We start from the raw sequence: 90875 nt of genomic DNA on the forward strand, positions 1-90875 counted from the left end.
ACCTCTCCATTACCCGTAGGGCGAATAGCGCCCCAGCGCTATCCGCCAGCGCACTGGAACCCCGCCCGGCGGATAGCCGCGAGCGGCTATTCGCCCTACCCGAACCTCTCCATTACCCGTAGGGCGAATAGCGCCCCGGCGCTATCCGCCAGCGCACCGGTACCTCGTCCTACCCGAGCGCTCCGTGCGCCCAGCGCCGGTAGAGTCCGCGCGCCGCGGCGTCGAGCAGGTAGCCGAGCAGGCCGATCAGCAGCACCATCGCCATCAGCTCGGAGTACGCCAGGCGATCGCGGGTGTCGAGGATGTAGTAGCCGAGCCCGGCGCTGACGCCGAGCATCTCGCAGGGCACCAGGACGATCCAGAGGATGCCGATGGCCAGGCGCACGCCGGTCAGCACATGGCCGAGGATGCCCGGCAGGATCACCCGGCGCAGGGTTTCCCAGGGCGTGGCGGCGAGGCTGCGGCTCAGTTGCAGCCAGCGCGAGTCGAGCTGGCGCACGCCGGCGGCGGTATTCAGCAGGATCGGCCAGAGCGCGGCGAAGGCCAGCAGGAAATAGATCGGCTGGTCGCCCACGCCCATCAGCATCACCGCGATGGGCATCCACGACAGCGGCGAGATCATCCGCAGGAACTGGAACGCCGGAGTGGTCGCCGCTTCCAGGTTGCGCGAGGCGCCCACCAGCAGCCCCAGCGGCACTCCCACCAGCAGCGCCAGGAACAAGCCCAGCAGGACCCGTTTCAGGCTCACCAGCACGTGCTCGTAGAGTTCGCGGCGTTCCAGCAGTTCACCCAGGCTGAGCAACGTCGCCTGCGGCGAGAAGCGTGCCGAAAGGCCGTCGGCGGCGCCGAACAGGGCCACGCCGAGCCACCACAGGGCGAACAGCGCCAGCAGCCCGGCAACGCCCAGCGCGCCCTGGCGCAGGGTCTGCCTCACGGGCTGATCTCCTCGCTGCGCTGGAAGCCCTCGGCGAGGCCGAACGCCTGCAACCCGCCGACCTCTGCCAGGGCCTGGCGGACGAAGCGGTCGTCCACCAGGTCACTGGCCACCTGGCGCGGATCGAGGCTGGCGAGGAAGGCATTATTGCCTTCGATCAGGGTGTCCTTCAGCCGCCGCACCAGTTCCTCGGTGTAGCTCGGATAGGGATAGGGCTGGAAGTCGATGCGCCGCTCCTGCCAGTCGGCGTGGCGGATCGCGCCGCTGGCGAGATAGGCCTGCTGCTCCTCGGCGCCCGGCGCCAGCACCCGGCCAAGGACCTCCGGCGCGTGCGGCGTGTAGCGGTTGGCTCCGGCCTTGGACAGCAACTGTGCGGCCTCGGCGCGGTGCTCGCGAGTCCATAGCTGGGCCTTGACGATGGCGTTGACCACCTTTTGCGACCACTGCGGCCGCCGCTCCAGGTCGTGTTCGTGCATGAACACCACGCAGCAGGCGTGGTTGCGCCAGACATCGCCGGTGAAGCGCTGTACCCGGCCGACCTTGAGGTTCTCCGCCAGGGCATTGAACGGCTCGGCGACGATGTAGCCGTGGATGCGCTTGCTGGCCAGCGCCGGCGGCATGTCCGAAGGCGGCAGCACCACCAGGTTGACCTCGTCGGCGGCCAGCGCCGCGCCCACCGCACGGCTCACCGCGCGCAGGCCGTTGTCGCGCAGCAGTTGCTGCAACACCACGTTGTGGATCGAGTACCAGAACGGGATCGCCACGCTCTTGCCGCCGAGCTGGCGCACGTCGGCGATCTCCGGAGCCACCGTGAGCCCCGAGCCGCCGACGTGGTTCCAGGCCACCACCTTGGCCGGCACCTTGCTGCCGTAGCGGGCCCAGACGGTCATCGGCGACAGCAGGTGGATGACGTTGACCTGGCCGGAGATGAACGCCTCGATCACCTGCGCCCAGCTACGCAACAGCACCGGCCGTTCGGCCTGGATGCCCTCGGCCTCGAACAGGCCGTTGGCATGGGCCACCAGCAAGGGCGTGGCGTCGGTGATCGGCAGGTAGCCGATGCGCACCGGCGCGTCGGGTTCGGCGGCGGCGCGCGCCTGCAGGCTGCTCAGCAGCGGCAACGCGCCGGCGGCGCTGAGCAGCGCGGCGAGCTTGAGGATGTCACGTCGGGAATGGGTCGGGTCGTCCAGGCACATGGGAGGCCTCCGGCTGAGCGATGGGATGGGCATGGGTGCGGCTCGCCCGCCGTAGGGTTTTCAGGATCTCGATGCGCAACGCGCCCAGTTCCTCGACCAGCTCCGCGCGTGGCTGCGGCAGGTCGATGCGCCACTCGCCGAGGGTCCGCGCCGGGCTGTCACCCAGTAGCAGGATGCGTTCGGAGAGCAGCAGGGCCTCGTCGATATCGTGGGTGATCAGGACCACGGCGGTGCCGCGCTCGTGGATCGCCCGCAGCAGCAGCTGCTGCATGTCGGCGCGGGTCACTTCGTCCAGCGCACCGAAAGGTTCGTCGAGCAGCAGCACCTTCGGCTGCCGCGCCAGGCAGCGGGCCAGCGCGGTGCGCTGGGCCATGCCGCCGGAGAGTTGCGCCGGGTAGCGGGCACGGGCGTGCTCCAGGCCGACCGCGGCGATCGCCTGGTCGACGCGGGCCTGGCGGGTGGCCGCGTCGAGGTGCGGCTGGCGGGCGAAATCGAGGCCGAAGGCGACGTTCTTCCCCAGGTTCAGCCAAGGCAACAGGCTGGGGTCCTGGAACGCCACCGCGACGCCCGGATGCGGGCCGCGCAGGGGCTCGCCGAGTACCCGCACGCTGCCGGCGGCCGGCTCCTGCAGGCCAGCCAGCACGCGCAGCAGGCTGGACTTGCCGACCCCGCTGGGACCGAGGATCGAGACCACCTCGCCGGCGCCCAGGCGCAGGTCGAAATCGCCGAGCACCGCCTGCCAGCCGGCACCGCGCGGATAGCCGAGGGCGATCCCGCGAGCGTCGAGGAGCGCCTCGCTCATGCCTTGGCCTCGGCCTGGCGTTGCAGTTCGGCGCGCAGTTGCACCAGGCTCGGCGTAACGATCGGGACGAACGCCGACTCGCGCCAGCGGCGGGCAAAACCGGCGCCGTGCTCGCTCAGGTAGGCCTTGCCGCCGCTGGCCTGCAACTCCAGTTGCACGGCATTGGCGGCGGCTTCGGCGAGCCCGATGCGGATGCGGAACAGGCGTGCCGGCTGACTGGCGAACTCGCCGCTGGCCAGTCCGGCGTGCAGCGCCGCCACGTGTCCGTCGAGGGTTTCGCGCTGTGCCGCCAGCTCGCCATCCAGCAGCGAACGACTGCCGCCCAGGTGCCGCTGCACTTCGTCCAGTGCGCGGCGCGCCAGGCCGATGGCCATGCCGCATTGCAGGCCGAGGAAGGCCGGGCGCACCCGTGGCAGGAACTGCCGGGCGTCGTCGTGCAACAGCCAGTCGCGCCCGACCGCCACCGCGCGCAGATCGAGGGCGGCGGTGTTGCTGCATTGCAGGCCGAGCAGGCGCAGGTCCGCCGAGCGCTGCAAGCCGGCGAGTCCTTCGGGAATCGCCAGGACGAAGGGCTTGCCGCCCTCCCCGTGTTCGATCGCCGCCGCCACCACGAAATCGCCGCTGCGCAGATTGGTCACCCACGGCAGGCGACCGTCCAGGCGCCAGCCGGCCTCCTCCGCGTGCGCCACCACCTGCAGCGCCTCGATCCCGGAAAGGAACTTCATCGCGTTGGACAGCCCGGTGGCGCCGGCCAGGCGGCCGGCCAGCAGGTCGCCGAGCAGGCGTTGGCGCAGTTCCTGGTTGGGACTCTGCAACAGGTACTCGATGAAGGCGCGCTGGCCCCAGAAGACGAACGCCGCGGTCAGCGAGCGCGCCGCCACTGCGGCCACCCGCTCCACCGCGTCGGCGAGCGTGCCGCCGGCGCCGCCGAGGCGTTCCTCCACCGCCACGCCGAGCACGCCGGCTGCGGCCAGGCGCGGCAGCAGCGCGGCGGGATCGGCGTCGCCGCGGTCGAGGGCGTCGGCCTGGCGGTCGAGCCAGTCGCTCAGGGTCGGGTCAAGCATGGTCGTCACTCCTTGCGCCGGCGCGGCATGCCGCCCGGCAAGCGCAGGCTCAGGCCTGCGGGTTGGTCCAGCGATATTGCTCCAGCTCGGCATTGAGCGGCGTGCGGGCGAACACGTTGGCGAAGTTGCAGAGCGTCGCCAGGCTCACCCCGAGGATCACTTCCAGGGCCTGGGCCTGGTCGAAACCGGCGGCGCGGAAGGCTTCGAACTGCTCGTCGGTGACCGCACCGCGGCTGGCGATCACCGCGCGGGTGAAGTCGGCCAGGGCTTCGTAGCGGGCATCGGGCAGTTCGCCGCGGGCGCGCAGGGCCTCGATCACCGGCTCCGGCAGGCGCGCCTTGTTGCGCGCCACCGCGGTGTGCCCGGCAACGCAGAAGTCGCAGCCATGGGTGGTGGCCGCCACCAGTTGCACCACTTCCCGCTCGGGCAGGCCGAGGCTGGCCTTGGCGTTCAGCCCGGACACGGTGAGGTAGGTTTCCAGGGCGGCCGGCGCATTGGCCAGCACGCCGAGCAGATTCGGGATATAACCCGAGTTGTTCAGCGCGGTCTGGAGGAACGGACGCGCCGCCTCGGGGGCGTTTTCCAGGGTGAGCACGGGAACGCGTGACATGCTTTCGACTCCGGTGGTTGAGGTGTCGAAGAAGTCTCTTGGTAATAAGAAATCCATTCAATATTCTAAAGTCGCTATCACTTGCTCTTGAGTCTTTCCCTTAGATGAATTCGTCCAACCCCCTTGTCGATTGGTTATTAGACAGCCTCGAAGTCGACACCAGCCTGTTCCATGTCGGTCGCTACTGCGGCGGCTGGCATGCCTCCACCCACGGTCTGGCGCGTGCCAGCTTCCACCTGGTGGTGCAGGGACACTGCTGGGCGCACGTCGCCGGAAGCGCCCGGGGCTGGCGACTGGACAGCGGCGACGCGCTGTTCTTCCTGCGCGACGTCGAGTTCCGCCTGTCCAGCGAGGCCACCGCCGAGGCCGCGCGCTGCCAGCCGCGTGGCGAAATGCAGGCGCTGGAGTGGAACGCGGCGGACGGTGCCGGCCTGGTCTGCGGGTTCTTCCACTTCCATTCGGGATTGTCCGGGCTGATCGTCGACGCCCTGCCCGACTGGCTGATCCTGCGCGCCGGCGATCCGGCGCTGGACGCGGCGCGACGCCTGTTCGCCCTGATCGTCGACGAGTGCCGCCGCCAGCCGGCGCCGTCGCCGGTTCTGCTGGAGCGCCTCAGCCACCTGCTGTTCCTCTACGTGTTGCGCCAGCAGGTGCTCGACAACCCGACCCTCGGCGGCCTGGTGGCACTGGCACGCCAGCCGCAGTTCGCCGGCCTGCTGGAAGCGCTGATCGAGGCACCCGAACAGCCCTGGAGCCTGGAACAGATGGCCGAACGCACCGGACTCTCGCGCTCGGCCTTCTTCAAGCGCTTCAACGAACTCAGCGGTCAGTCGCCGGGGCAGGTCCTGCTGGCCCTGCGCATGCACCGCGCCTGCGCCCTGCTGCGCGCCGACGCCAGCGTCGCCGAGGTCGCGGCGGCGGTCGGCTACCAGTCCACCGCCGCCTTCACCCGTGCCTTCCACAAGGCCACCGGACAGCAGCCGGGGGCCTATCGCAAGGCCAGCCGCTGATCACCAGAGACCGATCGGTACCAGGCGCCCGCCTTCCGGCTCGCCGTAGCGGAACGCCTGGCCGCGCAGGTCGATCTCCGCGTTGCTGATGGTAGTCCGCCGCTTCAGCCCGCGCAGCCAGTCGAACAGCATCCCGGCATGGGCCTCGCGCACCGCCGCATGCGCCGGGTCGGCGCCGAGGTCGCGCAATTCGCCGGGGTCGCTGGCAAGGTCGAACAGTTGGGCGCGGAAGCCGTCGTAGGCGATGTACTTCCAGCGCTCGCTGCGCACCATGTACATGCGGCAAGCATCGATGGGTCGGCCCAGGCGCTCCCGCGCCGGCGCCTGGAAGGCGTAGTCGTACTCGGCGATGGCGTAGCGGCGCCAGTCCGCCGGCGGCGCGCCATGGACGAAGGGCAGCAGCGAACGGCCCTCGATGCGATGGCTGGCGGGCTCGACGGCGAAGGCTTCGAGAATGCTCGGCAGTACGTCGATGGACTGCACCAGCGCCTCCTCCACCCGGCCGCGGGTGGCGTCCGCCTCGGGGCGCGGATCGCGGATCAGCAACGGCACGCCCACCGCCGACTCGAGGAGGAACTCCTTCTCGCCCAGGCCGTGGTCGCCGAGGAAATCGCCATGGTCACTGGTGAAGACGATCAGGGTATCGTCCCAGCGCCCGCTGGCGCGCATATGCTGGAAGAGCCGGCCGAGCTGGTCGTCGACCTGGCGGATCAGCCCCATGTAGGTAGGTATCACCTGCCGGCGCACGTCTTCGCGGGAGAAATTGAGGCTCTCGCGATGTTCGCGGAAGGCGCGGTACACCGGGTGGTCGCTTTCTTCGCCGGGCGCCGCGCGTAGCGCCGGGAGCACCTGGTCGGCGCGGTACAGCGCGTGGTACGGCGCCGGCGCGATGTAGGGCCAGTGCGGCTTGATGTAGGACAGGTGCAGGCACCAGGGACGCTCGCCCTGCTCGTCGATGAAATCCATGGCGCGACGGGTGGTATAGGCGGTCTCGCTGTGCGCCTCCGGCAAGCGTGTCGGCAATCCGGCATGGCGCATCCGCCAGCCGCTGAGGATTTCCCCGTCGGCGCCGGCGGCGGCGTTGGCCCAGTCGTGCCAGGGGTTGTCGCCGGTGAAGCCGAGGCGCCGCAGGTAGTGGGTGTAGGGCGCGCTTTCGCGCTTGTCGGCGAAGGCCGGGTCATCCGGGTAGACCCCGTCATTGCGGTCGTAGGGCTCGAAGCCGGCTTCGGCGAGGGCCGCGCCGCGCGCGCTGGCCGGATCGATGCCGAACCGCCGCATGCCTTCCAGGTTGGCCGTGGCGTGGGTCTTGCCGACCAGCGCGGTGCGGACTCCCGCGGCGCGCAGGTAGTCGCCCAGGGTCAGCTCCTCCAGCGGCAGCGGCACCGCGTTCCAGGCCACCTGGTGGCTGCTGACGTAGCGCCCGGTGTACGAGGACATCCGCGACGGCCCGCAGATGGTGCCCTGGGTATAGGCACGGGCGAAGCGCACGCCCTCCGCGGCCAGGCGGTCGATGTTCGGCGTGTGCAGATAGGGATGGCCGTAGCAGGACAGGTAATCGCGACGCAGTTGGTCGCACATGATGTAGAGGACGTTGCGGATCGGCTTGGGCTGGCTCATGACGGCTCGCGAAAAGGAAACGACGCTTCATTTCGCGGTCCGCCGCGTCCGGCGGCAAGCGCATTCGGAACATAGTTGGCATGCGTGCGACGCAATTCAGGTGGCGTCGTCGACCCGCTTCAGTTCGTCGATCATCGCCTCCGCCAGCGGCGACAGGCTGTAGCCGGCGCGGCTGACGATGCCGTAGCGGGTATGCAGTTCGTCGAGGTCGTCGGGCAGCTCGCGCACCCGCAGCGGACGCAGGCCTCCCTGTCCCGGCGGCGCCAGGTCGCCGAGGCCGCTGCTGATGCCGATGGCATCCGAGGCGAGAACCACGCCGAGCAGGCTATGGCCGTTCTCGCACTCGATGGCCGGGCGGAAGTCGGGACGCCCGCTGAGGTCCACCAGCACCTTGCGGATGTTCGGCGGGCTGATGTTGGTCGCCAGCGGGAAGCTCAGCAGCTCCTCGGCGGAAACGCTCTCGCGCGCGGCCAGTGGATGCCCCTCGCGGCAGCAGAAATGCCAGCGCCGGGGACGCAGGCGCGAGGTCCGGTATTGCGGGTCGGCCTCGAAATGCCGGGTGTCGGCGACGAAGAACTCGAACTCCTCGGCCTGCAGGCGGCGGTTCAGCGCCTGCCAGTGTTCGACCTGGAAACTCACCCGCGCCTTCGGATAACGCACGTTGAAGCGCCCCACCGCACGCGGCACCAGCCAGGTGGCGGGAGCCGGCCCGGCGCCGAAGCGCAGTTCGCCGGCCTCCAGGCCGTTGAACAGGGCGATCTCGTTGGCCAGGTTGTGCGCGCCGCTGACCAGCCGGCGCGCATGTTCGAGGACGATCAGGCCCTGCTTGGTCGGACGCAGGTCCTTGGCCGCGCGGTCCACCAGGCGGCAGCCAGCGCTGTGTTCGAGCGCCTGGATGCTGCGGCTGAAGGCCGATTGCGAAAGGTTAACCGCCAGCGCCGCGGCGACGAAGCTGCGGTGCTCGTGAAGGGCGATGAAGTGGCGGAGCTGGCGGAGATCGATATGCATTTTCTACATGGAAAATATCGGGCGAATGCAATTGCCGGGGACGGCGTGGGCTTTTTATAAAGGCAATCTCTTATTCCGTAAAAGCAATATAAAACATAAATAAATAACCATACGGAATTAGCAGTCACCCCTTCATCCAGGACCCACACATGAATCGCCGACCCGCGTACCGCTCCATCCCGTCGTCCCGCAGCGCACCGTTCCGCCGTCGCCTGCTGCCCCTGTCGATCTGCCTGGCCTGCGCCGGAGGGGCGCAACTGGCCGGCGCCGACGACACCCCCGCGGGCACCGAAGAGGCGCGCCAGGCGCAGCCGGCCACCACCCTGCAGACCGTCACGGTGACCTCGCGGCGACGGGTGGAAAACTCCCAGGATGTGCCCACCGCGATGAGCGTGCTCGGCGGCGAAACCCTGGAGAGCCAGCGCATCTACCGGGTGCAGGACCTGCAGCAACTGGTGCCGAGCACCAACGTCGCCTACGTCCACGCGCGCCAGTCCAGCGTGTCGATCCGCGGCCTCGGCAACAACCCGGCCAGCGACGGCCTGGAAGGCAGCGTCGGGCTGTACCTCGACAACGTCTACCTCGGCCGCCCCGGCATGGCCTCGTTCGACCTTCTCGACATCGAGCAGCTGGAGGTCTTGCGCGGCCCGCAGGGCACCCTGTTCGGCAAGAACACCACGGCCGGGGTGATCAACATCGGCACCCGTGCGCCGAGCTTCACTCCGGAGCGCAGCGTTGAGATATCCGGCGGCGAGGACGGCTACTTCCAGGCCAGGGGCACGATTTCCGGACCGCTCGGCGAGACCCTCGCCGGGCGCCTGTCGGCCTACCGCACCCGCGACGACGGCTACGTGAAGAACCTCCACGACGGCAACACCCTCAACGGCGGCGCACGCCAGGGTTTCCGCGGGCAGTTGCTGTTCAAGCCGAACGACGACTTCAGCCTGCGCTGGATCGGCGACTACAACGAGGAAGACTCCGACAATGGTGTCCTTACCCTGTTCAGCAGCGGCCCCACGGTGAACGGCGTGAACCGCTACGAACAGCGCGCCGCCGCGGCCGGCGCGACGCTGGTGGATGGCCATCGGCGCAAGGTCAACTTCGACTCGGACCAGCAGGTCACGGTGTTCCAGGGCGGAACCTCGGTGGAAGCCAACTGGAAGCTGGCCAACGACTTCACCCTCACTTCCATCAGCGCCTACCGCTGGTGGGATTTCACGCCGCGCAACGACGACGGCCTGGACGTACCGGCGGCCTATAACGCCGGAGTCTCGGTGCGCGACAAGCAGTGGTCGCAGGAAATCCGCCTGGCTTCGCCCAGCGGCGGCTTCTTCGACTACGTGCTCGGCGCCTACTACTTCGGCCAGGACCTCGACAACAAGTCCTTCACCGACTACGGGCCCAGGGCAGACATCTGGAACGGAACCCCCGCCGGCGCCCTGAGCGACGTCAGCACCCGCGGTCGCGGGCACATCGACACCGACAGCTACGCGCTGTTCGCCCAGGGCACCTGGCACCTAACCGAGCGCCTGGACCTAACCGCCGGCGTGCGCGGCACCTACGAGGAAAAGTCCGCCTGGGTCGAACGCTACGCTCCGCTCGGCGGCGCCGCGGTGAGCGGCGCGGCGGCGGCCGCGCGCAACGGCAGGGTCGGCGCCTACGACAGCGGCGACATCGGCCTGCACAGCGTCAGTCCGTCCGCTCTGCTCAGCCTCAGCTACCGCTTCAGCGACCAGGTTCTGGGCTACGCCTCGCTGTCCCACGGCGAGAAATCCGGCGGCGTCAACCTGACCGTGGCCAGCGCTCCCAGCGCCGGTGCCGACTCGCTGCTGATTGGCACCGAGCGCGCCAACGATGCCGAGCTGGGGTTGAAGACCACCCTCCTCGACAACCGCCTGATCCTCAACGGCAACCTGTTCTGGACCGTGGTCCACGGCTACCAGGCCAATGCCTACGACGAGGCCAACCGCACCCAGTACCTGACCAATGCCGGCGATGTGCGCTCGCGCGGCCTGGAGTTCGAAGCGACGGCCCTGCCGATCCGCGGCCTGACCCTGAATTTCAATGCGTCCTACAACGACGTTCGCTACCTGTCCTACAAGAACGCCCCGTGCGCCCCCGAGGTGGCCTTCCAGACCGGCGCCCCGGCGTCCTGCGACCTCAGCGGGCACCAGGTGGTCGGTGCCTCGAAGTACATCGCCAACCTCAATGGCGAGTATCGCTGGAAGCTCGACGATGGCCTGGAGCCCTACCTCACCGCCAGCTACGCGTTCCGCTCCAGGGCGGTGGGCACCATCGACGATTCCGCATACGGACAGATCCCCAGCTACGCCCTGGTCAACGCCTCCGCCGGCCTGCGCGGCGACTACGGGGACGGCCAGTGGGACCTGTCCCTGTGGCTGAAGAACGCTTTCGACAAGACCTACTTCACCAGCCTCTGGAATTCCGCCAACGGCGGCTACGCCGGCGTGCTCGGCACGCCGCGCACCCTGGGCGTGACCGCCCGCTACGACTTCTGAACCGATCGCCGAGGAACCCGCCATGCCCAGATTCCCGATGCTCCTGCTCAGCGCCGCGCTGCTCGCCGCCGGCGCCCATGCCGCGCCCAGCGTCTACCCCACCGGAGTGACCCGCTACGACCCGCAGAAGGCCTTCAACCAGTACGTGATCTTCAGCGGCGCAGACCGTAAGACCCACCTGATCGACATGAACGGCAACGAGGTGAAGCGCTGGGACTACCCCGGCTTCCCCGCCGCCGTGATCGACCCGGCCCTGAACGGCGGCAAGCGCGGCCATGTGCTGCTGCAACTGGCCGACCTGGCCGCTCCGGACAAGCTGGCCTCGCCCGGCAACGGCCTGGCCAACCAGGCCCTCGGCGAGCTGGACTGGGATGGCAAGGAGGTCTGGCGCTGGGGTGACCAGGCGCCGGGCGGCGCCGCCCATCAGCACCACGACCAGCGCCGGCTGGCCAACGGCAACACCCTGCTGCTGGCGAACAAGGTCCACGCGGTGAAGGGCTTCGCCGTGCCCCGGGTAATCGATGACGTGATCTACGAGGTCACGCCGCAGGGCAAGCTGGCCTGGAGCTGGACCGCTTCGGAGCATCTCGACGAATTCGGATTCACCGCCGACCAGTTGAAGCGGGTGCGGGCCAGCGAGAACCCCGACTACCTGCACATCAACAACCTCGCCCCGCTCGGCGAGAACCGCTGGCACGCTGCCGGCGACCAGCGCTTCGCCCCGGACAACCTGCTGCTCGACTCACGCAACGCCAACTTCATAGCGATCGTCGACAAGGCCAGCGGCAAGGTGGTCTGGCGCCTCGGCCCGAACCTTCCGCCGATCGACCCGAAGAGCGCCCGTAAGCTGCCGCGCCCGGTGGACCAGATCAGTGGCCAGCACGACGCCCACCTCATTCCCGAGGGCCTGCCGGGCGCCGGCAACCTGCTGGTGTTCGACAACCAGGGTGACGCCGGTTACCCCTCGGTACCGCGCGGGCTGGTCTCCGGTTCGCGGGTACTGGAAATCGACCCGCTGAAGAAGCAGATCGTCTGGCAATACACTGCCGAGGACTCGCAGCAGCCCGGCTGGGCCTTCTACAGCGCCTTCATCAGCAGCGCGCGGCGCCTGCCCAACGGCAATACGCTGATCGACGAAGGGCAGAACGGACGCTTCTTCCAGGTAACGCCCGGCGGCGAGATCGTCTGGGAGTACGTCAGCCCCTACTTCGGCAAGGCGCCGCGCGGCGACGCCCGGAGCAACTGGGTCTACCGCGCGCTGCCGGTGGCCTACGACTGGGTGCCCGAAGGTACGCCGCGCGAGGAGAAGGCGGTGAACCTGGCGGTTCCCGGCGCCACGCCGCAGGTCACGGCGCGGCGTTGAAGCGGATGGCGGCGGATAGAGCCACGGCCCGCTACCCGCCCCTGCGGCCACCCGGCGCCACGCAGGGGAGCGAGGCTCGCGGGTGGTCCCCTGCACAGCCCCGCCGCTTCGGGCTAGGATGTGCCTTCGTTCCCCCGGTCGGCCCGCGCCCATGCCCAGAGCCAGCAAAGTCACCGATCCGTCCTACGAGCTGATGGACGATCACGAAGGCCATTCGCTGATCTACCGCCAGCACGGCTTCCCCAGCCCGCTGGTGCGCTGGCACTTCCACAAGGAATACGAGCTGCACCTGATCGTCGCCAGCTCCGGCAAGGTATTCATCGGCGACTACATCGGCAACTTCGCCCCCGACACCCTGTTCCTCACCGGTCCCAACCTGCCGCACAACTGGATCAGCCAGGTTGAGCCCGACGAGGTGGTGGCCCGGCGCGACATGCTGGTGAACTTCACCGACGAGGTGCTGGAGGACGGCAGCGGCGTATTCTCCGAGCTGAACCGCCTGGCCCCGCTGCTGGCGCGGGCGCGCTACGGCATCGAGTTCCGCGACCCGGCGCTGATCAGCGAAAGCCGGCGACTGTTGCAACGCATCGCCGACAGCGGCGGCATGACCCGCCTGGGATACTTTTTTATCCTCATGGAACAGCTCGCCGAATGCGAGGACTACCAGTTGCTCTCTACCGTCACTTCCTCGCAACTGGCCGACGAGCACAACGTCGAACGGATCAACCGGGCGGTGGACTACATCTTCCAGCACTACGCCCAGGACCTCACCCAGGAGCAGGTCGCCGCCCACCTGGGCATGACCCCCACCTACTTCTCGCGCTTCTTCAAGCAGGCCGCCGGGCGCGGCTTCGTCGAGTTCGTCAACCGCCTGCGCATCAGCAAGTCCTGCGAGCTGCTGGCCCGCAGCGAGCTGCCGGTGACCGAGGTGTGCTTCGAGTCGGGCTTCAGCAACCTGTCCAATTTCAACCGGCGCTTCCAGCAGCTCAAGGGCATGACGCCCACCGGCTACCGGCGCCTGGTGACCCAGCGGCTGACCGAGCAGAACCTGCTCTGAGCCTCCAGCGCCCCACCCCGGCGGTGCAAAAAAGTATCGGTCGAAGTGCAGTCGAGGCTTTGTCGGTTGCGTGACGCGCCTGTGTAATCGGCAGCGAGCGACACAAAAACAATAATGTCTTCCGCGCCGCCCGCCGGCCCGGAAGAGGAGTTCACCGATGAACGACTCGATCAAGGCCTGCCTGGCCGCCGCCTGCCTTGCCCTGCCCCTGCTGGCCCAGGGCGCCGAGACCCTGACCATCGCCACGGTCAACAACAACGACATGATCCGCATGCAACGCCTGTCCAAGGTGTTCGAGGAAAGCCACCCGGACATCGCGCTGAAATGGGTGGTGCTCGAAGAGAACGTCCTGCGCCAGCGCCTGACCACCGACATCGCCACCCAGGGCGGACAGTTCGACCTGCTCACCATCGGCATGTACGAAGCCGCGCTTTGGGGCGCCAAGGGCTGGCTGGAGCCGATGAGCGGGCTGCCCGCCGACTACGCCCTGGACGACCTGTTGCCCTCGGTGCGCGACGGTCTCTCCGTCAAGGGCACGCTGTACGCCCTGCCGTTCTACGCCGAAGCCTCGATCACCTACTACCGCAAGGACCTGTTCCAGCAGGCCGGGCTGCGGATGCCCGAGCAACCGACCTGGACCCAGCTCGGCGAATTCGCCGCCAGGCTCAACCGCCCGGACCAGGGCCAGTACGGCATCTGCCTGCGCGGCAAGGCCGGCTGGGGCGAGAACATGGCGTTGATCGGCACCCTGGCCAACGCCTTCGGCGCACGCTGGTTCGACGAGCGATGGCAGCCCGAATTCAGCGGCGGCGAATGGAAGAAGGCTCTCGACTTCTATGTCTCCACCCTCAAGCGGTACGGCCCGCCCGGCGCTTCCAGCAACGGATTCAACGAGAACCTGGCGCTGTTCAACAGCGGCAAGTGCGCGATCTGGGTGGACGCCAGCGTCGCCGGTTCGTTCGTCACCGACAAGAGCCAGAGCAAGGTCGCCGACGCCACCGGCTTCGCCTTCGCCCCCCGGGAAGTCACCGACAAGGGCGCCTCCTGGCTGTATTCCTGGGCCCTGGCGATTCCCGCCAGCTCGCGCGCCAAGGACGCGGCGAAGGCCTTCGCCACCTGGGCCACCTCGCAGGCGTACGGCAAGCTGGTGGCGGACAGGGAAGGCGTAGCCAACGTGCCGCCCGGCACCCGCGCCTCGACCTACAGCGAGGCCTACCTGGCCGCCGCGCCGTTCGCGCGGGTCACCCTGGAATCGCTGAAGCGCGTCGATCCCAACCATCCGACGCTGAAGCCGGTGCCCTATGTCGGCATCCAGTTGGTCACCATCCCCGAGTTCCAGGCCATCGGCACCCAGGTCGGCAAGCTGTTCTCCGCCGCCCTCACCGGGCAGATGAGCAGCGACCAGGCGCTCGCCGCCGCGCAGCAGAGCACCGCCCGCGAGATGAAGCGCGCCGGCTATCCGAAGTAGTCCGCCGCCGGGCGCAGCCGCGCCCGGCGCGGCGCTGCTCGAGCGCTTGCCCTTGAAGATCCAGACGGAGTCGCCATGAACACCTCGGCCCTCGATACCCCGCTCCCGGCCCGTCCCGCCCGCCGCCGTCTCCAGCGCCGCCGGCGCGGCCCTGGCTGGCTCCTGGTCAGCCCCTCGGTGGCGCTGCTGCTGTTGTGGATGATCGTGCCCCTGGGCATGACCCTGTATTTCTCGCTGATCCGTTACAACCTGCTGTATCCCGGCGAGAATGCCTTCGTCGGCCTGGAGAACTTCACCTTCTTCGTCACCGACGCCGGCTTCCTGCCCGGCGCGCTGAACACCCTGCTGCTGGTGGGCAGCGTGCTGGCGATCAGCGTGGCGTTCGGCGTGCTCATCGCCGCGCTGCTGGAGGCCGGCGAGTTCTTCGGCCGCGGCGCGGTGCGGGTGTTGCTGATCTCGCCGTTCTTCATCATGCCGACGGTGAGCGCGCTGCTCTGGAAGAATCTGATCTTCCACCCGGTCTCGGGCATCCTCGCCGCCGTCTGGCGCCTGTTCGGCGCCGAGCCGGTGGATTGGCTGGCGCACTATCCGCTGCTGTCGATCATCCTCATCGTCTCCTGGCAATGGCTGCCCTTCGCCATCCTGATCCTGATGACCGCCATGCAGTCCCTCGACCAGGAGCAGAAGGAGGCTGCCCGCCTCGACGGCGCCGGTCCGCTGGCGATCTTCTGGCACCTGACCCTGCCGCACCTGGCGCGGCCCATCGCGGTGGTGCTGATGATCGAGACGATCTTCCTGCTCTCGGTGTTCGCCGAGATCTTCACCACCACCAGCGGCGGCCCCGGCTACGAATCGACCAACCTCGCCTACCTGATCTACAACCAGGCGCTGCTGCAGTTCGATGTCGGCATGGCCTCGGCCGGGGGCCTGATCGCGGTGCTGATCGCCAATATCGCCGCCATCGTGCTGGTGCGGATGATCGGCAAGAACCTTACCGAGCGCAGCTGAGGAACCCGCCATGCTGACACTCAAGCAATCCCGCCGCCTGCGCAATGCCCTGCTCGGCCTGCTCTGCTGGGGCATCGCCCTGCTGCTGTTCTTCCCGATCTTCTGGATGCTGCTGACCAGCTTCAAGAGCGAGATCGACGCCTTCGCCACGCCGCCGCAGTTCATCTTCCAGCCGACCCTGGAGAACTACCTGCACATCAACGAGCGCAGCGACTACTTCGCCTACGCCTGGAACTCGCTGCTGATCTCCTCCTCGGCGACTCTCCTGTGCATGCTCGTCGCGGTGCCGGCGGCCTACTCCATGGCCTTCTTCGAGACCCGCCACACCAAGCGCACGCTGCTCTGGATGCTGTCGACCAAGATGCTTCCGCCGGTCGGCGTACTGATGCCGATCTACCTGCTGGCCAAGCAGTTCGGCCTGCTCGATTCGCGGCTGGCGCTGATCATCGTCTACACCCTGATCAACCTGCCGATCGTGGTCTGGATGGTGTACACCTACTTCAAGGACATCCCCGTGGACATCCTCGAAGCAGCGCGCCTGGACGGCGCCGGCACCTGGCAGGAGATCGTCCGCGTACTGCTGCCGATCGCCCGCGGCGGGCTCGCCTCGACCCTGCTGCTGTCGCTGATCCTGTGTTGGAACGAGGCCTTCTGGTCGCTCAACCTGACCTCCTCGGCCGCCGCCCCGCTGACCGCCCTGGTCGCCTCCTATTCCAGCCCCGAAGGACTGTTCTGGGCCAAGCTCTCGGCCGTCTCCACCCTCGCCTGCGCGCCGATCCTGGTCTTCGGCTGGATCAGCCAGAAGCAGCTGGTACGCGGCCTTTCCTTCGGCGCCGTGAAATGAAGCGCATCCCCATCCTTTCGTCCACGGAGGTATTCCGCCATGGCTGATCTCAAGATCCGCAACCTGCAGAAAGGCTTCGACGGCCAGGCCATCATCAAGGGCATCGACCTCGACGTCCGCGACCGCGAGTTCGTAGTCTTCGTCGGCCCCTCCGGCTGCGGCAAGTCGACCCTGCTGCGCCTGATCGCCGGCCTCGAAGAGGCCAGCGGCGGCAGCATCGCCCTCGACGGCACGGACATCACCGACACCCCGCCGGCGAAACGCGACCTGGCGATGGTCTTCCAGACCTACGCGCTGTACCCGCACATGACGGTGCGCAGGAACCTCTCCTTCGCCCTCGACCTGGCCGGCGTCGACAAGCGCGAGGTCGCCGCCAAGGTCGACGCCGCCGCACGCATCCTCGAACTGCAAGCGCTGCTGGAGCGCAAGCCGCGCCAGCTCTCCGGCGGCCAACGGCAGCGGGTGGCGATCGGCCGGGCGATCGTGCGCAACCCGAAGATATTCCTCTTCGACGAACCGCTGTCCAACCTCGACGCCGCCCTGCGCGTGCAGATGCGCCTGGAACTGGCGCGGCTGCACCAGGAACTGGCGGCGACCATGATCTACGTGACCCACGACCAGGTCGAGGCGATGACCCTGGCGGACAAGGTCGTGGTGCTCAACGGCGGGCGCGTCGAGCAGGTCGGCTCGCCGCTGGAGCTTTACCACCATCCGGCCAACCTGTTCGTCGCCGGCTTCCTCGGCACGCCGAAGATGGGCTTCCTGCGCGGCCATCTCAGCCGCAACCAGGGCGAGCGCTGCGAGGTCGCCCTCGAATGCGGCGCGCGCGTCGGCCTGCCGCTATGCGCCGGCGAGCTGGCCACCGGCAGCCCGGTGACCCTCGGCATCCGCCCGGAACACCTGAACATCGCCCGCCCGGGCCATGCCTTCCAGGGCCTGCTGCGGGTCGCCGCCGACGTCAGCGAGCGCCTGGGCAGCGACAGCTTCTGCCATGTCCGCGCCGACTCGGGGGAAATGCTCACCCTGCGCGTGCGCGGCGATTTCGCACCGGACTACGGCGCCCCCCTGGAGCTGGGCTTCGATCCGGAGCACTGCCACCTGTTCGACAGCAACGGCCAGGCCCTCGACAAACGACTGCAACAGGCGGCCTGAAGCCGCCAGCGGGAACCCACCGATGAAACTCAACCGGCAGCACCTCCCCCTGCTGGCGACCGCTGTCGCCCGCCCGTCCTACGACCCCGCGCAACTGCGCCAGGGCATCGTCCACATCGGCGTCGGCGGCTTCCACCGCGCGCACCAGGCGGCCTACACCGACGCCCTGATGAACCGCGGCGAAGCCCTCGACTGGGCGATCTGCGGCGCCGGCCTGCGCAGCGACGACCGCGCCATGCACGACGCCCTGGCCGCCCAGGACTACCTCTACACCCTCTACGAGCTGGGCGACCAACCGGACACCGAGGTCCGCGTGATCGGCGCCATCAGCGGCATGCTGCTCGCCGAGGACGGCGCCGAGGCGCTGCTGGAAAAACTTGCCGAGCCGGCCATCCGCATCGTCTCGCTGACCATCACCGAAGGCGGCTACTGCATCGACGACGGCAGCGGCGAGTTCCTCGCCGAGTTGCCGCTGGTGCGCCACGACCTGGCCAACCCGCGGACCCCGCGCGGGGTCTTCGGCTTTCTCTGCGAGGCTCTGCGGCGGCGCCGCGACACAGGCGTGCCGGCGTTCACCGTGATGTCCTGCGACAACCTCCCGCACAACGGCGAGGTGGCGCGCAAGGCGCTGCTGGCCTTCGCCGAACGGCTCGACCCGGGGCTGGCGCGCTGGATCGCGACGCACGTCAGCTTTCCCAACGCCATGGTCGACCGCATCACGCCGATGACCAGCCCCGCCCACCGCCGCCAACTGGCCCAACGGCACGGCGTGGAAGACGCCTGGCCGGTGGTCTGCGAACCCTTCGTGCAATGGGTGCTGGAAGATCGTTTCAGCGCTGGGCGCCCGGCCTGGGAAAAGGTCGGCGTGCAGTTCACCGACGACGTCACGCCCTACGAGGAGATGAAGATCGGCCTGCTCAACGGCAGCCACCTGGCGCTCACCTACCTGGGCTTCCTGCGCGGCTACCGCTTCGTCCACGAGACCCTCGGCGACCCGCTGCTGCGCCGCTACGTGCGGGCCTTCATGGACCGCGACGTGGCCCCACTGCTGGCGCCGGTACCGGGGATCGACCTGGAGCGCTACAAGGACAGCCTGGTCGAGCGCTTCGCCAACCGCGCCATCGCCGACCAACTGGAACGGGTCTGCTCGGACGGCTCGTCGAAGTTTCCCAAGTTCATCGTCCCCACCGCCAATCGGCTGATCGCCGCCGGCCGCCCACTGGAACGGGTGGCCCTGGTGGTGGCGGCCTGGGCGCTGTACCTGGGCGGGGTCGACGAGCATGGCGAGCACTACCCGATTCCCGATCCGCGCGCCGCCGAATGCCAGGCGCTGGTTGCCGAACGCCACGGCCTGGGCCGGCGCCTGCTCGGCGTGGAGACCGTGTTCGGCCCGGCGATCCCGGCCTCGGCGGCCTTCGTCGAGGCCTTCGAGCGGCTCTACGACAGCCTGCGCCGGCACGGCGTCAGCGAAACCCTGCGCCAGGTACTCGGCGAATGACTCCGGAGGGCCGCATGCACGGATTGTTCCTCGGCATCGATTGCGGCACCCAAGGCAGCAAGGCGCTGCTGCTCGACGCCGGCAGCGGCTGCACGCTGGGCCTGGGCAGCGCCGCGCAGCGCCCGCCGGAAGGCCGCGACGGACGCCGCGAGCAGGACCCGGCGGACTGGCTGGAAGCCATGGCCAGCGCGGTACGCATGGCCCTGGAAGAAGCCGCGGTGGACGGCCGCGAGGTCCGCGCCCTGGCGGTTTCCGCCCAGCAGCATGGGCTGCTCCTGCTCGACGCCGAGGGCCGGGCGCTGCGCCCGGCCAAGCTCTGGTGCGACACCGAGAGCGCGGCGGAGAACCGCGAGCTGCTGGAAGCCCTCGGCGGCCCGGCCGGCTCGCTGGAACGCCTGGGGCTGGTGCTCGCGCCGGGCTACACGCTGTCCAAGCTGCTCTGGAGCAAGCGACGCTTTCCCGAGCTGTTCGCCCGCGTCGCGCATATCCTCCTGCCCCACGACTACCTCAACCACTGGCTCACCGGCCGCGTCTGCAGCGAAGCGGGCGACGCCTCCGGTAGCGGCTACTTCGACGTGCGCCGGCGCACCTGGGCCAGCGACGTGCTGGAGCTGGTCGAGCCGGGCGGACGCCTGGCGGCAGCGCTGCCGGAGCTGATCGAGCCCGGCGCCTGCATCGGCAACCTGCGCCCCGAAGCGGCCGCCGCCCTTGGCCTGGCTCCCCACACGCGGGTCGCCGGCGGCGGCGGCGACAACATGCTCGCCGCCATCGGCACCGGCAACATCCGCCCCGGCCTGCTCACCGCCAGCCTGGGCACCTCCGGCACCCTGGCCGCCTATGCCGAGCGGCCGCTGGTCAGTCCGCACGGCGAGCTGGCGACCTTCTGCGCCTCGTCCGGCGGCTGGCTGCCGCTGGCCTGCACGATGAACCTCACCGGCGCCTGCGGCCTGGTACAGGACCTGCTGCACCTCGATCTCGACGAATTCTCCCGGCTGGCCGCCCAGGCGCCGGTCGGCGCCGAGGGTCTGCTGATGCTGCCGTTCTTCGACGGCGAGCGGGTTCCGGCGCTACCGCACGCCAGCGCCAGCCTGCATGGCATGACCGCGGCCAACCTGAGCCGCGCCAATCTTTGCCGGGCGGTGCTCGAAGGCACCGCCTTCGGCCTGCGCTACGGCCTCGACCTGCTGCGCGCCAGCGGCCTGCCGGGCGAGGAAATCCGCCTGGTCGGCGGCGCGGCGAAGAGCCCGCTGTGGCGGCGGACGCTCGCCGACCTGCTCGGCCTGCCGCTGGTCTGTCCACGGCAGACCGAGGCCGCCGCCCTTGGCGCGGCGCTCCAGGCGGCCTGGAGCCTGGGCCGCGAAAGCGGCGCCGGTGAAAGCCTGGAAGCCCTGTGCCGGCGCTGCGTGGCGCTCGACGAGGCGACCCGCACCCAGCCCCAGGCGCGACGACAGGCAGCCTACGAACAGGCCTACCGGCGTTACCTGGAGCACCTGCCTCCGCGATAATGGCCGGCTTTCCTTCCTCTTCTGGCGTTTTGGAGATCTGCATGTACCTGGTGTGTGGCGAGGCCCTTTTCGATGTCTTCAGCCTGGAAAGCGCTGCGCGCAGCAACGAGCTGGGCTTCACCGCGATCGCCGGCGGCTCGCCGTTCAACGTCGCCGTCGGCCTGCGCCGGCTGGGCGTGGAGGCGGCGCTGTTCGGCGGGCTGTCCAGCGACTACCTGGGCGCGCGGCTGCGCCGGGTGCTCGAAGAAGAAGGCGTGGACTGCGGCTTCCTGGTGCCCAGCGACGCCCCGACCACCCTGGCGATGGTCGGCCTCGACGCCAGCGGCTCGGCGCAATACCAGTTCCGCGGCGAGGGCTGCGCCGACCGCCAGGTGCGCCTGGAACACCTGCCGACGCTGGATGGGCGGATACGCGGGCTGCACGTCGGCTCCTACACCCTGGTGGTGACGCCGGTGGCCGACACCCTGCTGGCGCTGGTCCGGCGCGAGAGCGGCCGGCGCCTGGTCAGCCTGGATCCCAACGTGCGCCTCGACCCGCAGCCGGACATCGACCTCTGGCGGCGCCGGGTCGAGGCCTTCGCCAGTCATGCGCACCTGATCAAGGCCAGCGAGGAAGACCTGGCCCTGCTCTACCCCGACCGCGATCCCGGCGAGGTGGCCCGCGGCTGGCTGAACCCGCACTGCCGGCTGGTCTTCGTCACCCACGGCGGCGCCGGCGCCAGCGTACACTGCACCCACGGCAGCTGGAGTCGCCCGGCGGATACCGCCCTGGCGCTGCGCGATACGGTCGGCGCCGGCGATACCTTCCAGGCGGCGACCCTCGCCTACCTCCGCCGCCTCGACGCCGACAGCCCGGCCGGGCTAGCCGCGCTGTCGCGGGAAGCGATCGACGCGATGCTCGCCTTCGCCATCCGCGCGGCGGCGGTCACCTGCTCGCGGGTGGGGCCGGACCTGCCGTTCGCCCACGAGCTTTGAGGCCGGTCAGGCCGAGGGCTGCCGCCCGGTCTAGCGCCCCGGCCGCGCCAGCCACTCCCGGCCCTTGAGCATGGCGTTCCAGTACACCCAGGGCAGTACGTGGCGCTTGAGCAGCCAGGCGAAGCGGCTGGCCGCGGTGGGCTCCAGCGGGAAGGTCGGCAGCAGCTTGCCGGCGTAGCCGAACTCCGCCAGCACCACCCGGCCGCGCTCGACGGTCAGCGGGCAACCGCCGTAACCGTCGTAGCGCAGCGGCAGGCCACGGCCGCTGCGCAGGCCGAGAAGGTTCTCGGCCACCACCACGATCTGCTTGCGCGCCGCCGCCGCGGTCTTCGCGTTGGCGGTGCCGCAGACATCGCCGAGGGCGAAGATCTCGCCATGGCGGACATGTTGCAGGGTCGCCGGGTCGACTTCGCACCAGCCGGCCGCGTCGCCCAGGCCGCTGGCGGCGACGAAGGTCGGCGGCAGTTGCGGCGGCACCACGTGCAGCAGGTCGAAGTCCTTTTCCGCCAGATTGGTGTTGCCGTCGGCGTCCTTCACCTCGAACCAGGCCTTGCGCGCCGCGCCGTCGACCTTCACCAGGTTGGAATTGAACGCCAGCTCGGCCGAATACTTGCGCACGTATTCCATCAGCGGCGGAACGAAATCGGCGACGCCGAACAACGCCGCGCCGGCCAGGTCGAACTCGACCTCGATGTCTTGCAGCACGCCCTCCCGCAGCCAGTGGTCGCAGGACAGGTACATGGCTTTCTGCGGCGCCCCGGCGCACTTGATCGGCATCGCCGGCTGGGTGAACAGCGCCTTGCCGCCACGCAGGCCGCGCACCAGCTCCCAGGTATAGGGCGCCAGGTCGTAGCGGTAGTTGGAGGTGACGCCGTTGCGCCCGAGGGTCTCCTCCAGGCCCTCGATGCGCTCCCAGGCCAGGCGCAGGCCGGGGCAGACGATCAGGTTGCGGTATTCCAGGCTGCCGCCGCTCTCCAGCAGTAGCCGGCGCGCCTCGGGGTCGACCCGCTCGACACGGGTGCGCAACCACTCCACGCCGGCCGGGACCAGCCCGGCCATCGGCCGCGCGGTGTCGCCCTGGGCGTAGGCGCCGCCACCGACCAGGGTCCAGCCCGGTTGGTAGTAGTGGGTGTCCGCCGGCTCGATCAGGCTGATACGCAACCCCGGCGAACGTTTCAGCAGGCTGGCGATCACGCCGATGCCGGCCGCGCCGCCGCCGATCACGGCGATGTCGGTGGTGAGTTCTGAAGCGTTAGCGCTCTGCATGGGAGTTCCTTCGACGATCCGAGTGGGTGGGCGCGCGCCAGGCCGCCGCGCGCGAAACCCTATCACCCTAGCAGCACGGCGCCGGCGCGCGGCATCCGGCTGTAATCCGCCGGTAACTGTTGCCCTGGCAACAGCGGAGCAACAGGCAGCGCCCGCGGACCAGCAAAAACTGTTGGAGTAAATCGACAACCCTTTGATTTTCCTATGGATTAGCAAACGGCACGGCTTGTGCAAACAGACCTGGCAGAGGCTTGGCGATCGCGCCAGCCACCTATCCGAACTGCCAGAGGTGCCCAGCGAGCATGTCGTTACCGCCTGTTTCCCCTCCCTTCTCCAGGCGTTCCACCCGCACCACCGAACCCGCGAGCCGCGCCACACCGATGCCGCTGGCGGAACCACCACGCTGCAAGGCTGAACCATGACCGACGAAACCGCACCCAAGGATCTTCGTGACCAGGCGCCCCGGCTACTCCCGGCACGCCTCATCGAGAACGACGCCCAGGCGTTGCAGGCCGCCCACGAGGTAGCCGGGCTGGCCCGTCGCGAAGCGGCGCTACGCGACCGCGAACGACGCCTGCCCTGGCAGGAACTGGAACTCTTCACCCGCCTCGGCCTGGGCGGCATCGGCATTCCCCGCGCCTATGGCGGCGCGCAGGTTTCCCACGTGACCCTGGCCGAGGTGTTCCGCGTCATCTGTGCCGCCGACCCGGCCCTCGGACAGATTCCGCAGAACCAGTTCGGCCTGCTCAGCGTGATCGACAACGTCGCCAGCCCGGCGCAGAAACGCAAGCTGTTCCGTGGCATCCTCGACGGCCGCCGGCTGGCCAACGCCGGCCCGGAACGCAATACCCGCCATACCCTGGAGCTGAAGGCGCGGGTCCGTCGCGACGGCGACGGCTACCGGGTCAGCGGCGAGAAGTTCTACTCCACCGGCGCCTTGTTCGCCCACTGGGTGGCGGTCAAGGCCATCGACGAGGAAGAGCGCGCGGTGATGCTCTTCGTCGAGCGCGGCGCTCCCGGCCTGCGCATCGTCGACGACTGGTCCGGCTTCGGCCAGCGCACCACCGCCAGCGGCACGGTACTGCTGGACGAGGTTCCGGTAGCCGGCGACATGCTGATCCACAACGGCCTGCTGGCCGAGATCCCGAGCCTCCAGGGCGCCGTCTCGCAACTGATCCAGGCCGCCATCGACGCCGGCATCGCCCAGGCGGCGCTGGACGACACCCAGGCGTTCGTCCGCGAACGCAGCCGGCCCTGGATCGACGCCCAGGTCGAACGCGCCAGCGACGAGCTTTACAGCATCGCCGAGGTCGGCCGCCTGCAAATCGAGCTGCACGCCGCCAACGCCCTGCTGGAGAAGGCCGGCCAGGTCCTCGACGAAGTGGCCGCGCGGCCGGTGGACGCCGAGTCGGCGGCACGCGCCTCGATCGCCGTGGCCGAGGCCAAGGTGCTGAGCACCGAGATCAGCCTGGCCGCCAGCGAGAAGCTCTTCGAGCTGGCCGGCAGCCGCGCCACGCTCGCCGAGTTCAACCTCGACCGGCACTGGCGCAACGCCCGCACCCACACCCTGCACGACCCGGTACGCTGGAAGATCCACGCGGTCGGCGACTACTACCTGAACGGCGCCCGTCCGGCGCGTCACTCATGGATCTGAGGAGCGCCCGATGAGCCTCGCACACGCTACGCGCGACAATCCCACGGCCGCTGCCCATCGCATCGGCAGCGACGACGAAGCCCTGGAAACGGCCCGCGAGCTGGCCGCCCTGTTCGCCCGCGAAAGCATCCAGCGCGACCGCGAGCGGCGCCTGCCGCTGGAAGAACTGGAACTGTTCTCCCGCTCCGGCCTGTGGGGCATCGCGGTGCCCCGCGAATACGGCGGGGCCGGCGTCTCGCGGGTGACCCTGGCGAAGGTGGTGGCGATCGTCAGCGCCGCCGACAGTTCCCTGGGGCAGATTCCGCAGAACCATTTCTACGCCCTCGAAGTGCTGCGGGTGAACGGCTCGCCGGCGCAGAAAGGTCGCCTGTTCGGCGCCGCCCTGGCCGGCGAGCGTTTCGGCAACGCCCTGGCCGAGATCGGCACGCGTACCGCCAGCGAGCGCCGTACCCGCCTGCGCGCCGACGGCGACGGCTACCGCCTGGACGGGCGCAAGTTCTACTGCACCGGCGCACTCTACGCGCAGCGGGTGCCGACCCTGGCGGTGGACGACGAGGGCCGCCAGCAACTGGCCTTCGTCCCGCGCGACAGCGCCGGGCTGGAAATCGTCGACGACTGGTCCGGCTTCGGTCAACGCACCACCGGCAGCGGTTCGGCGCTGTTCGACCGGGTAGCGGTGGCCGCCGAGGACGTGGTCTCGTTCCAGGACGCCTTCGAGCGCCCGACCACCGTCGGCCCGCTGGCGCAGATCCTCCACGCGGCGATCGACGCCGGGATCGCCCGCGGCGCCTTCGAGGACACCCTGCGTTTCGTCCGCGAGCGCGCCCGGCCCTGGGTCGACTCCGGCGTCGACAAGGCCAGCGACGACCCACTGACCATCCACGAGATCGGCCGCCTGGCGATCCGCCTGCACGCCGCCGAAGCGCTGCTGGAGCGTGCCGGGCGGGTGCTCGACCGGGCCACCGCCGAGCCGGACGCGGAAAGCGTGGCGGCCGCCTCGATCGCCGTCGCCGAAGCCCGCGCGCTGACCACCGAGGTCGCCCTGCTGGCCGGCAGCAAGCTGATCGAGCTTGGCGGCAGCCGCGCCTGTCTCGCCGAACTCGGTCTCGACCGCCACTGGCGCAACGCCCGCGTACACACCCTGCACGACCCGGTGCGCTGGAAGTACCACGCAGTCGGCGACTACTACCTCAACGGTCGCCTGCCGCCACGCCGCGGCACGCTCTGAACGCCGAAGGAACCGCCATGAGCAAGAAGCAGATTCTCCTAAACGCCTTCAGCATGAATTGCGTCGGCCATATCAACCACGGCCTCTGGACCCACCCGCGCGACCGCTCCAGCGACTACCGCAAACTGCGCCACTGGACCGAGCTGGCCCGGCTGCTGGAGCGCGGCCTGTTCGACGGCCTGTTCATCGCCGATATCCTCGGCGTCTACGACGTCTACCAGGGCGGCATCGAGGTGACCGCCCGCGAAGCCGTCCAGTTGCCGGTGAACGACCCGCTGATGCTGGTCTCGGCCATGGCCGGGGTCACCGAGCACCTGGGTTTCGGCGTCACCGCCAACCTCACCTACGAGGCGCCCTACCCGTTCGCCCGGCGGCTCTCGACCCTCGACCACCTGAGCGACGGGCGGATCGGCTGGAACATCGTCACCGGCTACCTGGAAAGCGCGGCCAAGGCCATGGGCCAGTCCGCGCAGATCGAGCACGACCGCCGCTACGACCGCGCCGACGAGTACCTGGAGGTCCTCTACAAGCTCTGGGAGGGCAGCTGGGAAGACGACGCGGTGCTCGCCGACCGCCAGCGACGGGTCTACGCGCGGCCGGAGAAGATCCACAAGGTCCGTCACCATGGCGAGTTCTACCAGGTCGAGGGCTACCACCTCGCCGAGCCCTCTCCACAGCGCACCCCGGTGCTGTTCCAGGCCGGCTCCTCGGAGCGTGGCCTGGCCTTCGCCGCGCGCCACGCCGAATGCGTGTTCGTCTCCGGACAGACCCGCGAGGCCACCCGCCAACTGGTGCAGCGCATCCGCGCGGCGGTGGTCGGCGCCGGCCGTCGCGCCGAGGACATCAGGATCTTCATGGGCATCAACGTGATCGTCGCCGCCACCGCGGCCGAGGCCCGCGACAAGCATGCCGAGTACCGCCGCTACGCCAGCCCCGAGGCCGGCCTGGCGCACTTCGCCAGCTCCAGCGGCATCGACCTGTCGCGCTACGGGCTCGACGAACCGATCCGCTACGAGAAGAACAACGCCATCGAGTCGGTGGTGAAGAACCTCACCGTGGCGCGCACCGACTCCACCGTGCGCAAGCTCCTCGACCAGTTGGCCCTGGGCGGCCGCTACGTGACCCTGGTAGGCGACCCGCGCCAGGTCGCCGACGACCTCGAAGGCTGGATCGCCGATACCGGCCTGGACGGCTTCAACCTGACCCGCACCGTGGAGCCGGAGAGCTACGCCGACTTCATCGACCTGGTGGTGCCCGAGTTGCAGGCACGCGGCAGCTACAAGACCGCCTACGCCCCCGGCACCCTGCGGGAGAAGCTCTTCGGCGGCGGCCGCGCGCGCCTGCAGGCGGAACACGCCGGCGCCGCCTTCCGCCAGCCCCCGGCCGCGCACCAGCGCCAGGCCTGACCCCACTTTCCCTTTCGTTCAGGAGCCCACCATGCTGAACACCCTGAAAACCCTGAGCCTGGCCGTCCTCCTCGGCAGCGGCCCGGCCCAGGCCGCCGACGCCCCGCTGAAGATCGGCACCACCGCCGCCTTCGCCCCGCCGCTGGAAGTCGCCGTGAGCGAAGCCGGCAAGCAGGGGTTGAAGGTCGAACTGGTCGAGTTCAGCGACTGGAACGCCCCCAACATCACCCTCGCCCAGGGCGACATCGACGCCAACTACTTCCAGCACGTGCCCTTCCTGGAAAACGCCAACCGCGAAGGCGGCTTCCGGCTGAAGCCGTTCGCGCCGGGGATCATCAACAACGTCGGGCTCTATTCGAAGCGCTACGCCAGCCTCGCAGAGTTGCCGGAAGGCGCCAGCGTGGCCATCGCCAACGACCCGATCAATGGCGGCCGCGGCCTGCAACTGCTACAGAAGGCCGGCCTGCTGAAGCTCAGGGACGGCGTCGGCTACAAGGCGACCCTCGACGATATCGTCGACAACCCGAAGGACATCCGCATCACCGAGCTGGAGGCGGTGCAACTGGCGCGCGCCCTCGACGATTTCGACCTGGCCCAGGGCTACCCGCACTACCTGCGCCTGGCCGGGACTATCGACCCGACCCGGGCGCTGCTGTTCGACGGGATCGACAACCGGGAATACGTGATCCAGTTCGTCACCCGCGGCGACTACCAGGACCGCGACGGCCGCCTGGCGCGCTTCGTCGACATCTACCAGCATTCGCCGGTGGTCCGCGCCGCGCTGGACAAGGCCCATGGCACGCTGTACCAGCCGGGCTGGGAGTGACGACCATGACCGTTCCCCCGAGCCTGCTGCCCCTCGAACCGTTCCCGACGGCGCCCGACACGCCCGCCTCCACGCCGCACATCCGTCTCCACGGCCTGGGCAAGCGCTACCCCGGCGGGGTCCAGGCCCTGCGGGAGATCGACCTGGAAATCCGCCGCGGCGAAGTGTTCGGCATCATCGGCCGCAGCGGCGCCGGAAAGTCCTCGCTGATCCGCACCCTCAATCGCCTGGAGCGTCCCAGCGAGGGGCAGGTGCTGATCGACGATGAAGACATCGGCGGCTACGACGGCCAGCGTCTGGTCGCCCTGCGCCGACGCATCGGCATGATCTTCCAGCACTTCAACCTGATGTCGGCCAAGACCGTGTGGCAGAACATCGCCCTGCCGCTGCGGGTGGCCGGGGTGCCCCGGGCACGGATCGAGGAGCGGGTCGCCGGGCTGCTGCAACTGGTCGGCCTGGAGGAAAAACGCGACGCCTACCCGGCGCAGCTCTCCGGCGGGCAGAAACAGCGCGTCGGCATCGCCCGCGCGCTGGTGCACCAGCCGCAGATCCTGCTCTGCGACGAAGCCACCTCGGCGCTGGACCCGGAGAGCACCCAGGCGATCCTCGCGCTGCTGCGCGACATCAACCGCCGGCTGGGCCTGACCATCGTCCTGATCACCCACGAGATGGCGGTCATCCGCGAGATCTGCGACCGCGTGGTGGTCCTCGAATGCGGCCGCATCGTCGAACAGGGCGAAGTCTGGGAAGTCTTCGGCGATCCGCGCCATGCCGTCACCCGAAGCCTGCTCGGCAGCCTGCGCGCCGCCCTCCCGGCCGACCTCCAGGCGCGCCTGCGCCAGGCTCCCGGCGCCGGCGACCCGGTGCTGCTCGATCTCCAGTACACCGGCGCCAGCCGACGGGTGCCGGACCTGCTGGCCATCGCCAGGGCCATCGGCCAGCGCGTCGACCTGCTCCACGGCGGCATAGAGCGGATCCAGGGCCGCGCCCTGGGGCGCCTGCTGCTACAGGTCGGCGCGCCGCCCGGCGAGCTTCCCGGCGTGCTGGCCAAGGCCGCGCTGGTGGCGGACAAGGTGGAGGTGCTCGGCCATGTCGCCCATGCTTGAACGGCTCTGGCAAGGTTTCCTCGATACGCTGCTGATGATCGGCGCGTCCTCCGCCATCGTCCTGCTGGTGGGTATCCCGCTGGCCCTGGTGCTGGTCACCACCGGGCCGGGCGGGATCTTCGAGGCGCGCCTGCTCAATCGCATCCTGGGCGGTCTGGTCAACGTGCTACGCTCGGTACCCTTCCTGATCCTGATGGTGGCGCTGATTCCCTTTACCCGGATGATCGTCGGCACCAGCTATGGAGTCTGGGCCGCGGTGGTGCCGCTGACCATCGCCGCCACGCCGTTCTTCGCGCGGATCGCCGAGGTCAGCCTGCGCGAAGTCGACCACGGCCTGGTGGAGGCGGCCCAGGCGATGGGCTGCGAACGCCGCCACATCATCTGCAACGTACTGTTGCCGGAGGCGCGACCGGGCATCGTCGGCGGCTTCACCATCACCCTGGTGACCATGATCAATTCCTCGGCCATGGCCGGCGCGATCGGTGCCGGCGGCCTGGGCGACCTGGCCTACCGCTACGGCTACCAGCGCTTCGACACCCAGGTGATGCTCACCGTGATCATCGTCCTTGTGCTGCTGGTCACGTTGATCCAGTTCGGCGGCGACCGCCTGGCCCGCCTGCTGAACAAACGCCTGTAGAATCCGCCCTCCCGGCCTGGGAGGGCTGGCGCTTTGCCGAGGGCGACAGGAACCAGCGTCGCCGCGACAGCGCATCTTTCCCCGCGCCGGACAGACCTGTATCTGTCGTCCTGCGGTCATCCGGCGACGCCAGACTGGTCGGCAATCCCGTGAAAAAGAAAGAAGGAAAGGCGCCTCATGCGGCAAAGATTCTGGCAAGGAACATTCAAGACCCTGGGCCTCCTCGGCCTGACGGCGGGGCTCGCCGCCCAGGCCGCGGAGCCGTCCGGCAAGGCCCTCAGCGCCGCCGCCGGCGTGCCCTGGCCGGCGGTCATCGCCCACCGCGGCGCCTCGTACGACGCCCCCGAGGAAACCGCCGCGGCCTACCTGCTGGCCCGCGACCTCGGCGCCGACTACCTGGAAGCCGACGTGCAGCGCAGCCGCGACGGCGTACTGGTCGCCCTCCACGACGACACCCTGGAGCGCACCACCGACGTCGCCGAGGTCTTCCCGGGGCGCGCCAAGGACCCGGTGAGCAGCTTCACTCTCGCCGAACTCAAGCGCCTGGACGCCGGCTCCTGGTTCAATCGCGCCTTCCCCGAGCGCGCCCGGCCCGGCTTCGTCGGCCTGCGCATCCTCACCCTCGACGAGATGCTCGACATCGCCGAGGGCGGCGCCAACAAGCCGGGCCTGTACCTGGAGACCAAGGTACCGGCGCAATTCCCCGGCATCGAAGACGACCTGCGCAAGCTGCTGGAACGCCGCGGCTGGCTGCAACCCCGCGAGCGCGCCGCCGCCGGGCATGTCGACGTGGCCCACGGCAATGGCCGGGTGATCCTGCAGACCTTCGAGAAGAGCAGCCTGGAACTGCTGCAAGAAAGCATGCCGCAAGTGCCGAAGATTCTCCTGCTGTGGCTCGGCGACGGCTACCTGGAAGCCCGCTCGCCAGTGACCTTCAAGGAATCCGGGGAAACCGACAAGGCGGCCTTCTACGCCAGGCAGGAAGTGAAGTCCGAAGCCGAGTTCGGCGCCTGGCTGGACTGGGCCAAGGCCCACGGCGCGCTGGGCACCGGGCCCTCGGCGACCCTCAGCGAACGCGGCGAACAGAGCTACGCCGACCTGGTGAAACCCTGGATGAACCGCATGACCCACGCGCGCGGGTTGTTCATCCATGCCTACTCGGTGGACTCGGCGGAAGACTTCAAGGCCCTAGGCGCGGCCGGCGTCGACGGTTTCTTCACCAACCGCACCTCGGAACTGCTGAAGTTCCAGGGCCGCCCGGCGGCGCAAGACATGGACGCGCTGCTGCGCCGGCACGGCTACTGAGCCTCGGCCTGGCCGGCGGATGAGCGCGGGCGGCCATCCGCAGTTCCCGCTTCGGCGGCGCGGCGCTAGCCGGCGCTGTCGCTGCCGAAGCGTGCCAGCTGCATCTCGCGCAGCCGGCTGAGGGTGCGACGGAAGGCGAAGGCCAGGTAGCCCTCGGTATAAAGTGCCTCCAACGGCACCCTGGCCTCCAGGTAGAGCGGCACCTTGCGGTCGTAGCATTCGTCCACCAGGGCGATGAAGCGCCGCACGCCGTCGTCGTGCACCGACAACTGCGGCAATTCGCGATCCCCCGCCTCCACCAGTTGCGCGCCGTCCTCGGTGCCACGGGCTATGCGGCCTTCGCGCTGGCTGGCGCTCAGGCACGGCAGGTCGTCCATCAGGATCGCCCGGTAGCGGTCGCAAAGGCCGATGAAGTCCAGCGCCGACAGCGGTACCTCGCAGAGCTGCGCATAGCTGCACCAGAGCACCGACTCGCTGTGCCGGCGCACCGCCAGCGGGCGGTGCCCCAGCTCGATGGGCTGCGCGGACACCACTTCGCCGGCGCTCAGGCGCGCGAAGAGTTCGGCGAAACCGCCCGCCTGCCCCGCCTCCACCACCCAGTAGCGTTGCTCGGCCCGGCCGGGATGCAGGCGGTGGTCCTCGCCGCCATCCACCGCGACCACCGCCATGTGCCGCTGGATCGCCTCGATCGCCGGGAGGAAGCGTTCGCGGTTGAAGCCGTCGGCGTACAACTGCTCCGGCGGCTGGTTGGAAGTGGCGACCAGCACCACGCCCTCCTCGAACATGATGCGCAGCAGGCTGCCGAGCAGGATGGCGTCGCCGATATCGCTGACGAACAGCTCGTCGAAGCACAGCACCCGCACGTCCCGCGCCAACTCGCGGGCCAGGGCGCGCAACGGGTCGGCTGTACCGGTCAGTTCGAACTGGCGCTGGTGCACCCATTGCATGAAGTGGTGGAAGTGCTGGCGCCGCGCGGGCACGCGCAGGCACTGGTAGAAGTGATCCATCAGCCAGGTCTTGCCGCGTCCTACCGGTCCCCACAGGTAGACGCCCTGGATCGCGCCGTGGCGGTGCGGCTCGTGCAGGGCCTGGAAACAACGCTCCAGCGCCTCGGCGGCGCGCCGCTGCGCCTCGTCGGGAGCGAAACCGCGCTGTTCCACGGCCTGACGATAGGCGGCGAGCGGCGACGTGGCCGGCAGATCGGGAGAGGTATCGGGCATCGGACGGTTCCACCTGGCGCAGAGCGCGGAGCCAGACGCTCCGCAAAGCGCCGAGTCTACTGCGCCCGGCTGGGTTTGGGCGAATGCCGCAGCGCCGGCACGGCGGATAGTCGCGGGAGGTTGGCCGAATAACCGCTTGCGCTTATCCGCCGCGATCCCGAGCGCCTGAACTCAGATCGACAACCGCACCGCCCGCTCGCCATCGATCCGCTGGCCACCGCGCTTGTTCACCACCAGCTCGCCGATGGCGATCAGCCGCGTGCGCGTGACGTTGCGGCTGAGTCCCAGCAGGTTGGCGGTATGCACCTGGTTGCCATGGCAGAAACGGTACGCCGCGCGCAGCAGGGCATCCTCGACCCGCCCATGGAGGTTCTCGCCCTGCTCTTCGAACAGCCGCTGGAAAGCCTGCTGCAACAAGTGCTCGGCGGCGCCGCTCGCCGGGACCCCGCGCGCCAGCTCCTCGCCACGCTCCAGGCGCAGGTTGGACAGGTGCAGGTCATCGGCGCGGATCAGCCCGTCGCGGCAGATCAGCAAGGTATGGTGGATGACGTTCTCCAGCTCGCGGATGTTCCCCGGCCAGGAATAGGCGCGCAATTTCTGCGCCGCCTCCGGGCTCAACTGGCTCTGGCCGTAGCCCAGGCGACGGCTGTATTCGGCGATGAAGTGGCGGGTCAGCGGCAGGATGTCGCCGGGTCGCTCGCGCAACGGCGACAGCTCCAGGCTGACGACATTGAGCCGGTAGTACAGGTCCTCGCGGAAGTGCCCGGCGTTGATCGCCCGCTCCAGTTGCACGTTGGTCGCCGCCAGCACGCGCACGTCGATGGGGATGCTCTTGCGCGAACCCAGGCGCACCACCTCGCGCTCCTGCAACACGCGCAGCAGCTTGACCTGGATCGGCATCGGCAGGTCGCCGATCTCGTCGAGGAACAGGGTACCGCCGTTGGCTTCCTCGAACCAGCCGGCCTTGGCCGCCAGGGCGCCCGTAAAGGCGCCCTTCTCGTGGCCGAACAGCTCGGCTTCCACCAGCGACTCGGAGAAAGCCCCGCAGTTGACCGCCACGAACGGGCCGTTGCGCCGCGCGCTGAGGTTGTGGATATGCCGCGCCACCAGTTCCTTGCCGGTGCCGGTCTCGCCGATCACCAGCACGCTGGCCTCGCTCGGCGCCACCTGGCGCAGGTGTTCGAGCAGGGCCTGGGACTTCGGGTCCTCGAAGACCTGGGCGGTGGCGCGGATCGAGGTCGCCAGGTTCGGCGAACGTGGCAGCGTCAGCAGCCGGTCGGGAGTATGGGTAGAAGCGTTCATGAGTAGAAGGTCGGTTGCGGCGGTGACTGGTTCAGCGCCCAGTCGCCCAGCTCGCGGATCTTGTAGTCCAGCGGGTCGTGCAGGGTCTGGGTGCGCAGGTTGCGCCAGTAGCGGTCCAGGCGCAGGGCGGCGTGAGTGGAGCGGGCGCCGGTGACTTCGAACATGCGGTTGCACAGGTCGAGGCCGTTGCGCGTCGCGGCGACCTTGGCGGCGGCGATGGCCAGGGCCAACTGGCCGCGCTCGCTGGCGTCCAGCGCCGGGCCCTTGGACCAGGCGGCGTCAAGGCGTTGCGCGGCGCGCTCGACCAGCGCCCGGGTGCTTTCCAGGCCGACCCAGAATTCGCCGTAGCGCGCCAGCACATAGGGGTCGGCATTGGCCTCGGCGACCTCGGAGCGGAACCACGGTCGCGCTTCGCGCAGGGTGTACTGGCGAGCCTCCTCGAAGGCGCCTTCGGCGATGCCGAGGAACACCTCGGTGAAGATCAACTGGGCGATCAGCGGCCGCAGGCAGGCGAACGGCGTGCTCAGCGGCCCGGGATCGAGCAGCAACTCGCTCTCCTCCACCCGCACTCGCTCGAAGATCGCGCTGCCGCTGTCGGTCTGCCGCTGGCCCATGTTGTCCCAATCCTGGCCCAGGCTGATACCGCTGCGCGCGGTGGGGATGGCGGCGATCAGCAGCGGCCCGCCCTCGCCGTCCAGCGCCGAGGCGATGAGCATCTCCGAATCGCGGGCGCCGGAGCAGAAGCTCTTCTTCCCGGAGAACTCGCGCCAGCCGTCGAAGCGCCGGGCCACGGTACGGTTGTCCAGCGGGTTCAGCGCGTTGCCCCAGAACCAGCGGTTGCGCGCGGTCAGCTCGAACCACGGCTGCCATTGCTCGGGCCGCGAGAACAGGCGCACGGTGGCCAGCATCAGGTGCTGGAAGCCGTAGACGTGGGCGATCGAGCTGTCGACCCGGGCCAGTTCGCGCACGGTTTGCAGGGTTTCGCTCCAGCTCGCCCCCAGGCCGCCGTATTCGCGCGGAATGATCAGCGACAACAGGCCGCTGCGGCGCAACGCGTCGCGCTCGGCCTTCGGGGTGCCGCCGGCGACGTCGCGCTCGGCGGCGTTCTCGGCGAAATCGGCGGCCAGGCGCCGGGCAATCTGCAACGGCGTTTGCGCCTCGGGGCGGGTCTTCGCATTCACAGGGCGTTTCTCCTCGGGGGCACGGCCGCTCAAGCGCCGGCGCGAGCCGGCAGCACGTCGTTGGCAATCATTTCGCCGAACGGCCCGGTCAGGTTGGTCAGCCCACGGCCGGCCAGGCTGGCGTAGGGTTCGGGCAGCAGCGGGAAGACCAGTTCGGCGAAGCGGTAGGCCTCTTCCAGGTGCGGATAGCCGGAGAAGATGAAGCTGTCGATGCCAAGCTCGGCGTACTCCCCGATGCGCTCCGCCACCTGCCGCGGATCGCCGACCAGCGCGGTGCCGGCGCCGCCGCGCACCAGGCCGACCCCGGCCCAGAGGTTCGGCTGGATCTCCAGGCGATCGCGGCGGCCGCCGTGCAGCGCGGCCATGCGTCGCTGGCCTTCGGAGTCGAAACGGGCGAAGGACTGCTGCGCGGCGGCGATGGTCTCGTCGGAGATGTGTTCGATCAGCCTGTCCGCGGCGCGCCAGGCTTCTTCGGCGGTTTCGCGGACGATCACATGCAGGCGGATGCCGAACTTCACCGTACGCCCATGGCGAGCCGCTCGCTGGCGCACGTCGGCGATCTTCGCCGCCACCGCCGGCAACGGCTCGCCCCAGGTCAGGTAGACGTCCACCTGTTCGCCGGCCAGTTCGTGGGCGGCCTCCGAGGAACCGCCGAAGTACAGCGGCGGATACGGCCGTTGCAGCGGCGGATAGAGCGCCTTGGCGTTCTCCACGTGGATGTGCTTGCCGTGGAAGTCCACCGCCTCGCCCTGCAGGACGCGCCGCCAGACCCGAAGGAACTCGTCGGTGACCTCGTAGCGCTCGGCGTGGCCGAGGTGGATGCCGTCGCCGCGGTTCTCGTCGGGATCGCCGCCGGTGACCACGTTGATCAGCAGGCGCCCGCCGGACAGGCGGTCGAGGGTCGCCGCCATCCGCGCCGAGACGGTCGGCGAAACGATTCCCGGACGGATCGCCACCAGGAAGCGCAGGCGCTCGGTCAGCGGCGCCAGCGCCGAGGCCACCACCCAGGAGTCCTCGCAGGAGCGTCCGGTGGGGATCAGCACGCCGTGATAGCCAAGGCTGTCGGCCGCCTGTGCCACCTGCTTCAGGTAAGGCAGCGAGACCGGCCGCGCGCCCTGGCTGGTGCCGAGGAAGTGGCCATCGCCGTGGGTCGGGAGGAACCAGAACACGTTCATCGGCGCACCTCAGGCGATCTTCAACAGTTCGGAGCGTCCGCCGAACAGCGGCGCGGCGCGCTCGGCGGCGAGGCGGATGCGCGCCTTCAGCGGCTCGCTGACGATCCGGTAGTTGTCGAAGTCGGCCTCGCTGGCATAGACCCCGATGGGCAGGGTGATCGCCTGGAAGAAGCTGAACAGCGGGCGCAACTGGTGGTCGAGGACCAGCGCGTGGCGCTCGGTGCCGCCAGTGGCGGCGAGCAGCACCGGGGTGTCGATCAAGGCGTTGAGGTCGATCAGGTCGAACAGGTGCTTGAGCAGGCCCGGATAGGAGCCACGGTAGACCGGCGAGGCGACCAGCAGCAGGTCGGCGCTTTCGATCTCGTCGAGCACCGCCTGCAGTTCCGCCGGCGCCTGGTTGCGCGCCAGGGTAGCGCCCAGCGGCGCGGCGATGTCGGTCAGCTCGATGACCCGGCTGTCGATCGGCAGCGACTGGCCAAGCTCGGCGATCAGGGCCTGGGTGAGTACCAGGGTGCGGGACGGGCGATAGGTGCCGCCGGAGACGGCGACGACTTTGAAGGGGCTGGTCATGGGATTTCCCTGTGGACTGTTGCGCTAGGTGCAGTGCCCTGGAGCAAGGGCCGTACCAACGGGGAAATGTGCGTTTTCCGGGCAGTTGCGGCGGGTTTCCGGCCTCGGCCTGTCAGCCACGCAACAGCGCTGCTGTCCGACTGTTGCCCGGGCAACAGTTCAGTTCAGCTTGTAGGCCTGGAGCAGGAATATCTGGAATGCCCGCGCCGAATACTGGTCGCCCGGCGGCAGGACGAACGGCGGCAGGCGCCCCTTGCGGCGCTTGACGTCGGCCCAGCGCTGGCCATTGCGCGAATGGAACTGGCAGAACGGCTGGTCGCCCAGGTAGAACACCCCCGGCCGCGGCTCGCGGATGCGCGGCCAGCGGCGCAGGCAATCCAGCAGCGGGCCGAGGTCGGCGAGTTGTTCCGGCGAACAGTACGGCATGCAGCGATCCTCTTCGCCGGGTCGGGAAACCAAGGTTGCTGTGACTGGAGGACCGGGCGGACTCGGCGCGGCCGGGAAAGCGGCTACCGGGAGCGAGCGACACAGGCGAGCGGAGCGAGGCATGGCGACGTCCCTGGTCCGGCCAACGAGATTCACCGCTCCGTTGTAGAACAGCCGCCGTCCGGGTTCTTGCCGGTTTTGTGGGGGAATTGTGAAAGACTGTAAAGCACCACGCTCACTTGCCCACCAGCGAGACCACGTTGTGTCGTGGCGAGGTTTCCAGCTCGCCGATCTTCTCCAGGCGGGCGCGCACGATGTTGCGGCTGATCCCCAGCAGGCGTCCGGTCTGCAACTGGTTGCCGTGGCAGAAGCGATAGGCGGCGCGGAACACGGTTTCCTCAATGTGCTCGTAGAGATCCTCGCGGTTTTCCTCGAACAGTGCCTGCAGCGCCGCTTCCAGCGCCGAGCCGGCGGCGCTCTCGGGGGCGCGGCGCAAGCCGCTCGGCTCCTGGCGCGCACGCATGTCGATGAGGTGCAGGTCGGCCGGCTGGATCAGGCGGTTGCGGCAGACCAGCAGCGCGTGGTGGATGGCGTTCTCCAGCTCGCGGATATTGCCCGCCCAGGAATGCCCGAGCAGCTTGCGCTCGGCTTCCGGGCTCAGGCTCGCGCTGGTGTAGCCGAGGCGCCGGCAGTGCTCGGCGATGAAGTACTCGGCCAGCGGCAGGATATCGCCACGGCGCTCGCGCAACGGCGGCAGTTGGATGGTCGCCACGTGCAGGCGGTAGAACAGGTCCTCGCGGAAGTGTCCGGCGACCACCGCGTCGGCCAGGTCGACGTTGGTCGCCGCCACCAGCCGCACGTCGATGGGGATCGGCCGGCGCGAACCGAGCCGCACCACCTCGCGCTCCTGCAGCACGCGCAGCAGCTTGACCTGGATGCTCGGCGGCAGGTCGCCGATCTCGTCGAGGAACAAGGTGCCGCCGTTGGCCGCCTCGAACCAGCCGGCCTTGCACTGCAACGCACCGGTAAAGGCGCCCTTCTCGTGGCCGAACAGCTCGCTCTCCACCAGGCTCTCGGCGAAAGCACCGCAGTTGACCGCGACGAACGGGCCGCCGCTGCGTCCGCTGAGGGCATGGATATGGCGCGCCACCAGCTCCTTGCCGGTGCCGGTCTCGCCGATGACCAGCGCGTTGGCCTCGCTGGGCGCCAGGCGCTCGATGCGCTCCAGCAGCTCGCGGGAACGGGGGTCGTTGAACACCAGCACGGTGGCGCGCACCGATTTGGTCAGCTCGCGGGCGTGGGGATGGGTGATGACGGACATGCTGGGTTCCGAGCCGGGGAATGTGCGCCCATCTTGCCCCAGGAACCCATAGATTAAAAAATTCTGAATTCGTATTTATATATTCGAATAGAAGATATAGCCCCGCATCCTAGGGCAGCACGCCAAGCAGCGACCAGACCCGGCGCGCCTCCGAGTCCGCATTGATCAGCTCCGCCAGCAGCTCGCTCAGCGGCTTGTTGCCCCATTCCACCGCGCGCTTGATCAGGTAGGGAACCGGGCTGTGCGGCTCGGTGCGCGCCAGGTAGTCGGCGATCAGCAGCAGTTGCCGATAGGCGTCCTCGCGACTGGTCGGCGCGCCAGCCGGTCCGCTCGGCGCGCTCGCCGGGACGCTTTCCTCGCCGTCCGCGTCGCCTTCGGCGGCGTCCGCCTCCGCGACCGGTGGCTGTTCTTCGGGCAGCGGCGCATGCGGGTGCATGGCGATGAACTCCTTGAGCAAGGCCAGCCATTGCGCGATGACCTCGCGCAGCGGCTGGCAACTGGGGGCGAGTTCGCCCAGGCAGCGGTCGCACCACTGTTCCAGGCGTTGCAGCTGCTGCTGGCAGGCGAGCAGGCTGGCCTGCTTGCGCTGCCATTGCACCAGGGGCTCCGCGCGCAACGCTTCGTCGAGCTTCTTCTGCTGAAGTTGCGCCGCTTCCAGCGCCGCCTTGGCGCTCTTGCTGTCGCCGCTGGCGACCTGCTGGCGCTGCAACCTCTGCCAGGCATAGAGGGTGATCTCGGCGAAGGCGCCCTGCCCCATCAGCGGCAGGCGCGTGTGCAGCAGCTCGGCATAGCGGCGCAACAGCCAGTCGATGGGCGGCACCCGCCACGACTGGTCGCCGTCCTGGGCTTGCGGATGCACCTCCTCGGGGTAGCGCTCGCAGAGTTCCGCCAGCAGCACCAGCGCGCGCTGCAATCCGCCCAGCCCGCCGCGTTGCAGCCAGGCCTCGCCGAGCCAGGCGGCGAGCATCAGGTCCTTGCTGCGCCGCTGCAACAGTTCGCTGGCCAACTGCTCCACCGCGGCCCAGTCGGCGCGCTTGGCTTCCGCCTGCCAGACGCCGGTCGGCAGGCTGCTGTCGTCCTCCCGGCGCAACTCGCGCAGGCGGTCGTAGTCCGGGTCGTAGCGCAGGCTGGGGCCGCACGGCTGTTCCGCGGCGATGGGTTCGAGCAGCACTTCCAGGGACAGGGCGTTGCCGGAAAGAGGCAGGGTCATGGGATACCTCCGGTGCTGGCGACGGTGGCCGGCAACAGCGTCGCGAACGGCGATTGCGGCGCGCGCACCGGCAGCGGCTGGATGGACAGCGGGGTCTTGCCGCCCAGGCTCATCAACGACAGGCGGAGGAACATCCGCGCCTCGTTTTCCGGGCTGTAGGGTGCATACACCGGCAGTTGCAGGACCAGCGGAAACTCCGTGTAGTCGACGTTCGGCGGGCGCTGCCGGGAGAAGTGCGCACGCATCATGCGCAGCAGCGCCCAGGAGCCCTGGTAGCTCCAGCCGGCCTCGAGGTCGGCCACCGCCAGGCTGGCCTGGCGCGGGTCGTCTGCCGGGCGCTGCGAGCCGTTCTTCGCCCAGCGCAGCATGATCTTCAGCGGATCGCCGACGTTCCAGATCAGGCCCTTGTCCTGCGCGCCGGGGAACCGGCTTTCCTGGTCGCCCGAGTACAGGCTCCAGGCGATCACCTGGTCGGCGCCGCGTTCCAGGCTGCGGTCGCTGCGCCAGTCGATGTCCAGGGCGACGCCGAGCAGGCCCGACTTGTCGCGCTCGAACAGCGGGCCGAGCCAGCCCTGCGCCTGCTCCAGGCGGCGGACGAAGTCCTCGGCGGCCGGCAGGTCCGGCGAGCGAACCTGGGCCAGCCCTTCGCGCACCTGCGGCAAGCGCGTCTCCATCAGCTTCAGCAGGTGCCGCACCCGCCCCGGCTCGGCATCGGCCGCTTCCAGGCTGTAGGCGAAGGGGAAGCGTCCGGCGAGGTACTGGTTGAAGTAGTCGGCGAGGTCCTTCCAGGCCTGCGCCGCCTGCTGCTGTTGCAACGACTGGCAGCGCCCGAGCGCGCCCTGGCGCAGGTCCACCAGGCGCGTCGCCAGGTCGCTGCGACTGGACGGCAGGAGCACGCCGTTGAGAATGTCGGCGCAACTGCCGATGTCCATCTGGTTGAAATCGTTACCCACCAGCTTCGCCAGCTGCGCCGCGGTGCTCGCCGGGTTGTCGGCCTTGAATTTCTGCAGTTCGGCGTTGAGCGCGCTGAAGCGCACGAACGCGTTGTAGTCGGCGGTGGCCAGGCTGGACTGCTGCGCCTGCAGCCACTCCAGCGCCGGGGCGTGGCGCTCGGCGACCGCGGCCATGGCATTGAACTGGCTGGTCAGGCTCTGCTTCAGCTCGGCGCTGTCCTGGGCGCGGAACGCCTGCAGGCCGAAATTCGGCGCGCCCGACCAGCGACTGAAATCGACCGGCTCGCGCAGCACCGCCTGCTCGTCGATGTCGCGCAGGGCCTGGCCGATATCGGCCACGGCCAGCGCGTTGAGGCTGGCCAGCAGGCGCGCGCCGGCCTGCATGTCCTGCAACTCCAGCAGCGCCGCCTGCAATGCCTGGACCTGCTTGACCTGCACGTCGAAGCGCGAGGCATTGCGGCTGGTCAGGCTGCGACTGCGCGGCCCGAGGCTTTGCCACATGGCCTCGGTCGTCGCGCTGGCGGCGGCGTGCAGGACCGAGTAGCGATAGCGCGGGTTGAGCGACGGCAGGGTGCTCTCGTAGTAGCCGCTGAAGTCGTTGAAGAAGCTCAACGCCTGGGTCACGCCGATGTCGTCGATGCTCAGCAGGGAGTGCTCCGCCAGCGTCTTGCCGGCCAGGGCCACGGAGACGAAGTCCTTGGTCTTCAGGTCATCGATGGCGCGTTTCAGGCCGAGCAGGTCATCGGCCAGCTTGAGGGTCGCCCCCTGCTTCACCAGCAGGCCGTCGCCGGCAGCCTCCGGAGGTGCGATCCATTCGCTGCGGAACTGCTGCTGCAACTGCACCGTGAGGTTCTGCAGTTCCTCCACGCGGTCTCCCAGCAGGCTGCTTTGCTGGGCGCTCTTGAGCAGGTTCTGGTAGCCAGGGACGAGATCCTGGCCGACGCCATTGCCCCAGATCAGGTTGATGCGGTTGACCTGCTGCTGCAGGTGGTTGATCAATTCGCCGACCCCCAGCAACTGGGCCGCCGTGGCATCTCGTTCCTGGCCGAGCTGCGTGAGTTCCTGGGTCAGGGCATTGCCGGTGCGTTCCAGGCTGTCGGTGAGGAAGTAGGCGTTCAGCCAGCGTGCCATCAGGTCATGGAAGTTATCCGCCGCCGTGGCGCCGACCCGGCCCAGGTCGAGGGCGGCGAGATCGGCCGGACGCTCGGCGAACAGCGTGCGGTTGTAATAGGCCAGGCGCGCCAGGCTGCCGGCGTTGTAGCTGCTGCCCAAGGCATCGTTACTCAGTTGCAGAAGGTCGTCGAGCGGCGTCTTGCGGTTGTCGATGGCCTGGGCGAACAGGCGATTGTGGCGCTCCAGGGTGGTGGCGCGGGCGACCAGGTCCTTCGCCGCCAGGTAGTCCTTCCACTGGCTGGGGTCGTCGCCCTCCTTCAGGCCGGGCTGGCCGTCGCTGCGGATCGCCCGCAGGTCGCTCGCCTCGCCTTCCAGCAGGCTGCGCAGCGGGCGTACCAGCAGGCGCTCGGAAACGCGGCGATACGCGCTGTCGATGCGTGCGTCCAGGGAGGAAAACCAGGAACTGGGGAATGCCAGCGAGGTGAAGCGCCAGCGCGGCGCCTGTGCCACCAGTTGCCACCAGGCCTGGACGTTCTGCCGGACCTGGGCGGCGCGCCGGGTGTCGTCGTCGAGCGGCTGGTAGCGCTCGCTGGCGCCATGCAGCAGTTGCGACAGTTCGCCGGCGTCGCGCAGCGCGTCACGCCAGACCCAGGTCATCAGGCCGCCCCAGAGCAGGCACAGGCACAGCGCAGCGAGGCCGATACCGCGCTGCCAGCGCTGGCGCAGCTGGAGGATGCGCGGCACCGCCTGGGCCAGGCCTTCCTCGGCAAGGATCCGCCGTGCCCACAGTTGGCTGGCGAAGCTGCTGCGCCGACGCGGCGCGTCGACCGCCGGCAGGGCTTCGTCGCTTGCCGCCCCCGCCGCCTCGCTGCCGCTCAGGTAGAGACCGCGAAAGCGCGGCGCCTCGCCCCTGGCGTTGCCCTGGAAGACCGGTTCGAGCAGCGCCTGCAACGAACCGCGGAGGCTTTCCAGGCGTGGCGGCAGGCAATACAGGTCGTTGTTCACCTGGCCGCGCAAGGTACCGAGTTCGACGATCGACTCGGTCAGGGTGGCGGTGATTTCCTCCAGCGCCTGCTCGCACCAGCGCGACTGCCAGGCCGCCTCGGCGGCGAACGGCGAGGACCAGCCGAGGGCGCGCTCGCGCGCCTCCTCGGGCAGCGCCGCGAGAAGTTCCTGGAAACCCGGCAGGTCTTCCAGGCCAGTGATCACCACGTACACCGGCAGGCTCAGGCCAAGGCGCTGGGTCAGTTCCACGTAGCGACGACGGGCGGCGAGGCCGAGGTTGGCCGCCTGCTCGCCATCCTGCAGCCGCGCCAGCGGAATGTTCCAGACCACTCCGTCCAGCGCGCGCCTGCCGCGCAGGCGCAGGAACAGACGCAACAGGCGCAGCCAGGCGCCGCTTTGCCGGCGCAGGCCCTCGTCGGGCAGGAACACCGACTCGGGCACCAGCAGGATCGCCCCCTCGCCGTCCGACCACCAGCGCCCGAACCAGGCCGGGCGCGCCACCGGCAGCAGGCGCCAGGTGGCGCACAACTGCTCGCCCTCGGTCTCGTTGCCGAGCATCAGCAACCACGGCGCTTCGTAGCGGCCCTGCCAGCCCTGCTCGCGCTCCATCTGCCGGACCGCCGCGTAGAAGCTGCGGATCTCCGTACCACCGCGGGTTCGCCACCACCAGCCCAGCGCCCCCAGCAGCAGCACCACCAGCACCAGGAGGAGAACCAGCATGAACAGCGTCGCGCCGCTCATGGCGCCTGCTCCGCATCGGCCAGGTGGGTCACCGCCGCCATTTCATGCTGGATGTCGCGCCAGAACAGGTGCCCGATGCCGCTCATCAGCAGCACCAGGCCGAGCACCGCCAGGCCCAGGCGGAAACCGTCCGGCAGCGCCGCGCGCACCGGCAGGCGCCGTGGCGGCGCGGCGGCGGGCTGCTCAAGGCGACGGCCGAGGTCGGCGGCGTCCGCCTCGCGCTGCCAGGCGAAGGCGAACAGCGCCTGCCGCCACTTCTCGTGCAGCGCCTCGCCGCGCGGCCCGCGCAGGCGACCGCGGAAGCCGAGGATCAGGCATTGCAGGTAGACGTTGGCCAGGTCGCGACTGGCCGGGGCGCGTTCGTCGAGCAGGCGCTTGATCGCCAGCGGCAGGTATTCGCCCGCCTGGCGACTGCCGTAGAGATGCGACTCCAGCGGTTTTTCCTGCCAGGCGCCCTGCCCCGGCCAGGCGCTGAAGACCAGGGTCTCGTCGACCAGGGCGACGAAGGCATAGACCATCGCCTTGACCTGCACGCCCGCCGCGTCGCCGACGCTGGCGAAGGCGCTGCGCCACAGACGCCGGGTGATGCGGGTGGACAGTTCGAGGGCGCGCTCGACCATCCGTGGCACATCCTGGGCGTCGCGGTCGAGGGCGCCCCAGGCCTCCAGCCATTCCTGCCAGGCCTGGCGGAATGCCGTGCTGAGCGGCTGCTCCTGGTACGCCTGGGAAAAAGGCCCTGCACTCCCTTCGGGCATTGGCGGCTCCTTCCTGTCTAGGTGTTGTCGCTGCCGTCGGCGACGAACAGCACGATCTGCCAGGGACTGCTGGCGACCCCGCTGACCGGCGCGACGATGCGCAGCGGCTGGCCGGCATCGAACCAGTCGCCGGCGCCCTGCACGACGAACAAACGGGTATCGTCGCCAACGCTGTAGGCCACCTGTTCCTGGCGATTCATCGGCTGCCGCGCCAGCCCGCTCATGCGTTGCCGGGCGAGCAACGGCAGGTGCGGGTCGGAGGCGACGATGGCGCGCTCCAGCCAGTCAGCCGCCGCTTGTTCGCCGGCGCCGGCGGGCATCCGCAGGCCGACCACCAGGCGCTGACGCGGCGCCGGATCGGGCAGGCGCACGGAAAATACCTGTTCCTCCTGCTCGAACGGCAGGCAGCGGTAGCCCGCGCGGATCGACTCGATGGCGCGCTCCAGCCAGTCCAGCAGCGGCTCGTAGCCACGCCGCAGGTCGAGGAAGTCGAGCGCTTCGAAGGCCGGCACGCCGGCCAGCGGATCGAGCGCCGCCCAGGCCCCGGCCAGGCCCAGCAGGCTGCCGTGCAGGGCCAGCGGCGAGGCCGCGCGGCTTGCCAGCAGGCCTTCCACCTCCGGCAGGCGGGTCCAGAGCGCGGCGAGCTGGCGACGGACTTCCACCGCGTCGTCCTGGTTGCCCGCCTGCTGCGCCAGGCGCAGGCGCCCGCCGAGGAACAGCGCCTTCTCCCGGGCCCGCGCGCAGAGCGACTGCACGCGCCTGCCCAGGGGCGACTCCGGCAGCACCAATGGCGTCGGCGGGACGTAGGGCAGGCTGACATAGGCGCCGCCCTCCTTCGCCACGCGCAGCAACGGCAGGCACACGGAGTCGGCCTTGCCGTCGTCGCCGACCAGCCGCAGCGACGCTCGCCAGACGGTGATCGGCTCGGGGTGCTCGCCGCTGGCCAGGTCCGGCAGCGGCGCGCCGACCCGCGATTGCAGACGGCCCTTCAGCGGCAGCAACTGACCCGCCCGCCACAGCGGACTGACCGCCAGGTGGACGTTCAGCAGCGGCCCTTCGGCGGCCGCCAGCGCAGTCTCCAGGTCGAACTCCAGCGGTGCGTCGACACCAGCCTGCACGCTCACCGGCAGGCCGTCGGGCAGGATCGCTTCGAGGTGCAGGATCCGCACTTGGCCGGCGCACAACGCCGAGGGGTCCAGTTCCAGGGCGGTCACGCCCCAGAACCAAGGGTTGCAGGCCTGTCCGGTGCGCGCCGCCAGCGCCTCGGCACGCAATCCCTGCAACTGGAAATGCTGGGGAAGCAGTTGCATCCCTTCGTGCCAGCACACCGCGTCAGGCAGAACACTCATACGACTCCCCTTCGACGTCCTACGTTGTCGTGCACGACGGTCGCTCGCCTGCCCCTTCGCTAGGGCGCGGCGGGATCGTTGACCAGTCGCATTTCCCGGGTATCCAGACGCAGCCAGACGCGCTGCTGCTGGTCGAGGCGCAAGCGGTGCGCGCCGGGTGTGTTATAGCCGGCGAAGACCAAAAGTCCAGTTGCGCGGTCGCCGCGCAAGGGGAACGACTCCGACTCGATGAACTGCCCCGGGACCAGCTCCAGGCTCCATACCGCGAACTGCTGCCGGTAGTCGCGGCGGTACTGCTCGCGATTGGCGAACCACTGGCTGGCCGGCAGTCCGGCCAGCTCCTTGAACAGCTCCGCATCCTTCACCGCGACGAAGTCCACGGCGATCGGCGAGTCGTCGTTGGCGCGCGCGGCGACATCCAGGGTCAGCCGCTGCAACTCGACCCGCGGCGCGAAGAAATACGAGCAGCCGGCCAGCGCCAGGATCGCCAGCGCCAGGGAGAATTTCCGACATATGGTGAAACATCCGTGCTTCATGGGAGTCCAACGAAAATTTTATTTTGCAAATCCATAGACCTGTTCTAGCGTCTTTTGTAGTTCGTCGCCAGTGACGGACCAGAGGGATCGCCAAGGACAGGTTCTGCGCCGTTTTCCCTGTCATGCCTGTGATCCAGCAAGGGACTGCGATGATCAGGGCATCCCCCGATGCATTGCGCCCCCACCATTGCATCGGAGTCAGCCGCCATGGCCGAGAGTACGCAGCACAAGCTGGACCGGGTGCGCCCGCCGCGCGTGCAGATCACCTACGACGTCGAGATCGGCAACGCCATCGAGAAGAAGGAGCTGCCCCTGGTGGTCGGCATCCTCGCCGACCTCTCCGGCAAGCCGGATACCCCGCCGGCGAAGCTGGTCGAACGGCGTTTCGTCGACATCGACCGCGACAACTTCAACGAGATCCTCTCCTCCATCTCTCCCCGCGCCACCCTGCAGGTCGACAACACCATCAGCGGCGACGACAGCAAGCTGAACGTCGAGCTGCGCTTCAACCACATCGAGGACTTCGACCCGGTCAACCTGGTGAAGCAGGTGGTCCCGTTGCGTCGCCTGTTCGAAGCGCGCCAGCGCCTGCGCGACCTGCTGACCAAGCTCGACGGCAACGACGACCTCGACCAGTTGCTGCAGGACGTGGTGGCCAACACCGAAGGCCTGCAGGAAATCAAAGCGGCCCGCCCGGAAGCCGAAGCGGCCCCGGCCGGCGACAGCGAACCCCCGGCCGACCAGCCGGCCTGACCCTCTTCCCGGAGAAGCCGCCATGCCCAAGTCATCCGCCGCCGAACAATCCGGCGAGAGTTCGACCCAGACCCTGTCCCTGCTCGACGAGATCATCGCCAAGGGCCGCATGGCCCACGACGACAGCCAGCAGGACTATGCCCGCGACATGCTCGCGGAATTCGCCACCCAGGTCCTCGACGAGGGCATGGCCGTCGACAAGGACACCGTGGCGATGATCAACGACCGCATCAGCCAGATCGATGCGCTGATCAGCGACCAGCTCAACCAGATCATCCACCACCCCGAGTTGCAGAAGCTGGAAGCCTCCTGGCGCGGCCTGCACCAACTGGTGAGCAACACCGAGACCAGCGCGCGGCTCAAGCTGCGCCTGCTGAACGTCGGCAAGAACGAACTGCAGAACGACCTGGAGAAGGCGGTCGAGTTCGACCAGAGCGCACTGTTCAAGAAGATCTACGAAGAGGAATACGGCACCTTCGGCGGACAGCCCTTCAGCCTGCTGATCGGCGACTTCACCTTCGGTCGCCATCCGCAGGACATCGGCCTGCTGGAGAAGCTGTCGAACGTCGCCGCGGCTGCCCACGCGCCGTTCATCGCCGCCGCCAGCCCACGCCTGTTCGACATGAACAGCTTCACCGAACTGGCCGTGCCGCGCGACCTGACCAAGATCTTCGAGAGCCTGGAGCTGATCAAGTGGCGCGCCTTCCGCGAGAGCGAGGACTCGCGCTACGTGTCGCTGGTGCTGCCGAACTTCCTCCTGCGCCTGCCCTACGGCCCGGAGACGCGCCCGGTGGAAGGCATGAACTATGTCGAGGACGTCAACGGCACCGACCACTCCAAGTACCTCTGGGGCAACGCCGCCTGGGTCCTGGCGCAGCGCATCACCGAGGCCTTCGCCAAGTACGGCTGGTGCGCGGCGATCCGCGGCGCGGAAGGCGGCGGCGCGGTCGAGGGCCTGCCGGCGCACACGTTCCGCACCAGCTCCGGCGACCTGTCGCTGAAGTGCCCGACCGAGGTGGCGATCACCGACCGCCGCGAGAAGGAACTCAACGATCTCGGCTTCATTTCCCTGTGCCACAAGAAGAACAGCGACGTGGCGGTGTTCTTCGGCGGCCAGACCACCAACAAGGCCAGGCTCTACAACACCAACGAGGCCAACGCCAACGCGCGCCTGTCGGCGATGCTGCCGTACGTGCTGGCGGCATCGCGCTTCGCCCACTACCTGAAGGTGATCATGCGCGACAAGGTCGGCAGCTTCATGACCCGCGACAACGTGCAGACCTACCTGAACAACTGGATCGCCGACTACGTGCTGATCAACGACAACGCACCGCAGGAAATCAAGGCGCAGTACCCGCTGCGCGAGGCGCGGGTGGATGTCAGCGAGGTGGCCGGCAAACCGGGGGCCTACCGCGCCACGGTGTTCCTCCGGCCGCACTTCCAGCTCGAGGAACTCAGCGCGTCGATCCGCCTGGTCGCCAACCTGCCGCCGCCGGTAGCGGCGTGAGTCCGCCCCCGCCGGCAGCGCCGGCGGGGCGCCCTTCCCGTTCCAGACAGCCCCTCTCCAGGAGTCAGATGCGATGGATGCGATCATTCTCGATTTCGGCAGCGACATCAAAGGCGACAGCCTGCTCGTCGGCTACGAAAACAAGATCGAAATCATGTCCTACAGCCACAACGTGGCGATGCAGGTCACCAACGACGTCAGCAACTCGGAGCGCACCTCCGGCAAACCCCACGTCGGCGAATTCACCCTCACCAAGTTCATCGACACCTCGACCCCGACCCTCAACGAATACTGCTGCGCCGGCAAGCCGATCGCCGAGGCGACCATCACCATCGGCCGCAACGCCGCCGAGGGCAACGGGCAGATCATGCCCTTCATCGTCTACACCCTGAACAACGTGGTGCTCTCCAACGTCAGCGTCAGCGGCGGCGCCGGCGGCAAGCCGGTGGAGACCCTGTCGCTGAACTTCACCAAGATCAAGTGGGAGCTGACCGCGCAGAAGGACGACGGCACCAAGGAAGGCACGGCCGCCTCGACCTGGGACCTGGCCGCCAACCAGTTGGTCAAGTGACCGGGCGCCGACATGTCCGGAGCCCTGCCGCCGCTGTTCGAGCGCCTCAGCGCCGAGGCCGACGAACGTCCCGCGTTCGACGACCGGGCGCTGGCCGAGTCGGTCCGCGGCGAGCTGCTGCGCCTGCTCAACACACGGCGCCCGGCGCATGCGCGCAGCGGCATCCTCGCCTACGGGCTCGCCGACTGGACCGCCGTGCAACGCCTGCGCGCCGAGGACCGGCGCCAGCTGGCACGCGAGGTGCGGGCGGCGGTCGAGCATTTCGAGCCGCGCCTGCAACTGGCCGAGGTCGAGGTCGAACCTGACCCGGGCAATCCGCAGCGCCTGCGTATCCAGCTCGGTGGCCGCCTGCGCAGCGGGTCGCGCCTGATGCCTGCGCTATTCGTCATCGAACAGGGCAACGATGGCCTCGAGGTGCGCCATGAGCGATTCGATTGATGCCGACCTGCTCGACTACTACCAGCGCGAGCTGACCTGGCTGCGGCATGCCGGCGGCGCCTTCGCCGAGCGCTATCCGAAGGTCGCCCGGCGCCTGCAACTGGCCCCCGGCGAATGCCCCGACCCGCACGTCGAGCGTCTGCTGGAAGGCTTCTCGCTGCTCACCGCGCGCCTGCAACGGCGCCTCGACGACGACTACGCAGAGTTCAGCGACGCCCTCCTCGAACAGCTCTACCCCCTGGCGCTGCGCCCGCTGCCGTCCTGCGCGATCGTCCAGTTCGAACCGGACCCGACCCAGGGCAACCTCGCCGAGGGCTACCGGCTGCCGCGCGACACCGCGCTGTTCGTCACCACCCGTGGCGGCGACAGCGTGCATTTCCGCAGCAGCGCCGAGGCGACTTTGTGGCCGCTGGCGATCGACGAGGCGACCCTGCTCGGCGGCGAGGAGGCGCAAGCCCTGACCGGAGTCGGCGCCGCCCGCTCGGCGTTGCGCCTGAGCCTGCGCTGCCTGGGCGAGTACCGCTGGGACGAACTGTCGATCGAGCGCCTGCGCATCCACCTGGCGGCTTCGCCGATGGGCTGCGCGATCCTCTACGACCTGCTCGCCGCGCATGCCGTGCAGGTCATGGCGGGGGCGCCCGGCACGCCGCCGGCGGCGCTCCGTGGACTGCCGGAGATCGTCGGCTTCGCCGCCGACGAGGCGCTGCTGCCGGAGAAAGACGGCGGACATCCGGGCCTGCGCCTGCTCGCCGAGTACTTCGCCTTCCCCGACAAGTTCCACTTCTTCGACCTGCCGCTGTCCGGCGCGCTCGCCGACGGACAGACGCTCTACCTGTACCTGGTCTTCGATCGCGCACCGACGGCACGCCTGCATTTGCAGGCGGAAGACTTCCAGCTCGGCTGCGCACCGGCGATCAACCTCTTTCCGCGGACCTCGGAGCCGCTGCGCCCGGACGGCACCCGCAGCGAGTACCGCCTGGTCGCCGACAGTCACCGCGAGAACAGCGTGGAAATCCATAGCATCCGCGCCGTGCGCTCGGTTGCCGGGAGCACCGTGCAGCCAGTCCCGGCCTACTATGGCTGCCGCCACGACAGCCACCTCGGCACGCTCTACTGGCACGCCCGGCGCATCGCCGGGCTGACCCCGAACCGGCTGGGCAGCGACCTGCTGCTGAGCCTGGTGGATACCGGCTTCGACCCGTTGCGCGAGGCCCCGGCCTTCAGCCTGACCGCCGAGCTGCTATGCACCAATCGCTATCTGGCCGAGCGCCTGGGTGCCGGCACCGCGCTGGGCTTCGAACGGCCCGGGCCGGTCGCCGCCGCACGCCTGCGCAACGCGCCCAGCGCGCAGAGCCAGCCGCGCCTGGACGGCCAGTCGCGCTGGAGACTGGTCTCGCAGCTGACCCTCAACCACCTCTCGCTGGTGGAAGGCCCGCGCGCCCTCGAAGCCCTGCGGGAAATCCTCGCCCTGCACAACCTGCGCGACGACGCCAGCGCCCGCCGGCAGATAGAAGGGCTGAGGCAACTCGACTGCCAGCGGGTGGTGGCGCACGTCGGCGAGGATGCCTGGCGCGGCTGGCGCAATGGCCTGGAAATCCGCCTGCGACTCGATCCGCAACACTTCGTCGGCGCCAGCGGCGTGCTGTTCTCCGCCGTGCTGGCGCAGTTCTTCTCGCTGTATGCCACCGCCAACCGCTTCGTGCGCACGGTCCTGGTGGAAGCCGACAAGGAGGTGAAGACATGGCAACCCCAGGCCGGCTCGCCGCTCTCCCTCTGAGTCAGCGGCTGCGCCGCACGCCGCAGCGCTTCGAACTGTTGCAGGCGCTGCTGCTGCTCGAACGCGAGCGTCCCCAGGCGTTGCCGCTGGGCACCGGCAACGCGCCGCGGGCGGAGGCCCTGCGCCTGCGCGGGCCGCTGCTGCCGCTGTTCGCCTCGAGCGAGGTGGAAAGCCTGCTCGACGACCCGCAGCAACCGGTGCTGTCCACCCCGGTGTTCGGCCTCGGCGGCCCCGACGGCCCGTTGCCCTATGCCTACCAGGAATGGCTGCAACAGCGTGCCCGGCAGAAGGACCATGCCCCCGCCGAGTTCCTCGACCTGTTCCAGCACCGCCTGCTCAGCCTGCTCTACCGGGTACTGCGCAAGCATCGCGTGGCGCTCGGTTTCGCGGTGCCGGCGGCGACCCCGGTGCAGGCGCAGCTACGCGCCCTCAGCGGCCTGTTGCCGAAGGCCCTGCAAGAGCGCCTGGCGCTGCCGGACAGCGCGGTGCTGGCACGCACCGCGCTGTTCGCCGGCGGGCGTCGCTCCCTGGCCGGCTTCGCCAGCCTGGTGCGCCAGCACTTCGGCGTGGAGGCACGGCTGGATGCCTACCAGGGCGCCTGGAAGGAAATCCCCGCGGCCAGCCGCAGCCGGCTGCAACGCGGCGGACGCAACCTGCGCCTGGGTCGCGACGCCATAGCCGGCACGCGCACCTGGGACGAGCACGCCGGCATCGCCCTCAGTCTCGGTCCGCTGGATGCCCGCGAAGCCGCCCGCTTCTTCCCCGACGGCGACGCCCATGGCCAGTTGGCCAGCCTCGCCGCGCTGTACTTCGGCCCCGACCTGGATTGTCGCCTGAGCCTGCTGGTGAGCGGCGGCGCGCCGCTGCGCCTGGAGCGCGGTGCACCGCCCAGGCTGAGCTGGAACACCGGCCTGCGGCGCGTCGAAGACGGCCAGCGGCAGCGCATCGATCTCGACCTGCGGCAGCCGGAGGTAGCCTGAAATGGAACTCGCCGCCCTGATCGGCCGCCTCAACCCGGACTGTCGCCGCGCCTTGGAGCGCGCCGCGCAACGCTGCCTGCAACGCACCCATCATTACGTAGAGATCGAGCACCTGCTGCTGGAGCTGCTGGACATCGACGGCGGCGACTTCGCCTGCCTGCTGCCGCGCTTCGGCCTGGAGCGCGACGCCCTGGTCGCCGAGATCAACCTGTCGCTGGAGCTGTTCAAGGCCGGCAATACCCGCACTCCGGCGCTGTCCGCGCACACCATCGGCCTGCTCGAGGACGCCGTGGTCCACGCCAGTGTGCTCGGCCAGGCGCAGATCCGTTCCGGCCTGCTGCTGCTCGCCCTGCTCGACCGCGAGGAGCGCCGCGCCCTGCTGCTGAACAGCGCGTCGTCGCTGCTGCGGATTCCCCACGAGGCCTTGCAGGCCAACCTGCTGGAGTGGATCCAGGCCTCCCGCGAACAGCCGCCCGCGCCGAACCGCCCGGCGGCAGGCGGCGACAAGCCGGAAAGCGCCCAGGACCCGCTGCTCGACCAGTACACCCAGGACCTCACCGCCGAGGCCCGCGCCGGACGCATCGACCCCATAGTCGGGCGCGACGGGGAGATCCGCCAGTGCGTCGACATCCTCCTGCGCCGGCGGCAGAACAACCCGATCCTGGTCGGCGCGCCGGGCGTCGGCAAGACCGCGGTGGTCGAGGGCCTGGCCCTGCGCATCGCCGCCGGCGAGGTGCCGCCGTCGTTGCAGGAGGTGATCCTGCGGGTGCTCGACCTCGGCCTGTTGCAGGCCGGCGCCAGCATGAAGGGCGAGTTCGAGCAGCGCCTCAAGGGGGTGATCGACGCCGTGCGCAACAGCGCGCAGCCGATCATCCTGTTCATCGACGAGGCGCACACGCTGATCGGCGCCGGCGGCGCGGAAGGCGGCAGCGACGCCGCCAACCTGCTCAAGCCGGCCCTGGCGCGCGGCGAGTTGCGCACCCTGGCGGCCACCACCTGGCTGGAATACAAGAAATACTTCGAGAAGGACCCGGCGCTGACCCGGCGCTTCCAGCTGGTCCAGGTCGAGGAGCCGGACGAGGCCACCGCCGTGGAGATGCTGCGCGGCGTCGCCGGCAAGCTGGAACAGCATCACGGCGTGCAGATCATGGACGCGGCCATCGTCGATGCGGTGAAGCTGTCGCACCGCTACATCTCCGGCCGCCAGTTACCGGACAAGGCGATCAGCGTGCTCGACACCGCCTGCGCGCGGGTCGCCCTCGGCCAGCACGACGTGCCGCCGCCGCTGGAAAGCCTGCGCCACCGCGAGCAGGCGCTGGAAGAGGAATTGCAGCGGCTGCGCCGGGAACAGGCCACCGGCCTCGACCACAGCGCGCGTATCACCGCCCTGGAAAGCGAGTCGGGCGATAACCGCCGGACCATCCGCGAGCTGGAGACCCGCTGGGACGAGGAACGCGAAGCGGTGCGCGAACTGCTCGACACCCGCCGCGAATTGCTGGCCCTCAGCGAAAGCGCCGACGCGGCCAAGCCCGACGAGGAACTGGACGGTCGCATCGACCACCTGGCCGCCGAACTGGCGCGCCTGGCGGCCGGCCTCGAAGCCATCCGCCAGGACGACCCGCTGGTTCCCGAGCAGGTGGACTCGCGTACCGTGGCCGCGGTGATCGCCGGCTGGACCGGCATCCCGGTGGGCAAGATGCTCGCCGACGAAGCCCACGCCATCCGTTCCCTGGCGCAACGAATGGGCCAGCGGGTGATGGGCCAGGAGGCCGCCCTGGGCGCCATCGCCCAGCGCATCCAGGCCTATCGCGCCGGACTCAGCGACCCGGCCAAGCCGGTCGGCGTATTCCTCCTGCCCGGCCCCACCGGCGTGGGCAAGACCGAGACCGCCTACGCCCTGGCCGACGCCCTCTACGGCGGCGAACGCAACCTGATCAGCATCAACCTCTCCGAGTACCAGGAGGCCCACACCGTCAGCCAGCTCAAGGGCGCCCCGCCCGGCTACGTCGGCTACGGCAGCGGCGGCGTGCTCACCGAAGCGGTGCGCCGCAAGCCCTATTCGGTGGTGCTGCTGGACGAGATCGAGAAAGCCCATCCGGACGTGCTGGAAGCCTTCTACAACGTGTTCGACAAGGGTGTGATGGAAGACGGCACCGGCCTGGTGGTGGACTTCAGGAACACCGTGATCCTCGCCACCAGCAACGTCGGCGCCGAACTGCTGCTGGACAGCCCGGCCGAACAGGTCGCCACCCCGGCCTTCGACGAGCGCCTGCGCAAAGTCTTGCTGCAAACCTTCCGCCCGGCGTTCCTCGCGCGCATGACCGTGGTGCCTTACCGGCCGCTGGAGGAAGCCACCCTGGAAGGCATCGTCGTGGCCAAGCTGGAAAAACTGCGGGAACGCTACAAGGCCGCTACCGGCAAACAGTTCGACTTCGACCCGGCCATCGTCAAGGCCGTGCTCGCCAAGTGCAGCGCGGCGGGCGCGCGGGATATCGAGAACGTGCTGATGGCGCAGGTGACGGGGAAGTTGGCGGAGTGGGTACTCGAATGAGCGTCCCGAGGCATCGCGGCATCCGCCCGTTTCCGATGGAGAACGTATCGGCTAGAGAACAGCGGACGAATTCATGAACTGGAACGATCTTTGCGGAATAAACACGGTAGCCGGAAAAGCCATAGACATCCCGACCCTGGTCGGTCCCGGCGTCGACCACGACCGACGTGGAAGGACCGGAATGCCCAACGGCGCGACGCTGACCGCCATGATGAACGCTGCCGACGCCCTACGTCTGACCGAGGCCCCGAGGACCAGGCGCGGTGGTGTGTCCGACGGTATTTCCTTCCACATCGCCCAATACGTGCCCGGTGGCGCGTCTCTGACCATCACCAGCCAGTTCGTCGGTCAGAAAGCCGGCTCCGCCGTGTGCTACGAGAACACACTGTTCAACGATGCCCTGGTCGGTCGCATCAACGCCATCGTTGGCAACATCATCGTGCGCCAGAGCGTCGCACCCTGTACGCGCTGCCGCGCCGGCTACCGCCAGCTCGCCCAGAACGGACCACATACTATCGTCGTCTCCAGCGATGACGGCTACGACGGCGCCCCCGACAACACCATCTTCCTCTTCGCACCCACCGGGCTGGTGTTCTACCGACGCTGAACGCCCGCCGAACTGCCCCACCTTCGAGGACTGCCGTCATGCCCCGAACCATCGAATACTGGCGCCCCACGAACGGCCTGTATCATGCGACCCCGCCCGGAATCGCCGTGCTGACCCAGGACAGCGATTGGGAGGTGCTCAACGAAGCCACCGGCTTCTACGAGGAAAGCCCGTATCCCTCCGCCTTCAAGGGACAGGTGTATCGCGCGCTGAACTACATAAACGCTACGCCGACGGGCGCATCGCTGCTCTGGAACCTCTACACGACGAACAATTTCGTCGACATCACCCCCTCGTCGCTGGGCAACAATGTCCAGTCCACCAATCAGCCCATGGCGCTCAATCAGGTCGCCAGAGAAATCATCGTAGGAACCGGTCCCGGCCCCCAGACCCAGATCGCGCTCAATCAGACAGGCATCGCCCCGCAGGCGCAGACCCAGTGGCTGACCTATGTCATCAACAGTTCGCCGCATTGGGCCCTGGACGGCGTGCCGGGCAACGGTGGTGGCCTTTACGGCTATCTAGAGCGCGCCCGCCAGTATGCCAACCGCTGGATGCTGCTGTTCGACCACCGCTACTTCCGCTGGAGCGACAGCAATGAAGGCTATTTCAATGAGCAGAGCTACAGCGGACATTTCGGTATCTCCGCCCACAACATCGCCATCACCAACCACGAAGTGGCGGCCTGGCTTGCCGGACAGCCGCTACCCCACCGCCTCAGCGATGCCCAGCAGAACCATGCGCGGCTTGCGACCATAGTTGCCCTTAAGGACGTTTCGCCGCCTTCGGCTGGCTGTTCCGCCCATGTGAGATGGAACCCCACAGCGACCAACCCGCTGAACCGGATACGTCCTCCGGCAATCGGCCTGGCTCATGAGCTGCTGCATGCCTACTACAGTTGCCGAGGCGCACAACCCGGCTACGACGACAACCACTACTCCACGGTACTGTTCGAATACCGCTGCGTCGGCCTCGGCCCCTGGGACGAAGCACCATTATCGGAAAATGCCCTACGCAAAGAATGGTGGAGCTATGCCTGCCAGCAGGTGCCCGGAAGCGACCCAGAGAACAGGAAGGCCATCGGCAAACGCATCAGTTACATGTAGTCGTCGCCGCTGTCCCGACAGAAACGAGGGACCCAGATGCCCCGTCCCACCGATAGCAATACCAGCCTCTCCCTGACCGCCTCGGCGCTGGCAGCCCTGTTCCCGGAGCGTCTGGCCGGGGAAGAACGCCTGAACGCACTGCCCGGTTGGGAACTGCTGGGCTACAGCGCCAGCCCCTTAGCCCTGGACGGCGCAATCGCCACCCATCTCACCGCCACCCTGCACAACGACGCCGACCAGCGTCCGCTCGACGGCCTGGTCGCGGAGATCCGCCAACTCCCCGGCGATGCCAGCGCCGAGCGCTACCAGGTGCTGTTGCGCCCCTGGCTCTGGTGGCTGACGCTGGCCAGCAACAACCGGGTGTTCCAGAACCTCGCCACCAGCGACATCGTCACCCAGGTCTTCGACCAGCACGGCTTCAGCGACTACCAGTTGCAGCTCAGCGGCAGCTACCAGCCCCGCGAATACTGCGTGCAGTACGGCGAGAGCGACCTCGCCTTCGTCTCGCGGCTGCTGGAGGAAGACGGCATCTTCTGGTTCTTCACCCATGCCGCCGGCAAGCACACCCTGGTGCTGGCCGACAGCAACGACGCCTTCCCGCCGATTCCCAACGGCCCGCAAGTGGCCTACCTGGGCCAAGGAATCGGCGTGCGCGAGTTGCAGGGCGTGCGTTCGGCGCAGTACAGCCTCCAGGCGGTATCCGGGACCTACAGCGCCACCGACTACGAGTTCACCACCCCGAGCACCTCGCTGTACTCCCAGGCCGAGGCGGTTTCCGGCGCCGCCGGCGTCTACCAGCACCCCGGCGGCTACACCGCCAAGGCCCAGGGCGACAGCCTGACCAAGCAACGCATCGACGGCCTGCGCAGCCAGGAGACGCGCCTGATCGGCGAGAGCGACTGCCGCTGGCTGGTGCCCGGCCACTGGTTCACCCTCAGCGGGCATGACGACGATTCGCTGAATATCGACTGGGTGCTGACCTCGGTCACCCATGACGCCAGTCACGCGCACTACCGCAATCGCTTCGAGGCGATCCCCAAGGCCACCGCCTACCGCCCCGCGCGGGTCACGCCCAAGCCGCGCATGCACACCCAGACCGCCCTGGTGGTGGGCAAGGCCGGCGAGGAGATCTGGACCGACCAGTACGGCCGGATCAAGATCCAGTTCCCCTGGGACCGCGACGGCAAGAACGACGAGACCTCCTCCTGCTGGGTGCGCGTGGTGCTGCCCTGGAGCGGCAAGGGCTTCGGCATGCAGTTCGTGCCGCGCATCGGCCAGGAAGTGATCGTCACCTTCATCGACGGCGACCCGGACCGCCCGCTGGTCACCGGCTGCGTCTACAACGGCGACAACGCCCTGCCCTACGCGCTGCCGGACAACCAGACGCAGTCCGGGATCAAGACCAACTCGTCGAAGGGCGGCGGCGGTTTCAACGAGCTGCGCTTCGAGGACAAGAAGGACGCCGAGGAAGTCTTCCTCCAGGCGCAGAAGGACCTCAACGTCAACGTGCTCAACGACAGCACCGCCAGCATCGGCCACGACGAGACCCTGACGGTGCAGAATGCCCGCACCCGCACGGTGAAGGAAGGCGACGAGACCGTCACCCTGGAGAAAGGCAAGCGCACGGTGACCATCCAGACCGGCAGCGACAGCCTGGATGTGAAGGACACGCGCACGGTGACGGTGGGCGCCGACCAGACCCACAGCACCGGCGGCAACTACAGCCACAAGGTCAGCGGCAACTTCGAGCTGACGGTGGACGGCAACCTGACCATCAAGGTCAGCGGCACCCTCGCCCTGCAGAGCGGCGGCAGCCTGACCCTGAAGAGCGACGCCGACCTCGCCGCCCAGGCCGGCACCTCGCTGACCAGCAAGGCCGGGACGTCGCTGACCAACCAGGCCGGCACCTCCCTCACCAACAAGGCCGGCACCAGCCTGACCAACGATGCCGGCGTCAGCCTGACCAACAAGGCCGGCGCCGAACAGACGGTGGACGGCGGCGGCATGCTGACCATCAAGGGCGGCCTGGTAAAGGTCAACTGAGGAGAAGCGCATGGCGGCATCCGGCAAGCTCGACCTGGTTCGTGGCGACAGCCATCTCGCTGGTAACCTGCTCGACGGCAGCCTGGAAGGTCCGTTGCGCATCGACGAGCACGACAGGCCGCAGGCCAGCCTCGGCTACCGGCAGGGCCAGTTGCACGGCGCCAGCACCCTGTTCCATCCCAACGGCAAGGTCTCCGCGCAACTCGCCTTCGTCGACGGCAAGCTGCACGGGCCGGTCAGTTTCCATGCCGCGGAAGGCTGGTTGCAGCGCAAGGCGCACTACCGCAACGGGCTGCTCCACGGCGAAGCGCTCACCTATTTCGCCAACGGCCAGGTGGCCGAGCGCGAGCATTACCGCGACGGCGTGCGCGACGGGGTCTACCAGCGCTTCCATGGCAATGGCCAACTGGCCTTCGACGGACGCTACCTGAACGGCCAGCTACTGGACGGCGCCCAGCCGTTCGCCGATGACGGCCGGCCGCTGGACAGCGAGGGCAGACCCATGGCGCGCTGGCGCTGGTGGTGGATCAGGCTGGCGGAGCCCTAGGCGCGCATCGGCCAGGCGGCGCTCAGGGAATCAGCATCTGCACCTGTCCCGGCACGCTGATCTTGATCACCCCGCCCCAGGTGCAGATCAGCGTGCCGTTGGCGTCCAGCGCGGGCATCCCGCCCAGCAGCAGGGTCGGCGGACCGCCGGGGATCCACGGGCTGGCGGTGGCGGGAATGCACGGCATCGGCGTCAGTACGCCGAGGGCGGCGGCGGTGGCGGCGGCCACCACGGGGTTGGCCGGACTCTGGCAGAGGCCGAAGGTGGGAATGTTCAGCAGCGGGATGTGGTCCATGATGTTCGCCGCCGGCATCCCGCTGGTCAGGGTGCGGTTCTGCGGCAACACGTTGAGCACCGTCGGCGCCGCCCCGAAGCTGCATTGCAGGGTGGCGCCGGCGCAGACCTGCGGGCAGCCCATGCCGTCCTCCCGAGCGCGATGGCGTTGTAGCAGGATAGACCAGCCCATCGCGCTCGCCGTGGGGCTGGCTTGCTGTTTTTCTGACGAATGCCCGACATGCGTGTCGTCAGCGGCGCTAGAATTCCGCTGTCATGCGGGGCGGAGCCCCGCGACAGGGATCGACGAAAAAGGATTTTCGGCGGATCGAACGGTGCCCGCAGCGCCCTCGCCGGCCGGCCTGCGGCCGGTCGATGCAGGGGTTGCCGCACCCTGGCCGCCCCCAAGGACGGGACGACAATGCCTAGCACAAGAAGCCTCCCCGCACGGGTCATCGTCGCCGATGACTATCCCCTGTTCCGCGATGGCCTGAGACGGGTCGTCCGCCGCTACCTCCCGCAAGCCGCCGTAAGCGAAGCGGGCAGCTTCGACGAGGTGCTGCGCCTGGCCTCGAGCGTCTCGCCGGAACCTCCCGCCCTCTTCGTCCTCGACCTGCTGCTTCCCGGCTTCGCCGCCTCCCAGTCCATCGAGCGCTTGCGTCGCGCCTATCGGCACAGCGCAATCGTCATCGTCTCGATGCTCGACGACCCGCGTCTGGTGGACGAGGTGCTGGCCGCCGGCGCCGACGGCTACCTCGGCAAATCCCTGGAGGCCGGGGAGATCGGCACGGCGTTGCAGACGCTCGGCAGCGGCGAACCGGTGGTGCGCCTGCGCGGCGGGTCGAGCGCCGGCAGTCGGCAACGCGCCCTCCTGGACGCCCTGACCCCACGGCAGCAAGCGGTACTGCGGCTGATCGCCGATGGCCTGTCGAACAAGGAAATCGGCCGCGCGCTGTCGATCTCGCCGTTCACCGTGCGCGTGCACGTTTCCTCGCTGCTGCGCGCCCTGGAAGTGAACACGCGGACGGCCGCCGCGGCGCTGGCGGTGAAGGCCGGCTTCTAGGCAGGTTCCACGCGGCCGTACCCGGAGTTCCCGCGCAAGCATCCGGGAATGCCGAAACGAGAAGTCTGCCGCGATTTTCCGCGAAGTCTCCTCGCGGCGCTGAAGCCCGTCGCGGCGGACCAGTCCCATCCATGAGGGGCGCGCCTGCGCGCCGGCCTCACCGGGAGCGGCGACGCTCGTTTTCAGCAGAGGAACGGCACATGATCGACAGGGTGAAGCCGCTGATGGCGGCATGGGTTCTGGTCTTCGCATCTTCTTCGTTCGCCGGCGAAACGGCGGGAAAATTGCCACGAAAGCCAGCTCTAGGGCCGGAAACCGCGGGGGCGACCCTGGTCATCCCCGGCGAGACCGACAGGCTCGCCTCGCTCTACGCCCGCGCACGGGGCGAAGGCGGCAAGGTGGTGCTCTGGGCCGGCGGCGACGCGCCGAACCAGATGGACTGGTTGAAGACGGCCTTCGAGAGCCGCTTTCCCGGCGTGACCCTGGACGTCACGGTGGACCTCTCCAAGTTCCACGACCTGCGCATCGACCAGGAACTCGCCGCCGGCACCCTGACGCCGGACGTGGCGATGCTGCAAACCACCTTCGATTTCGACAAATGGAAGGCCCGCGACGTGCTGCTGCGCTACAAGCCGATCGGCTTCGCCCGGCAGAAGAAAGGCTACGCCGATCCCGACGGCGCCTATGTCACGGCCTACAACAACGCCTTCGTGCCGACCTACGCTTCCGTCCGGCTGCCAGCGGAGCGCTATCCGACGCGCTTCGCCGATTACCTGAAGCCGGCCTTCAAGGGCAAGCTGGTGCTGACCTACCCCCATGACGACGATGCGGTGCTGTACGTCTACGACAAGCTGGAACGGCGCTACGGCAGCGGTTTCCTGCGCGCCCTGGCGGCGCAGAAGCCGAACTTCCTGCGCGGCACGGCGGCGCCGGCGGCCTCGGTGGGCACCGACTCCATCGGTTCGCTGGGCAACCTGACCGGCTATGCGACCGACAGCGATACGCCGGCCGGCTACTTCATCCCGACCGACGAGCCGTTCATCGTCTGGAACCAGCGCGCGGCGATCTTCAAGGCCGCCCGTCATCCGGCCACGGCCAAGCTGCTGCTGTCCTACCTGGGCTCGGCCGAGTTCCAGTCCAGCTACGGCGGCTGGCGCGCCCGCGCTGACGTCGGCGAAGCGCCTGGGCTGCCGCCACTGGAGTCGCTGAAGAACGTCGACGTGCACGATTTCACCCGCTGGATGGCCGATCGCCAACGGGTGGCCAGCCTGCGCAGGCACATGGCGGAAATCTTCGGCCCGGTACGCGGCGAGTCGCCGTTGCGCGACCCGGCGCTGATGAGCCTGCTGGGGCTGACGGCGAACGACATCGTCGCCTTGCCCGAACCGGACCTGCCGATCTACTGAACCGCCATGACGGCCTCGCGCACGGACGACGCGGGGTCGTCGATCCTGGAGAATTGCCAATCAGGTTTCGACGGCAAGCAGGCGGCCTGGAGCGGCTGGGAAGACCCCCACTTCTTATAAAATACTTTTAATAAACGATTTATCTTATTGATTAATAAGATAAATAAAATACTAGAATTCACTTTAAGTTGAAACGACAAGGCGGCGCATAACGCTACCCGTTGTCCGCCCTGGCATCCGCTTACCGCCTTCGCTGCGCAGGGCGAACGAGGCCACGCGCGTTATCCGCCGACAGGCCTCTGCCAGGGAGGGACGGCGGCACGGAAAACTCTTCTTCGACAACGACTTCCGCGTAGAACCTGATCCATCGCCTGCGCTCGCGCGAACTCACGCAGGCGACCACCAGGACGAAGGACCTAGGCCTTCCGCCACCCCTGCAACTGATTGCGGATCGGCAACTCGCGGATGCGCTTGCCGGTGGCGGCGAAGATCGCGTTGCACAGCGCCGGCGCTATCGGCGGCACGCCGGGCTCGCCGACCCCGCCCAACGGCAGGTCGCCATCCGGCTTGAGCAGATGCACCGACACCGCCTTGGGCGCCAGCGGCATGCGCGCCAGCTCGTACTGGTGGAAATTGTCCTGCTGGACCTTGCCATCCTTGAAGCTGATCTCGCCCAGCGCCGCCAGGCCCAGGCCCATCACGCAGGCGCCTTCGAGCTGCGAGCGGATGCGCTCGGGGTTGATCTGCGGACCGCAGTCGGCGGCGATGGTGGCCTTGTGCACCAGCAGCGCGCCGTCGTCCTTCACCTCCACCTCGATCACCACCGCCACGTAGGTGACGAAGCTGTAGTGCGCGGCGATTCCCCGCGCCCTGCCCCTGGGCAGCTCGCCGCCCCAGCCGGACTGGCGCGCCGCCTCCTCGATCACCCCGCGCAGGCGGCCGACATCCAGCGGGTAGCGCTCCGGCGACTCGCCGTAGTTCCAGCTGTCGCCGAGTTCGGCGGTGTCGATCCGCCGCGCCGGGCCGAGCAGCTTGAGCAGGTAGTCCTTCGGGTCCTGGCCGGCCTTCGCCGCCAGTTCGCCGACGAAGCTCTGGATGGCGAAGGCGTGGGGGATGTTGGAGACCGAGCGGAACCAGCCGACCCGGGTGTGCGCCGGGGCCTCGGGGTTCTCCAGGCGCACGTTGGGGATGGCGAACGGCAGGTTGGTCAGGCCCATGCCCAGTTCGAAGGCGCCCTGGTGCTTGCTGTCCGGGCCGAACAGTGCGGTGATGCTCGGCGCCACCGAGCGATGCAGCCAGGCCTGCGGCAGCCCGTCGGCGCCGAGCACGGCCTGCAGGCGCTCCACCGAGACCGTGTGGAAATAGGAGAAATGCAGGTCGTCCTCGCGGGTCCACTGCACGCGCAGGTGGCGACCGGGGAACGCCTTGGCCAGGATCGCCGCTTCCAGCACGAAGTCGGGCTTGGACTTGCGGCCGAAACCGCCGCCGAGCAGGGTCACGTTGACCGTGACCTTGTCGAACGGCAGTTTCAGGCGCTCGGCGATGCGCTCGCGGGTCACTTGCGGCGCCTGGGTCGGGGCCCAGACCTCGCAGGCGCCGTCCTTGTACCAGGCGGTGGATACCGGCGGTTCCATCGGCGCCTGGGCCAGGTGCGGCAGGTAGTACTCGGCCTCGACGATATCCCCGCCCTTGGCGAATAGCGCCGCGGCATCGCCGCTGTCGCGCACCACCTTGCCCGGCTTGCGCGCGGCCTCTTCCAGTTGCTTGCGGTAGGCCACCGAGTCGTAGCCGCCGTTGACCCCGGCGTCCCACTCGACCACCAGCGCCTCGCGCCCCTTGATCGCCGCCCAGGTGTTCTGCGCCACCACGGCGACCCCGCCCAGCGGCTGGAACTCGGACGGGATCGGCCGGCCCTCGATCTCGATCACCTTGACCACCCCCGGCACCTTCAGCGCCGCGGCGGCGTCGTAGCGCTTGAGCTTGCCGCCGTAGACCGGCGGCCGAGCGACCACGGCGTAGAGCATGTCGTCGAAGCGCGCATCGAAGCCGAAGCCGGCGCGGCCATTGACGATATCGGCGCCGTCGATGGTGCGCGCCACGTCCTTGCCGATGTAGCGGAACTGCTCGGGCTTCTTCAGCAGCAGCTTGTCGCGCGCCGGCACTTCGAGACCCGCGGCGGCCTCGGCCAGTTCGCCGAAGGACAGCGAACGGCCGCTGGGCGCATGCAGCACCTTGTTCTGTTCGGCGCGGCACTCGCCCAGCGGAACCTTCCACTGGTTGGCCGCGGCCTGTTCGAGCATCTGTCGCGCCGCCGCACCGCAGCGGCGCATGGGTTCGAACCAATGGCGCATGCTGCGCGAGCCATCGGTGTCCTGGTTGCCGTAGCGCGCTTCGTCGCCGGGCGCCTGGATCACCTTGACGCGGCTCCAGTCGGCCTCCAGCTCGTCGGCCACCACCATCGCCAGGCTGGTGCGCACGCCCTGGCCCATTTCCGAGCGGTTGCAGACGATGCCGACCGTGCCGTCCCGGTCGATGCTCACGTAGATCTTCGGGTTATCCACCCAGCCGTGGGGCATGGCGTCGGCGCCGAAGGCCTTCTTCTCGGCGGCCAGGGCGTCGCGCCAGCCCCAGTTGGCAGCCACCAGCAGCACGCCGGTGGCGCCGACGCCCTTGAGGAAACCGCGGCGGCTGAGATTGCCGATGACCAGATCGTCGGGGTACGAGCGCTTCATGCCTTGGCCTCCTGCAACTTGGCGGAGGCGTTGTGGATCGCCGTCTTGATCCGGTTGTAGGTGCCGCAGCGGCAGATGTTGCCGGCCATGGCCGCCTCGATCTGCTCGTCGCTGGGCGCGGGGTTGCTCTTCAGCAACGCCGTGGCCGACATGATCTGCCCGCCCTGGCAGTAGCCGCACTGCGCCACGCCGATGTCCAGCCAGGCCTGCTGGACGACCTCGCCGACCTTGTCGGTGTGCAGGTGGTCGATGGTGGTGACCTTCCTGCCCTGCGCCAGGCTCACCGGCGTGATGCAGGAACGGGTGGCCTGGCCGTCGATATGGATGGTGCAGGAGCCGCACAGGCCCATGCCGCAGCCGAACTTGGTCCCGGTATAGCCGACGACGTCGCGGATGGCCCAGAGCAAGGGCATATCCTCGGTGACATCGAGCTGATGATCCTTGCCATTGAGGTTCAGGGTAATCATCGGTGCACGCCTTTTCTGGTTTCTGGTTATGGAGTCGCACGGCGACTGCGCCGCCCCCATGGGCGCGGCGAGTCTCTCATCGGACTGAAGGGAGATTATTGGCGAGAGGACTGCGGCGGATAACCTGGCAGAACTGAACGTATCGTTGAATGGAATTCAACGATACCCAAGCCGGGCGGAAATCGCCCGGGCGAGGCCGCGTTCCCGGTGGCCCGCTCCTCGCCGCTCGCCGGAAAAGCGAGCGGCTCGGCCAGGGGAAACGGCGTTAGCCGCGCCGCACGCGCAGGCGCTCGGCGTGGTAGATCAACGGCCCATGCTGGTCCTCGGCACCGCTGGGGTCGTCCAGCAGCACGCCGGTGATGCGGCCCTGGCGGAACAGCAGGCGGATCGCCAGCAGGTTGGCCCTGGGGTCGCCCTTGAGATCATGGAGGGAACGCGGGGTGTCGGCATCCAGCTGACAAAACACCGATTCGAGCAAAACATCGGAAGGTTCTAACGCCATGCAGTCGTATCCGTCGAGAAGTACCGGTCACCTTGCCTTGCACTGGGTGCCGGTCAAAGCCCATCCCTGGAAAAACGCCTTTCCGCGAATTGAAACAATGCGCAACGATTTTCCTCGCGACGCAGTGTCGCCTACCGCCAGAGCCGTTGCCAAGAGCCGTACATCCCTGCGGCGCGCCCCTGCGACAACGTTGCAATACTTTCTTCACACGAGTTCCGCTACAAAGGTATCTCGCCGGAACCGAGGGTTCCTTTGTCCACCCACCCATAACCGAGAAAGCAAGCGGAGGCACCCATGAACCACACTGCATCGATCCCCGCCCTGCCCACGGCCTATGACCTGCTGAACACCCGCATCCAGCGCATCATCCACGCCCCGGCTGCGCAACAGGCCTGCCAGGCCTGCATTTCCCGATTGCCCGGCGAAGACGAGGGCGACTGGGCCCACCTGCTGGAAAGCTTCGACCGTTCCAACCAGTGGCTGCTCGACCCGCAGCGCGACGGCAGCATCGTCCTGCGCTGGAGTTCCGCCGCCTGATCCTGTTTGCCGCGCGGCCGTCGAGCCGCGCGGCTTGCGCTCTTCCCTCCCCTTCGCCGTTCGCGGCTATCGCGGGTAGCTTCCCGGCAACAGGATGTCCCGGCCGACCTCGCGGATGTCGGTATGGCCGCAGAAGGCCATGGTCAGGTCCAGCTCACGAGCGATGATCTCCAGCGCCCGCGTCACTCCGGCCTGCCCCAGCGCGCCCAGCCCATAGAGATAGGGACGGCCGATCATGGTCCCGCGCGCACCGAGGGCGATGGCCTTGAGCACGTCCTGCCCGGAACGGATGCCGCTGTCGAGCCAGACCTCGATGCGCTCGCCCACCGCCTCGACGATCTCCGGCAGCGCGCTGATGGTCGAGGGCGCGCCGTCCAGTTGGCGTCCGCCATGGTTGCTGACGACCAGCGCATCGGCGCCGGAGTCGGCGGCCAACCGCGCATCCTCGGCATCGAGGATGCCCTTGAGCACCAGCTTGCCGCCCCAGCGGCGTTTGATCCATTCGACGTCGCCCCAGTTCAGCCGCGGGTCGAACTGGCGGGCGGTCCACTCGGACAGTGAGCCCATGTCGTCGACGCCCTTGACGTGCCCGACGATGTTGCCGAAACCGCGACGCCGGGTGCCGAGCATGCCCAGCGCCCAGCGCGGCTTGGTGGCGATGTTCAGCAGGTTGGCCAGGGTCGGCCGCGGCGGCGCCGAGAGACCGTTCTTCAGGTCCTTGTGGCGCTGGCCGATGATCTGCAGGTCGAGGGTCAGCACCAGCGCGTCGCAGCCGGCGGCCTTGGCGCGGTCGATCAGGCGTTCGATGAAATCGCGGTCGCGCATCACGTAGAGCTGGAACCAGAACGGCTGGCCGACTTCCGTGGCGATGTCCTCCAGGGAACAGATGCTCATGGTCGACAGGGTGTAGCGCACGCCGAACTCGGCGGCGGCGCGGGCGGCGAGGATCTCGCCGTCGGCATGCTGCATGCCGGCCAGCCCGGTGGGCGCGATGGCCACCGGCATGGCCATCTCCTGGCCGAGCATGCGGGTGCGCAGCGAGCGGTTCTCGATATTCCGCGCGACCCGCTGGCGCAGCTTGATCGCGGCGAAGTCGTCCTGGTTGGCGCGGTAGGTGCCTTCGCTCCAGGAACCGGAGTCGGCGTAGTCGTAGAACATCCGCGGCACGCGCTTGCGCGCCAGGCGGCGCAGGTCTTCGATATCGGTGATGACGCTCATGCAGTCCACTCCTTCGGGGGTGGCTGGATGGTAGAGCGCGACGTACCGCCGCAGGCGGAATAATTGTCGGCATCGGCGGAAGGAAATTCCGCCGTTTCAGTCGTCCGCCGCCGGAAGGAATTCCCTGCCCTGGGCCACCGCCTCGCGGCAGATCGCCGCCAGCCAGGCGGCGAAACGCTGGCTGGCCGGCGAGGCCTGGTGGCTGCGCAGGTGGTAATGGTGGGTGGGCGCCGAACGCAGCGGGAACAGCACCACCAGCCGCCCCTCGGCAAGCCAGGCGCGCGCCAGCGAGGGTCGCGCGAGGGCCACGCCCTGGCCGTTGGCGGCGGCTTCCAGGGTCATGCCCAAATCGAGCAGGCGCGGCCCGGCGCAGGGCTCCGGCCAGTCCAGCCCGGCCACGCGGAACCACGGCTGCCAGGGCTCCAGCGGCGAGCGCAGCAACGGCAGGCCGGCGAGCATGGCTGGCGTCCAGGGCCGCGGCAGGCCCAGCAGCAGCCCCGGCGCGGCCATCGGTAGCACGCGCTCCTCCAGCAACCGCTCACCGGCCGCCACGCCATGGCTGTCGCCGCGCACCTCGACATCGGCCAGCGGCAGGTCCTGGCCGTCCGAAGGACTCGACAGGAGAATCTCCAGCTCGATTTCCGGACAGGCCTCGGCGAAGGACGCCAGGCGCGGAATCAGGATCTGCCGGGCGAAGGTCGGCGGCGTGCGCAGGGTCAGCCGCTGCTGGCGCTGGACCTGGCGACGATGCAGCGGAACCGCCGCGAGCTGGGCGAGGATCGGCGCGATCTGTTCGAGGTACTCGCGGCCGTGGGAGGTCAGCGCCAGCGAGCGGCCGTCGCGCTGCAACAGGCTCACCCCGAGCATCCCCTCGAGACCGGAAACCCGCTTGCTGGCGGCGCTGCCGGTGATCGACAGGAGTTCGGCGGCGCGCTCGAAGGTACCCAGCCGGGCAGCCGCTTCGAACGCCTGCAACGCTTCGATGGAAGGAAAACGGAAATCGTCGGGATTGAGCATGGGGCAGACTTTACCCGCTGCCCGAGATCAGGGATACCGCGTCAGAGCCGCTGCTCGTTGGCCGCGGCGCGGCGCTCGGGCGCCGCGGAACCGGCGGCACCGCCCCAGGAAGCCTTGCCGGGGCTGTAGACATCCTGTTCGTCGAGGGTCACCAGGCCGCTTTCCACCAGGCGCCCGAGGACCTGGCGGATGCTCACCAGGGACAGCGGCGTACCGGTTTCGGAGAGACGCCGGTGCAGGGTGCGGATCGGCACCCGGCCCTGCTCCCCCGAGGCTTCCCAGAGCGCATCGATCACTTTCAGCCGGGCCAGGCTCATCTTCAGGCCGGCCTCCTTCAACATCTGTTTGACGGGCGAATGGGTCATCGTGACGCTCCTTTCGTGGACGAGTGGGTAGCGGGTCCCCGCCGAAGCCGAGCATCCCTGCTCGCTGCCTGCACGTGTTCCCTGAAACCGGGCGGCTGTGGGCCGCCTCTATGGTTAAAGACGAACGAGCGCGGAAAAACCGTCAGTTTTTTTCCCATCAGATCTGATAGGCATTGCTTATCATTCGCGAATGCTTAGCCGTTGCAGTTGCGGGTCGGCGTCGATCTGCCTGTCGCTGAACGGCAAGGTCTGCCATTGCTGGCGGGAAAACAGCTCGGTCTGGTCGCGGTAGTGCGGCGAGCGCGGATCGCTGGACTGGGAGAAAGCCAGCAACCCGCGAGCCTTGGGCCCTTCCTCGGGGAAGGTCACCAGCTGGATGTAGCTGGTGCCGCCGACCACCTCCAGGTGGTCGCCCTTGCGGACGCTCTGGATCGCGTTGTAGACCCCGAAATGGCCATCGCCGCCGGGAATCGCGATGCGTTCCTGGCCACGGGTGCTCACTTGCAGGTCGCCCCAGCGCGCGCCGTCGGGAATCCCGCTCTTCTCCACCTCCGCCGCCGCGTCCGCCAGCGCCTGGCGCACCTGGGTCGCCACCTGCGGCCGGTCGAGGGCGATGCCTTGCGGCGTATCCAGGGGACGTTGCGCATCGAACGGTTCCTTCCACGCGCCGTCGAGTTCGGCGAAGCGTTGCATGAAGCGCTGGAAGTAGACGAAGCCGCTGCCGCTGTCGAGGTTGGCGCCACGGTCCCACTGCGCCAGGGCCGCGCAGGCGCGGGCAAGGGACTTCTCGCCCTGGTTGTCGCGGCACAGGCGGAGCAGGTCCGGCAGCACCTGGTCGGCGCTGAAGACATGGTTGGCGGTGACCATTTCCTCGAGCGTCTTCGCCTCCAGCGGCTGCTTGCCCTGTAGCCGGCTCAGGGCGTAGCGCGCCCGCGGACCGATGGGTTTTTCCTGGCTGACCAGGGGTGAAAAGCCCTGCAACGGGCTCGCCGGGTTGGTCAGCCAGGCGCTGTCGTTGGAGTTCTGCACGAAGTCCCTGCGCAACAGCACCGGCAGTTGCGCCGCCGGGGTGATGCCAGCCTGGGCCGCGGCCGGGTCGCGGCTCCAGGCACAGCGGCTGTCCTGCCCCTGGAGGGCCGGCAGGCCTTCGGCGACCAGTTGCGGAATGGCGCAGGCGGGAATCAGTTCCGGCTTCAGGTAGGGCACCACCGACTGGTTCATGTACAGGGCGTTGCCCTGCTCGTCCGCGGCCAGGGTGTTGACCCAGGGGATCCCCTGTAGCGCCTCGACACTCCGGCGCAGGTCGGCGACGTCGCTGGCCTGGTTGATCGAGTACCACTGTTGCAGTACCCGGGTGTTCTCCAGGTTGGCGTCACGCAGCGCATAGGCCTCGCTGCGGTTCCAGTCCAGCTTGCCGGGCCAGACCACCAGCGGGCCGTAGATCGACTGGTAGACCTTGTGCTCGACGCGCGACAGCTTGCCGTCGGCGCCGCGCACCTCGATCGCGACGGATTTCTCCTCCAGCGGCAGCGAACGACCGTCGACCAGGTAGCGCCGCGGGTCCTTCGGGTCCAGCGCCAGGCGATACAGGGTGAAGTGGCTGGAGGTATCCACCGTGTGGGTCCAGGCCAGGTGGCGGCTGAAGCCGATGTTGACCACCGGCAGGCCGGGCAGCGAGGCCCCCATCACGTCGAGCCGGCCGGGAATGGTCAGGTGCATCTGGTAGAAACGCATCGCGCCGTTCCAGGGGAAGTGCGGGTTGGCCAGGAGCATGCCCTTGCCGTCCGCCGAACGTTCGCTGCCAACGGCAATGGCGTTGCTGCCGCGCTCCAGGCGGAAGCGCTGGCGCCGCTGCTCGGCGACCTGGAACGCCTGCTCGCCGCTCAGGGCGACCTTCTCCGTGCCGGGCGGCGCGGCGGCCACCAGCGCGTCGGCGAACTGGCCGACCCCGCCTTCCACCAGCAGGCGCCGGGTCAGGCGCAGCAGGTCATCGGTCGCGATGGCCCGCAGCCAGGGCTGGCCAAGGCAACTGGTGGTCTTGCCGTCGGCCTCGCGGAGGAAGCGGTTGAAACCGGCGGCGTAGCCTTCGAGCAACTGGCGCACCGCGGGCGTCTGCGCCTGCCAGAAGGCTTGCAGCGCCTCGGGCTGGTTGAGCCAGGCGTAAAAGATGTCGGACGGCAGGTTGTCCAGCTCCGCCGACGACTTGCCCTCGCTGCCGAAATAGCGCGCCCGCTCGCCGCGCGCGGTGACGATCTCCTCGGCCAGCAGGCAGGCGTTGTCGCGCGCATAGGCGTAGCCGATGCCGTAGCCCAGGCCGCGCTCATCCTTGGCCCGGATGTGCGGCACGCCATAGGCGGTCCAGCGGATATCCGCGGCCAGCCCGGTCGGCCGCGGCATATCGGCCTGGACCGGCATCATCGAACCCAACAGCATGCCGGCCAGGCCGGTCAGTACGGTACGCATCCCCATCGATGTCGTTTCTCTGCAAAGTGGTGGCCGGAACGGCCGGGACATACAACGAAAACGCCCTGCGTGCCGGGCATCCCCTGGCGGGGAAACGGGCAACACAGGGCGTGGCGGCGTGGCGCCGATCAGCTGGCCAGGGCGTGCTCGTGCAGGGCGCGGGCCGCAGTACCGGGCTTCAGGTGCTGGTACAGGGAGCCGGAGATTTCCTCGGCACGCACCGGCAGCACCGACAGCAGGGTGTCGCTGAGGCCGTGGCTGGCCTGGCTGAAGCCCTGCGCGTAGATCGCCACCTTGCAGCGCTCGTCGGTCTGCAGGCGGTAGTCGCGGCCGATCTCGTGGTCGCCGAGGTACTCCGCCAGCGGTTCGAGCAGTTGGCGGTGCAACTGGCGCTCATAGCCGGTGGCCAGGATCACTGCGTCGTAGGTCTCTACGCTTAGCTCGCCGCTACCTGCGTCGCGCAACGCCAGCTCGATGCCCTGGGCGGTGGCGGTCGCGCGCTCCACGGTGGTCATGCAACGGAAGGCGTGGCGCGGGATGCCGGAGACTTTCTGGCGGTAGAAGACGCCGTAGATGCGCTCGATCAGGTCGGTATCCACCACCGAATAGTTGGTGTTGTGGTATTCGCGCAGCAAACGCTCGCGTTCGGCATGTTCGCGGCTGTAGATGAGATCGGTGAACTTCGGCGCGAACACTTCGTTGACGAACGGGCTATCGTCCGCCGGCTTGAGCGCCGAGGCACGCAGGATCATGTCGGCCTGCACCGACGGGTAGCTGTCGTTGAGGTCGATGAAGGCCTCCGCCGCGCTCTGCCCGCCGCCGATAATGGCGATCTTCATCGGCTTGCCACTGCTGCAGGGCTGCTTGGCCATGTGTTCCAGGTACTGGCTGTGGTGGAACACTCGGCCGTCGCCCTTGAGCGCACGGAACACCTGCGGGATACGCGGGGTGCCGCCGGGACTGACCACCAGGGCGCGGGTGGTGCGCACCAGCTCCTCGCCGTCGGCGTTGCGCGAGATCACCCGCAGCGCCTCGACCTGGCCGGCGCTCAGCATCGGCTCGATGCGCAGGACCTCTTCGCCGTAGCGGCTCTGCTCCTGGAAGTGGCTGGCGACCCAGCGCAGGTAGTCGTTGAACTCCATCCGGCAGGGATAGAAGGTGCCCAGGTTGATGAAGTCGACCAGGCGATCGTGCTTGTGCAGGTAGTTGACGAAGGAATACGGGCTGGTGGGGTTGCGCAGGGACACCAGGTCCTTGAGGAAGGAGATCTGCAACTCGCTCTGCGACACCAGGGTGTTGCCGTGCCAGCGGTAGTCGCCCTGCTTGTCCAGGAACAGCACTTCCAGGGCGCCCTGCGCCTGGGCCCGTTCCTGGAGGGCAATCGCCAGGGCGATATTGGAAGGGCCGAAGCCGACACCGATGAGATCGTGAACCACGGCGGTTGCAGTTGCCTGAGTCATTTCCAGTTCCTCTGGATTGGCCCCCTTTCAAGCGGGAGCGATAAGTCGAGAGCAGCCCTGGAGGGCCATCTGTTGACTAGGAACGAGGACAGGGAAATGAAATTTAAGCGTTGCCGAGCACGAATAGCGAAATCAGTCGGCTTCCCATTCGCGCATGCGCACCCGACAGTGCTTCATCGCGTTGACGATGTGCTTTTCCACCAGGCTGCGGGAAATATTGAGATGTTCGGCGATCTGCGAATGGGACAGGCCGTCCAGCTTGCGCAACAGGAACGAACTGCGGCAGATGGCCGGCAACTCGGCCAGCGCGCGCTGCAGGTTGTCCAGGCGCTGCCCCTGGTCGACCACCGTCTGCGGCGAGGGACTGGCCAGGCCCTCCTCGTCGTCCAGGACCTCCAGGGGTTCCGCCCGGCGCACCCGGCTGCGACGGTGCTCGTCCACCGCCAGGTTGAGCGCCGTCCGGTACAGAAAAGCCTTCGGATGCTCGATCTGCGCTTGACTGGAGCGCTCCAGAACGCGCAAATACGCGTCGTGGGCGACATCCGCCGCTGCGTGTCGATCCCCGAGCCTGGCACTGAGGAATCGCAGCAGCTCCCGATAATGGTTTTCCAAGACGACTCCTGCTCGCTGCCTCTACGGCACTGTCCTTCCAAGGGCGGGATCGCCTGCCGGCGACATTGGCAGTATGAAATCATTAAATTTATAATAATTCTCATCAAGCTTTAAAGCCTTGTTTCGCTCGCAGCGCAATCCGAAGGCATAACTGGAACCCTCGATGAAGACACCCTCTCCCGCCGACAGCGACACCCTTGTGCAGGACGCCGCGCATTGGTGCATGCGCCTGCACGCCGAGGACCTCTCCGAGGAAGAGCGTGGCGAGTTCCAGCGCTGGCTGGCAGCCGATCCCCGGCACGCCGCCGAATACGCAGAAATGGAGGAGATCTGGGCGCTCAGCGAACTGCTGCCGCGAACGCCGGCGCCCGAGCTTCGCAACCACGCCGCAACCCGCCCGTTCAGCCGTCGCCGCAGGGGCTGGAAGAGCCAGGCACGCGCCGCCGCCCTCGCCCTGCTTATGTTACCGACGGCCGGCTACCTCGGCTGGCTGCAAGGCTGGATTCCTTCCAACTACCAGCGCTACGAGGCCGAGGGCAACGTCAGGCATGCCGTTCTTCCCGACGGCAGCGAGGTCGAGCTGGACCTCAATACGCAGCTGAGCTTCGCCAATTTCAAGGACATCCGCCGGGTTTCCCTGGACAGGGGCGAGGCCTACTTCCATGTCACCCACGACAGCGCGCACCCCTTCGTGGTCAAGGCCGGCAACGGCTCGATCACCGTCACCGGCACCCGCTTCAACGTCTGGAAGTACCAGGACAACGTGGTAGTCACCGTCACCGAGGGCTCGGTGAAGGTCCGCAGCGAAGGCTCGGGCAACGACAGCAGCCTGACTCCCGGCATGCAGGCCAGCTACTATCCGGGCCTGCTGCAACCGTTGGTCGAGGCCGTGGATACCCGCCAGACGCTAGCCTGGCGCGAGGGCCGCCTGGTACTCGACGACCTGCCCCTGTCCAAGGCCCTGCCGCTGATCAACCGCTACCTCGACGCTCCGCTGGTCCTGGGCGACAGGAGCGCTGCGAAACTGCGCATTGGCGGGATCTACAGCACCCGCGACATCCGCAGCCTGGTCGACGCCCTGCCGAAAGTCCTGCCCGTGGACCTGGAACATCGCGAGGACGGCAGCATCCGCATCAGCAGCCGTTACGCCCAGCTCTGAACCCAGGTTAAATTTAGCCGCCCTGGCCTCGTATATCTGGCAGTGCCCAGCCTGCCGATCCAGCGGCGGCGGTCTCTCCACGCACCGGCCGGATTCCCGAATGAGACGAACCCGTAGTACTCGTCGCGCACTGCTCGTCGCAGTCTGCCTCAGCCCCCTGATCGCCCTGGCCGCCTGGCAGGCCTATCCGTTCCGCAGCAACAGCTTCGATACCGTGAGCGTCAGCCGCGGCAGCATCGAGAGCAGCGTCTCGGCGCTCGGCACCCTGCAACCGCGGCGCTACGTCGACGTCGGCGCCCAGGCCTCCGGGCAGATCCGCAAGTTGCACGTCGAGGCCGGGGACGATGTGACGGAAGGCCAGTTGCTGGTCGAGATCGACCCCTCCACCCAGCAGGCCAAGGTCGATGCCGGCCGCTATTCGATCGAGATGCTCAAGGCCCAGCTGGCCGAGCAACGTGCCCAGTACACCCTCGCCCGCCAGCAGTACCAGCGCCAGCAGCGGCTGGCCGCCGGCGGCGCGACGCGTACCGAGGACGTGCAGAGCGCCCAGGCGCAGATGCTCGCCACCCAGGCGCGGATCGAGATGTACCAGGCGCAGATCCGCCAGGCCCAGGCCTCGTTGCGCAGCGACGAAGCCGAACTCGGCTATACCCGCATCTACGCGCCGATGTCCGGCACGGTGGTGGCGGTCGATGCGCGCGAAGGCCAGACCCTCAATGCCCAGCAGCAGACCCCGTTGATCCTGCGGATCGCCAAATTGTCGCCGATGACCGTCTGGGCCCAGGTTTCGGAAGCCGACATCGGCCGGGTCAAGCCCGGCATGCCGGCCTACTTCACGACCCTCAGCGGCGAAGGCCGGCGCTGGACCGGCAAGGTCCGGCAGATCCTCCCGGTGCCACCCAAGCCGCTGGACCAGAGCAACCAGGGCGGCGGCAGCCCCACCAGCGGCAGCGGCGGGCAGAGCGGCAGCGGCCGGGTGGTGCTGTATACCGTGCTGGTCGACGTGGACAACGGCGACCACCAACTGATGGCGGAAATGACCGCCCAGGTGTTCTTCGTCGCCGCCACCGCGGAAAACATCCTCACCGCGCCGGTCGCCGCCATTCATGACGACGGCAAGGGCGGCCAGGTCGCCTGGGTGGTCGGCAGCAACGGCAAGCCGCAGAGCCGCCAGATCAGGACCGGCATCAGCGACCGCCTGCGGGTACAGGTGCTTGCCGGCCTGGAGGAAGGCGACCGCCTGCTGATGGCCGCTCCCGACGGCAGCGACAGCTGATGGAAAACGCCACGCACCCCGTCCCCCTGATCGAACTGCGCGACATCCGCAAGCGCTACGGCGGCAATGGCACCCCGGAAGTCGAGGTACTCAAGGGCGTATCGCTGTCGATCCACGCCGGCGAGTTCGTCGCCATCGTCGGCGCCTCCGGCTCCGGCAAGTCGACCCTGATGAACATCCTCGGCTGCCTCGACCGGCCCAGCTCCGGCAGCTACCACTTCGCCGGCCACGACGTCGCCGAACTGGACAGCGACGAGCAGGCCTGGCTGCGCCGCGAGGCATTCGGCTTCGTGTTCCAGGGCTATCACCTGATCCCCTCCGCCTCGGCCCAGGAAAACGTCGAGATGCCGGCGATCTACGCCGGCACCCCGGCGAGCGAGCGGCACACCCGTGCGCGGGCCCTGCTCGAACGCCTGGGCCTGGCCGAGCGCACCGCCAACCGTCCGCACCAGTTGTCCGGCGGCCAGCAGCAGCGGGTGTCGATCGCCCGCGCGCTGATGAACGGCGGCCATATCATCCTCGCCGACGAACCCACCGGCGCCCTCGACAGCCACAGCGGCGCGGAAGTCATGGCGCTGCTCGACGAGCTGGCCAGCCAGGGCCACGTGGTGATCCTGATCACCCACGACCGCGACGTCGCCGCCCGCGCCAAGCGCATCATCGAGGTGCGCGACGGCGAGATCGTCAGCGACAGCGCCAACGACGAGCGCCCGGCGCAACCGAGCGCCGGCGTCGAGCGCCACCTGCAGGCCGACGATCTCAGCCAGCGCCTCGCCGAGGGCAGCAGCGAACCCTCGGGGGCCTGGCGCGCCGAACTGCTGGAGGCGGTGCGCGCCGCCTGGCGGGTGATGTGGATCAATCGGTTCCGCACCGCGCTGACCCTGCTCGGGATCATCATCGGCGTCGCCTCGGTGGTGGTCATGCTCGCCGTCGGCGAGGGCAGCAAACGCCAGGTGATGGCGCAGATGGGCGCGTTCGGCTCGAACATCATCTATCTCAGCGGCTACTCGCCGAACCCGCGCGCGCCGATGGGCATCGTCAGCAGCGACGACGTCGCCGCCATCGCCACCCTGCCCCAGGTGAAGAAGGTCATGCCGGTGAACGGCGGCGAGCTGGTGGTGCGCTACGGCAACATCGACTACCACGCCTACGTCGGCGGCAACAACACCGACTTCCCGGAAATCCTCAACTGGCCGGTGGCCGAGGGCAGCTACTTCACCGAGCGCGACGAAGACGCCGCCACCACGGTCGCGGTGATCGGCTACAAGGTGCGCAAGAAGCTGTTCGGCAGCGCCAACCCGATCGGCCGCTACATCCTCATCGAGAACGTGCCGTTCCAGGTCATCGGCGTGCTCGCCGAGAAAGGCTCCAGCTCCGGCGACAAGGATGCCGACAACCGCATCGCCATCCCCTACTCCGCTGCCAGCATCCGCCTGTTCGGCACGCGCAACCCCGAGTACGTGATCATCGCCGCCGCCGACGCCCAGCGCGTGCACCAGGCCGAACGCGCCATCGACCAGTTGATGCTGCGCCTGCACCGCAGCCAGCGCGACTACGAGCTGACCAACAACGCGGCGATGATCCAGGCCGAGGCGAAGACCCAGAACACCCTGTCGCTGATGCTCGGCTCGATCGCCGCGATCTCCCTGCTGGTAGGCGGGATCGGCGTGATGAACATCATGCTCATGACCGTGCGCGAACGCACCCGCGAGATCGGCATCCGCATGGCCACCGGCGCCCGCCAGGGCGATATCCTCCGCCAGTTCCTCACCGAGGCGGCGATGCTCTCGGTGGTCGGCGGCCTGGCCGGGATCGCCCTGGCCCTATGCATCGGCGGCGTGCTGCTGCTCGGCCAGGTCGCGGTGGCCTTTTCCCTGTCGGCCATCGTCGGCGCCTTCAGTTGCGCGCTGGTCACCGGGCTGGTGTTCGGCTTCATGCCGGCGCGCAAGGCCGCCCAGCTGGACCCGGTGGCCGCCCTGGCCAGCCAATGACGGACATGTCCATGAAAAATCTTTCCCTGATTTCCGCCTGCCTGCTGCTCGGCGCCTGCGGCAGCACGCCGGCGCCCCTCGACAGCGGCCTGGCCGCGCCCCCTCAGTGGCGCTACCTGGCGGCCGGGCGCAGCGATGCCAGCGACATCCGCCAGTGGTGGAAGGCCTTCGGCGCGCCGGAACTGGACAGCCTGCTGCAACGCGCCCTGCTGAACAGCCAGGACCTCGGCGCAGCGGTGGCCCGCGTGCGCCAGGCCCAGGCCTCGGCGGTGATCGCCGGCGCGCCGTTGCTGCCGGAGCTGAATGCGACGCTCGGCGCCAGCCGGCAGAAACTCCTGCGCGACTCGGGCTACAGCGGTACCGACGCGACCTCCGACAACGATGCCGTCGACTCCTTCTCCGCCGGCCTCAGCGCCAGCTACGAAGTGGACTTCTGGGGCGGTCGCCGGGCTGCCTACCGCAGTGCCCTGGAAAGCCTCAAGGCCAGCGAGTACGACCGCGCCACGGTAGAGCTGACCCTGCTCTCCGGCGTCGCCAACAGCTACCTGCAGGTATTGGCGCTGCGCGAACAGCAGCGCATCGCCAGGCTCAACCTGGACAACGCCGAGCACGTCCTGCGCCTGGTGGAGACCCGCCATGCCGCGGGCTCGGCCACCGCCCTGGAGGTCGCCCAGCAGAGCAGCCTGGTCGCCAGCCAGCGCAAGCAGCTGCCGCTGCTCGAGCAGCAGGCCCATGAGGCGCTGATTACCCTGGCCACCCTGATCGGCGAGCCGGTGCAGGCGCTACAGGTGGCCGAGCGGCCTTTCGACAGCCTGCGCTGGCCGGAGACCGGAGCGGGCCTGCCGAGCGAACTGCTCGGTCGCCGTCCCGATATCGCCAACGCCGAAGCGCAACTGGCCGCGGCCCAGGCCGACGTGCAGGTGGCGCGCGCGGCGCTGTTCCCCAAGCTGACCCTGAGCGCCTCGCTGTCGTCCGGCGCCAACCGCGCCGCCGACACTTTCCGCAACCCCTATTACAACCTGGGCGCCAACCTGCTCGCCCCGATCTTCAACCACGGCCGCCTGCGCGCCGAGCGCGACCGCAGCCTGGCGCGCCAGGAAGAACTGCTGGAAACCTACCGCAAGGCGATCCTCACCGCCTTTGCCGACACCGAACGCTCGCTGAACAGCATCGACGGCCTCGACCGCCAGTTGCACTGGCAGCAGCAGGAGCTGGAGCAGGCGCAGCGCGCCTTCGATCTCTCCGACAGCCGCTACCAGGCCGGCGCGGAAACCCTGCTGACGGTCCTCGAAACGCAACGCACGCTGTACGCGGCGCAGGATGCCGCCGTGCAACTGCGACTGGCCCGCCTGCAGGCCTCGGTCGGCCTGTACAAGGCCCTCGGCGGCGGCTGGCAGAGCGACCGCCAGGGTCTCGCGCGGAAAGACTGAGGCCCGCGTTGCGCGGGCCTCCTCCATCCTTACTCGCTCTTTCGCCGTTCAGCGCCTGAGCTGGTCGCGCGCCAGCTTCAGGTTGCGCGCGTACCAGGGCCGCCGCGGCGCACGCTTGAGCCAGCCGCTCAGTTGATCTTCTTCGCTGAAGATGATGCGCAAAGCCAGCTTCATGGTTTCCACGTCCAGCTCCACCGAGTTGCTGCTCGCCTGGACATCCGAAAGCCCGCATCCATGGGTCGCCGGACCCAGCCAGGGATCGCCGACCTCGACCCATCGACCGGGCGCGAACCATTGGATGCCCTCCACTTCGCGGCGCTGCACTTCGCCAGGATGGAAACGCTCGTGGGCGCGATACCAGTCCTCGATGCGGTCGTCGATCCAGCCGTGGAACGACCAGAACACCGGATTCACATGGGAGGAAAACGGGTCGCCGAGGAAGTCGTTCTCCGGGCGGAACCAGCGCGGGGCAAAATCGGCCGGAAAACGGTCGGTCATGACCGGGGCGCCGTTGGAGGGGTCCCTCGTCACCGAGGCCCAGCGCATGTGCAGCCAGTCATGCATGCCCAGTTCCAGCTCCGAACCGAACTGGCCGAGGGTCAACTTCGCCAGGTACGCCGGGTCCTGGTACTGCGATTCCCAGACCAGGAAATTGGCATGGTAGGCCTCGGCGCTTTTCAGGCCATGCAGCCACTCGCTGTACTCGTCGTCATCCACTGCCACCCAGGCCGGAGGCACGGAAAACCCGTCCGGATTGTCGAAGTAACGGATGAAGCCGGGACGATCGTACTCCAGCGGCACCACAGGTCGCGGCAGACGCTCCCAGGACGGCAGGTCCTGCATGGAACGCGCGGTATGCAGCATGTGCCGGTGCATGAAAAAGAAGTCGATACCCGAGGCGTTGCGATCCTTGCGTGGCCCTCGCGCATCGCGTTCGCGGTCCAGCGGGCCGGGCTGCCAACCGACTCCGCGCAACGCATTGCGTTGTTTTTCCGAAAGCCGATGCCATTTGTCCCGCGAAGCGTGCCATAGCTGGTGGAACAGTCGGTGCTGCGGCGACACCAGCCAACCGAGAAGTTTCTCGTTGAGCACGATGCGCTCATGGGCCAGGGGGAAGTGACGCTTTACCGCAACGAAACGAAAATCCTCGTTCGGCGACAGCGGCGAACGCTCCAGGCGCTGTATGCGTCCGCTCAGAGTTCCGTCGCCCGCGTTCGCATAGTCTGCCCAGACCTCGTCGAACACCGCCGAGCAATCGTGAGTCGGTGCCACGGAACCGCTCGCCTGGTCCACCAAACGCCAGCGGATGCTTGCAGAACTGGCTCCGAGCAAGTCGCCAAGCACACGAAAGCGCGGCGGCTCCGCCGCGAGGAGACGTTCAGGAGTATCCAGGTAGCCAATCAGGCCGCGTCCCTTGGGTGCCACGTCCAGCACCAGTTGCAAGCCCTCCCGAGGCAGCCCGGGCAGTTCGGCATCACCGCCTACCAGGCGCAGATCCCATAGACCGCGCAGGCGGTCGCCCAGTCGTATGCCATCGGTAGCCGCCAGGTCGAGCGAAGCCTCGTCAGGCGTCTGCGGCTCCTCTTCGCGGGTCAGATGACGATGTGTGTAGTAAGCCACCGGCAGCGCCGCCGCCCCGGTAAGGGCCAGGCCCGCCATGAATCCGCGTCGAGAAACCGTCATCGTCCTACCTGTATCAACCGTGAAGCTCGCTTTATCCAGCTAGAACGTTCCTTCCGTCGGCAAATTTACCGCCCACATGCCGTTCCACAGGCAACTCGACAATCCCTCCCGCGGCGCTAAATTTTCCCGCTCCGGCCTCGTCCCACCCTGACAGGTGAGTCCGCTTCGGCAGACGCTCATCCGCGCTTTCGATCTCGAACCTGACTGGGACGGCAATGACTAGAACACGCACACGCAAGGCCCTCTACCTCGGCTTGCCGATCTTCCTCATCCTCGTCGGCGGCGGCCTGCTGGCCTGGAAGACCTTCGGCCCGAGCGAAGCGGGCTACCCGCGCAAGGTCATGAAGCACGCCGAGGAGTTGCATGAGCGCATCCTCTCCTTCGATAGCCGGATCACCATCCCGCCGGACTTCGGCACCGAAGGCAACGAGTTCGACAAGGACGGACCGAACCAGCTCGACCTGGTCAAGGCGGGCCGCGGGCGCCTGTCCGGCGCTGCCCTGGCGATCTTCGGCTGGCCGGAGATGTGGAACGGCCCGAACGCGCCACACAAGCCGACCCCGGGATTCGTCGACGAGGCTCGTCACCAGCAGGAAATTCGTTACAAGATTCTCACCGGCATGGTCCGCGACTTCCCCAACCAGGTCGGCATCGCCTACTCCCCCGAGGACTTCCGCCGCCTGGCCATGGAAGGCAAGTTCGCCATCGTCATGAGCATGCTCAACGCCTACCCGCTGGGCGACGACCTGTCCCAGCTGGACAAATGGGCCGCCCGCGGCGTGCGCATGTTCGGCTTCAATTATGTCGGCAACAACGACTGGTCCGACTCTTCCCGTCCCTTGCCGTTCTTCAACGACACGGCGGATGCCCTGGGCGGCCTCTCCCCGCTAGGCAAGCAGGCGGTCGAACGGCTCAACGATCTCGGGGTGATCATCGACGTCTCGCAGATGTCGACCAAGGCCCTGGAACAGGTCGCCGCCCTCAGCCGCGCGCCCATCGTCGCCTCGCACTCCGCGCCGCGTGCCCTGGTGGACATCAAGCGCAACCTCAGCGACCACGAGATGCAACTGATCAAGGACAGCGGCGGCGTGATCCAGGTGGTCGGCTTCCCCGCCTACCTGCGTCCGCTGAGCAAACCGACCCTGGACAAGCTCAACGCCCTGCGCGCGCGCTTCGACCTGCCACCCCTGGAAGGCCTGGACTATGCGCTGATGCCGGGCGATCCGATCATCACCATCTGGCCGGAACAACGCTTCGGTGAATACGCCAGCGCCCTCTACGGCATCCTGGAGGAGGAGCCCAAGGCCGGCCTCAAGGAACTGGTGGACGCCATCGACTACACGGTGAAGAAGGTCGGCATCGACCACGTGGGCATCAGCTCGGACTTCAACGACGGTGGCGGCGTGGACGGCTGGAAGGATGTCAGCGAAATCCGCAACGTCACTGCCGAACTGATCACCCGCGGTTATTCCGATGCCGACATCGCCAAGCTCTGGGGAGGCAACTTCCTGCGCGCCTGGGGCGAAGTGCAAAAACGCGCCAAGCCGACAGCTACCCCCTGACCACGCCGCAACGGACCTCCCGATGAACGACCGTCGTACCTTTCTCAAGCAGGCCGGCATTCTCGCCGCCGGCCTGCCGCTGCTTTCCGCTGCCCAGTCGCTCCGCGCCGAAGGCGCACCGAGCGACGCCGGCAATAAGTGGAAAGCGCTGCGCCAGCAATTCGATCTCGACCCGCAGTATCTGCACTTCGCAAACTTCCTCCTCACCTCACACCCTCGGCCGGTGCGGGAGGCCATCGAGCGCCTGCGGGTCCGCTTCGACCGCAACCCGGGCGAAGCGGTGGACTGGCATCGCGAGGAAATCTGGAAATACGAGGACGAGGCTCGCGCCTGGGCAGGTCGCTACTTCGCCGTGCAACCTGGCCAGGTGGCGCTCACCGGCAGCACCACCGACGGCCTGGCGGCGATCTACGGCGGCCTGCTGGTGCAGCCGGGCAAGGAGATCCTGACCTCCTCCCACGAGCACTACTCCACCTACACCACCCTGGAATACCGGCACAAGCGCATGGGTACCCAGGTCCGCGAGTTCCCGCTGTTCAAGGACCCGCATCGGGTTTCCGCCGACGAGATCCTGTCCAGCATCGCCGCTCAGATCCGCCCGCAGACCCGGGTGCTGGGCATGACCTGGGTGCAGTCGGGCAGCGGCGTGAAGCTGCCGATCCGCGAGATCGGCAAGCTGGTGCGCGAACTCAACCAGAAGCGCGACGAACAGGACCGGATCATCTACGTGGTCGACGGCGTGCATGGTTTCGGCGTGGAAGACGTCAGCTTCGCCGACTTCGACTGCGACTACTTCATCGCCGGCACCCACAAGTGGCTGTTCGGTCCGCGTGGCACCGGGGTCATCATCGCCCGCTCGGAACAGCTCCAGGAGCACCTGGTGCCGAGCATCCCGACCTTCTCCCGCGCCGACAACTTCGGCACCCTGATGACCCCTGGCGGCTACCACGCCTTCGAACATCGCCTGGCCCTGGGCACGGCCTTCGAGCTGCACCTGCAGTTGGGCAAGGCCGAGGTCCAGGCGCGTATCCACCAGCTCAACGCCTACCTCAAGCAGCGCCTGGGCGAGCATCCCAAGGTCCGCCTGGTCACGCCGACCAGCCCCGAGCTGTCTTCGGGCTTCACCTTCTTCCGCGTCGAAGGCCGCGATTGCGAGGCGGTCGCCAAACACCTGATGGCGCACCGGGTAATCAGCGACGCCGTGGATCGTGATGTCGGCCCGGTGGTGCGCCTGGCGCCGAGCCTGCTGAACGACGAGGCGGAGATCGACCGGGTGCTGGAAATCCTCGCCCCGCAACTCGCCTGACCCCTTTCGCCACTCAACGAGAACCGCCATGCACGCATTATCGCCCCTGGCCCTGGCCGCACTGATCGTCGCCACCGCCCCCGCCTTCGCCGACGAAGCGAAGAAACCCGGCACGGTGTTCAAGGATTGCAAGGACTGCCCGGAGATGGTCGTACTGCCCGCCGGCAGTTTCACCATGGGCACCCCGGACGACGAGGTCGGCCGCCAGCCCGACGAGGGCCCGCTGCACGACGTGACCTTCGCCAAGCCGTTCGCCATCAGCCGCTACCAGGTCACCGCCGGCGAACTGGACGCCTACCTGAAGGCCACCGGCGTCAAGCTGGCCGACGGCGATACCCGCCCCGGCCGCGAATGCATCGCCGGCAAACCGCGCTACCAGCAAGGCCCTCGCCAGCCGGCGGTATGCGTCGACTACAACGACGTGAAGAACTACGCCGCCTGGCTGTCGAAGAAGACCGGCAAACACTACCGCATGCTCAGCGAGGCCGAGCGCGAGTACGGCGCCCGCGCCGGCAGCGCCGGCCCCTTCCCCTTCCCGTTCGACGAAGGTAAGGAATACAGCATCGCCAAGCACGCCAACACCTACGGCGCCAGCGATGGCTACAACTTCACCTCGCCGGTGGGCAGCTTCCCGCCCAACGCCTTCGGCGTCTACGACATGCACGGCAACGTCTACGAGTGGGTCGCCGATTGCTGGCACGACCACTACAACGGCGCCCCGAGCGACGGCAGCGCGTGGATGGAGGAAAAGTGCGAGCTGGTGCAGATCCGCGGCAACGACTGGGGCGAGCCGCCGATCTTCTCGCGCTCGGGCAACCGCAACAATGCGGCCCCCAGCGACCGCGGCGACTGGATCGGCTTCCGCGTGGCGCGCGAACTCTGATTCAGAATGAAGAAGGCCGGAGCGACGACACCGCTCCGGCCTTTTCGAACCCCTCGAAGGAACCGGGTTCAGAGCTTCTCGGCGAGCAGCGCCAGCCCTTCGTGCAAGGCCGGGAACAGGCTGTTGTTGAAGTTGTTCCAGCGCAGCTCGAGGATGGTGTCGTCGGGTGAAATCTCCGTTTTCAGCACATCATGGAACACTTCGCCGGAATCGATGCCATTGTCCACATAGTGGAACGATGCTCCGGTCCAGTACAGCGGCTCGACCGCGACCTTTTCCATGGTCGCCCAATCCACCACCTTCTCGCCCCGCGCTCCATACAACGCGTCCAGGGTCGCATAGGCGCCACGACGCTCGTAAGGCGAGTCCTCGCGCGTCACGCCAGGATGGATATTCATGATCCGCCGTGCGAACGGAGCGCCCGGGCGTACCAGCTCATCGAGGATGACCAGGAGCCCGTCCAATACCACCACATCGGCGCCCAGCTCCACCAGGGTGTCATGCAGGCGTCGCTCGAAATCGCTCTTGCCGGCCACATGCTCGGGCGTACCCCGCGGGTACCGACGGTAGGTGGACGGCACGCTGAGCAAGAGGTCGTTCAGGGTCTTGCCTTGCACCTGCAGGTCTGCCGGATAGAACCATTGCTGCCCGGGACGATAGGCGAAACCGTAGTCCTTGATTTTTCCCTGGTCGCGAGGCAGCTCCGCGTCGTCGTCGTAGATCACGCCCACGAGCTCGTAGGCATCGCCCAGCGCAGTCTGGTTCAGCGCCTCCACCAAGGACTCCAGTACCGACTTCATGTACCGCTGTTCGCCCTTGTACGGCACGTACTGGCCGGCCTTGTCGGCCGCGGCGTTTCTCAGGGACCAGATATAGGCCAGTTTCCTTTTCGTCATTTCATCATTCCCAGGAGTAGATCGAGCGCCAGAGGAAGGCAGCGCCATGTCGAGTCGAAGCGCGCGTCGACCTGCGACGGGCGGGCGCGACACCTCTTCCTGATCTGCAACGAACGGCATCGCCTGCAATTTACGTGGAAGAACCTACGCCCCGCCGAACGCCGCTAAATACCGGGCATCCTGCTTCGTCTGTCTGCAAGGAGGCCGAGACGGGTGACGCATGCTCCTGGAGCCGGTCGCCGTCCGCATTCGCAGTGCCGCAACGAAAGCCTGCGCCAGGCCACCCCACTCAACCGTCCCATGCCTACCGGCCCAGCCGGGAGCGGCCATGGAACGATCCTGGGACCCCACCGACCTAGTACATCCGGGAAGCAACTATGACCAATCCCAAGCGCGGCGCCATTCGCGAACTGCTCGCCCTGCTCAGGCCCTTTCGAGCGATCGTGGCCGTCTCCATAGCACTGGGCATGGCCGGCGGCCTTGCCATCACCCTGCTGCTGGCCAGCATCAACAACGCCTTGCACTCGGAAAACGGCCTCGGCCAAGGCGTACTGCTGTCGTTCGGCGGACTCTGCCTGCTGGCATTGGTCAGTTCGATCGTCTCCGACATCGGTACCAGCTACGTCGGCCAACACATCATCGCGAAGCTGCGCAAGGAACTCGGCGAGAAAGTCCTCTCGGCGCCCATCGAGCAGATCGAGCGCTACCGGACCCACCGTCTCATTCCGGTACTGACACACGACATTGACACCATCAGCGACTTCTCCTTTTCCTTCACCCCACTGGCCATAGCCCTGACCATCACTTTCGGCTGCCTGGGTTACCTCGCCTACCTATCGGTCCCGATGTTCCTGCTGACAGTCGTCGCCATCGTCATCGGCACGGCAGCCCAGTACCTGGCGCGCTCCCGCGGTTTCAAAGGGTTCTATGCCGCCCGCGATCTCGAAGACGAATTGCAGAAGCACTACACCGCCATCGCTTCGGGCGCGAAGGAACTGCGCATCCACCGCCCCCGTCGCTATCGCATGCACACCGGCCGCATCAGCGAAACCGCGAACAACATCCGCGACCTCCACATCAGCTCCATCAATATATTCATCCTGGCCAAGACCTTCGGCTCGATGCTGTTCTTCGTGGTGATCGGTCTGGCGCTTACGCTCCAGGCCTACTGGCCTTCGTCCAATCCGGCCGCCATCACTGGCTTCGTGATGGTCCTGCTGTACATGAAGGGACCACTCGAACAGGTGGTGACCATCCTTCCCATCGTCAGCCGCGCCCAGGTCGCCTTCCAGCGGGTCGCCGAACTTTCCGAGCGTTTTTCCTCTCCCGAACCCCATCTTCTGCTCAGCGAACAGGAGGCCCCGGACAAGACCGTCGACAGCCTGGAACTGCGCGACGTTCGCTACAGCCCCCCCGCCGTCGAAGGCAGCGAACCGTTCCATCTGGGCCCTATCAATCTGCGTATCGCCCAAGGTGACATCGTCTTCATCGTCGGCGAGAACGGCTGCGGCAAGACGACCCTGATCAAGCTGCTGCTCGGCCTCTATCGCCCGCAGTCCGGCGAGATCCTTCTCAACGGAGAACCGGTCAGCGCGGAGACCCGCGACGATTACCGCCAGCTCTTCAGCACCATCTTCGCCGACTACTACCTCTTCGACGACCTGGTCCAGGGCAAGCAGGCTTCGTTGCAGAACGCGACCCAATATCTGCAACGCCTGGAAATCGCCCACAAGGTCAGCGTCATGGACGGCAACTTCAGCACCACCGATCTCTCCACCGGGCAGCGCAAGCGCCTTGCGCTGATCAATGCCTGGCTCGAAGAGCGGCCGGTCCTGGTCTTCGACGAATGGGCCGCAGACCAGGACCCGGCTTTCCGCAGGGTCTTCTACACCGAACTGTTGCCGGACCTGAAGCGCCAGGGCAAGACCATCATCGTGATCAGCCACGATGATCGCTATTTCGAAATGGCGGACCAGTTGATAAGGCTCTCGGCAGGCAAGGTCGTCAAGGAAACCGAGACGGCGTGAAACTTTTTCATCCGGTTTTCCGTGGGTAAAACGTCATACTAAGAGAATTGAGAAGCGATCTCATTTATTCGCAACTTGCCAACCTAAGAAGAGCAATCACCCATGCCAGCACCACACGGTCTCAGTCCTCTGAGTAAGGCGTTTTTGATGCGCCGTGCCTTCCAACGCAGGATGCTTCCCCACTCGCTCGCCATGGCCCTGAGCCTGCCGCTGGCGGGATATGTCCAGGCGCAGGAAATCGAGTTCGACATCCCTCCCCAGGCGCTGGGCAGCGCACTCCAGGAGTTCGGCCGCCAGGCGGATATCCAGGTGCTGTATCGCCCGGAAGAGGTCCGGAACAAGCGTAGCAGTGCGATCAAGGGCAAGCTGGAGCCGAACCAGGCGATTACCGAGCTGCTTCGTGGCACCGGCGCATCGGTGGACTTCCAGGGCAATGCGATAACCATCAGCGTCGCCGAGGCGGCGGACAGCAGCGTCGATCTCGGCGCCACCATGATCACCTCCAACCAGTTGGGCACCATCACCGAGGACAGCGGCTCCTATACGCCAGGCACTATCGCCACGGCGACCCGCCTGGTCCTGACTCCGCGCGAGACGCCCCAGTCGATCACCGTGGTCACCCGCCAGAACATGGACGACTTCGGCCTCAACAACATCGACGACGTCATGCGCCATACGCCGGGCATCACCGTCTCGGCCTACGACACTGACCGCAACAACTACTATGCCCGCGGCTTCTCGATCAACAACTTCCAGTACGACGGGATTCCCTCGACGGCCCGCAACGTCGGCTACTCCGCGGGCAATACGCTCAGTGACATGGCCATCTACGACCGGGTGGAAGTACTCAAGGGGGCGACCGGCCTGCTCACCGGTGCGGGGTCCCTCGGCGCCACGATCAACCTGATCCGCAAGAAACCTACCCATGAATTCAAGGGCCATGTCGAACTGGGCGCGGGCAGTTGGGACAATTACCGCTCCGAACTGGACGTCAGCGGCCCGCTGACCGAGTCCGGCAACGTCCGCGGCCGGGCGGTAGCCGCCTACCAGGACAAGCACTCGTTCATGGATCACTACGAGCGCAAAACCAGCGTCTACTACGGCATCCTCGAGTTCGATCTGAATCCCGACACCATGCTTACCGTCGGCGCCGACTATCAGGACAACGATCCCAAGGGATCGGGCTGGTCGGGCAGCTTCCCGCTCTTCGACAGCCAGGGCAACCGCAACGACGTCTCCCGCTCCTTCAACAACGGAGCCAAGTGGAGCAGTTGGGAACAGTACACCCGCACCGTCTTCGCCAACCTCGAGCACAATTTCGCCAACGGCTGGGTCGGCAAGGTGCAGCTCGATCACAAGATCAACGGCTACCACGCGCCCCTCGGCGCGATCATGGGCGACTGGCCGGCACCGGACAACAGCGCCAAGATCGTTGCGCAGAAGTACACCGGCGAAACCAAGAGCAACTCGCTGGATATCTATCTCACCGGCCCCTTCCAGTTCCTCGGTCGCGAGCACGAGCTGGTGGTCGGCACCTCGGCTTCCTTCTCCCACTGGGAGGGCAAGAGCTACTGGAACCTGCGCAACTACGACAACACCACCGACGACTTCATCAACTGGGACGGCGATATAGGCAAGCCCGACTGGGGTACCCCCTCCCAGTACATCGATGACAAGACCCGCCAGTTGGGCAGCTACATGACCGCCCGCTTCAATGTGACCGATGACCTGAACCTGTTCCTAGGTGGACGCGTGGTCGACTACCGGGTAACCGGCCTGAATCCGACCATTCGCGAGTCCGGACGCTTCATTCCCTACGTCGGCGCAGTCTACGACCTGAACGATACCTACTCCGTCTACGCCAGCTATACCGACATCTTCATGCCGCAGGACAGTTGGTATCGCGACAGCAGCAACAAACTGCTCGAACCCGACGAAGGCCAGAACTACGAGATCGGCATCAAGGGCGAATATCTCGACGGACGACTCAATACCAGTCTCGCCTACTTCGAGATTCATGAGGAAAACCGCGCGGAGGAAGACGCCCTCTACAACAGCAAACCGACCAACCCCGCCATCACCTACGCCTACAAGGGCATCAAGGCCAAGACCAAGGGCTACGAGGCGGAAATCTCGGGTGAACTGGCGCCAGGCTGGCAGGTTCAGGCTGGCTATACCCACAAGATCATTCGCGACGACAGTGGCAAGAAGGTTTCCACCTGGGAGCCTCAGGACCAGTTGAGCCTCTACACCAGCTACAAGTTCAAGGGCGCCCTGGACAAGCTCACGGTCGGCGGCGGCGCCCGCTGGCAGGGCAAGAGCTGGCAGATGGTCTACAACAATCCCCGCAGCCGCTGGGAAAAGTTCTCCCAGGAAGACTACTGGCTGGTGGACCTGATGGCCCGCTACCAGATCACCGACAAGCTGTCGGCCAGTGTCAACGTCAACAACGTCTTCGACAAGACCTACTACACCAACATCGGTTTCTACACCTCGGCATCCTATGGCGATCCACGGAACCTGATGTTCAGCACTCGCTGGGACTTCTGAGCCCGACTGCGAAAAAGAACGCCCCGCAATGCGGGGCGTTCTGCTTCTCGGCTACCCCACGCGACCCATCGCCGAAGACGCCTGTCGGCACGACACCAAATGATTCCTGTACAGAAACAAAGAGCCCGCCTGAAGGCGGGCTTTGAACGGAACGGACCTGAGATCAGCGCCCGGCACGCTCCAGGGCGGCCCGGAAGCTCTGCACAAACTCAGGGTGGTCGATGATCTTGTCGTGCCGGGTATCCAGCACCCGCACCGGTTCGACACGCTCAGCCCCGATCGCCTCGGCCATCGAGCGCTCCACCGCGCTCCGCTGGATGGCATTGGTGCTGCGCGCGGCCCACCAGAGGCTGACCTTCGCCGTCAGACGCGGGTAATCCATCGCTTTCAGGCGCTCGTCGAGGATCTGTTTCAACTCCCAGGACACTTCCAGTTCGTTGCTCTGTGCGATTTCGCTGCGCAGTGTCGCGAACTCGGCGCCGATCTCCGCTTCCGCCCAGTCGCTCATCCTCGTCCAGCGCTGCTCATCGTCCGTCGTGGCGGAGCAGATCGATGACCAGGCCCGTTCGATATGCTCGGCCCGCTCCGGAAACATGACACCGAGCAGTTCCACCCGCATCTCGCCCACGGATAGGTTCGGGACTGCCTCCGGCGTCGGCCCGATCTCGTTCCAGAACGCTTCGACCCTGACCGGTGCCGGCGCATCGATCCAGCCGACGAAAGCCACCTGCCGCCCACGCTGCTCCAGCCGGGCCGCGACATCCATCGCCAGGTTGCCGCCGAGCGACCATCCCGCCAGGTTGAAAACCCCTTCGGGGTGCTCCTGCAGCAATTGCTCGGCGTATTCCGCAACCATATCGTCCCACTCCGGCACCTCGCGACCAGCGCCCAGCAGGGCACGGCAGACAACACCCTTGACCGGATGACGATCCCGCAGCGCCATGGCGAGGGTCTTGTAACAGTGCACAGAGCCGAAACTCGGATGGAACATGAACAGCGGCGAACCTTCGCGCCTGCCGTTGAGCGGCACCAGCAACGACTCACGCGCCTGCCCCTCGATGCATGCCGCCTGTTCCGCGACGCTGGCATGGGTCATCAGTTGGCTGATGCTCAGCGTAGCCTGGCAGGTATCGCCGATCCGCTCCTTGAGCATCAGCAGCAACAATGAGTGACCGCCCAGTTCGAAGAAGTTGTCGTCCAGGC

At 68.0% G+C, this 90875-nt stretch carries 74 protein-coding genes; 41 read left to right on the top strand and 33 right to left on the bottom strand.

The features are described from left to right. Positions 1-169: 169 nt before the first annotated feature. From HMPREF2914_RS09685 to HMPREF2914_RS09705, 5 genes are read right to left on the bottom strand one after another with little or no spacing between them, the layout of a single operon-like run. A complete protein-coding gene (locus HMPREF2914_RS09685) occupies positions 170-934 on the bottom strand; it encodes an ABC transporter permease (protein ID WP_023091773.1) in 765 nt (254 codons plus the stop codon). Next, positions 931-2130 carry an ABC transporter substrate-binding protein gene (locus tag HMPREF2914_RS09690; RefSeq protein WP_003107732.1) on the bottom strand — a complete coding sequence of 400 codons (1200 nt, stop codon included), beginning with the start codon at positions 2128-2130 and terminating at the stop codon, positions 931-933. The genes HMPREF2914_RS09685 and HMPREF2914_RS09690 overlap by 4 nt, the downstream gene beginning before the upstream one ends. Continuing rightward, positions 2096-2932, bottom strand: coding sequence for an ABC transporter ATP-binding protein (locus HMPREF2914_RS09695; protein ID WP_023091772.1), 837 nt, complete (start codon positions 2930-2932; stop codon positions 2096-2098). Before HMPREF2914_RS09695 ends, HMPREF2914_RS09690 begins: the two co-directional genes overlap by 35 nt. Beyond that, a complete protein-coding gene (locus tag HMPREF2914_RS09700) occupies positions 2929-3996 on the bottom strand; it encodes an acyl-CoA dehydrogenase family protein (RefSeq protein WP_003117847.1) in 1068 nt (355 codons plus the stop codon). The genes HMPREF2914_RS09695 and HMPREF2914_RS09700 overlap by 4 nt, the downstream gene beginning before the upstream one ends. A gap of 49 nt (positions 3997-4045) precedes the next feature. After that, the gene (locus tag HMPREF2914_RS09705) at positions 4046-4606 is read right to left on the bottom strand and encodes a carboxymuconolactone decarboxylase family protein (RefSeq protein ID WP_003089433.1); all 561 of its coding nucleotides are present in this window, start codon (positions 4604-4606) and stop codon (positions 4046-4048) included. 104 nt (positions 4607-4710) lie between these two features. Between HMPREF2914_RS09705 and HMPREF2914_RS09710 the strand changes: the two genes are divergently transcribed. Further along, the gene (locus HMPREF2914_RS09710) at positions 4711-5616 is read left to right on the top strand and encodes an AraC family transcriptional regulator (RefSeq protein WP_003089436.1); all 906 of its coding nucleotides are present in this window, start codon (positions 4711-4713) and stop codon (positions 5614-5616) included. Here HMPREF2914_RS09710 and HMPREF2914_RS09715 read toward each other — a convergent pair whose 3' ends face one another. Beyond that, complete coding sequence (locus HMPREF2914_RS09715) at positions 5617-7233, bottom strand: alkaline phosphatase family protein (protein WP_003117848.1); 1617 nt, start codon at positions 7231-7233, stop codon at positions 5617-5619. Positions 7234-7329: 96 nt separating this feature from the next. Beyond that, a complete protein-coding gene (locus HMPREF2914_RS09720; protein ID WP_003105356.1) occupies positions 7330-8241 on the bottom strand; it encodes a LysR family transcriptional regulator in 912 nt (303 codons plus the stop codon). 149 nt (positions 8242-8390) lie between these two features. Between HMPREF2914_RS09720 and HMPREF2914_RS09725 the strand changes: the two genes are divergently transcribed. The 10 genes from HMPREF2914_RS09725 (at position 8391) to HMPREF2914_RS09770 (ending at position 21629) form a co-directional block, all read left to right on the top strand. Next, a complete protein-coding gene (locus HMPREF2914_RS09725; RefSeq protein ID WP_003117849.1) occupies positions 8391-10760 on the top strand; it encodes a TonB-dependent receptor in 2370 nt (789 codons plus the stop codon). A 22-nt stretch (positions 10761-10782) separates the two neighbouring features. Beyond that, positions 10783-12123 carry an aryl-sulfate sulfotransferase gene (locus HMPREF2914_RS09730; protein WP_023091771.1) on the top strand — a complete coding sequence of 447 codons (1341 nt, stop codon included), beginning with the start codon at positions 10783-10785 and terminating at the stop codon, positions 12121-12123. A gap of 151 nt (positions 12124-12274) precedes the next feature. Further along, a complete protein-coding gene (locus HMPREF2914_RS09735) occupies positions 12275-13180 on the top strand; it encodes an AraC family transcriptional regulator (RefSeq protein ID WP_023091770.1) in 906 nt (301 codons plus the stop codon). A gap of 157 nt (positions 13181-13337) precedes the next feature. Next, positions 13338-14648 (top strand): ABC transporter substrate-binding protein, encoded by a 1311-nt coding sequence (locus HMPREF2914_RS09740; protein WP_003105362.1) that lies wholly within the window; start codon positions 13338-13340, stop codon positions 14646-14648. Between the two features lie 75 nt (positions 14649-14723). After that, positions 14724-15656 (top strand): carbohydrate ABC transporter permease, encoded by a 933-nt coding sequence (locus HMPREF2914_RS09745; RefSeq protein ID WP_003105364.1) that lies wholly within the window; start codon positions 14724-14726, stop codon positions 15654-15656. A 10-nt stretch (positions 15657-15666) separates the two neighbouring features. Continuing rightward, positions 15667-16500, top strand: a complete 834-nt coding sequence (locus tag HMPREF2914_RS09750) for a carbohydrate ABC transporter permease (protein WP_003105365.1) — start codon at positions 15667-15669, stop codon at positions 16498-16500. 39 nt (positions 16501-16539) lie between these two features. Then, complete coding sequence (locus tag HMPREF2914_RS09755) at positions 16540-17652, top strand: ABC transporter ATP-binding protein (protein WP_003115000.1); 1113 nt, start codon at positions 16540-16542, stop codon at positions 17650-17652. Between the two features lie 22 nt (positions 17653-17674). Further along, complete coding sequence (locus HMPREF2914_RS09760; protein WP_023091769.1) at positions 17675-19150, top strand: mannitol dehydrogenase family protein; 1476 nt, start codon at positions 17675-17677, stop codon at positions 19148-19150. Beyond that, entirely contained in the window at positions 19147-20655 is a 1509-nt protein-coding gene (gene xylB, locus HMPREF2914_RS09765; RefSeq protein WP_073668271.1) for a xylulokinase, read from the top strand. The genes HMPREF2914_RS09760 and xylB overlap by 4 nt, the downstream gene beginning before the upstream one ends. 41 nt (positions 20656-20696) lie before the next feature. After that, positions 20697-21629 carry a carbohydrate kinase family protein gene (locus HMPREF2914_RS09770; RefSeq protein WP_023091767.1) on the top strand — a complete coding sequence of 311 codons (933 nt, stop codon included), beginning with the start codon at positions 20697-20699 and terminating at the stop codon, positions 21627-21629. Positions 21630-21659: 30 nt separating this feature from the next. Here HMPREF2914_RS09770 and HMPREF2914_RS09775 read toward each other — a convergent pair whose 3' ends face one another. Next, positions 21660-22895, bottom strand: coding sequence for an NAD(P)/FAD-dependent oxidoreductase (locus HMPREF2914_RS09775; protein WP_015502896.1), 1236 nt, complete (start codon positions 22893-22895; stop codon positions 21660-21662). A 418-nt stretch (positions 22896-23313) separates the two neighbouring features. Between HMPREF2914_RS09775 and HMPREF2914_RS09780 the strand changes: the two genes are divergently transcribed. The 7 genes from HMPREF2914_RS09780 (at position 23314) to HMPREF2914_RS09810 (ending at position 31057) form a co-directional block, all read left to right on the top strand. Continuing rightward, on the top strand, positions 23314-24549 hold the full coding sequence (locus tag HMPREF2914_RS09780) for an SfnB family sulfur acquisition oxidoreductase (RefSeq protein WP_023091766.1): 1236 nt from the start codon (positions 23314-23316) through the stop codon (positions 24547-24549). 10 nt (positions 24550-24559) lie between these two features. Continuing rightward, positions 24560-25777 (top strand): SfnB family sulfur acquisition oxidoreductase, encoded by a 1218-nt coding sequence (locus tag HMPREF2914_RS09785; RefSeq protein WP_003089457.1) that lies wholly within the window; start codon positions 24560-24562, stop codon positions 25775-25777. Between the two features lie 17 nt (positions 25778-25794). Next, positions 25795-27183: an LLM class flavin-dependent oxidoreductase gene (locus HMPREF2914_RS09790; protein ID WP_023091765.1), complete on the top strand. Its 1389-nt coding sequence runs from the start codon at positions 25795-25797 to the stop codon at positions 27181-27183. Positions 27184-27214: 31 nt separating this feature from the next. Next, positions 27215-28009 (top strand): MetQ/NlpA family ABC transporter substrate-binding protein, encoded by a 795-nt coding sequence (locus HMPREF2914_RS09795; RefSeq protein ID WP_009316120.1) that lies wholly within the window; start codon positions 27215-27217, stop codon positions 28007-28009. Beyond that, positions 28006-29115: a methionine ABC transporter ATP-binding protein gene (locus tag HMPREF2914_RS09800; protein ID WP_073668270.1), complete on the top strand. Its 1110-nt coding sequence runs from the start codon at positions 28006-28008 to the stop codon at positions 29113-29115. Before HMPREF2914_RS09795 ends, HMPREF2914_RS09800 begins: the two co-directional genes overlap by 4 nt. Continuing rightward, positions 29099-29752, top strand: a complete 654-nt coding sequence (locus tag HMPREF2914_RS09805) for a methionine ABC transporter permease (protein WP_003111646.1) — start codon at positions 29099-29101, stop codon at positions 29750-29752. The genes HMPREF2914_RS09800 and HMPREF2914_RS09805 overlap by 17 nt, the downstream gene beginning before the upstream one ends. A 177-nt stretch (positions 29753-29929) precedes the next feature. Further along, positions 29930-31057, top strand: coding sequence for a glycerophosphodiester phosphodiesterase (locus tag HMPREF2914_RS09810; RefSeq protein WP_003124592.1), 1128 nt, complete (start codon positions 29930-29932; stop codon positions 31055-31057). Between the two features lie 65 nt (positions 31058-31122). Here the strand turns inward: HMPREF2914_RS09810 and zapE are convergent, their stop codons facing one another. From zapE to HMPREF2914_RS09870, 12 genes are all read right to left on the bottom strand, one after another. Continuing rightward, entirely contained in the window at positions 31123-32277 is a 1155-nt protein-coding gene (gene zapE / locus HMPREF2914_RS09815; RefSeq protein WP_023091763.1) for a cell division protein ZapE, read from the bottom strand. 171 nt (positions 32278-32448) lie between these two features. Beyond that, positions 32449-33579, bottom strand: a complete 1131-nt coding sequence (locus tag HMPREF2914_RS09820; RefSeq protein ID WP_003089463.1) for a sigma-54 interaction domain-containing protein — start codon at positions 33577-33579, stop codon at positions 32449-32451. Further along, a complete protein-coding gene (locus tag HMPREF2914_RS09825; RefSeq protein WP_003089464.1) occupies positions 33576-34760 on the bottom strand; it encodes an acyl-CoA dehydrogenase family protein in 1185 nt (394 codons plus the stop codon). Before HMPREF2914_RS09825 ends, HMPREF2914_RS09820 begins: the two co-directional genes overlap by 4 nt. A 29-nt stretch (positions 34761-34789) precedes the next feature. Then, the gene (ssuD, locus tag HMPREF2914_RS09830) at positions 34790-35935 is read right to left on the bottom strand and encodes an FMNH2-dependent alkanesulfonate monooxygenase (protein WP_003104713.1); all 1146 of its coding nucleotides are present in this window, start codon (positions 35933-35935) and stop codon (positions 34790-34792) included. A gap of 9 nt (positions 35936-35944) precedes the next feature. Further along, positions 35945-36505 (bottom strand): FMN reductase, encoded by a 561-nt coding sequence (gene msuE / locus HMPREF2914_RS09835; protein ID WP_003089470.1) that lies wholly within the window; start codon positions 36503-36505, stop codon positions 35945-35947. A 159-nt stretch (positions 36506-36664) separates the two neighbouring features. Then, a complete protein-coding gene (locus HMPREF2914_RS09840) occupies positions 36665-36931 on the bottom strand; it encodes a hypothetical protein (protein ID WP_003089476.1) in 267 nt (88 codons plus the stop codon). A 235-nt stretch (positions 36932-37166) separates the two neighbouring features. Continuing rightward, positions 37167-38252 carry a sigma-54 interaction domain-containing protein gene (locus HMPREF2914_RS09845; protein WP_023091762.1) on the bottom strand — a complete coding sequence of 362 codons (1086 nt, stop codon included), beginning with the start codon at positions 38250-38252 and terminating at the stop codon, positions 37167-37169. A 109-nt stretch (positions 38253-38361) separates the two neighbouring features. Continuing rightward, on the bottom strand, positions 38362-39462 hold the full coding sequence (tssA, locus tag HMPREF2914_RS09850; protein ID WP_023091761.1) for a type VI secretion system protein TssA: 1101 nt from the start codon (positions 39460-39462) through the stop codon (positions 38362-38364). Continuing rightward, the gene (locus HMPREF2914_RS09855) at positions 39459-43274 is read right to left on the bottom strand and encodes a type VI secretion system membrane subunit TssM (RefSeq protein ID WP_023091760.1); all 3816 of its coding nucleotides are present in this window, start codon (positions 43272-43274) and stop codon (positions 39459-39461) included. The genes tssA and HMPREF2914_RS09855 overlap by 4 nt, the downstream gene beginning before the upstream one ends. Continuing rightward, positions 43271-44029, bottom strand: a complete 759-nt coding sequence (locus HMPREF2914_RS09860) for a DotU family type IV/VI secretion system protein (RefSeq protein ID WP_003131567.1) — start codon at positions 44027-44029, stop codon at positions 43271-43273. The genes HMPREF2914_RS09855 and HMPREF2914_RS09860 overlap by 4 nt, the downstream gene beginning before the upstream one ends. 17 nt (positions 44030-44046) lie before the next feature. Then, a complete protein-coding gene (gene tssK / locus HMPREF2914_RS09865) occupies positions 44047-45378 on the bottom strand; it encodes a type VI secretion system baseplate subunit TssK (RefSeq protein ID WP_023091759.1) in 1332 nt (443 codons plus the stop codon). A gap of 59 nt (positions 45379-45437) precedes the next feature. Continuing rightward, positions 45438-45914, bottom strand: coding sequence for a hypothetical protein (locus HMPREF2914_RS09870; RefSeq protein WP_003089492.1), 477 nt, complete (start codon positions 45912-45914; stop codon positions 45438-45440). 207 nt (positions 45915-46121) lie between these two features. On the opposite strand from HMPREF2914_RS09870, the gene tssB reads away from it, so the two are divergent. From tssB to HMPREF2914_RS09925, 11 genes are all read left to right on the top strand, one after another. Further along, positions 46122-46667 (top strand): type VI secretion system contractile sheath small subunit, encoded by a 546-nt coding sequence (tssB, locus tag HMPREF2914_RS09875; protein WP_003089493.1) that lies wholly within the window; start codon positions 46122-46124, stop codon positions 46665-46667. Between the two features lie 22 nt (positions 46668-46689). After that, positions 46690-48174: a type VI secretion system contractile sheath large subunit gene (gene tssC / locus HMPREF2914_RS09880; protein ID WP_003139317.1), complete on the top strand. Its 1485-nt coding sequence runs from the start codon at positions 46690-46692 to the stop codon at positions 48172-48174. Between the two features lie 73 nt (positions 48175-48247). Continuing rightward, positions 48248-48745 (top strand): Hcp family type VI secretion system effector, encoded by a 498-nt coding sequence (locus HMPREF2914_RS09885; RefSeq protein ID WP_003089495.1) that lies wholly within the window; start codon positions 48248-48250, stop codon positions 48743-48745. A gap of 12 nt (positions 48746-48757) precedes the next feature. After that, a complete protein-coding gene (tssE, locus tag HMPREF2914_RS09890; RefSeq protein WP_003089496.1) occupies positions 48758-49183 on the top strand; it encodes a type VI secretion system baseplate subunit TssE in 426 nt (141 codons plus the stop codon). Beyond that, positions 49167-50960: a type VI secretion system baseplate subunit TssF gene (gene tssF / locus HMPREF2914_RS09895; protein ID WP_023091758.1), complete on the top strand. Its 1794-nt coding sequence runs from the start codon at positions 49167-49169 to the stop codon at positions 50958-50960. Before tssE ends, tssF begins: the two co-directional genes overlap by 17 nt. Continuing rightward, positions 50924-51940 carry a type VI secretion system baseplate subunit TssG gene (tssG, locus tag HMPREF2914_RS09900; RefSeq protein WP_015502887.1) on the top strand — a complete coding sequence of 339 codons (1017 nt, stop codon included), beginning with the start codon at positions 50924-50926 and terminating at the stop codon, positions 51938-51940. The genes tssF and tssG overlap by 37 nt, the downstream gene beginning before the upstream one ends. A gap of 1 nt (position 51941) precedes the next feature. After that, entirely contained in the window at positions 51942-54491 is a 2550-nt protein-coding gene (gene tssH / locus HMPREF2914_RS09905; protein WP_023091757.1) for a type VI secretion system ATPase TssH, read from the top strand. 73 nt (positions 54492-54564) lie between these two features. Further along, complete coding sequence (locus HMPREF2914_RS09910; protein WP_003089506.1) at positions 54565-55098, top strand: hypothetical protein; 534 nt, start codon at positions 54565-54567, stop codon at positions 55096-55098. Between the two features lie 38 nt (positions 55099-55136). Then, the gene (locus tag HMPREF2914_RS09915) at positions 55137-56204 is read left to right on the top strand and encodes a type III secretion system effector protein (protein WP_003124577.1); all 1068 of its coding nucleotides are present in this window, start codon (positions 55137-55139) and stop codon (positions 56202-56204) included. Positions 56205-56240: 36 nt separating this feature from the next. Continuing rightward, a complete protein-coding gene (gene tssI / locus HMPREF2914_RS09920; RefSeq protein WP_003110900.1) occupies positions 56241-58247 on the top strand; it encodes a type VI secretion system Vgr family protein in 2007 nt (668 codons plus the stop codon). 10 nt (positions 58248-58257) lie between these two features. Beyond that, entirely contained in the window at positions 58258-58794 is a 537-nt protein-coding gene (locus tag HMPREF2914_RS09925) for a toxin-antitoxin system YwqK family antitoxin (protein ID WP_003131532.1), read from the top strand. Positions 58795-58816: 22 nt separating this feature from the next. Here HMPREF2914_RS09925 and HMPREF2914_RS09930 read toward each other — a convergent pair whose 3' ends face one another. Continuing rightward, on the bottom strand, positions 58817-59212 hold the full coding sequence (locus HMPREF2914_RS09930) for a DUF4280 domain-containing protein (protein ID WP_003089513.1): 396 nt from the start codon (positions 59210-59212) through the stop codon (positions 58817-58819). Positions 59213-59488: 276 nt separating this feature from the next. Here HMPREF2914_RS09930 and HMPREF2914_RS09935 point away from each other — a divergent pair, with 276 nt between their 5' ends. Both HMPREF2914_RS09935 and HMPREF2914_RS09940 read left to right on the top strand, forming a co-directional pair. Continuing rightward, complete coding sequence (locus HMPREF2914_RS09935) at positions 59489-60130, top strand: LuxR C-terminal-related transcriptional regulator (RefSeq protein ID WP_003110901.1); 642 nt, start codon at positions 59489-59491, stop codon at positions 60128-60130. 200 nt (positions 60131-60330) lie between these two features. After that, positions 60331-61536 (top strand): ABC transporter substrate-binding protein, encoded by a 1206-nt coding sequence (locus HMPREF2914_RS09940; protein ID WP_003089517.1) that lies wholly within the window; start codon positions 60331-60333, stop codon positions 61534-61536. Between the two features lie 416 nt (positions 61537-61952). On the opposite strand, the gene HMPREF2914_RS09945 is transcribed toward HMPREF2914_RS09940, so the two are convergent. The 3 genes from HMPREF2914_RS09945 to HMPREF2914_RS09955 all read right to left on the bottom strand — a co-directional run bounded on the left by HMPREF2914_RS09945 (position 61953) and on the right by HMPREF2914_RS09955 (position 65237). Further along, a complete protein-coding gene (locus tag HMPREF2914_RS09945) occupies positions 61953-64268 on the bottom strand; it encodes a xanthine dehydrogenase family protein molybdopterin-binding subunit (protein ID WP_023091756.1) in 2316 nt (771 codons plus the stop codon). Beyond that, the gene (locus HMPREF2914_RS09950) at positions 64265-64735 is read right to left on the bottom strand and encodes a (2Fe-2S)-binding protein (RefSeq protein WP_003089521.1); all 471 of its coding nucleotides are present in this window, start codon (positions 64733-64735) and stop codon (positions 64265-64267) included. Before HMPREF2914_RS09950 ends, HMPREF2914_RS09945 begins: the two co-directional genes overlap by 4 nt. A 265-nt stretch (positions 64736-65000) precedes the next feature. Further along, a complete protein-coding gene (locus HMPREF2914_RS09955; RefSeq protein WP_003104944.1) occupies positions 65001-65237 on the bottom strand; it encodes a hypothetical protein in 237 nt (78 codons plus the stop codon). Positions 65238-65531: 294 nt separating this feature from the next. Between HMPREF2914_RS09955 and HMPREF2914_RS09960 the strand changes: the two genes are divergently transcribed. Beyond that, the gene (locus HMPREF2914_RS09960; protein WP_003089526.1) at positions 65532-65774 is read left to right on the top strand and encodes a DUF1654 domain-containing protein; all 243 of its coding nucleotides are present in this window, start codon (positions 65532-65534) and stop codon (positions 65772-65774) included. A 66-nt stretch (positions 65775-65840) separates the two neighbouring features. Here HMPREF2914_RS09960 and lldA read toward each other — a convergent pair whose 3' ends face one another. From lldA to fpvI, 6 genes are all read right to left on the bottom strand, one after another. Further along, complete coding sequence (lldA, locus tag HMPREF2914_RS09965; RefSeq protein WP_023091755.1) at positions 65841-66992, bottom strand: L-lactate dehydrogenase LldA; 1152 nt, start codon at positions 66990-66992, stop codon at positions 65841-65843. A 96-nt stretch (positions 66993-67088) separates the two neighbouring features. Then, positions 67089-68009 (bottom strand): LysR substrate-binding domain-containing protein, encoded by a 921-nt coding sequence (locus HMPREF2914_RS09970; protein ID WP_003124571.1) that lies wholly within the window; start codon positions 68007-68009, stop codon positions 67089-67091. 41 nt (positions 68010-68050) lie between these two features. Next, positions 68051-68374 (bottom strand): transcriptional repressor, encoded by a 324-nt coding sequence (locus HMPREF2914_RS09975; protein ID WP_003089535.1) that lies wholly within the window; start codon positions 68372-68374, stop codon positions 68051-68053. Positions 68375-68554: 180 nt separating this feature from the next. Continuing rightward, the gene (gene pvdQ, locus HMPREF2914_RS09980; protein WP_023981014.1) at positions 68555-70843 is read right to left on the bottom strand and encodes a bifunctional acylase PvdQ; all 2289 of its coding nucleotides are present in this window, start codon (positions 70841-70843) and stop codon (positions 68555-68557) included. A gap of 122 nt (positions 70844-70965) precedes the next feature. Continuing rightward, positions 70966-72297, bottom strand: coding sequence for an L-ornithine N(5)-monooxygenase PvdA (gene pvdA / locus HMPREF2914_RS09985; RefSeq protein WP_003114509.1), 1332 nt, complete (start codon positions 72295-72297; stop codon positions 70966-70968). Between the two features lie 132 nt (positions 72298-72429). Then, positions 72430-72909: a pyoverdine signaling pathway sigma factor FpvI gene (gene fpvI, locus HMPREF2914_RS09990; protein WP_003103620.1), complete on the bottom strand. Its 480-nt coding sequence runs from the start codon at positions 72907-72909 to the stop codon at positions 72430-72432. Between the two features lie 163 nt (positions 72910-73072). On the opposite strand from fpvI, the gene fpvR reads away from it, so the two are divergent. The 4 genes from fpvR (at position 73073) to ompQ (ending at position 78765) form a co-directional block, all read left to right on the top strand. After that, positions 73073-74068: a pyoverdine signaling pathway anti-sigma factor FpvR gene (gene fpvR / locus HMPREF2914_RS09995; protein ID WP_019484937.1), complete on the top strand. Its 996-nt coding sequence runs from the start codon at positions 73073-73075 to the stop codon at positions 74066-74068. Between the two features lie 100 nt (positions 74069-74168). Beyond that, positions 74169-75344 carry a pyoverdine export/recycling transporter periplasmic adaptor subunit PvdR gene (gene pvdR, locus HMPREF2914_RS10000; protein WP_003089547.1) on the top strand — a complete coding sequence of 392 codons (1176 nt, stop codon included), beginning with the start codon at positions 74169-74171 and terminating at the stop codon, positions 75342-75344. Beyond that, positions 75344-77335 (top strand): pyoverdine export/recycling transporter ATP-binding/permease subunit PvdT, encoded by a 1992-nt coding sequence (pvdT, locus tag HMPREF2914_RS10005; protein WP_023091754.1) that lies wholly within the window; start codon positions 75344-75346, stop codon positions 77333-77335. The genes pvdR and pvdT overlap by 1 nt, the downstream gene beginning before the upstream one ends. A 5-nt stretch (positions 77336-77340) precedes the next feature. Then, on the top strand, positions 77341-78765 hold the full coding sequence (gene ompQ / locus HMPREF2914_RS10010) for a pyoverdine export/recycling transporter outer membrane subunit OmpQ (protein WP_012614140.1): 1425 nt from the start codon (positions 77341-77343) through the stop codon (positions 78763-78765). Positions 78766-78813: 48 nt separating this feature from the next. Here ompQ and pvdP read toward each other — a convergent pair whose 3' ends face one another. Next, a complete protein-coding gene (gene pvdP, locus HMPREF2914_RS10015) occupies positions 78814-80448 on the bottom strand; it encodes a pyoverdine maturation tyrosinase PvdP (protein ID WP_003139293.1) in 1635 nt (544 codons plus the stop codon). A 215-nt stretch (positions 80449-80663) separates the two neighbouring features. On the opposite strand from pvdP, the gene pvdM reads away from it, so the two are divergent. Genes pvdM through HMPREF2914_RS10030 form a run of 3 tightly spaced genes read left to right on the top strand, consistent with a single transcriptional unit; the run spans position 80664 to position 84199 of the window. After that, the gene (pvdM, locus tag HMPREF2914_RS10020) at positions 80664-82010 is read left to right on the top strand and encodes a pyoverdine-tailoring dipeptidase-like protein PvdM (RefSeq protein WP_003103610.1); all 1347 of its coding nucleotides are present in this window, start codon (positions 80664-80666) and stop codon (positions 82008-82010) included. Positions 82011-82032: 22 nt separating this feature from the next. Further along, positions 82033-83316, top strand: a complete 1284-nt coding sequence (gene pvdN / locus HMPREF2914_RS10025) for a pyoverdine-tailoring periplasmic protein PvdN (RefSeq protein WP_003122677.1) — start codon at positions 82033-82035, stop codon at positions 83314-83316. A 28-nt stretch (positions 83317-83344) separates the two neighbouring features. Beyond that, the gene (locus tag HMPREF2914_RS10030) at positions 83345-84199 is read left to right on the top strand and encodes a dihydropyoverdine dehydrogenase (protein WP_010793019.1); all 855 of its coding nucleotides are present in this window, start codon (positions 83345-83347) and stop codon (positions 84197-84199) included. 68 nt (positions 84200-84267) lie between these two features. Here the strand turns inward: HMPREF2914_RS10030 and pvdF are convergent, their stop codons facing one another. Then, a complete protein-coding gene (gene pvdF, locus HMPREF2914_RS10035; RefSeq protein WP_003114501.1) occupies positions 84268-85095 on the bottom strand; it encodes a pyoverdine biosynthesis hydroxyornithine transformylase PvdF in 828 nt (275 codons plus the stop codon). Between the two features lie 377 nt (positions 85096-85472). Here pvdF and pvdE point away from each other — a divergent pair, with 377 nt between their 5' ends. Beyond that, the gene (gene pvdE, locus HMPREF2914_RS10040) at positions 85473-87122 is read left to right on the top strand and encodes a pyoverdine export ABC transporter PvdE (RefSeq protein ID WP_003103601.1); all 1650 of its coding nucleotides are present in this window, start codon (positions 85473-85475) and stop codon (positions 87120-87122) included. Between the two features lie 102 nt (positions 87123-87224). Continuing rightward, a complete protein-coding gene (gene fpvA / locus HMPREF2914_RS10045) occupies positions 87225-89672 on the top strand; it encodes a ferripyoverdine/pyocin S3 receptor FpvA (RefSeq protein ID WP_003139291.1) in 2448 nt (815 codons plus the stop codon). A 163-nt stretch (positions 89673-89835) separates the two neighbouring features. Here fpvA and HMPREF2914_RS10050 read toward each other — a convergent pair. After that, on the bottom strand, positions 89836-90875 hold a 1040-nt coding region (locus HMPREF2914_RS10050; protein ID WP_049313840.1), incomplete at its 5' end, for an alpha/beta fold hydrolase.

It is taken from the genome of Pseudomonas sp. HMSC067G02 (genome assembly GCF_001813485.1).
Lineage (GTDB): Bacteria > Pseudomonadota > Gammaproteobacteria > Pseudomonadales > Pseudomonadaceae > Pseudomonas > Pseudomonas aeruginosa.

Excerpts from the sequence above, each read along its gene's own strand:
- HMPREF2914_RS09805 (WP_003111646.1), top strand. The coding sequence starts at position 29,099 with ATGTCGCCCATGCTTGAACGGCTCTGGCAAGGTTTCCTCGATACGCTG.
- HMPREF2914_RS09695 (WP_023091772.1), bottom strand. The coding sequence starts at position 2,932 with ATGAGCGAGGCGCTCCTCGACGCTCGCGGGATCGCCCTCGGCTATCCG.
- HMPREF2914_RS09885 (WP_003089495.1), top strand. The coding sequence starts at position 48,248 with ATGGATGCGATCATTCTCGATTTCGGCAGCGACATCAAAGGCGACAGC.
- HMPREF2914_RS09955 (WP_003104944.1), bottom strand. The coding sequence starts at position 65,237 with ATGGCGTTAGAACCTTCCGATGTTTTGCTCGAATCGGTGTTTTGTCAG.
- HMPREF2914_RS09700 (WP_003117847.1), bottom strand. The coding sequence starts at position 3,996 with ATGCTTGACCCGACCCTGAGCGACTGGCTCGACCGCCAGGCCGACGCC.
- HMPREF2914_RS09795 (WP_009316120.1), top strand. The coding sequence starts at position 27,215 with ATGCTGAACACCCTGAAAACCCTGAGCCTGGCCGTCCTCCTCGGCAGC.
- tssH (WP_023091757.1), top strand. The coding sequence starts at position 51,942 with ATGGAACTCGCCGCCCTGATCGGCCGCCTCAACCCGGACTGTCGCCGC.
- pvdP (WP_003139293.1), bottom strand. The coding sequence starts at position 80,448 with ATGACGGTTTCTCGACGCGGATTCATGGCGGGCCTGGCCCTTACCGGG.
- HMPREF2914_RS09960 (WP_003089526.1), top strand. The coding sequence starts at position 65,532 with ATGAACCACACTGCATCGATCCCCGCCCTGCCCACGGCCTATGACCTG.
- HMPREF2914_RS09710 (WP_003089436.1), top strand. The coding sequence starts at position 4,711 with ATGAATTCGTCCAACCCCCTTGTCGATTGGTTATTAGACAGCCTCGAA.
- pvdQ (WP_023981014.1), bottom strand. The coding sequence starts at position 70,843 with ATGGGGATGCGTACCGTACTGACCGGCCTGGCCGGCATGCTGTTGGGT.
- HMPREF2914_RS09930 (WP_003089513.1), bottom strand. The coding sequence starts at position 59,212 with ATGGGCTGCCCGCAGGTCTGCGCCGGCGCCACCCTGCAATGCAGCTTC.
- tssF (WP_023091758.1), top strand. The coding sequence starts at position 49,167 with ATGAGCGATTCGATTGATGCCGACCTGCTCGACTACTACCAGCGCGAG.
- HMPREF2914_RS09730 (WP_023091771.1), top strand. The coding sequence starts at position 10,783 with ATGCCCAGATTCCCGATGCTCCTGCTCAGCGCCGCGCTGCTCGCCGCC.
- tssE (WP_003089496.1), top strand. The coding sequence starts at position 48,758 with ATGTCCGGAGCCCTGCCGCCGCTGTTCGAGCGCCTCAGCGCCGAGGCC.
- HMPREF2914_RS09785 (WP_003089457.1), top strand. The coding sequence starts at position 24,560 with ATGAGCCTCGCACACGCTACGCGCGACAATCCCACGGCCGCTGCCCAT.
- HMPREF2914_RS10030 (WP_010793019.1), top strand. The coding sequence starts at position 83,345 with ATGCACGCATTATCGCCCCTGGCCCTGGCCGCACTGATCGTCGCCACC.
- HMPREF2914_RS09705 (WP_003089433.1), bottom strand. The coding sequence starts at position 4,606 with ATGTCACGCGTTCCCGTGCTCACCCTGGAAAACGCCCCCGAGGCGGCG.
- tssG (WP_015502887.1), top strand. The coding sequence starts at position 50,924 with ATGGCAACCCCAGGCCGGCTCGCCGCTCTCCCTCTGAGTCAGCGGCTG.
- HMPREF2914_RS09775 (WP_015502896.1), bottom strand. The coding sequence starts at position 22,895 with ATGCAGAGCGCTAACGCTTCAGAACTCACCACCGACATCGCCGTGATC.
- pvdM (WP_003103610.1), top strand. The coding sequence starts at position 80,664 with ATGACTAGAACACGCACACGCAAGGCCCTCTACCTCGGCTTGCCGATC.
- tssI (WP_003110900.1), top strand. The coding sequence starts at position 56,241 with ATGCCCCGTCCCACCGATAGCAATACCAGCCTCTCCCTGACCGCCTCG.
- HMPREF2914_RS09720 (WP_003105356.1), bottom strand. The coding sequence starts at position 8,241 with ATGCATATCGATCTCCGCCAGCTCCGCCACTTCATCGCCCTTCACGAG.
- HMPREF2914_RS09770 (WP_023091767.1), top strand. The coding sequence starts at position 20,697 with ATGTACCTGGTGTGTGGCGAGGCCCTTTTCGATGTCTTCAGCCTGGAA.
- HMPREF2914_RS09935 (WP_003110901.1), top strand. The coding sequence starts at position 59,489 with ATGCCTAGCACAAGAAGCCTCCCCGCACGGGTCATCGTCGCCGATGAC.
- pvdN (WP_003122677.1), top strand. The coding sequence starts at position 82,033 with ATGAACGACCGTCGTACCTTTCTCAAGCAGGCCGGCATTCTCGCCGCC.
- HMPREF2914_RS09780 (WP_023091766.1), top strand. The coding sequence starts at position 23,314 with ATGACCGACGAAACCGCACCCAAGGATCTTCGTGACCAGGCGCCCCGG.
- HMPREF2914_RS09860 (WP_003131567.1), bottom strand. The coding sequence starts at position 44,029 with ATGCCCGAAGGGAGTGCAGGGCCTTTTTCCCAGGCGTACCAGGAGCAG.
- HMPREF2914_RS09870 (WP_003089492.1), bottom strand. The coding sequence starts at position 45,914 with ATGAAGCACGGATGTTTCACCATATGTCGGAAATTCTCCCTGGCGCTG.
- fpvA (WP_003139291.1), top strand. The coding sequence starts at position 87,225 with ATGCCAGCACCACACGGTCTCAGTCCTCTGAGTAAGGCGTTTTTGATG.
- HMPREF2914_RS09820 (WP_003089463.1), bottom strand. The coding sequence starts at position 33,579 with ATGAACGCTTCTACCCATACTCCCGACCGGCTGCTGACGCTGCCACGT.
- HMPREF2914_RS09840 (WP_003089476.1), bottom strand. The coding sequence starts at position 36,931 with ATGCCGTACTGTTCGCCGGAACAACTCGCCGACCTCGGCCCGCTGCTG.
- HMPREF2914_RS09725 (WP_003117849.1), top strand. The coding sequence starts at position 8,391 with ATGAATCGCCGACCCGCGTACCGCTCCATCCCGTCGTCCCGCAGCGCA.
- HMPREF2914_RS09735 (WP_023091770.1), top strand. The coding sequence starts at position 12,275 with ATGCCCAGAGCCAGCAAAGTCACCGATCCGTCCTACGAGCTGATGGAC.
- HMPREF2914_RS09810 (WP_003124592.1), top strand. The coding sequence starts at position 29,930 with ATGCGGCAAAGATTCTGGCAAGGAACATTCAAGACCCTGGGCCTCCTC.
- HMPREF2914_RS09745 (WP_003105364.1), top strand. The coding sequence starts at position 14,724 with ATGAACACCTCGGCCCTCGATACCCCGCTCCCGGCCCGTCCCGCCCGC.
- tssB (WP_003089493.1), top strand. The coding sequence starts at position 46,122 with ATGGCCGAGAGTACGCAGCACAAGCTGGACCGGGTGCGCCCGCCGCGC.
- ompQ (WP_012614140.1), top strand. The coding sequence starts at position 77,341 with ATGTCCATGAAAAATCTTTCCCTGATTTCCGCCTGCCTGCTGCTCGGC.
- HMPREF2914_RS09715 (WP_003117848.1), bottom strand. The coding sequence starts at position 7,233 with ATGAGCCAGCCCAAGCCGATCCGCAACGTCCTCTACATCATGTGCGAC.
- HMPREF2914_RS09975 (WP_003089535.1), bottom strand. The coding sequence starts at position 68,374 with ATGACCCATTCGCCCGTCAAACAGATGTTGAAGGAGGCCGGCCTGAAG.
- pvdA (WP_003114509.1), bottom strand. The coding sequence starts at position 72,297 with ATGACTCAGGCAACTGCAACCGCCGTGGTTCACGATCTCATCGGTGTC.
- HMPREF2914_RS09755 (WP_003115000.1), top strand. The coding sequence starts at position 16,540 with ATGGCTGATCTCAAGATCCGCAACCTGCAGAAAGGCTTCGACGGCCAG.
- msuE (WP_003089470.1), bottom strand. The coding sequence starts at position 36,505 with ATGACCAGCCCCTTCAAAGTCGTCGCCGTCTCCGGCGGCACCTATCGC.
- ssuD (WP_003104713.1), bottom strand. The coding sequence starts at position 35,935 with ATGAACGTGTTCTGGTTCCTCCCGACCCACGGCGATGGCCACTTCCTC.
- tssK (WP_023091759.1), bottom strand. The coding sequence starts at position 45,378 with ATGAGTGTTCTGCCTGACGCGGTGTGCTGGCACGAAGGGATGCAACTG.
- HMPREF2914_RS09855 (WP_023091760.1), bottom strand. The coding sequence starts at position 43,274 with ATGAGCGGCGCGACGCTGTTCATGCTGGTTCTCCTCCTGGTGCTGGTG.
- HMPREF2914_RS09910 (WP_003089506.1), top strand. The coding sequence starts at position 54,565 with ATGAACTGGAACGATCTTTGCGGAATAAACACGGTAGCCGGAAAAGCC.
- HMPREF2914_RS09845 (WP_023091762.1), bottom strand. The coding sequence starts at position 38,252 with ATGTCCGTCATCACCCATCCCCACGCCCGCGAGCTGACCAAATCGGTG.
- HMPREF2914_RS09790 (WP_023091765.1), top strand. The coding sequence starts at position 25,795 with ATGAGCAAGAAGCAGATTCTCCTAAACGCCTTCAGCATGAATTGCGTC.
- pvdT (WP_023091754.1), top strand. The coding sequence starts at position 75,344 with ATGGAAAACGCCACGCACCCCGTCCCCCTGATCGAACTGCGCGACATC.
- HMPREF2914_RS09740 (WP_003105362.1), top strand. The coding sequence starts at position 13,338 with ATGAACGACTCGATCAAGGCCTGCCTGGCCGCCGCCTGCCTTGCCCTG.
- pvdE (WP_003103601.1), top strand. The coding sequence starts at position 85,473 with ATGACCAATCCCAAGCGCGGCGCCATTCGCGAACTGCTCGCCCTGCTC.
- HMPREF2914_RS09950 (WP_003089521.1), bottom strand. The coding sequence starts at position 64,735 with ATGATTACCCTGAACCTCAATGGCAAGGATCATCAGCTCGATGTCACC.
- HMPREF2914_RS09915 (WP_003124577.1), top strand. The coding sequence starts at position 55,137 with ATGCCCCGAACCATCGAATACTGGCGCCCCACGAACGGCCTGTATCAT.
- lldA (WP_023091755.1), bottom strand. The coding sequence starts at position 66,992 with ATGAGCGTCATCACCGATATCGAAGACCTGCGCCGCCTGGCGCGCAAG.
- xylB (WP_073668271.1), top strand. The coding sequence starts at position 19,147 with ATGACTCCGGAGGGCCGCATGCACGGATTGTTCCTCGGCATCGATTGC.
- pvdR (WP_003089547.1), top strand. The coding sequence starts at position 74,169 with ATGAGACGAACCCGTAGTACTCGTCGCGCACTGCTCGTCGCAGTCTGC.
- zapE (WP_023091763.1), bottom strand. The coding sequence starts at position 32,277 with ATGCCCGATACCTCTCCCGATCTGCCGGCCACGTCGCCGCTCGCCGCC.
- HMPREF2914_RS09690 (WP_003107732.1), bottom strand. The coding sequence starts at position 2,130 with ATGTGCCTGGACGACCCGACCCATTCCCGACGTGACATCCTCAAGCTC.
- HMPREF2914_RS09940 (WP_003089517.1), top strand. The coding sequence starts at position 60,331 with ATGATCGACAGGGTGAAGCCGCTGATGGCGGCATGGGTTCTGGTCTTC.
- fpvR (WP_019484937.1), top strand. The coding sequence starts at position 73,073 with ATGAAGACACCCTCTCCCGCCGACAGCGACACCCTTGTGCAGGACGCC.
- HMPREF2914_RS09970 (WP_003124571.1), bottom strand. The coding sequence starts at position 68,009 with ATGCTCAATCCCGACGATTTCCGTTTTCCTTCCATCGAAGCGTTGCAG.
- HMPREF2914_RS09760 (WP_023091769.1), top strand. The coding sequence starts at position 17,675 with ATGAAACTCAACCGGCAGCACCTCCCCCTGCTGGCGACCGCTGTCGCC.
- tssA (WP_023091761.1), bottom strand. The coding sequence starts at position 39,462 with ATGACCCTGCCTCTTTCCGGCAACGCCCTGTCCCTGGAAGTGCTGCTC.
- tssC (WP_003139317.1), top strand. The coding sequence starts at position 46,690 with ATGCCCAAGTCATCCGCCGCCGAACAATCCGGCGAGAGTTCGACCCAG.
- HMPREF2914_RS09945 (WP_023091756.1), bottom strand. The coding sequence starts at position 64,268 with ATGAAGCGCTCGTACCCCGACGATCTGGTCATCGGCAATCTCAGCCGC.
- HMPREF2914_RS09925 (WP_003131532.1), top strand. The coding sequence starts at position 58,258 with ATGGCGGCATCCGGCAAGCTCGACCTGGTTCGTGGCGACAGCCATCTC.
- HMPREF2914_RS09750 (WP_003105365.1), top strand. The coding sequence starts at position 15,667 with ATGCTGACACTCAAGCAATCCCGCCGCCTGCGCAATGCCCTGCTCGGC.
- pvdF (WP_003114501.1), bottom strand. The coding sequence starts at position 85,095 with ATGACGAAAAGGAAACTGGCCTATATCTGGTCCCTGAGAAACGCCGCG.